The following is a 115,343-nucleotide window of genomic DNA, read 5'->3' on the forward strand; positions in this document are numbered from 1 at the left end:
TCAACAATCACCTACACCAATTCTACTTTTTATCGATGAAGCACATACAATTATAGGTGCAGGCAATCAAACTGGTGGGGCTGATGCTGCTAACTTATTAAAACCCGCTTTGGCTCGCGGTGAATTACGCACCATTGCAGCAACTACTTGGTCGGAATACAAACAATATTTTGAACGTGATGCTGCATTAGAGCGCCGTTTCCAAATTGTGAAAGTTGACGAGCCTGATGATGAAAAAGCCTTTCTAATGTTACGAGGATTAAAATCTCGTTATGCAAAATATCATGGCGTACACATCACTGATGATGCTGTAAAAGCTGCAGTAACTTTATCTCGTCGTTATTTAACGGGTCGCCAACTCCCTGATAAAGCAGTTGATTTACTTGATACCGCCAGTGCAAGAATTCGAATGAGTTTAGACACATTGCCTGAAGAACTCACTCGCATTAAAGCCAAACGCTATGCACTTGAACTAGAACAAAAAGCAATACTTGATGACATCACTATTGGTAATTTAACTAATCAAACAAAATTATCTGATTTATCTTCTCAAGATGCGCAATTAGCCCTTCAACTTGAAACACTAGAACAGCGCTTTGAACAAGAAAAAAAGATTATCTGTCAGCTACTTGAAAGCAGACAAGATCCGCAAAATACCGCGACGTCAGCACAACTACAGCAACAACTCTCACAGTTACAACAAGAAACGCCACTTTTAAATCCAGATGTAGATATTCGTACGGTGGCAACGGTTATTGCTGATTGGACAGGCGTTCCACTTTCAAGCCTCCTTAAAGACGAACAAATTGGTCTGTTAGAACTAGAAAGTCAGTTATCAAAATATGTTGTTGGACAAGACAGTGCGCTACTCGCATTAGCACAACGTTTGCGAGCATCAAGAACAGGATTGGTTTCTGAAAATGGTCCTCAGGGCGTATTTTTATTAGTTGGTCCAAGTGGTGTAGGTAAAACAGAAACCGCACTTGCACTGGCAGAATGTCTGTTTGGCGGTCAAAAATCGTTAATCACGATTAATATGTCTGAATATCAAGAAGCCCATACCGTCAGTCAATTAAAAGGTTCTCCTCCAGGTTATGTCGGATACGGTCAAGGCGGTGTATTAACGGAAGCAGTACGCAAACGCCCATATAGTATTGTGCTACTGGATGAAGTTGAAAAGGCACATCGAGATGTTTTAAACCTGTTTTATCAAGTGTTTGATAGAGGTTTTATGCGTGATGGTGAAGGCCGTGAAATTGATTTTCGTAACACGGTTATTTTAATGACTGCGAATTTAGGCAGTGATTACTTAATGCAACAACTGGAAGAGTCACCGTTAAGCACAGATAGCGACTTACAAGAAACGCTTCGTCCTATTTTACGTGATCATTTTCAACCGGCATTACTAGCTCGTTTCCAAACATTAATTTACCGTCCTCTTGATGCAGTGGCACTACGCATTATTGTTGAGATGAAATTAAAAAATGTCATTAAGCGACTTTATACCCATTATCGATTAACGGCTATTGTCGAAGAAACTCTCTATGACACCATTGTAGATGCCTGTTTATTACCTGATTCCGGAGCGCGAAATATCGATAGCCTACTTAATCAACAAATCCTGCCTATATTAAGTCAACAGTTACTATTACGCCAAGCCAGTGCAGAGAAATCACAGTATGTTATTTTAGGTTTTAATGAAGAAGAAGGTATTACGTTGAGTTTTAGTGATGTGTTGCCAACAAAAAAGCAGGTATTAGATAAACAACAGGAGATTAAAGAATGAGCATCATTGATCTCGTAAAAAATACACTGATTGGACAAAATCGCTATCACCTTAATGTACAAGGTTGTGATAATTTATTTGATGTCGAACATTTCACGGGCCGTGAAGCAATTAGCGATACCTATCATTATCAAATTACCTTTACCTGCCAAGCACCAGATTTACAACCACAACAACTGCTGCGTCGTAGTGCAACATTATCCTTTACACCGCCCATCAATAGCATGATGGATTTAATCGACCAAGAGCCTATCACCAAGCAAGTTCATGGTGTTGTCACACAATTTCGTCGTCTATCTGGATCTGTCGATGAAGCCCGTTATCAATTAGTCATTGAACCCGTATTTGCCTTATTACGTCATCAAATTCGCTCTCATCGCTTTTTCCTTAATCAGTCAGTCCCTGATGTAGTCAGCCAGATTTTACGTGAGCATAATTTTAAAGATTGGGAGTTTGAATTTACACTAAAAAATGAATATCCCAAACGGGAACAAATCAACCAATATAATGAAAGTGACCGCCAATTTATTGAACGACTATTAAGCGAAGTCGGTATTTTTTATTCGTTCTATTTGCAAGATCAAACACAAACCGAAGTTATTCGTTTTGCCGATCGCCAAAGTGCTTATACCTTTGATAAAACACTGCCTTTAAATAGCCCATCAGGCATGAATGATAATCACCAAGAAAGTGTGTGGGGATTATCATTGCATCATCAAGTGGTTGAACAAAATGTCTTAACCAAGGACTACAATCATCGACAAGCACAAGATACCTTGATTTCAGCAGTAACGGATATGACGCGTGGCGAAGGGGATGAAATCCATTATGGTGAAGTTTATCATTACCAAGCAAGACATCTTACTCGTGGTGATAAACTCACACCAGAAGCAGAAACTGCAAATTTTTGGGCGCGCCTTGATCATGAGCGTTTTTTAACTCGTCAAACGCGCTTAAAAGGTGAGAGCAATGCAGATTTTCTCTCTCCATTACAAGTACTGACCATTACTGATAATGCCATTACTTCATCACTTCCTTCTGTATTTCAATCACCGATTTTAATCACTCGCTTACGCTTTAGTGGTGGTCGAGAAAAAGCACTACAAGTGCGTTTTAATGCCGTACCTTACAGTGAAACCCTTTGCTGGCGACCGACTGTTAAGCCTCGTCCTATTATCACAGGCACACTCACTGCACGTATTACCAGTGCTAAAGATAACGATATTTATGCGCATCAAAATGAAGACGGTTTTTATTGGGTAAAATTTGATGCCGACCGTGACGAAAAACTGATGGGTTATGAGAGCATGCCAGTGCGCTTAGCAAAACCTTATGCGGGTGACACTTATGGAATGCACTTTCCATTAATTCAAGGTACTGAGGTCGCCATTGCTTTTCATGAAGGCGATCCGGACAGACCTTATATCGCCCATGCACTTCATGATTCGCGTCATCCCGATCATATCACTGACAGAAATAACACACGTAACGTTATTCGTACTCCGGCAAATAATAAACTGCGAATGGAAGATAAGCGTGGGGAAGAACATATCAAAATCAGCACAGAATATGGGGGAAAATCTCAATTAAATTTAGGTCATATTGTCGATGCTAACCGTGAGAAACGTGGTGAAGGTTTTGAGTTGCGTACTGATAGTTGGGGGGCGATAAGAGCAGGTAAAGGATTATTTATTAGTGCAGATAATCAAGCAAGAGCAGATGGTGAAGTGCTGGCGATGGAGGAGGCTCAGTCACAACTCACTGCTGCATTAATAGAAATGCAAACCTTAACTCAAAGTGCAGAACACGCCAGCGCTCTCGCTTCTAATATTCAACAACAGCAAGAAAGCTTAGAAAAAAAACTAATCCAATTAAAAAAATCGGTGCTATTAGCCAGCGCACCTGACGGAATTGCACTCACTAGTGGTAATAATTTACAACTTTCTGCTGAACAGAACCTAACACTAACCGCAAGCCAACAAGTCGATATTGGTGCATTTAAAAAATTCACTTTAGCAGCCGGTGAAATGATGAGTTTTTTTTCCAGAATGGGGGCTAAAATTTTCGCTAAAACAGGCGATATAGAAATTCAAGCACAAGATGGTCGTCTATCAACATGGTCTACACAAGATTCAATCATAAGTAGTGGTAAAAAGATGGTGTTATCAGCTCAAGAAGAATTACTTTTATCTTGTGGTGGCGGATATATACGAATTAAAGATGGCGATGTAGAAATTGGAGGACCAGGAAAGCTATTAATTAAAAACAATGGCATTCAAAAATTAGGCCCACAAAGTGTAGAAAGTGCCATGAAATCTTTTTCACCAGAAGAATTTAGTGAATGGTTCATTATTAAAAATCCGCTTTCAGGAGAGCCTATTGCTAATCAGCGTTATCAAATTACATTACCTAGTGGTGAAATTATAAAAGGCATTTCTGACTCCGAAGGTAAAACAACTCGAGTCAATTCTAATGCAATAAACGATATTCTAATTAAATTATTGCCTTACGAAGAAAATAAATAATGAGATACAAATTATCGTATTTTTTTATTTTACTTTTATCTATATCGACACTTTCGGGCTGTTTATCATTAAAAGAAAAAGCCGCAATTAAAGCAGAACAAGATAAAATTGAACAGCAACGTCAATTAGCCGAATTGCGGAAAACCTTTAAACCGCCGGTGGTTATTTACCGCATTGACGACCATCGCTTTTTTACCCTTGAAGAATTTAATGAAAAACGCGAAGGCTATACATTTTATAACAACACACAAACTCAGGCTCACTTTAAAGTGTATAACAGTTCAGCATGTAATTTTCACGGCCGTTTAATTTGGGCTGCCACACAGGATGACTATATTGCTTTTCCAGCGACCTCCAGCAATTGGTATGGCTGCGCAGGACGGCGCGATAGCTGCCAAAGCTCGATTTTGCTCTACTTTAAAGGAGAATTAGTTCCACTTATTGCACCAATGGGTAGTAAAACACTTAATCCCGTTAATGAAGCAAGAAAATTTACCCTTGTAGTCACTGATACCCATTATTATATAGGTAGAAGTCATAGTAGTTCTCCACAAGAAGATCCTTTAACCAATTTATATTGGAAAAAAGAGCCTTATCCCACCCTTGAAGAAGTGAAACATCGAACATGGAAACCTCATACATTAGAAGCTCCTAATCCAGAAATAAAAACCCCATCAGGACAAACTCAATTTGATTGCAGTGATCCCTCTATTTCTCCGATGTCAAAGTTAGGGGATTACGGGCAAGATTATAAAATTAATAAATAATATTTATCACCATGGCAAAATAAAATACCACCATGCAAATAAGGATAATTATGTTATTACTTCGAATAAAATGGCCCACGCTTTTAATATTTAGCATCACCCTATTAACCGGTTGTTTATCATTAAAAGAAAAAGCCGCAATTAAAGCAGAACAAGATAAAATTGAACAGCAACGTCAATTAGCGGAATTACGAAAAACCTTTAAACCGCCCGTGGTTATTTACCGCATTGACGACCATCGCTTTTTTACCCTTGAAGAATTTAATGAAAAACGTGAAGGTTATACTTTTTATAACAACACGCAAACGCAAGCCCATTTCAAGGTGTATAACAGTTCAGCATGTAATTTTCACGGCCGTTTAATTTGGGCAGCCACACAAGATGACTATATTGCTTTTCCTGCTACATCCAGTAATTGGCATGGCTGTGCCGGTCGGCGTGATGCCTGCCAAAGCTCAATTCTACAGTACTTTAAAGGGAAATTCATGCCTGTAGTTATGCCTTTGGGCAATAAAACACTCAACCCAGTGAAAGAGACTGAATATTTCACTCTTGTGGTAACAGATAATCACTTTTATATAGGAAAAGGCTATACTCCTCCTCCTAAAAAAGAACCATTAAGCGACTTATATTGGGAAAAATACTCTTATGATACAAATGAAGATATAAAAAATAGAATATCAAAGCCTTATACGTTAGAAGCCCCTTCCTATGAAATAAAAACCCCATCAGGACAAACTCAATTTGATTGCAGTGATCCCTCTATTTCTCCGATGTCAAAGTTAGGGGATTACGGGCAAGATTATAAAATTAATAAATAATATTTATCACCATGGCGAAATAAAATGTCACCATGCAAATAAGGATAATTATGTTATCACTTCGAATAAAATGGCCCACGCTTTTAATATTTAGTATCACCCTATTAACCGGTTGTTTATCATTAAAAGAAAAAGCCGCAATTAAAGCAGAACAAGATAAAATTGAACAGCAACGCCAATTAGCCGAATTGCGGAAAACCTTTAAACCGCCCGTGGTTATTTACCGCATTGACGACCATCGCTTTTTTACCCTTGAAGAATTTAATGAAAAACGTGAGGGCTATACGTTTTATAACAACACGCAAACTCAAGCCCATTTTAAGGTGTATAACGGTTCAGCATGTAATTTTCATGGCCGTTTAATTTGGGCAGCACAATCTGATGAGTATATTGCTTTTCCCGCTGTTGATAGTAATTGGGAAGGCTGTGCAGGACGTCGAGATGCCTGCCAAAGCTCGATTTTGCTCTACTTTAAAGGAGAATTAGTTCCACTTGTTGCGCCACTTGGAAATAAAACACTTAATCCTGTGCATGAAACCACTTATTTTACTATTGCGGTAACAGATACCCATTATTACATAGGGGAAAGTTTTAATCCCTCTCCCCGAGAAGTACCATTAAATATTTCATATTGGAAAAAAGAGCCTTATCCCACCCTTGAAGAAGTGAAACATCGAACATGGAAACCTCATACATTAGAAGCTCCTAATCCAGAAATAAAAACCCCATCAGGACAAACTCAATTTGATTGCAGTGATCCCTCTATTTCCCCGATGTCAAAGTTAGGTGACTATGGCGTGGATTATAGAATTAAAAAATAGCGTTATTTAAACACTCCCTTCCCTATTCTATTTAAAAGATAAACGTGATGAACCAAGATAAGACAAAAACAACCCGGTGGTTAAAACCCAAAGAGCACCTTGATGGTACTCAAGAGTGGAAATCAAGTACTCATGCTTCTGATATCGGTGGCGAAATTCATGTTAAACCTCATTTACCCGGTATTATTATTTTTGTTCATGGAGTTAATTCTGAAGGGGAATGGTATGAAGATGCTGAAAAATTTTTATGTGAAGGGCTAAATAAACGTTTAAATCTCCCTAAAAAATTTAAATTAAAAGCTAATGAATATTATATAAATAGATTTTACCCTGATAAAATAGATATTGAAAATAGTCGCTATAATATTGAGCACAATTCACACGAAATAAAAAATTTACATAATTCCCCCATTATTCGTTTTTATTGGGGATACCGCGCTAAGGATAATGAAATAGGGAAATATAATATCCCATTAAAAAATAAAAAAGGGGATAGCTACCTTCGATTAAAAAAAAATATTATAACAAAACCAGATGATGATAAAAATTCAGAAGAAGATAATTTTATAAAAAAAAGTTATCAAGAATATTCCGCTTTATCTGTACCCAAATCAGATCATTATGACCCATACTTCCCACTAACTAGCTCTAAAGAAAAAAGTTTATTTATTTCTCAAAAATTGTCTCAAAGATATGGTCCTTTCTATTGGAATGGTGGTCCTTTTCAAAATGGGACTAATCAGTTATTCAGTTTATGGAGCGAATACGGTTTCTCTGGGAGTGTAGCTGCTTTTATTGATTTGCAATGGTTTAATCCTGAATCAGATCGATTATTAACAGACAGTCCTCCACGCAATTACTATGCTCATGCCGTAGAAAGACTGTCGAAATTGATCGCGATGATCCGAGAGTATAATTCTCACGATACTATCAGTGTGATTTCCCATAGCCAAGGCACTATGATTGCCTTAGCTGCAGCTGCAATTAATCCACCTGATGCATTATTTGTTTTAAACTCGCCTTATGCTTTGCATAATTACACCTTAAATGCCGTCTCTTATCCTCTTAGTGAACAAATTAGTGCAGAACAACGAGAAGCGACTCTTCAGGCCATTATTAATAAAGTGGCTGAAAATAAGGATAAGCTTAAAAATCATCCCAATGGATATAAAGGCCTTGTTGTGGGGCTAAATGAGGAGGGAAAAAGTTGGTCACCTAAAGATAAAATTCGAAAAGTAAATGATAACAATGCGCCCTCACAAGGCTGCTCACTTAAATTAACCGAAAATGATTTTATTCAAGAAAGAGATAACCATGGAAGAACCTATATTTATTGTAATCCGCATGATCGTGTAATGGGCGCAGATCCCCTTCGTAGTATTGGCTGGAACGGTATTCCTAATGTATTTGATTGCAAAACAAAACAATATTCTTTCTCACCATTTTTTACTAGCCAAGAAGAATGCACGTTATATGTCCGTATATTAGGGAGAAACATGCCTTGTGGAGGCCCTCCAGATTCACCAACTGATGCCAATAAAAGTACTATTTTTTGTGATGACAAAAGCCAATATTGTGATGGTACCTCTTTTTGGGAAAATAATACTAAACCCACGCATTATATGACATGGCCTAAACCTGATAAAAATACCAAAATTTATATTAATGGCCCCGAAGTACCTAATCCCATCCAAAGCAATGAAATGCTAGAGTTTGATGAAACTTACACAAATGGTATTACGGATTTTAAGGCCGCAAGAAACAATAAAGAGCTCTATGGGTATGGATTTGGTCAAGTTGACCCTATTGAAAATAAACCCATTGATGCTGACTATTATTATTTAATTGATTTTTATGATTATGATCGGATCCAAGTACCTTTAACTGATGAAGAGAAAAAAGCACGTCGCAATGATCCTAATCTTCATGCAAGTGAAAAAAATGAGACTCATCGATTTGAAACACTAAAAGAGAGTCGTGACCGGTTTCGTACTTATATACAACGTGGCACTGACCATAGTTCATTACCTAAAGATAAAAATTTCTTAAAACGTGTTGTCGCTTATGATTTACCGATTGGTTATTGTGAAATAGGTAAATCTCCAGAAAAAATGAATGAATTAAGAAAGTTTGCTGATTGGCAGAGTGGTTTAGATGATTATATGGAAAGTGGAAAATTAATTCCTTTCGATATGCCTGATATTATAAAAAACCCTTTAAATAAAAAATAATTCCCACTTAAATTAAAAACCTGAAATAAGCTAATAATTAATAAGGATAAGCCATGTTAATTAATTTATTTAAATTACCTTTTATTTTTATTATTAGCGCCACCTTACTTTCTGGCTGTTTATCATTAAAAGAAAAAGCCACTATAAAAATGCTAGAAGATGATTTAGTTAATCTACATTCAATTCTAGAAGAAGCTAAAAATCTAGCACCACCTAGTATTATTTATCGTATTGATGAACATCGTTTTTTTACACTAGAACAATATAATCAAAAACGAGGAGGAATGACTTACTACAACAATACACAAAAAGGTATTCATCAAAAAATTCTGGACTCGTCAGCTTGCCGCTATAAAGGCCGATTAATTTGGTCAACTGATAGAGACGATGCTTTCGCTTTTCCTTCTGTATTGAGTAGCCGATATAGTCAATGTGTTGGAACAAAATATGGATGTATCAATGTTATTTTAATCACATTAAATGGAGGGAAAAAATTCGCTCCTACAAATGCCGGTTTTGGTATTACAACTTATGATCCTGAATATTATTCTGCTAATTTTGATATTATTGTCACATCAGATGGCTTTTATTTAGGAAAATCTTCTTATAGACAGCAAAATGATGAACTTGATTCCCCTTGGTGGCGTAAATTCTATTTTGATCCTTCCGACTCTAATTATATTCATGATGATGTAGGCGATAAGGAAACGCCTCCCATTACTTTAAAAACACCTTCTGAGCAAACTCGTTTTGATTGTAGTGATCCAGCTATTTATCCTATTTCAAAATAAAGGAAAATTTTATGAATAATGGTGATAACAAAGAGACTACTCGTTGGTTAAAAGAGAAAATGTGTATTGATGGTTCTTATTATTGGCAATCTTGTACAAATGCAACAAATATCGGTGGAGAAATACATGTAAAACCTAATTTACCTGGGATAATTATTCTTGTTCATGGTGTTCATTCAGAAGGGGAATGGTATTCTACGGCAGAAGAAAATATATGTAATGGATTAAATGAAAGATTAAACTTAACCAATACACCGTATAAACTAACAGCTAATAAGTATTATCAACCTACTTTTGTAGTAGATGAAAATAACCTTGATGATAGCCATTATATCTATAAAAAACCTATAAGAGAGTTAATTGAATTAGGAAACTCCCCTATTATACGTTTTCATTGGGGATATCGTTCAGATGATAATAAATGGGATGATTATAAAATACCTTTAAAAAATATAGCGGGCGAAAGTTATCATCAATTAAAAAACGCAATAGTTAACCCAGAATATAGCTCTACCGATCAAAATACATGGACATTAGAAGATAAAGAAAAATATCGTATTGCTGAAGAATATCAATCACTCTCATTCAAAAAACGTAAAATATTTATTTATGAAAAATTAAAAGATAAAGGTCCATTTTTATGGGAAGGTGGTCCATTCCAAAATGGTTGTAATCACCTTAAAAGTTTATGGAGTGAATATGGCTTTAGTAGCTGGCCTAAGCTATGGGCAACAATTCCTTTTCCTGCTCCATTTCCTATACCAGTTAATGTTCAAGCATTTAACCCTGAAACAGATACTTTACTTACTTCTTCGCCATCTCGACAATATTTTGCTCATGCAGCAGGACGACTCGCTAAGTTAATAGCACAAATAAGAAAAAATAATAAAGATGACACCGTCACTGTAGTTTCTCATAGTCAAGGCACTATGATTGCCCTAGCCGCTTGCGCAATTGAAGCTCCAGATGCATTATTTGTATTAAACTCACCTTATGCCATAGAAGATAAACTATTAAATACGTTCTCCTATCCTTTAAGTGAAAACATTGATAAGGGTACAAGAATAGCAACGTTAAAAAAGATCATTGATAAAATTGCAAAAAATAAAAACAAACTCAAAAATAATAAAAATAATTTAATTGTTGGATTAACTGAACAAAGAAAAAATTGGACTCCTTTTAATACAGAGATAAGTAGAAAAATAAACGTAGAAACACCATCAAAAAAAATTAATAGTATAAAAATAGAGGATGGTGGCACAGTCCAAGAAAGAGATAACCATGGAAATACTTATATTTATTGTAATCCTCATGATAGAGTCATGGGCTCATCTCCATTAGGCTCAATTGGTTGGAGTGCTATTCCTAATATTACACAATATGGCCAAACACAACCTCATCCTATATTTTCATCTTGTGACACTCTTTTTGTTCGCATGTTAGCACGTAATACACCTTGTGGAGAAAAACCCGACCCCCAAAATGGTACTTTTACTGTATTTACAGATAAAAATGGGAGGTTTAGAGATGGCTATCCATTTTGGGATAATAAAACAGCCATAATAGATGGTTTTGTATGGCCTGAACCTGAAAGAAATATGTTTCTAAATATTAATGCACCTGAAGTTCCTACTCCTATAAAGGATTATGAGCAAAGAGATTTCGATGTTGGTTTTTTAGATAGTGATGAGCCACCTAAAAAGTTTGGGGGTCTTATATATAAAGATAATCAATATCAGCCTGTCACTAGAGAATATTATTATCTAAAATATTTATACTCTTATGAGAATCGGATCTTAGTTGAATTAACCGATAAAGAAAAAAATCAATTAAGGAAAGACCCACTAGCTACATCCTATGAGAAAAATGTATCAAAAAGATATGAAACCATGGATGAAATGAGAATACGAATAAGAGATTATATTTGTCGCCCTAATGATCACGGTACTTTACCTCTAAATGTTCATTTACTACATCGAATCTTAGCCTTTGATTTACCTATTGGGCATTGTTCCCAAGCTAATAATCCTGAAATGATGGCTGAATTACGTCGCCAAGCAGACTGGTTGAGTAATGGTGGTGATGAATATGTAAAAATAGGAAAATTAGATCTTCCTAAAATGCCAGAAGAAATATCCAATCCCGATTGATCAAAAAATTAATAATTTATCTAGAGAAAATAAAATGAAAAATATTATTAGATTAGGTGATCTAACATCACATGGAGGCAAAGTTATATCATCAAGCTCTACTCTTATTATTAATGGAAAAAAAGCTACTCTTCTTTATGATATTGTTTCATGCCCTCTACATGGGGATAATCAAATTATTGAAAGTAGTTCACATTATAATGAAAATGGTAAAGGAATTGTGTTTGATGGTTGTAAAACACAATGTGGCGCTATTGTTTACTCTACTTGTAATGATATGGAAATATAAATGAAATATTGGATACCTCCTTACAATCCGCCACCTTGGGAAAATAAACCGTTTCCATTACTAACTTTAAGTAGTTTTATAATATTTATAAATATAGCTTATTTCTTAATTTTAAGATCCACATTAAAAATTGACTTTAAAAACTATATTACAAGTAATGATGGTTTTATATTATTTTCAATCATTTTCCTTTTCTCATTGTTTTTAATGTCTATCTATATCTTATTTTGGGAGGTAAAAAAAACACTATATATTTACTGGTGCTTTTGGCAGGCGGATTTATTAACTAAATGGATTAAATTAAAACAAGATAAATTATATCTAATTTATTCAAATATAGCATCTCACAATTTATCAATTATTTCTGAATTCAATAACGAAAGTTCATTTGAAAAAGCAGAAACAAACAATAGATTGATAGATTTAGAAAGAGAAGGTGTTGTTGGTGAAGAAAGAGTTTTTTACATAGTGGAACTTTTAATAAATAGTATTAAAGGTATAGAGATCAGTAAAAAAGAAAAATATTTTGTTATAATAAATAGTTTGTTTGAGCAGAGTGACTTCATAAAAAACAAAATAAAATATTTTCTAAATAGCCACCTAAGTAATTATGAAATAATTTTCCAAGCCAAACCAAACTATAATAATCAATTTAATACAATACGAAATAAAAAGTTAATCACACTTATCTTTTCAATAAACTATTATGCGTTAAATACTAATGAAGAGAATGAATTCTCAAGTCTAATTATACTATCCCCAAGTAAAAAGAAAGAATTTTTAAAACTATTTCAACCAATGCCATTTAAAATAGAAAATATAGATGAAAATCTTAAAACAATGTCACTAATTCAACAACAACAGAATAAGGATATAAAGAAAGTTAACTTTATTGATATTGAAAAAGAAAATTCAAATAATATTATGTTAAAATTAAGAAGTGAAAAAAGCTGTCAGCTATCCTTAGAAAACCACTCTCAAGGTTACTTTTTTAATGAATACATAGGTAATTATAAAGAATTATCTATATATCATTTATTAGCACTTATTCATTCATCAAAATTTAAAGAAATTAGTCAGCTTTTATTTTATAAATCAGATGAAAATTATTACTGCCAAACAATAGGAACAAGAAAGTCACAAATTGAAAATTATTACTTAAACATACCGAAACCATCATTTCCAATAGGAACATCTCTGGTTGGATTTTTTACTCTTACTTCCGTTATTTTTAAGAATATAATTGATCACATCGAATTTAACAGTGAAAAAATAATAATGATATCAATCTCATTCCTTTTTACTATCATAATAATTAGTGTAGTTAAAAAAATTTATATTAACTTTTACTGGAAAGTTCATTTTTTAAAAACGCTTAACAAAAAATGGAATTTATAATGAAATCAAAAATAACACGCTATCTTTCACTCTTTATCATTATCTCAATAATTTCATTAGCTACAATTGTGTTCTTATTTATTATTTTTAATAAAACTTCCATAACAGTAACTCAATCATACTTAATGATTGGTTCAGTTATTTTCTCCTTAATAGTGCTTTTTTTTCTTTCTCGTTATTTTAAACCTAATATAATTATGGATATTGAAGATAATGATAAAAAAGATAAGATAAATAAAAAGAATGACAGAGTAAATGATTGGAATAAATATATAAAAGAAAATTACTCATTTACTTACAAGTCAAAACTATCAATCCAACTCCTCATCGGCACCCCTACTTCTATCGAAAAACTCATCCCCAATTTAACAACGGACATTTGGCAAGAAAGCAACGGCACGTTGCTGATTTATGGGGGCGATATTCATCAACCGATTGATGGCAGTTTAATTCAGGATTTAAAACAACTGCGTCGTCGTCGCCCTGTTGATGCAATTATTTGGGTATCTGAAAATAGCTTATCGCAACAACCGCTGGGGCATTCCTTATTTAATCACTTAAATCCAACCAATACAGACATCGCAAGCCGTTATTTCCACCAGCTATTTCAACAACTGCGCTGGCAAGCGCCCATTTGGCTTTGGAATATCAGTCATAACGGTGAGATGATCGCAGAAGATGCCCCCGTCATACTCTACTCAGCACCTTTAAAAGCCACCTCTGACTCACTTTCTGATGACTTAAAAACGCTTTTACCTGCATTAGTGGAACAAGGTACACAGGCGGTCTTACACAATCAAACACACACCTATTTACTGGCTTTAGCCCGTTTTTTACAGCATGAAGGCAGTGAAAAACTTGCCAACAATTTGGCACCACTTTTATCAGACTATCGCTCGTTGCCGTTTGCCGGTGTGCTCTTTAGTACACCTGCTTACCATAACCTGTCTGCTGCTTCATCACAAAATCATCAATGGGCTTTAAATTCCCATTGGAAAATACTCCTCACGGCAAATTCACAACTGCCTTCTCCGCTAAAAGCGTCACCTTTAGGTCTAAATTCAAAACGTATTTTGCAATATACCGTTGCAACAGCGATGACGCTGTGGGGCATCGGTATGGTGGTCTCTTATTTTATGAATCGCCAATTAATTACCCAAAGCCAACAACAAGCGCAATTGGCAACAGACAATCATCAATCTGAATTTGCCCGCTTACAGGCTCAATATGGCTTACAACAAACATTGGGTTTATTGAGTTATCGTGAGCAGACTTCGGTTCCCTTTTGGTTACGTTTTGGCTTAAGCAGTAATAATCCATTACTTAGCCAGTTATGGCCGGTTTATAGCCAATCTATGTTGCCATTATTACGTGATTCAACCCAGCAACACCTTGAAAACTATCTTCAAGCCTTTATGCAATTATCCCCTGAAAGCCCAGAACGTATTGACGGTGCGCAATCCGCTTATCAAGCATTAAAGGCCTATTTAATGATGAGCGATCCTTCTCGTATCGAACCGGAGTTTTTTACTGAAAGTGTCCTCAATATCTGGCATCAAAATGAAGGTCTAAAAGACGGTGAATGGCAAACGTTAGGCACGGAATTATTAACCTTCTATGCTGCTCAATTACCTTATCACAATGAATGGACTATCAAGCCTAATCGCACCCTAGTTGCTGGAAGCCGCACTATTCTGATACGCCAAATTGGTCAACGTAATGGCGAATCTGCGCTTTACCAAAAAATCTTACAACAGGCACAGCATAACTTTGCGGACATGACGTTAGATGATATGACGGGGGATACCGATGTCAGTTTCTTGCTCAGTACCAAGGAAACCATACCAGGAATTTTTACGCGTAAAGCCTGGGAAGAATCAATTGAACCAGCAATTAAAAAAGCCGTTTATGAAAGACGAGAAGAAATCGATTGGGTATTAAGTGACACCCAAAAAGAAACGGATATCGATATCTCTCCCGAAAAACTGCAACAGAACCTAACAGAACGCTATTTTAACGATTTTTCAGGAAGTTGGTTAACCTTTCTCAATGGCTTACAGTGGCGAGAAACGCAAAGTCTCTCAGATACCATCGATCAACTCACATTAATGAGCGATGTCAGACAATCCCCCATTATTGCTTTAATGAATACGCTTTCCTATCAAGGCAAAACAGGTCGTCAGCAAGAAAAATTAGCAGACTCTTTTGTTAACTCAGCCAAAGATTTATTAAACAAAGAACAACAACCTGTTATTAGCCAAAAAGCCGAATTCACAGGACCTTTAGAGCCTGTTTTTGCCCCGATACTGGCCTTTACTGATCCCCAATCTTCAGCACAAAATAGTGATGCATTAAGCTTACAAGCTTATCTCACACGCGTAACTAGAGTACGTTTAAAACTCCAGCAAGTCGTTAATGCCCCCGATCCACAAGCCATGTCTCAAGCATTAGCCCGAAGTGTTTTTGAAGGAAAAACAGTCGATTTATCAGAAACGCAAGATTACGGTAGTTTAATCGCAGCCAGCTTTGGTCAAGAGTGGAATGGTTTTGGGCAAACACTTCTGGTACAACCCTTATCTCAAGCGTGGCAACAGTTGTTAGCGCCAACGTCACAAGGCATCAACACTCAATGGCGAAATGCTATTGTTAATGATTGGAATAGAGCCTTTGGCGGTCGTTACCCACTTAAAAACACCCAAAGTGAGATTTCACTGCCGTTAATGGCGCAATATTTACGCCCGGATAACGGTCGTATCCAGCGTTTTCTTGAGACTCACCTTAACGGTGTTTTACATAAAGAAGGAACACACTGGGTACCCGATACCACAAATGCACAAGGCTTAACCTTTGATCCTGAATTCTTAAAAGCATTAGATAAGCTAAGTTACCTAGGCGATGTGGTTTTTGCCAATGGTGAAGCACGCCTTTATTTTGAGTTACGCCCGGGGACTTCGCCCGATATTATGCAAACCCATCTAATGATAGATAAACAGTCGCTCATCTATGATAACCAACAACCGCAATGGCAACGTTTTGTTTGGCCCGCGGATACGGTTGCCTCTGGCGCATCTCTTAGTTGGATAACTACCCAGACGGGCGCACGTATCTATGGCGATTATCGCGGTGTTTGGGGCATGATCCGTTTACTGGAAGATGCCAACATCGCACCTTATGCCGGTAGCACTAGCAGTTATTCCATCAGTTGGAAAACCTTAAACGGTCAGTCACTTAATTACACCTTAAGAACAGAAATGGGCGAGGGTCCTATCGCACTTTTACAACTACGCAATTTCGTTTTACCGGAAAAGATCTTCTTGGATTAACTAAACCTACTCTCTCAAAAGGAAATACGCTCACGATGTCCTTATTGGATACCTTAATCTCATCATGCTTTGCTGATGATACAAACAAAGTGCAACAACTTGCTCAACAACAAATCATTTTATGGGATCGTTGGCTATTACCGATTACCCCTAATCAACCTGTGGGTGATGATCCCAGTTATGAAGATGACTTTGAGCGAATGAAAGAAGAAGTTAATAAACTATCGGGGGCTGATACTGAACTGATTTGCTTACTCGCCGAAAAATTGTTGCTCAATTTCTGCAAAGATGTGCGTGTTGTCACTTATTATATTTGGGCGCGTTTACACAAAGAAGGTGAGCACGGGCTTGCCGATTCTTTAGGGCTTTTAAGTGGGTTGCTTATTCGCTATCACGACACGTTATTACCTATCCGAGCCACTAGCCGGAAATCGGCTTTAGAGTGGTTATCAGGGCAGCGCGTTTTAGATAGCTTATCGCTGTATCCTGAAGTCGATCGCCATGAGTTTTCTCGTATTATCGCTTTGTTAGCCACCATTGAAACGGAGCTTGAAACATGGAATGAAGCTGAAAAGCCACAACTTGCAGGATTATATCAGGCACTCGAAAAACGCCTTGCTCAATCAGGTGGAACAAACAGCGTTGTACCACAGAACATTAGCCGAGCTGAATCGACTTACAGCCATTCATCCTCCCCTTCAGTTGCACAAAGTACACCAATAGAGACAATACAATCAGGTCGTGAATTATTAGATCAATCTAAAATGCTTGCTAACTACTTACGAAATCAACCCAATGGCTGGTTAGCAGGACATAGATTAATGAAAGTTGTGAGATGGGATACACTTCATCAACTTCCACCACAAGATCAGCAAGGGTGTACTCGTCTTTCTCCGCCAAGAACCGATGCAAGAGCGCAACTTAAACGCCTCTACTTACAACAAAGTTGGGGGGAGCTGGCCGAGCAAGCTGATAAGCTTTTTGCAGAAGGTGTTAACCATTTTTGGTTAGATGTGCAATGGTATCTCTATCAAGCACTTAGTAAATCACCAGCACCTTGGAATGCATGGTCTGATATTATAAAAAACGATTTAAAACAATTTCTTACCCGCCTTCCTGATTTAGAAAAATTATCATGGGAAGATGGTACGCCATTTGCCGATGAAGTAACATTAAGTTGGATAAAACAACATGTTATGGAAGAAAACTTTGATACCATGCAAGGGTTATCAAACAGTTACTCTCATCCATCTGATGATGAACCGATATTGGCATTAGAAACCGAAGCTATTACACAAGCAGATAATGAAGGCATAGAAGTTGCCTTAAAATGGCTACAACATCGCCCCGATATCAGCACTTCAAGACAAAAATGGTTATTAAACCTCATTATGGCACGAGTAGCAGAACAATTTGCTCGCCACGATCTGGCATTAAATTTATTACGCGAACTCGATAAAAAAGCACTTTCGATGTCATTAACGCAATGGGAGCCTAACTATGTTTTTGAAGTGAAAGCACGACAACTTCACCTTTATCGAGCCAAAATTCAACGTAACACCTCAGATAAAACGCATATTGAACAACAGATGGAGCTGTTATTGCGTGAATTAACTGCGATCGATCCCGTTCGCTCTGCAATTTTATATTCCTAATCTTTTACTCTACTCTCCATCATTCTAAATACAGCGAGTCAACAACGCTGAATTTGAAGTATGAAGAGCATATAAGTCAAGGTATCAAACTAATGGATGATTTAACCCTTCGCTATTTTGATGCAGAAATGCGCTATCTTAGAGAAGCTGCCAAAGAGTTTGCACAAGCCCATCCTGATAGAGCTGCAATGCTCGATTTAGATAAAGCAGGTACGCCCGATCCTTTTGTTGAGCGTTTATTTGAAGGCTTTGCTTTCTCAATGGGACAATTAAGACAAAAAATTGATGATGATTTACCTGAATTAACAGAAGGGCTTGTTAGTTTATTGTGGCCTCATTATTTACAGACAATCCCTTCATTATCCATTGTTGAATTAGCCCCTGATATTCAAAAGATGAAAATGACGGATAAAATACCAGCTCAATTTGAAGTTCTTTCTCGCCCTATTGGCCCTAAAAAAACGGTTTGTCACTATCGAACAACTCAAGATTTAACGATTAATCCAATCAAAATAGCGTCTGTTAATTTAACGACAGAGCCTGATGGGCGTTCAACTATCCGGTTGAAATTTACATGCAGCGAAATAATTAATTGGCCTGAAGTTAATCTGCATGCTCTCTCATTTTATTTATCTGGCGATATTCCGACAACCAATGCACTGCATTTAGCATTAACGAAACAAGTGGCAAAAACGTATTTAAAACTCCCTCAATCAAAAGATAGAATTGCAATTCCTCTCTATTTTTCACCGGGAGGATTTAAAGATACGGACACGCTTTGGCCTAAAGGAGATAGCACATTCAGTGGCTATCAATTATTACTCGAATATTTTTCTTTTCGTGAAAAATTTATGTTTGTATCACTTAATGGATTAGGTGATATCCATTTTCCTGAAGAAACATCAACATTTGAATTGGATTTTGTTCTTAATACGTTATGGGATAGCGACCTCACATTAAATAGTGAAAATATTCGCTTACATTGCGTACCCGTTATCAATCTTTTTAATATAGAAGCCGATCCACTGACTGTTAATGGGTTGGAAAGCGAATATTTATTACGCCCACGTCGTATTCAAGATGGGCATACTGAAATCTATAGTGTTGATAGCGTGCATGGCTCTCAACGGACAAATGAAGCGGTTTATGTACCATTTACCAGCTTTCGCCATCGTGGTGGTATGTTACGGCATAATGCACCTGAACGTTATTATCATACCCGTGTGAAGCGTGGTGTAACGGGTCTTCATGATACTTGGCTTATATTAGGAGGGGAAAAACAAGAGATTGATTTAGCAACCCAAACAGAAACACTCTCATTACAGCTCACAGGAACTAATGGGCAATTGCCCCGTAAAGCACTGCAAAGTACATTGCTTGATAGAACCGAACAAACCTTACAGATCCCATTAACCGTCCATAATTTATGTAAACCCACCTTACCACTTTATCCTCCGTCTGAAGATCGTTTCCACTGGCGAGTGCTAAGTCACTTAGGTTCAAGTTTTCTTAACATGATGGATAATGCTGAAGTGCTAAGAGGCACTCTCGCACTTTATGATTGGCGAGATGATGATATGAACCATAGAAAACTCGATGCCATTATTCATGTTGAACACCATTTAATTGAACGCTTTGAGAAAGGTTTTTTACAACGAGGTATTTATATCGAAGTGACGTTAGACAGTAATGGTTTTAATGGTGAAGGTGATATTCATTTATTTGGTGAAATGCTTAATCGTTTTTTTGCACTTTATGCCGATGTTCATCTTTTTAATCAATTAACACTGATTATTTTGCCAACAGGAAAACGAATTCAATGGAAAGAAAGCCACAACCCACAGCTATCCCGTTAATTCAAAAGTTAGGTGAAAAATTACCTTATGTGAATTTCTACCGCTTTTGCCAATTACTCGAAAAATCCAATTCTACATGCTATGAATTAGGTCGTTCTCACAATCCCAAAGACGATCCTATCCGTTTTCGCCCTCATCGAGGTATGGGTTTTCCAGTGACGGAAATCAAAGGAATTGACTCTCTTGATAAATATCGAAACAGCACAGTGCCAAGCTTACGGACTACCTTTCTGGGGCTTTATGGTATCACTTCACCTCTTCCTACATCTTATCTGGATGATATTGCACAATATCGCGATGGCACAGATCCACTCACTGATTTTTTAGATATTTTTAACCATCGTCTTACCACTCAATTTTATCGGATCTGGCGCAAATACTCTTATCCTGCGACTTTTGGAGAAGGAGGATCAGATAAAACATCACAATATCTTTATGGCTTAATTGGTTTAGGTATTCCAGGTTGTGCTAATCATGTGCAATCACCTTTATCTCGTTTTTTAGCGCTATTAGGGATCTTACGTTTACCAACACGCACAGCCGAAGGTATTAGCGCATTAGTAAAATTATTAGCGCCATCAACAAAGGCCAGAATTATTCCTCATGATCCACGAAGAATAGCGCTGGATAGCCCCACAACAATGTCATGCTCATCCCCTATTACATTAGAAAATAAACCTGTTTTAGGTCGCTACGCGATAGATGTAAATAGCCAAGTATTAATAAAGCTACATACTGAAAATAAAGATGAAGCAAAAGGCTGGTTACCTGATGGCGATATTTACCAAGACTTTATGGCATTACTTCGTGTCTATTTAGGCTCCCGCGTTAATGCGCGGCTGCGTTTAACATTACCGAGAGATTTATTACCTGATGCAACACTAAGTACTTCAAAAAGCCAAGGCGTGCAACTAGGTAGAACTGCGGTTATGCGACCTCATAACATGACTGAAAAATCACCTGTCACTTCTTTTATCACCATAGGTCTTGGTTTTTATCAATATCTAACACTCCGCACTCAACATTATAAAAGTGATGAATATGGCAATTATCAATTTTAAATCGCAAACATTTTTTTCTTCTATCCGCCGATTAACATTACTATTTATAGTAACGTTTGCAATTGTAGGTTGTGGTCTAACACAAACCATTAGTGATGGTACGGTCTCTTTAACTAAATCTATTTTTTATAAACAAATAAAAATATTGCATTTGGATTTTACTGCAAGAGAAGCACTTAATACTGATGATAATGGTTCATCACTTTCCGTGATTGTTCGAGTATTTCAACTAAAATCAGCGGATACTTTTAATGATAGCGACTATCTCTCACTGTTTAATCAAAATGACGATATTTTAAAATCCTCTTTATTAGCGCAAAAAGATTTACGTATTCGTCCTGGTGAATCTATTGCTCTCGATATGCCAATGGAAAAAGAAACCGAATTTGTCGCCATTGCCACAATGTTTCATACACCAGATGAAGCCAAAAATAACTGGCGTATTGTTATTCCTAAAAATGAACTCGACCCTGATAAAGCGCGTAAAATTGTGCTTGCTGAAAATACACTGACATTACAACCTTTGGATAAAAAATAACGATGCCACAACCCTCTCTCTATGAAATGCTAACAGGTTATTTTTCAGGTGGATTACCTGTTGATTCTATATCAGAAGAAGATCAGGTTATTCTTTCTGTTATGGATAATATTCGTCGAATATTAAATTCACGAGCAGGAACATTAAAACATCTACCGGATTATGGTTTACCTGATATGAGTAAAATAATTCAAGGGCTACCCGGAAGTTCACATAAAGTAATGGCTATATTATCAACAACATTACTAAAATATGAGCCTAGAATAAAATCCGTCACACTAGGTATATTACCTGAAAATGAATTTGGAAAATTGCGTTATTCTTTAGATATTGAATTACATCAGCGTGGACTTATACGTTATGGTACTGAATTCTTACCTGATGGACGAATATTTCTCCATCATCTAAAAAAACAATTTCAGTTATATTAAGCTTATCTTCCTCTATCTCAATTTCTATCTCCATTTAGATTTCTCTTTATAAAATTTAGACCTTAAATTAACTTGAGGCTATTATGAATTCTTACTTAGATTCACTTCCAGTTGGTGGTGATCCTCGTGTATTTAATCAATTTCTTAGTATTAAAGAAGAACTTGATAAACGTTTTCATCCAGCACGCCCTGACATTAATTGGCAATATGTTCATGAATTATGCATTTCTTTACTTAATCAAAATGGTGTCGATCTTCAAACTGCAGCTTGGTTTGTTTTGTGTCGCCAACATCAATCTGGGCTGGATGGTTTAAATGAAGGTCTTTACCTAATCCATAAAATATTGACCCAATATTGGCAAACATTATGGCCAGTGCAAACTCATACTCGTATCAATATTCTTTCATCCTTAAGCCAACAGTTAATCTCTGGTATTCGTGGAACTACTTTTGTTTATTCTGACTTATCAATCCTTTATCAAATTGAAGAATTACTAAAGAGTATCAATCATCATCTTCAAATATTAGAAATTAAACATCTTGTTCAATTTGATTATCTAGAGAACTTAATTATTGCTCAAGCTAGGCAGTTAGAGAATGCAGACACATTAGATAGCAATTTTAATTCTCTCGATTTATCCTCTACTATCAATAAAGAAAATGAGGTCCTCCCTCAAATTATCGATACAACTTTATCTGCATCATCGACTCCCCTTAATGCTAATGAAAGTATTACGTCACCAAAAACCTATATATCCTCCTCCATTTCATTACACTCTCCCGTAAAAAAAACATATCGGCAGGAGCTATGGCGGGGTATTTTAATTGGCATACTAACTAGTAGTTTATTCTTTGTTATCTTATTTTATTTTTGGTTATCTGAATTAAAAAATAACAACCTGACAGATGCTTTCCCTTATATCCCAACCATTAATGCCCATGCTGGCTCTTTTATTGAACAACAAACTGCAAATAGTAAAAATATCACAAAGACACTCAATGCTCCGCAGATAGGCGTGATCCAACAGCGTTTAAACGAACTTGCCTTGCTTTCTCCCACATGGGCGCAGAGTTATGGGCTAGAAGTAATCCGCTATTTGAACGAGCAATATGAAGATAATCCAGAACTTTTATCGTTTACACAGCTTTGGAAGAATAATCTAAAAATAAATGCCACCACTGATGAACAACTTAATCAATGGTCTAAAGGTATGACTGAACTCGACAGGTTAAGCCAAAGATTAGATAGCTTTGATGGTAATCCTAAAAATTACATTACAGGCTCCGAATTAAAATCTATCATCTTCAAAGCTCGTCAACATTTCAATCAAGCTAAACCTTTAGAAGAAGAGCTACGCTTACTTGAAAAACAACCGACACGAAATGCAATTTCAGACTATGAGTATCAACAAATAGATAATCATTTTAAACAACTATTAAATCGATATTCGTTATTACAATCTAAATAAGGAAACAATATGTACGTTATAAGGAATTTAATACTTATTGTCATTGTTAGTTTATTAAATGGCTGCATTATGGGTTCACCTTATGGCGGACTTATCTTTGTTGGCCCAATAGATTTAATTAAAATAGCCTCAGAATCCAAAGATGAAAGAAAAACCCCATCTCAAAATACTCAATCAACCCCTGTCATTTATTATGATAATATACAAAGAACAGTAACGGTTGCAGATATTACATTAAATCAAGAAGATATATTTACATCTAAAAATAATATTGGCTCAATAGACTTTATATTTCCTGATGAAGATGAATACAAGATTATATTAGAGCTTAATTATCAAAATGATAAATATCAGGTACTAGAATCAAAAATAAATTTAGTTATGAACAATAAAGAAAATAAATTACCATTAATTGATTATAGTAAAAGAGATATTCGCTATCCTGATTACAAATTATCCTATGTTAGCCTTTATATTTTTAGCAAAAAAAATACTTTTAAACTAAAAATAACCCTTATTAACTCTCAATCAGAAAAAAATCACAGCCAAAATGAAGATATAATACTTAAAAATGAACACTCAATATTGAAATCAAAAATAATAATAGATGAAAAAGATTATAAAATTGACAAAACCACCTATTATTAATTTAAAAATCAAAAGTATCATAATCACACTGTTTTTATAATGATAGCAATATCCATTAAAAAGTAACCAATTATTACAAAATAGTCTTTAAATTAAAAATCGAGAAAGTAAATAATAATGAAATAACGCTATCAAACCATATAGTTATAACATAATTAAATCATCATATAATGACAAAAAAGGAATGACTCTCATTATATTCAAGAAAATACAAGTAAATTCACGTATATTTAATTACTAAAACCAAAAATCAATTAATAAGATTTATCTTTATTAAAATTACGTATTAATAAAAAACACCTTATTTACATTCTGTTTCAATTACCAACACTAATAAATATTAATTTTTAATAAACTATTTGTAATAAGTTTTGTTAGTTATTTATATTTTAAGGTATTTAAATGAATATAAAAATGTTTGTTATTTCATTGGCATTAATTTCTTTTGGCGCACAAGCATTGATCATTAATGAAAATAATCCACCCGAATATCAATCTTTTAAATCAAATTATTCTGATATGATTGAATTGGCTAATAAATCACGTTTACCACATCGGATATTCTATACTTCACCAAGTACAGGTGGAAATGCACTATGGTTTGATGCGGTTAAACATGGTGATTTAAATGAAGTCAAAAAGATGCTTGCCGATGGTCAAAATATTGAAGCGAAAGACACGGGAAGCTTAGAACAAACCGCGCTGGGATGGGCTGCGTTTATTGGTGACGAAGAAATGGTTGATTATCTCATTTCGCAAGGCGCAAGCCTTTGGGCTACGGATAAAGGCGATGTTTATAATGTTTTTAAATCAGCAGTATTAGGAAATAACGTCAATGTGGTAAAAAAAATTCACGACCTAATGAGAAGTGATATTGAACTCAATAACCAAAGAGTAGAAAGCGATGGTGAAACATTTATAATGATTGCAGCCAGTAATAATCGCCTTGAGACAGTAAAGTACCTTATTTCTAAAGGTGCTGATGTTAACCTTGTTACAACAACGCAAGATAAATCATTGTTTTCTTATAACCACAGCGCGTTAAGTTATGCTTGCCAAAATAATCTTAAAGAGATGCAGAAACTATTGATTAGAAACGGCGCTATAAATCATATAACAGGTACAACTCGCTGCCATTAAATACACAAAAGCCATCCTATAATAAGATGGCTTTTGTGCTATTAGTTATTGAGATTAGTTATTGAGATTAGTTATTGAGTTTTGAGAAATAGAATTTTAATTAAAAAAACTAAAAGATGACTCAATATATTTATCAGAACTCAATATCAACAAATAAAATACCAATTTTTTTAAACAACTTTCTTCTTTCTAAATATAACTATTTCACTTGGTTGAGTTATCGACTGCTTATCCTCAAAAACCATAAAATCTGTTTTTTTAGCCTCTAAGATAAGACTTTGAGGTGTAACACCAAGTATATAAGAAATAATAATCAATTGTTCTACTGTTATTTTTAAATATCCACTCTCTAATTGAGAATAATGTAGCATACTTATCCCCAATCTTTCAGACATTTCATTTTCTGTTATTTTCAATTGTCTTCTTATCATTTTTATTATATTCCCAACTTTGGTGTTAATCATCCCTTATTCTCCTTCTTTTATTAGATGATTACATCGATAAAACACCGAATTATAGTTTATAAACTATCAAACCATAAACTGAAAATACTTAACTATTAGTGGTTGAATAACCGTAATATTACTTATTCTCACTAATTCTGTTAATAAGGTTATTCCGATATTTTAAATTTAAAATAATTTACATTTCTATATATTATTTTAATAATCATCAGATTTTGAGTAGCAATACAGTATTAAAAATCAAACAAGCAATCAATAAATATCAACAAGTTAGATGATTTTTAGTTATGATTTTAAAGAAGGAGAGAAAATTATTTCAAATAAACCACACATGAATAAAATCAATAAATTTATTGGTGAATATATTTATCGCTAATATATAAGAAATAAATATTATAAAAATATATCTTGGTTATTATTTTGCATCACCAACAATGAGATTAAAACCCAATATATTAATAATGAAATTTACTTAAATAAAAATAATAACTAATTTTATTTTTATTAACTTACATTTTATTTAGAATAAAGTAATAATTACTTATTTGAAAAATTCACTTATAAAAAATAATCTTAAATTAAAAATTAAATATTATTTTAAATTAGTTAAAAACTAACACGTTTAGTCATGATAAAGAACATACAAAAAAGCCCTCAAATTGAGGGCTTTTAAACTATATGGATTAAAATCTATAAAAACTAAATGGATTAGAATCTGTAAAGGCTAAATGGTTTTGGATCTAAAACAGGTTTTTTGCCAAGTAATAAATCAGCCGTTAATTCTGCTGATACTGGGCTTTCTGTCATACCCCAACCTGTTGCAGTATTAATGACTAAGCCTGGATACTCTTTAACTTCTGAGATAATTGGGTTCTCATCTGGTGCGATAGCCATTGCACCACTCCATTGATCAATTAATTTCGATTCTTTAAAGGCTGGGAATTCTGCTTTTAATTTTTCTAATGAAGCATTTAACTCAGGTAAATCTGGTAATGCAGTCATATTTCTAAATTGCTCAAACGGAGAAACTTCATCTAAGTTCCAATGCGTTGATTGCATAAATGAATTGATTAACTGCTCATTTAAAGAAATATGCACAGGGAAATCAGGTAATGCTAATAATGGCAGATATTTATAGCCATAAGTGAAAGATTCTTTCACTACTGGAGCTACAATAACGCGAGGAGAAGTTGCATAAGTACCATCAGCTTGTTCACGGAAGAAAATACCACCCGGTAAAGCAACGTTGCCACCAGGTGCTGCTGGTGAACCACTGATTAACTGTTGAGACTGGTATGCAGGCAGTGTTGGAACATCAACATTCAGATTTTGCATAAATAGGCGTGACCAAACACCACCAGCAACAACAACTTGAGAAGTTTTGATTGCACCTTTCTCTGTTACAACGTCAGAAATTACACCAGCTTGTGTTTCTAAGCCACGAGCCGCACATTGAGTGTAAATTCTAACGCCCATTTTTTTAGCGTATTCGGCCATAACGAAGGTTGCAACTTCTGGATCGAAGCTACCGGAATCTTCTTCAAAGCCAGCAATTTTCCAATCAGTTGTCGCACCACGAAGACGTTGATTTAATTCAGCACCTTCAATAATTCTGGTTTTAAATGGAATATCGGAGCCGACATTCTTACTTCTTTCGTCAATCCATTTTCTTACGTTAACTAAATCTTCTTCATCAAGAGGAACTTCAACACGGCCTTGTGTACGATAAGTAGTATCAATGCCTACTTTAGCATTCATTTCACGCCAGCGATGTTTGCCTAAATGGTGTAATAAGAATGTTTCATCCGGCATTTTATAGCTAATTGCTTGGCCGTAGAATCTTGAAGATTGCTCACCTGCGATATTGCCCTTCTCAACAATCACAACAGATAAACCGCGTTCTACAAGGTTAATAGCTGTCATAATACCAAGAATACCAGCACCGATAACAACAACATCAGCTTGTTTTGGTAAAGCACCTTCAGTGCCTTCAACAAAGCCATGTCTTGGCGTACCCGGGACAAAACGCCCTTCGCGAGTTAACATTGGTGTCAAAATACCCGCACCAGCAGCGACAGCCACCACACTTCCACCAATGATAAATTTTCTTCTAGATATCGCCATTTTACACGTTCCTTTTACACAATGAATTATTAGCATTAAAACAATCACCCTATCTTATTTCATTTGTAAACTATTAGTAAAGTATTTGTAAATCTTTTCGTCTGTTTTTTTCTTAAAAATCCGTACTATTTAATTTACTTATGCAAAGAAGGGGATTAATCATCATTTTGTTTTTTATCGATTATTTAAGCGCATTAAGTAAAACGAAATGATATTCAGCTAGTTTTTTTCTTGGTTTCTTCGTAGAAATATAAAATTTTTCACTATTAAAGATCTACGACCAATTTGTTAAGCGTGGGCTTATGACACATTCAAATTGCAAATAGATAAGCTAAATCAAATAAATTGATTAACAAATAATCCACAAGATAACTAATGTTATTAAGACAATAAATTGAGCATATAAAGAGGAGATAACGATGAGAAATATAACAATGGATTGGTTATTTGATGTTGATTCAGAGGAAAATAAGGTGATAGTTAAAATGGTCACACTTAAGATTATATTTATCTCTATATATAACTAAATTTCAAGTGTTCATTTTTAAATCAATATTAAAATAAATCTTTTTTTGATTATTTCTATAAAAACAATAGCATTTTTCCCTTATAAATCAATACCGTTACAATTTGAAACAAAATACACATTTTGTTACATATTAAAAATCTATGTACATTAGAACAGACTGGCTTTAGCGAGATTTCGGACATTTACGAAAGTGAATAATGTACGGAAATACACTTATAATGAGATACGAAAGCAGTAAATAACGCGTGAACAATTATTTTACGCGAAGTCACTTATCCTACGAGGATACAACGCCTTTTCTCTCCGCCCCTTCCTTTACTTCCTTTCAAAATTACTTAAGCTACTCTTATCAAATCGCAGTGCGCACTGGCTGATTTTTATCGAAAGGACTTCAACAAAATGATTTGTTGAAAAACGATTATTCACTGTAAATTAAGGACTTGCCATGCCAACTCCATGCTATATCTCTATCGAAGGGAAAACTCAAGGCAACATCACTGCGGGCGCATTTACCGCAGAATCCGTCGGTAATATTTATGTTCAAGGCCACGAAGATGAAATGCTGGTGCAAGCATTTTCTCACGTAGTGACAGTACCGACTGATCCACAATCCGGTCAGCCTTCTGGTCAACGCGCCCATAAACCATTCCGTTTTACCGTGGCGTTAAACAAAGCGGTTCCTCTGCTGTATAACGCCTTAGCTTCTGGCGAAATGCTGCCGAAAACCACGTTAAAATGGTATCGCACTTCGGTTGAAGGGAAACAAGAGCATTTCTTCACCACCACATTAACTGATGCGACTATCGTCAACATCGATTGCCAAATGCCTCACTGTCAAGATCCAGCAAAATCAGACTTCACACAGTTAATCGAAGTCTCCCTTTCTTATCGCAAAATTGATTGGGAACACACAGTTGCAGGCACTTCAGGCTCTGACGACTGGCGTGCGCCTCTCGAAGGTTAATCCTTCTTTTCACCTACACACCTTGGTGTGTAGGTGTTTCTTTGCGTTTTCTTAATGGATAAAAACAAGCGGTAGCTTGCTCAGTGGATATTGGAGCGAATGATGTTTGCGAAAGATAAAAAAAATAATTCGACCTCTCAACTTGGTGGATTAAAAAAGAAAGCGCTCGATAAAGCGCAAGCGTTAGCAATTTCTAAAGCAACCTCAGCCCTTTCAGACTCTACTCAGCAAGCCCTCGCCACAGCTCAGACGGCACAACAAGGGCTTTCGCAAGCCTCATCCATGGCATCTCAAGCCTCAGCGCTTATTCCTGGCGATGGTTTTACGGGAGGAGTAAAAAGCGACGATATGCCCGGGCTAACCTTCTCTGAAGGATTAGCTAAAAATAAAGCCTATGCCCAACTGTTAGATTCGCTATTAGGTGCGGTATCACCTTCGGGTTTAGTTTTCACCTGCCAAATTGCCGGATTGCCTGAAAGCACCTTTCAAGTCACTGAATTTAACTTAAACGAAGGGTTATCACGTTTATTTTCGCTCTCCATTAGCGCGGTTACCACCTTGCCTTTCATCGATTTTCAATCACTGTTAGGTGTGGCGTCCTCGTTAACCGTAAAACGCAATGGTAAAGAAGTCCGCACCGTGCGCGGAATATTAGCGGGCGCGGTGCAAGGCAATACTGATGGTGTAAAAACGTGGTATCACTTTGATATTCGCCCTGAAATGTGGGTAATGACGCTGAATCAAGACAGCCGTATTTTTCAGCATAAAAAAGTGCCTGAGATTTTAAAAACGCTGTTAGAAGAAGCCCATATCAAAGCAGACAGCAAATTTTACCGCGATGATTTACACCAAAAACGCCCTTATATCACACAAAAACGGGAATCCGCCTATGCGTTTTGGTGCCGTTTAGCTTTTGAAGAAGGGATTAACTTTTGGTTTGAAGAGAACCAACTGTTTTATAGCGATGAACATATGGGGATGACTGCGGGCATTCACCTAACCTATACCCCTCAAGCGGAAAGCGATATTACCGACAGCACGGCAACCACATGGCAATACGGTGAATATCTCTGTGTCGATGAAACCATTCAAAAAGACAATAACTTTATCCGCCCTTCTTACCCGTTAGCCCATCAAGCCAAATTAGAAAAAGGCGGTCAGCATAGCGTGTTTGAAAGCTATGGACGTTTTCAAGAAGATGCACAAGCAGCACCTCTCACCGCCATACGTTTTGAACAACTGCGCAACGGCAGTCGTGTGGGACGCGCCAGCACCAACTGTTTTGCCTTAATGCCGGGCAAGATTTTCTCGCTAAGCAACCACCCTAATTTAATGATGAATGACAACTGGCAAGTCATTCAAGTTTCGCATCATGGTGTACAGCCGTTAGCAGATAACGGTGGTGGCGAAGGGACTCAGCTTTCTAATAGCGTCGAATTTATTCCCGGTACGCAAGAATGGCGTCCTCCACATCATTATAAACCCACTGCCGATGGCGATGAAGTTGCCACTGTGGTGGGACCTCCGGGTGAAGAGATTTACGTCAACGAAGTGGGTGCGGTGAAGGTCTATTTTCATTGGGATCGCTATGGCAAACCCGATCACAGTGCCTCGTGTTGGGTGCGCGTGGCGATGGGTTGGAATGGTAATGGCTATGGTTTTTCTGCCGTACCGCGTATCGGGCAAGAGGTGATTGTCTCTTATTTAAATGGCGATATTGATAGACCAATTATCACGGGCTGCACCTATAACGGTCGCAACGCGCCACCGTTGAAATTTCCTGAAAATATGACCCGCACCACAATTAAAACCAAAACCCATAAGGGTGACGGCTTTAATGAACTGCGCTTTGAAGATGCCGGCGGTAAGCAGGAGATTTTTATTCATGCGCAAAAGGATATGAATACCGTGGTGCTTAACAATCGAACGACGCATGTACTTAATAGCCACGCTGAAATTATCGATAAAAATCAAGAAATGGTGGTGAAAGGTAATCGTACTGAAACCATTAATGAAAATAACACTGAATCGGTTGGTCAACATAAAAAAATTAGTGTGGGTAATACGTTAGCCATCGATGCCGGGGATGCCCTTGAACTGCGTTGCGGTGCCAGCGTGCTAAGAATGGATAGCGCAGGTCATATCACCATTAATGGCACAGAGTTTAGCTTTGAAGCCTCAGGTCCGGTGCAGATCTCGGGCAAAGATGTCGATATCAACTAGGGGTTTCGGATGCTCGCTCACGTTATTAACCAGACTCCTTTTCCTCATTTTTCCTTTGAAAAACTGGGGTATAAAGATGAACATTGGCAAACTCTTGCAGTAAAAGTCACTTGTGATTTTGATCCTCTCACGGGCAGATGTGACATTGCTGATGAGCAAAAAACGCTCATTATGGCAGATATTTACCGCACAACGCCTGAAAATAGCAGTTTATTGCACGAAACAGATCTTGTGTCTTATAAACCCAATGCTGAAATATATCTTGTGGGTACCGCCCGAACATTAGATGAAACGCCTTTAGCTCAATGGGAAACCGAGCTATCAATAGGTCAAATACATAAAAAATTGACCATCAGTGGGTCTCGTTATTGGGAACATCACCATGATTGGCAATTAAGCCCTCCACAGCCTATTTCTGCCTTACCGCTTATTTATGAGAATGCTTATGGTGGCAAGAATAGTCTTCAAGAAGCTTATGAGAAAAATCCGGTTGGTTTAGGTTGGTATGAGAGTCGCTATCTTGATAAGGCATTTCAATATCCAGCTCCTCAAATTCACTATCCCCTTTCAGAACAAGCATTCCACCTGAATAAACCGTGGGATGTCGCGGGCTATGGGCAATATAGCCGTTGGTGGCAACAACGATCACAATTTGCAGGTACCTATAAAGACGAATGGCTCAATCAAATAAAGCCTTATTATCCTGATGATTTTAAGTCTAATTTCTTTATGAGTACGCCAGCAGATCAGCATCAACAAGGCTTTTTTGTGGGTAATGAAACCCTCTCATTAAGCGGTTTTTTCGCACAAACACCTCGTGTAGACCTTGTTTTACCTCATATTGGTTTTGTTGCCATTCCTTATTTGTCTCATTCAGAAGCCCCCTATGAGTTATTAAATCTAGACACAATATGTGTATCACTTGATGAACAAAAACTATACCTAACATGGCGTTATCGCCAATTAATTTCGACGATGGAAAGCACGCTGCAACTTCAGGCTTATAAGTTGTAATAAGGATATTACTCATGACAAAAAAAATCGTCGGGAATAAAAATGCCGATTACTGCGTTATCGCCACAGGTCCTGATGTTTGCCAAGTGGGCAACGTTGTTGTTCCCTTTGACAGTTTTCAACAACTCAGTGCAGAAGAAACCTATGTTTCTACGGTACGTGTGAATGGTGTTCCTACATTAACGGTGGGAAGTGTGATTAAAGGAACACAGGGAAACGCAGGCACTGGCATTGTTTCAGGCACCAGTTTAGGGCGTGGAAACTGTATTATCACCAGTGGATCGCCTTCTGTACGTTTTTGTGGACAATCGGCTGCTTTTCATGGCTCTGACGTCATGATGAACAACAATAATGTACCGGGTCGCCTCTATTCTGAAGAAAAAGCCCTACAAAAAGCCAATGAAGCCACAGAAATTTCCGCTGAAGCACCACCAGAAAAAAAACTCCCAGAGCAGATGACCTATCGAGAACTAAAGCACTTGATAGACGATACAGAGCATGAAGCAGAATTAATCGGAGGAAAAAACTTACCCGATACCACCATAGGCGCAGGAAAAGGCTTTTTAAATGGTTTAATTGGTTTGGTTGAAACCGTTTCCAAAGCCAATGCCGTCAGTGCGTCCTATCAAATGGAATCGCAAGCCAATGGTCCTGCAACATGGTTTATGTCAGAAGAAGGAAAACAGCAATACACTGAAACAATGACGTCACTTGCTCATGAAATGCGCAAAGAGGAAAACTTACCTCAATTTGAACGACTAAAATACGACAACCAAGCACAAGAATCAGGTGCCTTAATAGAAGAAGTGGGTGAATACGTTTTTCTCACCAAAGCGGCAGCCAGCTTACTACAAAATGGCATTAAAGCATTACCTCGTCTCATTCGAAAAGATCCACCTCCGCCGAAAGAAGCCACGGTATTAACCAAACCACAGGGTGAAAATAGAGCCAATATAAAGCCCAATAAATCCTGCAACAGTAAAGCGGTCTGTGAATCCGACCCTGTTAACGTTGCCACAGGTGATTTTATTCAAGTTTGGGAAGTGCTCTCCGTTTCAGGGTTGTTACCCCTTTCATTACAACGAACCTATCGTTCAACAGGTACGGCATCCGGCTTATTTGGTCCCAAATGGACAGATAACTGGTCGATATTCTTAGAAATTCAATCGGATAATATTATTTATCACAATGAGGAAGGGGCGCAAATCACCTATCCTTATACAGATACTCACCTCAATATCCGTAATACTTATTATCCCCATGTTCTACTCTCTGGTGATATAAAAGCTAACATTAGTTTATTCGATAATCGCACTCAGTTAACACATCATTTCAACCATATCGATGGATCTTATCGACGCCTCTCTGCCATTACAGATAATAATCATCAACGTATTGATTTTATTTACAACGAACAGCATCAATTAATCTCTGTATCACGTAATGGTATTACAGCGCTTTACTTGGACTATCATTCTCATCAATTAAATCATATTACCTTAGCCAATAAGATTATCTCTCAGCCTTTAGTCAGTTGTCGGTATGATAAACAAGGTTATTTAAGTGAATGTAACGCTTATCAGCAGAATCACTTATGGCATGAATATACTGCCGAAGGTTTTATGTCTCGTTGGCATGATACAGACCAAACGGATTATTACCTTGAATATGACAAATATGGCAGAGCGATAAAAAACAGCTCACCATCCGGTTATTGGTGTGGTGGTTTTATTTATGATGATGTTCATAAGATGACCACCTATTTCAACGATGAAGGGGAGCAATCTTATTATTATTATAATGATGCAGGTCTTGTTACACATGCAATTGATGCATTAGGGCGTGAAACAAAAACACAATGGCATAATAATCAAAAAATAAGTGAAACCAATGCATTAGGGCAAACAACTTCTTATCTCTATCATTATGATGGCAATATTGCACAAATTACCTTTCCCGATGAGCGTTCCATTGAGTATCAATATAATACTCAAGGTCAATTGATAGAATATGTCTCCCCCTTTGGCGATAAATGGCAACTGACCTACGACGACAAAGGTAATTTAACCACAGTGACCGATCCGCAAGGTCGCCAACAAGCCTATGAATACAGCCAACATGGCGAACTGCTTAAAGCTATTCAACCGAATGGTGCGCAGTGGCAATATGAATATAACCACGCAAATCAATTAATAAAAAGCACCAACCCTTATCAACACAGCACCGAATACCAAAGCGATGAGCTAGGTCGATTACTGCAAGTCACTAATGCGCTAAACCACACCACTCGCTATCAATACAGCAAAGAGCATGATGGTGTTAATGGCAGTCTCAGCGATATTTTACTGCCTGATGATATTCATCAACATATTGAATATGACAGCGAACGCCGTGTTGTCGCCGTCACCGATGGCGAAGGCAAAACTACGCGCTATCGCTATGGTGCTTTTGATTTATTACTTGCCACAATACGCCCTGATGGGACGGAAATTCGCTTTGAATATGACTCACTCACACGACTGAAAAAAGTCATCAACGCCACAGGGGATGTCTATTCTTATGAGCGTGATAAAGCCGGTCAAATCATTCGTGAAGTGGATTTTTCCGGACGTGAAATTCAATACCGTTACGACCGCTTAGGGCGACGTATTGCAACTCATTATCCAGATAATCATGAACTCCGTTATCATTATGATGAGACAGGATTAGTTACCGAACAAAGCATTTGGCTGGCTGATGGCATTGAGCATAAATGCCTTTCTACCACCACGTATCAATACAATGAACGCTTGCAACTTATTCGTGCCACCAATCCTGATTCGGTGGTGGAATTTGAGTATGACGACCAAGGGCATTTGTGTTGTGAGCGTATTAATGGGCAAGAAATTAAGCATCAATGGGATGAAGAGCACGATACCCTCACCCAAACCCGCTTTGGTGAGCGTGAACTTCATTATGCTTTCGGTCAACTCCATGAACTGACTTCACTGCAAGTCAACCAACATGCGCCATTGCAGTTTAGTTATAACGCACTGGGACAAGAGTTTTTACGCCAAAGCCAAGCGGGTTTTGCTAATTCGAGCCATTACACCGCCACTGGCTTATTAGCCCATCAACGTGCAGGACGGGGAACAGAGTCCTTTTTACAATCGCTACACGATACTCCGCTTCAACCGCCAATATCGACCGATGTTCACCGAGGTTATCAATACGATAAAGCCTTTAATCTGGTCAATATCGACGATGCTCGCTGGAACCGTACACAATATCGCTATAACACCAACGACCAAATTGTTGAAACCCAATACAGCAACCAGTTTGAACGTCAAAGCGAGAAGTTTCAGTACGATAGCAATCTCAATATCACCGAGCACCAGTTTATCCCATCTGATGCACAAGGTGCTTTTTTGCAACTGGCGCAGCAGCAACAAAAAGGGCGTGTCACTCGTCGTATCACTGCCAAAGGCTATCAAGACTATCACTACGACATTAATGGTCGATTAACGCAAAAAGTGGTTTATCAGCACGGTTTTCGGGCGAAAACGTGGTATTACCAATGGAATACCCTTAACCAACTTATCGCCTGCTTTAATCCCGAGGGAGAATGTTGGCGTTATACCTATGATGCCTTTGGCAGAAGGCTTAGTAAAAGTAAAGTGGTCGATAATCGCCCTACGCCACCTTTAAGCTCTCCCTTTAAAGATAAACGCGTTCAGCGTGTGGATTACCTGTGGTCGGGCAACCAGATGGTGCAAGAAACCCCGATTTATGCCGATGGCACCCCTGCTTATGATTCGCAAATTCAGTGGCTCTACCAGCCCAATGAAATCACTCCCACAGCCCGTTATCAATGCGGAAAATTGCATTATGTGGTCACTGACCATCAAGGCACCCCACGAGAAATCTTTAGCGAAAAAGGGATTGTCAGTTGGGCGGGTCGGTTAAATACCTGGGGACAAATGGCGTTTTGGCAATCTCATGATAATTATGCCGATAACGACCCAGAATACACCGAATGTCATTTTCGGTTTGCCGGACAATATGAAGATAAAGAAAGTGGCTTGTATTACAATCGCTTTCGCTACTATGATAAGGACACTGGGCAATATATTTCGCCTGATCCTATCGGATTATTAGGTGGCTTTAATCCGTATGGGTATGTGCATTGTCCGACTGGGTGGGTAGATCCGTTTGGGTTGGCGGGTGAAGATTGTGATAAGCTAGTTGCTACTCTTAAAAATACGCCAAAGAAAGATCCGCCAAAACCTAATGAACTTGAAGCTTTAAATAATGCTATTAATGATATTTTTGGTGGTAAAGGCATCCCTCGCATTGACCCTAAAACTGGGAAACAAAAAGTTTTTGGTGGAATGTTAGAAAATGGACAAAAAGTAGATAAGTGGAAAGGAGGTCTAGAGTGGGAAGTAATTCCAGGCAATAATAGATTAAGATTAGTAACAAAGGATTTAGGTGATGGTAGAATTATGGTTGGGTTTGGTTACCCTCACTGGGCTAGAATTTTTGATGTGGTAATAAAATAATGAATAATTTGTACTATCTATATGATGATCTAGGAAATGCTATTTTTACTAGTCACGATTTTATTGAATGCTATGATTTCTCAGATATTGGTTATTCATATTTATTTTTATTCACTGAGGTCTCAATTCAAAATAAAAACCATTTATACGATGATAAAATATTTACATTAAGAAGTGATTTATTTAATGGAAGATTAGATATATCATTTTCAGTAAAAAAATTTATTTTATATGATAATAATTTATATTTATACATCGATAATTTAAGTTCTGGCATATACAAAATTGGAACAATGTCTTTCTTAAAGTCTAGAAAAAATGATATTGGTAGAATTTGGTTAGATATGAAAGGTGATAAGAAAAAAATATATCTCTCTGCCAGTTATTTAATAAACGGAGATAATATCCCCGTGAAAAAAAACAACATAGTTATAGAAGGTAAATATATAAATGATTATTATTCTTTTTACTGTGAATTAGGTTATTCATTTATTGGTCAATTTGGTTATATGGGGGATAACTTCTATGAACTTGAGGACTACCTTTCTCAACTAAACCAAATAAATGTAATATGGAACGATAGTGAGTTATCATTGAAGAATATTGATAATACCATGCCTAATGGATATATAGATAGATCAGCTTATGACTTAGTCTCAATTCTAAGAGAGCATTGTAATTTAACGCTTAAATAATATTTTTATAAAAATAATTCTTATATTTAAATTTATCATAATGGCTCCAAACAATACAAAGTGGAGTCATTATAGTTAATAGTAAATTTTCAAAATAACTTATATTTCTAAATATATTATTTTAATAACAATATAATCATCAAGAAAATAAGTAATCTTATAAGCTATTTTTCATTAAAAATAAATGCATTAAAGATTACCTGTGGTCGGGCAACCAAATGGTGCAAGAAACCCCGATTTATGCCGATGGCACCCCTGCTTATGATTCGCAAATTCAGTGGCTCTACCAGCCCAATGAAATCACTCCCACAGCCCGTTATCAATGCGGAAAATTGCATTATGTCGTCACTGACCATCAAGGCACCCCACGAGAAATCTTTAGCGAAAAAGGGATTGTAAGCTGGGCGGGACGGTTAAATACCTGGGGACAAATGGCTTTTTGGCAATCCCATGATAATTATGCCGATAACGACCCAGAATACACTGAATGCCATTTTCGGTTTGCCGGACAATATGAAGATAAAGAAAGTGGCTTGTATTACAATCGCTTTCGCTACTATGATAAGGACACAGGGCAATATATTTCGCCAGACCCTATCGGATTATTAGGTGGCTTTAATCCGTATGGGTATGTGCATTGTCCGACGGGTTGGGTAGATCCGTTTGGGCTAATTCCTTGTCCCCCTAAGTTTAGTGAAAATTTTGATAAAAAATTGAAAAAACACGCTCAAGATATATATGAAACTTCAAGAAGATTAGGAGTTCCTGTTGCAAAAGGTGATAAGGATGGTATGAAAAACTTCATTCTATCCATTGTTAATGATGATAAAAATTTAGTTAATCCTAATTTTAAATGGAATACAATTGAATCAACAAGAATTTATGTTAAAGGTGATGCTATTGTATTGATAAATAATTCTACAAATGAAATTTTAACATTTCTTCATAAGAACAGAATATCACCTTACTTACAGGAGGCTATAAAATGAAACAAGAAAAATTCCATCACTCGTTTTTAAAAAAAATATCTACACTTTTTTTTCTTAAAAAAATAACAAGTATTATTTTTATTAATGATGAAGAAGGCGAAAATATAGATAACGTATTATTTTTTGAAATTAATTCAAAAAATGTTGTTGGATTTTATAAAAATGATATCAATCCCTTCATTACCAGAGAAAAAATAAATGAACTTGATAGTTTCAACTTATATTCAACCTATAAAGAATTACATGAAATAAAGAAAACAATCACACCTCCATTTATAGTGGAAAATATAAAATTATTTTTTAACTCAAATTATAATGAAATAATAGCAATTTACTTAGCTTCAAAGAATTTTGAATCATCTTTATTTATTATATTTTCAGAAGATGAAATTAATTTATATATTAATGAAAGAAAAAACCTAGATGAAATAATAAAAAACAACTTAATACAATTTAGAAATAAAGAATTTCTAGTGTTAGAAAAAAACACAGAAAAATAAACAAAATACAATTAAAGGATTTTTATAGATTATCCAATAAATAAAACACTCATCTTTATTATTAACTCGAAGCATATAAAATTATAAATCTCAGTTTAATTATAATGCAATTTGTGTTATTTAGATTGAGTATAGCATTCCAGAACATATGATAAGGCATTTAATCTGGTCAATATCGATAATGCTCACAGGAACCGTACACAATATCGCTATAACACCAACGACCAAATTGTTGGAACCCAATACAGCAACCAGTTTGAACACCAAAGTGAGAAGTTTCAGTACGATAGCAACCTCAATATCACCGAGCACCAGTTTATTTCGTCTATCAACACGGTTTTCGGGCGATTTACCAGCCCAATGAAATTACTCCCACAGCCCGTTATCAACATGGAAAACTGCATTATGTGGTGACTGACCATCAAGGTACCCCGCGAGAAATCTTTAGCGAAAAAGGGATTTTCAGTTGGGCGGGACGGTTAAACACCTGGGGGCAAATGGCGTTTTGGCAATCTCATGATAATTATACCGATAACGACCCTGAATACACTGAATGCCATTTTCGGTTTGCCGGACAATATGAAGATAAAGAAAGAGGCTTGTATTACAATCGCTTTCGCTACTATGATAAGGACACTGGGCAATATATTTCGCCTGACCTTATCGGATTATTAGGTGGCTTTAATCCGTATGGGTATGTGCATTGTCCAACGGGTTGGGTAGATCCGTTTGGGCTAATTCCATGTCCTCTTCCAGAAATAAAAGGTACACAAGAAGGTTTCAAAAAACCACAACAAATTGATGATATTAAGAAAGATATGCTAAATGGAAATTATGATTTTACATTAGATAAAGGTAGGATTTCTGTAATCATTGATCATAGAGGTGTTTATCATGTATCAGATGGACATCATAGAATGGCTGCAGCTCAAAAATTATATAAAGAAACCGGAAATGATTTTTATATTAGAGAATTATTAAAATATACTAAGATAGATAGAGATTATATAGTCGCATCTTCACGGCCAATGCCATCAAGAAATTGGTGGGGGGTATTAAGAAATAAATGGGGAATTTAATGAACAAAATAAATATATATATTGAAATGCTTAACAAGGCATTATCCTATATAAGAAATATTCAAAGCCTATCTACCTTAAAAAAAGCATTAGACAAGACTTGCTATCAAGAAGCAGAATTGTTGCATGATATTGTCAAATCACTATCCTACCCACAAATAACTGAACATGATATATATTTTCTTAATCATCATGCTCGTTACTATTTAGAAAATGCTAGCCCACAATATTTCAATAACTATAATTCTCATAAAAAAAATATTAAACTATTATTTAAATTAGTTCCAGAAAACTTAAAAGATAAGCTTGAGTGGGATGGACCAGAATAACTTTTTATTTTAAATAATGAGACTGATTATATAATGAAAGAAATTTATATTACAATCGCTTTCGCTACTATGATAAGGACACAGGGCAATATATTTCGCCAGACCCTATCGGAATACATGTAGAGGTCGCACCTTTTAAAGACAATCCTGTTGCTAGTGCTAAAGATGTAGGTACAAATGGGCAGGGATCATATATAGAATTTGAAGTTCACAAAGATACTTTAGTTCAAACACATCTTGGTAGTAATAGAGTCACAGCAATAATACCAAGTGAACGATCTTTATCTTTGAAAGATAAAAATGCAATATATAAAAAACAATCATGGTGGGATCGTATGATGAGAGGGAATTGTAAATAATTATGAATACTTATTACTATTATGATGATAAATTTTTACTCACTTTATATGCATACCTGAAACAAACTGAATCATCTATCGTTAGAGGGCTAAGTGATAAATGGGAACCTGCCAGTATTTATTTAGAAAAACACTTATTAACGTATAAATTAATAGATACATTAAATTCAAACAAAACCAATCCTAATGAAAAACTTAACAGTGTATTTTATAAAATCTATCTTAGGATGAAAGGAAAACAGTTTATCACATCTAACGAGGTTGATAATATATATATACTATTAAAAGCTATCAATGAAGCTATTCTTTATAAAAAACCACAAGTATACATTTTAGGTTTTTTAAGAAAAGAAATAATTAAAACTGCAGATAAAATAAGAAAACGAATCATCTGTAAAAAAAGAAAATTATTAGCTGATAATGTAGAGTATTATAATCAACACTATAATGGAAGATTCTATACTATTGAACAAATAATAAATGGGCTTTAATTTTGCTATTCAATAGTGCAATAAAACTAATAATAACTTAAAGATAAGATATTATTTTCTTAAAATATTTCAAAACACATTGGATTGGTACTCAATACCATTGATAACCTCAATATCACCGAGCACCAGTTTATTCCGACTATTAACACGGTTTGGGGTAAAAACGTGGTATTACCAATGGTAATATGTCTTATCAAAAGATAAAAAAACATTTAAAATAAACAATCTAACATTCACATTAAAACAATAAGTAAAACTAAAAAATAAAATTAATGAATATAAATTTATTACAAAACAAATGGCTAAATAATCAATTAATTGGGCTAGATCTGATTTACGATTGCTCTGGATTAATAAGATTTATCGATATTGATTTTATTAAAAATTCTCAATTAACACATTCCTATCAAAAAGAATACTTTCTTAAATATGAAGGCGATACAACATTAAATACACTGCTAAAAGGCAATGATGACATTTGGTCAGAAATTCAGATAAATAACAAAGTATTCGTTGATGATAAGCATATCGTGCTCTGTGGTGAAGGTGAAATGGGGAGTGATGGCTTTATTGTTAAAATGGATATAAATAATAATATAAAATGGTTTTTATACTCAACAACATCAAATCCATTTATCAACATTAAACAAAAAGAAAATAATATTTATATACAATCAACATCAAATTTTTATATTGTTTTAAATTTAATCAATAAAGACATTTTTATCCATAACGGAAATATTTTATCTCATAAATGAAAACCTCACAGAAACAACAATAATTTCACTTAGGGTTATTTACCTGTTCAATTTTAATTCCAAATTAGAATAGTAACGCTACGTTATATTATTATCGCTAATAAAACTGTTCTATTTTTCATCAAAAAGAATACTCTATTTTTAAAATAAAAAAATAAATTAGCCCTACAGCCTTAAATTAAATTAACCTTAAATATCACTTAGTTATGTAAAGTTAAAATAAATAATTCATAGTGAAATTTCTATTTTTCATATTTACAATTTAAATTAAATATAAATTAATTTATCCCTATCAAGTTGCATAATATGAGTAAAATAGATGAAAAAACTCACTTACAAAGTTAAATCATTATATTTAAATTAAATTAGACGCTAATTAACTGTAAAGAAAACTAAAGAACGTTAAATATTTCTTATTGACTCAAGAGCGGTTTTATATAAAACTAAATGCATATATTAGAAAAAATTACTTATTATTTTATTTTTAGTTATTATTTTATTTCTACCAGGAAAATTAAACTCATATAAGGTAATTATATTATTGCCTAGGATAGGTATTTCTTAATTTAAATTATTCATCAAGACGCTGAGTATTTAATTAAGAACTTAAGCTAAATAAGGAGCTTAGTTTAAATGAGTAAAAATACTCTTGGTAGTGTTGCGCCCAAAGAACGTATTAATATTAAATACATCCCTAATGATGGTGGTGTTCAATCCGAAGTCGAATTGCCTTTAAATATGCTTATTGTGGGCGATATGAAAGGAAAGACTGAAGAAACGCCCATTGAAGATCGTAAAACCATTTCAATTAATCAGAACAACTTTAACTCTGTTATGGAAAGTGCGGGTATTAATCTTAATATCGCGGTTCCAAATGCATTAGATGAAAAAAGTGAGTCTGATCTTAACGTCAATTTAGAGATAAAATCACTACAAGATTTTTCTCCGGATAATATTGCACGCCAAGTTCCTGAGCTAAAAAAACTATTAGAACTAAGAGAAGCGCTTGTTGCGCTAAAAGGTCCTCTTGGCAATATCCCTGCTTTTAGAAAACGTCTGCAAGAGCTTCTAGAAAATGAAGCCACACGCGAACAGTTACTCAAAGAGCTTGATATTGCTAGCCAAAAATAATATTTACAGAGGATTATTCTATGTCTTTAGTTAATGAAGCCCCACAAGAGCAGATAACAACGTCTGGTGGCTCTTTGCTTGATGAAATTATGGCGCAGTCAAGAATGTCGCCAGAAACCGAAGCTTATGATATTGCAAAACAAGGCGTTGCTGCGTTTATTAGTAATATTTTTGCTAACCCGTCAGAAGAAGAGCCAATCAATAAGCTATTGATTGATAAAATGCTTGTTGAGCTAGACACTCAATTAAGTGCGCAAGTTGACCAAATTTTACATGCGCCAAAATTTCAAGAAATTGAATCTTCATGGCGTTCATTAAAATTACTTGTTGATCGTACTGATTTTCGTGAAAACATTAAAATCAATATCTTACATGCAACAAAAGAAGAACTATTAGAAGATTTTGAGTTTTCACCTGAGATTGTACAATCTGGTTTCTATCAGCACGTTTACTCATCAGGCTATGGTCAATTTGGTGGCGAACCCGTCGCAACAGTGATTGGTAACTATGCCTTTAATAACACCACGCCTGATCTGAAATTAATGCAATACGTCAGTGCTGTAGGTGCAATGGCTCATGCGCCATTTATTTCATCCGTTTCACCTAATTTCTTAGGCATTAATAGCTATGCTGAATTGCCTGCAATTAAAGATTTGAAATCCGTATTTGAAGGTCCTGCTCACACCAAATGGCGTTCACTGCGAGAATCTGAAGATGCGCGTTATTTAGGTTTAACAGCACCTCGTTTCTTAGTGCGTTTACCTTATTCACCTACTGAGAATCCAATTAAGTTATTTAATTACTCTGAAGATGTGAAGCAAGATCATGAACATTACTTATGGGGTAATACCGCTTTCTTATTAGCAAGTTGTATTAATGACAGCTTTGCAAAATATCGCTGGTGTCCAAATATTATTGGTCCTCAAAGTGGCGGAACCGTAGGTGATTTACCTGTTCATAACTTTGAAGCGATGGGTGAATTACAAACTAAGATCCCAACAGAAGTTTTAGTCACTGACAGACGTGAATTTGAATTAGCAGAAGAAGGTTTTATTACCTTAACAATGCGTAAAGGCAGCGATAATGCCGCTTTCTTCTCTGCAAACTCGGTACAAAAACCGAAAAACTATCCTAATACGCGTGAAGGAAAATTAGCAGAAACTAACTATAAGTTAGGAACACAGCTTCCTTACATGTTTATTATCAATCGTTTAGCTCACTATATTAAAGTGCTACAACGCGAACAAATTGGCTCATGGAAAGAGCGTCAAGATCTTGAGCGGGAGCTTAATATCTGGCTAAAACAATATATTGCGGATCAAGAAAATCCACCCGCAGATGTGCGTAGTAGACGCCCTCTTCGCTCTGCGCAAATCCAAGTTCTTGATGTTGATGGTGATCCAGGTTGGTATCAAGTGGCTATTCAAGTTCGCCCTCATTTTAAATATATGGGTGCAAACTTTGAGTTATCACTTGTTGGTCGCTTAGATAAGGAATAAGTGCGATGACAGCTCTATATAATTTGGAAGACAACCCCGCTTCCAGTTTATTTGAGCGCATACAAGGGAAGAGTTCAGGCTCTTCCCAACGCGCAAAAATCCAAGCGTTACTCATGTCAATTAAGCAAAATTTAAATCAGGTTTTAAACAGCAAACCTTTAGGTTGCCAAAGTACTCCCGCTTTAGGCATTCCTGATTTAAACGATGCGACATTAACAGGAGTCGATTTCAAGGTTCATTTATCCAATATTATTGCGGATTGCATTACGACTTATGAACCAAGAATAACCAATGTCACTGTTCATTTTATAGAAAATGAAGCAGAGCCACTGTCGCTGCAATTTAATATTACTGCTTTTCTCTTATTAGAAAATCAAAAGCAACTTATTGAATTTAACGTGCAATTAGACAGCAACCGTAGATACCAATTGACGCAATTTTAATATGTCTTCAAATCACTATTTTGATAATGAACTAAGCTATCTCGATAAGCTTGAACAATATGTTGCAACTGAAAAACCGCAGCTTATTAATCAAATATCTGAAAGGGTGCGTGATCCTGATGCTGCGCGCCTTTTAGACGGCATTGCTTATTTATCAGGTAATTTACGAGAACAAATAGATAGACAATTTCCTGAACTGACAAACAGTTTAGTGAATATGCTATGGCCGGCTTACGCACGTCCATTTCCTAGTATGACAGCAATGGAATATCGTACTGAAGCCACTCAAAAATATGCGATTAAAATAGCAAAAGGACAACCTTTTGTTAGCCGTCCACTCTATATTCAAAATGAATTAGCCGACAATGATGAAGATAATTGGCATAAATGCCAATTTACACAGTGTCGTGATTTATGGGTACTTCCAATACAAATAGCACGAGTGACTCAAAATCAAGATACATTGGATATTCATTTTTCTCTAAACCAATTACAGTCATTAGCTGAAGTTGGCTTAGAGAAACTGTGTATTTATCTTAATGGGCTTTCTTATACAACGACCCAGCTATTTTATTTATTAAATAGCAAAGTCAAAAAAGCAACCATAACAACACCTAAACATCAATTTACCTTAGCGCATTTTGCTGTTGAACCTATGGGTTTCCATGCAGAAGACTCTCTTTTGCCTTATCCTAAAAATAGTTATGAAGGATATCGCTTATTACAAGAATACTTTTGTTTTCCTGAAGCTTTTATATCTTTATCAATCAAAGGATTAGATGATATTCCGCCTACTTTGGTTTCTGATATTTTTACATTATCAATTCAATTTGATAGTGATATTCCAGAAGCGATGTTGATTACGGAAGATTGTATAAAGATAAATTGCGTACCTGCAGTTAATTTATTTGAATCGGAAAGTGAAGCGATAAATTTAACGGGGAAAGAAACAGAATATGTTCTAAATAAAAGCCATAAAAAACAAGATTGCTATGATATTTTCTCAATAAATACAATCCAAGGTTTGCGTTATATTCCGAATCAGCATTCTTATATTACGCATTACACCGCTTTCGAAAGTTTTCATCATCAAAATAATCAAGAAAACCCAGAAAGAACGGGTTATTACCGTTTGAAAATAGCACACCATAAATCACATTATGGTTATCAACATACCTTGTCATTTGTGCGAAATAACGAATCTGACTTACTAAATTGTGAAGAAAGTATTTCAGTAGCGATGAACTGTACTAATCGAACACTCGCTTCTTTATTATCTTCTCATTCGATAAAGCTTGACGAAAATAGCGTTATTCCCGGTATTTTATCTGCCAGTAATATAATTAAACCAACAAAAGCACTTTATCCTTTATTAGGAAATACGTTGTATTGGTCAGAACTCACTAATTTATCTATTAATTATCAATCTTTATTAAGCTTAACGGCACTCAAACAAATTTTACAGTTATATGACTTTAAAGCGACGTTCTATCAACAATCGGCTCGCCAATCTCAAAAATGCCTCGATGCAATCACAAATTTAAAAACAGAGCCGATTGAGTATTTATATAAAGGTTTGCCTGTAAGAGGTGTAAAAACAACATTATCGATACATCAAAATGCCTTTATTTCAGAAGGAGCTATGTATCTATTTTGTTCTGTATTAGCACAATTTTTCACCCTTTATACCAGCGTTAATATGTTTCACGAATTGGAAGTGATTAATTTAGATAATAAGGAAATTTATCTTTGGCCAGCGAAAATAAACCAGCAAATACTCAAATAACAGATATTGAGAAAATTCAAAGCTGGCTAAATAAAAAAGCGGGCAAATCTGTTACTGAATATAGCTTCTATCAATTAGTTGAGTTGCTTAATAAACTGCATTCTCAAAAAGCAGCATTGAATAACGAAAACGCTATTCAGTTTAGATCAAGCGCTAATACAGCGTTTCCAACTCGTGATGTTGTTTCATTACAGCAAAATGAACAAGGTCAGTTTGATCTAGAAGTCTCTTTTTTGGGTTTACATGGTAGCCAATCACCATTGCCAGGTTATTACCTTGATCATTTCGCGTGGGAAGATGCTCAACAAGCTAATCAATTAACAGATTATCTTAATCTATTTAATCACCGCTTAGTGACTTTGCTCCATCGTATATGGCGTAAATATCGCTATTACATCTGTTTTGAAGATGGCGGACACGACGCATTTTCTCGTCATATGTTCTCGTTGGTAGGGCTAGGAAGCGAAGCCAATCGTGGCATGATGAATATCAACCACAGCAAAATGCTGGCTTATGCCGGATTACTTGCCAGCCCCAGTCGTTCCCCTGATGTAATTTGTAGCTTGATTTCTCACTGCTTTGATTTAGAAAAAGTGGAATTAATCGGATGGGAAATACGCAAGGTACCTATTCCTGAAGATCAGCAAAACCGTTTAGGTGTTGTTGCTCGTCATTCAGGACAGAAATCACGCCCTAAAATGGTTTTAGGCGAGAACTTCAATATTGGTTCTCATATCTATGATTGCAATGGGAAATGTACCATTGAAATCAGTGAATTACCGCTTGAACGCTATATGTCGTTTCTTCCCAATGGCAAAGATTTTTTGTCTCTCATTACGTTTGTTTCTTACATCATGCATGAACAACTTGCATGGGATTTACGCTTACGCATTGCAGACAAACAGGCCTATGGGATCTGCTTAGGTAAAGAACAACACAATCAATTAGGTTGGCAAAGTTTTCTAGGAAAGCCCGAAGCCAATCCTAGTGTGACAATGACTATTTTGGAATAATATTATGGATAACTATTTACCCACAATCTCTTTTCGCTTAATAAATAGTGAGTTGCTTGAAAGTGGCTATGTACCAAATAGTCAATTTACACAACTTGGTGGCACGATTGGTAGCAGTAAACAATCACACTGGGTAATACAAGATACTCAATCATCTATTGCATCCACACAATGTGCTATTGCTTGGCAAGATAAACAGTTTTGTTTAAAAACTCTCGCGGAGCCTGTTTATATTAACAACGCACTGATCCCCATACATATTGGGGCAGTCTGTTTATCTCAAAACGATCAGATCCAGATCGGACAATTAGTTTTATCCGTTAATATCAATTTAACGCAGCACAATAAGCAAGATCTTATGGCGATGACGCCACAATCGTTGATCGAGACAGATGATAATCCGCTAGATCCCTTGCTACAAAAAAACTCCCCTTCTGTTCCTAAAACAGAAAACCCGATGCCTTTAGCTCCGACAGTTTCAGGCTCTATGACGCACGATCCATTAAAAGCCCTTGAGAGCGAAAGCTTAGAGCTTCTTCAAGCATCATCTTCTAACGCACATCATTACTCTCTTTCTTCGCCTCGTTCAGATAACCCGGGAGACCTTATGGTTCAGGAATTTATGGATTTGCCAGGAATTACATCTCAGGATTATGAGACAAATACGGACGTTGACTATGTTGCCATTAATCCATTAATGAAAGGGCTGGGCGTACACCTTAACTTACAAAATTCACAACAAGCGAATGATTTTCTTATTGAATTAGGAAAAACCACGCAATCAGCAATTAAAGGGTTATTAGCATTACAACAGCAGGAAAATTTACAAGATAAACAGCTACGCCCAATTGAAGATAATCCACTTCGTTTAAATAATGAATATGACAGTGTGATGCGTTTAATGTTTACGAATGAACGTAGCCCTGTGCATTTATCCGCACCTTCTGCTGTCGCAGAAAGCTTACACAATGTGCAGTTGCATTATCATGCTAATCAAGAAGCCATTTCCGCTGCATTAGCCACGCTATTAGAAGCCTTCTCTCCAGAGCATTTATTAAAACGCTTTTCTCATTATCGCCGAAGTTATGACAACACCCCAAGTGATAGCGCTTGGGCTTGGGATATGTATACCAATTACTACAACGAGTTAGCATCATCTCGCCAACAAGGTTTTGAGAAACTGTTTTATGAGGTCTATACCCACGCTTATGACCGCGCCTTAAGAAAAGGGCTTGATGAGGTGTGATATGTCGATAAAAACGTTCATGACTTATCTCTTTTTTATTTTTGCAGCCACTCAACTCAGTGGATGCAGTGGCCCTATTGAAGCCATATCAAAAATAGGCAAAGTCATGTGGGACCCCTCAACACCTGTGGGTAAAGAAAAAGAGCAGTCTTCCGTTGTCGCATTCACTCTATTAGCAGAGCCTGAAATCAATCCTAATGATCAAGGCGAGGCGACACCGGTTCAATTACAAATTGTTTATATGAATGAAGATTCGATCTTCGCGTCTTTAGATCAAGACCAAATTATTGAAGAAGATTGCGATCTGAAAACGCTATTAAAGAAAAATTATATCGATCATCAAGACTACACCCTTTTACCAGATCAATATAAGCCGCTCGATCCTATAGAGCTTGATAAAAAGAATAAGTATATCGGGATCATTGCCTATTACTCTGATGTCAATATCACTCAATGGAAAAAAATATTAAAAATCAATGGGATTGGTCATCATTATAATCTGCTAGTCCATATCAAAGAAAATGAAATTGAATTTAGAAAAGAAGAGGATCAATAACAATGTCTACGAAAAATAAAGTGATATGGCATGAAGGGTTGTTTATTAAACCTCAACATTTTCAGCAGCAACAACGTTATCAAGACTATATTATTGAAACCTTGATAAAAACCTATCACGTTCATTACTATGGTTTAAGTCAACTGACACTTAATACCGAGTTATTAAGCCTTGGCCGTATTGGTCTTAAAGAAGCCTCTGGAATTATGCCAGATGGCACGCTGTTTTCTATTCCACAGCAAGATAACCTTCCTTCACCCATTGATATTTCACAAATTAATGAAGGCAGTGACAACATTGTTTACTTGGCATTGCCATTACAAAACAGCACAGTCAGTGAGATCTCTCATTCCCATAACGGCAATCATTTATTGGCACGTTATAGCGATGTATTAACACAAGTACGTGATTTACATACTGAAAATGGGGATGTCAGCACACTCAATATTGCGAAACTCAATCCTATTTTAAAATTAGGAAAAACAGAGTTAGACGCTTATGTCATGTTACCTATCTGCAAAATAAGAGAAATCAGCGCTGATGGTAGTTTAATTCTGGATAAAAACTACATTCCTACCTGCTTAAATGCGCGAATTTGTCCAATCTTAGCGGAGTTTTTAGCCGAAGTTGAAGGCGCTTTATTTGAGCGAGGACGCCAAATTGCAGAGCGTATTGGCTCTCCCGGTCAACAAGGCGTTGCTGATGTTGCAGAATTTATGATGTTGCAGCTTTTAAATCGTGCTTATCCTCAATTTTCACATTTATCTAAACAGACTGTCGTTCACCCAGAACAACTCTTTAAAGAACTACTTCAATTTAATGGTGAAATTCAAACGTTCACTAATGGCTCTCGTTTGCCTGATAAATTACCGATTTATCGCCACTACGACTTGGCAGCAAGCTTTTTGCCGCTAATAAAATCTATTCGACAAGCACTCAGTGTTGTCTTAACGCCAAGAGCTGTGCCTATTCCATTACAAAAACAAGAGCACGGTATTCGTGTTGCGACAATTCATGACAGACAACTTCTACAAAGTGCGGAATTTATTATTGCAGTGCGCGCTCAGTTACCTCAAGAGCAACTGCGTCGCCAATTCGCACAACAAGCAAAAGTCACGTCAGTGAATCAAATTCGTGATTTAGTCAGTGTTCAAATGCCAGGTGTTGGCTTTATTCCATTATCAACCGCGCCTCGTCAATTGCCATATCACTCAGGCTATACCTATTTCCGCTTAGATCCTCAAGGTGAGTCATGGGCTGATATACAGAAACACGGAAATATTGCATTCCACGTATCAGGACAATTCCCTGAACTTGATATTCAACTTTGGGCAATAAGAAGTGGAACACAACATGAGTGATTTATCATTAATACAAGAGTTTACTGAAAAGAAAGCGAGCCATAAATCATATCAATTGCCATTGCGTGGTAACAACATCAATCCAATGATTGATGTCGCAACACCTTTGCTGGGTATGGTGATCAGAATGAAATCAATGTCGGCAACACCGCTATCAGAAAAGCTTTTTCAGCAAGTGGTTACTGACATTCAAGCCATTGAGCAACAACTTCAAACTCACGGCTATGAGCCGGGTGCCATTGTTTCATTTCGCTATGTGTTATGCACATTTATTGATGAAGCAGCATTAGAGCTGGGTTGGGATCAAGATAACGATTGGGTAAAACAATCCCTGTTAGTTCATTTTCATAATGAATCGTGGGGAGGTGAAAAGGTTTTCGTATTAATAGAACGTTTATTAGGTGAGCCTAAACGTTACCTCGATTTATTAGAGTTTATTTATCTCTGTTTATGCCTTGGCTATCGCGGTCGCTATAAAGTCAGCAATGGCTATGGAGATGACTTTAATAAATTACTTCGCCAACTACAAAAACAGATCCAACAACTTAAAGGCGAGTCTCAGCCCGTTGTTTTACACAAAGAAAATGGCATCAAGTCACATCAATATCGTTTAGGACAACGCTTTGGTGTTCGTTATATCGCCATTGGCTCGCTGATCTTCGCCACGATTATTTACACAGTTTATGCTTCTAGATTGAGACATCAAACTCTCAATATTTTGGAACAGCTTAATACACTTCTTAGCTAGGACGCCCTTATGATCCAGATTGATCTCTCAACATTAGTTAATAGACTTCACCCTATTGCTAAACATGCTTTAGAAAATGCGGCTGCGTTTTGTGTAAGCCACCAGCAACTTGAAATTACAGTAGAGCAATTTTTACAACAACTGCTGGAAACACCCTTAACGGATATCCGCACTATTTTTAATAAAGTTGATATCAATCCAACTGAATTAACCGCGCTTTTAAATATTAACGCGACACAGCACCCAAGCGTAACTCCAAGTTATCCAAATTTTTCTCCACTGTTAGTCGAATGGCTTAAAGATAGTTGGCTATTAGCTTCAGCAGAACTTAGTCATAACACATTACGTTCAGGCGCTTTGTTACTCACTTTATTGCAAATGCCTCATCGTTATTTGCCTAAATCAGCAGTTGAATTACTCTCACAAATCAATAGAGAGCAACTCAAACTTAACTTTGATGAATGGACTCTCACATCAGCAGAAACGCCAATCACAGAAGCTAATAAATCATCTAATAGCCATGTTCAGTCAGACTCTATGCTTGCACGTTTTACACAAAATATGACGCAACAAGCAAGAGACAACCAGTTAGATCCTGTTTTATGTCGTGATCATGAAATTGATTTAATGATTGATATTCTCTGCCGTCGTCGTAAAAACAACCCAGTAGTTGTTGGTGAAGCAGGTGTGGGTAAAAGTGCCTTAATTGAAGGGCTAGCCTTACGTATTATTGCAGGAGAAATTCCTGAAAAACTTAAAGAATGTGAGTTATTAACATTAGATTTAGGCGCTCTTCAAGCAGGTGCTGCTGTAAAAGGAGAGTTTGAAAAACGCTTTAAAGGCATTATGCAAGAAGTGGCGCAATCACCGACGCCTATAATCCTATTTATTGATGAAGCCCATACCTTGATTGGTGCAGGAAATCAGCAAGGTGGATTAGATATTTCCAATTTGCTAAAACCTGCATTAGCCCGTGGCGAATTAAGTACCATCGCAGCAACTACTTGGAGTGAATACAAAAAATACTTTGAGAAAGATGCAGCATTAGCGCGTCGTTTTCAACTTGTTCAAGTGAAAGAGCCTAGTACCAATGAAGCGATTATTATTATGCGCGGATTACGCTCTATCTATGAAAAAGCGCATCAAGTTTTTATTGATGATGAAGCGCTCTGCGCATCAGCACAATTAAGTGAGCGTTATCTTTCTGGTCGTCAGCTTCCCGATAAAGCCATTGATGTACTTGATACCGCTTGTGCTAGGGCAGCAATCAATCTTTCAACGCCGCCTAAACAGCTATCAGCATTAAAAACACAACGCCATCAAACCAAGATGGAGCGTGATGTATTAACCCGTGAACAGCAACTCGGTTTAAAAGATCATTCAGAGCGCTTAGCAATATTAGAAAACCAGTCCATTGAGATTGAAACACAAATTGAGGTGCTTCAACAGGCGTGGGAAAAACAGAAAAAGATTGTTCGTGAGATTATCGAATTACGTTCAACCTTATTATCAACATTAACTAAATCAGCTGAAGAAGCAAACGGTGAAAGTGTTGAAAATAACAGTGATGAGCTGAAATCCCAATTAAATGCGCTAAATGAAGAGTTAAATGAATTACATCAACACTCTTTATTAGTCTCGCCTCATGTAGATAAAAAACAAATTGCTGCCGTTATTGCTGAATGGACAGGCGTGCCTCTTAATCGACTATCACAAGATGCGTTATTAGTAGTAACAGAGCTTCCTACCTATCTTGAACAGAGCATAAAAGGTCAATCACTCGCAATCAAACATCTTCATAAGCATTTATTAACGGCTCGTGCCGATCTACGCCGTGCTGGTCGTCCATTAGGGGCATTCTTGTTAGCAGGGCCAAGTGGCGTGGGTAAAACTGAGACCGTTATTCAAATTGCTCAATTAATGTTTGGTGGAATGCAGTATTTAACCACGATCAACATGTCTGAATTTCAGGAAAAACACACTGTTTCTCGCCTAATTGGCTCGCCTCCAGGTTATGTCGGTTATGGCGAAGGAGGAGTATTAACAGAGGCTATCCGTAAAAAGCCTTATTCTGTGGTATTACTTGATGAAGTCGAAAAAGCCCATCCCGATGTTTTAAACCTATTTTATCAAGCCTTTGATAAAGGGGAGTTAGCTGATGGAGAAGGTCGTATCATTGACTGTAAAAATGTCGCCTTTTTCCTAACCTCTAACTTAGGCGATCACATCATTATGGCTAATGCAGATAAGCCGGATGAATTGCATGATGCGCTCTACCCAGAATTAACCACCTTCTTTAAACCTGCGCTTTTAGCACGTATGGAAGTCATTCCGTTCTTACCGCTAACGCAGGCTATTCTCAAAGAAATTATCACTTACAAACTAACACGTTTAACCGACTTACTGACACAACGCTTCCATGCAGAAATTAGGCTAGAAGATGCGGTTTCAGATGAAATATTGCAACGTGCTTCACGAGCAGAAAACGGGGCAAGAATTTTAGAATCCATTATTGATGGCGCACTACTCCCTCCGCTTTCACTCCTTCTCTTGCAACACAGCGCACGGAATGAAGATATCAAGACGATACGGTTATCAACACAAGATAACCAATTTATTGCAGAGGTAAATGTAGAACTATGAAGTACAGACTGAAAAATGCGCTCTCTCTCTTAACTTGTTTAGATGTGGACTCACTGATCAGCCAATTTCTTGAGCTGAGTATGCCTCGCAGCCCATTCAGCGCACTTATTGTTTCGATGATTAATAAATCAGAGAATCGTTTAGAGAGCTGGAGCATTGATCTTAATGAAAAAGTAGAGAAGAAACATTTGGATGTCGATATTACAGAAGCGGATCACCCGTTGATCCAGCTTCTATCACAACCACAATCTGTACTTTGGCATGATCTAAAACAAGGCAGTTATATTAGCGATCGCGCTTTACAGCAGTTTATCGCCAAACAACCGGTGCATTGTGGATTATTTAGTATCCCCTTTACTGATCTAAATAATAAACCTTGTGGGTTAATTATTATGTTAGGGCAAGATCTCGATGAAACGGTTTATGAACAAGGGATCTTCTCTATTTACTGCAATATTTTCCATCATCAATTAAAAAGCATTTTGGCGTTTTCTCAATCACAACAGAAAATCGCTGATCTGCAATATCTATTGCAATTACAACAAGAAAAAGAAGAGAAAATTAATCAGACGTTACGGTCATTATCCGTATCTAATTTAACTTCGACACAAACATCACCGCAATCTTTTGCTGAGGTAAACGATCTTACTTTAGCCACCGAGCGCTATGAAGCGTCAATTCTGCGCTATCAACAAGAAAGCAGTAATGACGATCTCAATTTAATCGCTGAAAACTTAAATATTTCAAAGCGTTCTCTTCTATATAAATTAAAAAAATATGGATGTCTTGAATGAATTATTCACGGATTATTTATTTCATCTTTCTGGCTTTCTTTTCACTCAATAATGTCTTTGCACAAGCACAAGAAAGTGAAGTTAGCCTTACTGAACAAGCGATCTCTCAATGTCGTGAAGAGGTATCTCAACTTATTCGCTTATCCTGTTATGACCAAATTAATGTTGAGAGTAAGCAAACATCCACTTTTGATGTCAGTGCAATGGGCGATATTTGGCGCTTAGCGGCAGAACATGAAATGAAGCGTGAAAACTATACAGCGGGATTTATAGTAACAGCGAATAACACAGGTACTTATCCCGTCATTATGACTATTCCAGCAATGGGATATCAACCACCTCGCCCTATTTTAATGCTCAGTTGTATTGACAACATTACTCGTATGCAAATTGCGTTACCGAAAAAACAAACAGCAGGAAATGTTCTGCTCATAACGGATAAAACCCAATTAAGCAGCGAGTGGTTTCTACGCGAAGACGGTTATTTGCTTGAAGCAAGTCGCGGCATCCCCGGCATTGATGAAATCAAGCAACTACTTTCAAGCGCTAAATTAACCATCAAATTAGCAAATGATGAGCAATTAACCTTCAATATTTCAGGCATTAACGAAGAGATAAAACCTCTACGTTCAGCCTGTCATTGGTGATAATAATGACAACAAAAACGCTCTGTACATGGCGAGAACAACTTTTAGCACCTTTGGATGAGGCTAAAATAAGTAGCCAGCTTGATGAAAATAGCGCTGATTGGGAATATATCGAAAGTGAAATGATAAAATTTGGCTCCCTAAGCCATAGCACTTTAGATATTGAGGATATTCAGCGTCGCGCATTACAGCTATTCGCAACACAAACCAAAGACTTTCGCCTATTAGTGCATTTTTTAAGAACACTACAACATGCTGCTATTGCTGAAGAACTCGTTATTGCAGCCACGGTTGCCAGTGCCTATATGCAACATTATTGGGATATCAGCTACCCGAGTAATCCGCGTTTAAAACTACGCTTAGCACAACAAATTCTGAAACGTTTTGAATCAGTCAAAAGCAGTTTTTGCCAACAAGCCACGCCTGAACAACGTGATGATATTTTGGGTGAATTCGCCTATTTAGCACAATTTTGGCACACCAGTCAGCCTAGTTTATCTACGCAAATGGATGAATTAAGCCAAGCGTATCAACATATAGAAAATGCACAAGAATCGACCATTATTGTTGAAGAAAGTGTAAAAGCAGAACCCATTAATGAAGTAAAAACGCCGTCTCAAACACCAGTAAGTGTGACTTCAGAAACAAAGCAACATCACGTTGAAATTAATCAAAGTGACGATCGCCAATGGAAACAGACACTCTTAAAAGTCGCTAGCATTCTTTGTGAACAAGCATCTAATGATGCTATTGGTTATCGCCTACGCCGATATGCCATTTGGCACAATATTCAAACACTTCCGATAAGCGATAAACAAGGTAAAACCCCGTTAGCGGCAGTAGCAATTGATAGAGTAACTGATTACAAAGCGCAACTTGCACAACCGACGCTCACGTTACTCAATCAAATTGAGCAGAGCCTCACATTAGCGCCTTACTGGTTAGATGGTCACTATATTGCGGCTCAAGCCGCTCAATCATTAGGGCTAACTCATATTTCATCAGCTATTGCTCAAGAGCTTTCACTATTTTTAGCTCGATTACCACAGCTTAACCATCTCTATTTCTCTGATATGACACCCTTTATTTCAGAAGAAACTCGCCAATGGCTAAATAGTTTAGAAAGTAAAACGAATAATAAAGCGAGTTCTTCGTTGTCGATCCAAAGTGAGCAACTAGAAATTATGACCTGCTTTGAACAAGAAGGTCTTAATGCTGCGTTATTAATGATTGATAACACCATTTCAATCACAACAGAACCCCGCCAGCGGTTTTATTTGCAGTTACTCTCAGCACAACTTTTTGAAGCCTCAAAGATGAGTTCCATCGCAAATGTTTATTTTAATCAGCTTTATCAAGATGCACTTCGATATTCATTATCAGAGTGGGAACCCAATTTATTAAGTCAATTAGCATCAAAAGCGGAACATCAACAGAACTCGTCTTCTCATAGGGAATAATAATAATGAATTGGTCATTTCTTTCTGGAAAGAAAATAACGGATTTTATAAAAAAAATTTTCTTTGCTGATAAATCAAAAATTAAATCCTTCTTTTTACTTTTTATTGCCTTAATTCCGGCACTATTTGTCATTTGGATTTGGTGGTGGGGAGCTAATTATGAATTTAAAGGGGATTACCCATTAAGATCGCTCAGCGCTCGCTGGCTAGCGACTGTTATCACTATTTTAGTCGTTGTCAGTTGGGTTGGCATTGCAACATGGCTTCGTGTAAGAAAACTTGAAGCTCTAAAATTAGATGTTGAACTCGCTATTGTCGATCCCGTACTTAATGATATTGAGCATCAAAACCGTTATTTAAACTACTGGAAATCGCAATTTATTAAACATCAAAATGGGCATACCAATGCGCTTTATCAAAAGCCTTGGTATTTTGTTCTAGGTACTGATGAAAGTGGCAAAAATACATTATTAAAAAATAGCCTTAATACATTAGATATTGCGCCTATTGAAAATATCGTTAGCGAACAAAAATTACCTTTGCATATAAAAATGTTATTGGCGGATCAAGCTATATTATTAATGCCAGAAGGTAAGTTAATTACGCAACCCAATCTTATTTTAGAAAAACCAAAACTTTATCACCGATTATGGAATGAGTTATTAGTCTGGCTAAATGAACATCGTTCTCGTCAACCAATGAATGGTATTATTCTTACTATTGATACATTACAACTGCTGACAAACGATAAAGAGAAAAATAGCCAATTTATTGCTTCATTGCATATGCGATTACAAGAAATTCGCATCGCTTTTAATAGTCAATTACCTATTTATATCGTGTTTACAAAGCTCGATTTATTACAGGGATTTGACGCTATGTTTCAGTCATTAGAAGCGAAACAGCGTGATGAAATATTAGGTGTAACATTCCGATTAAATAGTGAAAATAATTGGGAAAAAGATCTTAATGCATTTTGGGAACAGTGGGTAAGCCAAATGAATAGCGCCCTTCCTGAAATGATGTTGAATCGCGTTGATGAAAGCCAACGTACTAAGCTATTTAGTTTTATTCGTCAAATCCAAGGGCTAAAAACTAACGTTATTAGTCTGCTTAATGCATTAACGTCCAGTAATAAAGAGCAAGATATTCAATTAAGAGGGGTATACCTCACTTCAGCAACACAAGTTGGTCAAGTTGATAATATCTTTAGTCAAACGGCATCTGTTCAATATCATTTACCAACAGCGCCATTAGCCACTTGGCCTATTGCAGAAACTCATAGCTATTTTACCCAATCACTTTTTCAAAATATTTTGTTATCAGAGCCAAATCTTGCCGCTGAAAGTCAATTTTGGCTTAAAAAACATCGTAGAAAAGTTCTATTAGCTTCCGCTATTAGTGTTGTTGGTATTATCGCTTTATGGAATGGTTGGAGTCATTATTACAGTAAAAACTACCAATCTGGCGAAAATGTACTTAATGAAGTGAAAGCATTTCGCTCTTCAGAAGCGACAATTACCACCAATACAGCAGGAAAAGAGCAACTTGCGGTATTAAATCCGTTATTAGATGCCACATTGGCTTACGGTAATTATCGTGAAAAAAGTGATACTTTTTCTGATCTTGGGTTATACCAAGGCAAGAATGTCGGTCCTTATGTCGAAAATGTTTATCTCCAATTGATAACAGAACATTATTTGCCTTCAATTATGAATTCATTACTGACTGAGTTGAATAAAGCGCCAGCCGGTAGTGAAGAAAAATTAGAGATATTACGCATTATGCGCATGCTTGAAGATAAGAGTGGGCGTAATAATGAGATTGTTGAAAACTTTATGTCCAATTATTGGAGTCGCTTATTTACAGGTCAGAGAGATATTCAATCTCAATTAATGTCACACCTACAATACGCATTGAAACATACCGATTGGCAAACTCAACGCAAAGCGGGTGAAGTAACGGCTATTAATGCTTTTACACCATTTACTCAGCCACTCAATACAGCGCAAAAAGAGTTAAGTCGTTTACCTCTTTATCAACGTGTTTATCAAACATTACGTCTTAAAGCGAACCAAGCTCTCTCATCACCATTAAATATACGTCATCAAGTGGGTCCTAGCTTTGACGCTATTTTTACTGCGATTAATGAAGATAAACTGCAAATGCCTCAACTTCTAACGCTATATGGGTTAACAAACTATTTTACTCAGCATAATGATGAGCTGGTGGATCTGACCTTTTTAGACGCATGGGTATTAAATTTAAATACAAATACTCAATACAGTGAAAGCGACAGAAAAGAGATCCAACGCCAAATCACTGAGCAATATCTAAACGATTACACGGCACAATGGCGTGCCGCTATGAGTAATCTTGAAATAAGAGAATTTGAATCTCTACAAGATGAAATTAATGCATTAGAGCAAATTATTAGCGGTGAACAGCCAATTCGTCGTGCATTACAAGTACTAAGAGATAATACAACATTACCGAAAATAGACAGTTCGTTACCCATTGCTGATCAAAAGGCATTAATGGATGAATTGAAATACAAATTGCTCACTCGATTAGATAAAGAATTTGCACCTCAAACTGAAATTCTTGTCAGCAATAACGGTGAGAATTTACAAAATCTCAATCAGAAATTAAATGAACTTCATCGTTATTTATTAGGTATTTATAACTCACCAGTACCGGGTAAAGCCGCCTTAAAGGCCGTGACATCTCGCCTTGAAGATAATAATCGCGACATTATTTTTGAATTATCTCAATCAGCTAAAACATTACCTGAACCAATGAATCGTTGGGTAGGACAATTAGCAGATCAAGCGTGGAATGTGGTACAAAAAGAAGCTATTCGCTACATGGAGGTTGAGTGGAATGAAACCGTCGTTAAGCAATATAAGACCTACATTATCGGTCGCTATCCGTTTAATGCTGCAACCACACAAGATGTTCCTTTAAGTGAGTTTGAGCGTTTTTTCAAACCGAATGGCACATTAGATAGCTTCTATCAGCAAAATTTACGCCTTTTTGTTGAAAATAACTTAATTGAAAACAGTGATGGTCAATCACTTATTCGCCCTGATGTATTAGAACAACTTGAAATTGCTAATCGAATTAGAAATACGTTTTTTAATGCTCAAGGAAATTTAGAAGCACAATTTGCCATCGAAGCACTTTCTCTCGCGGGTAATAAGCGTCGTAGCATTTTAAATCTTGATGGACAATTACTCGATTATTCACATGGTAGAAGCCATACCGTACATATGGTTTGGCCTAATTCAATGCGTTCAAATGTTGAGAGCAAGCTTACCTTAGTGCCTATTTCTGGAGATAAATCACCACGAGCTATCTTATTTAATGGGCCATGGGCGCAAATGCGACTCATTAATGGGGGCAAACTTACCAATATTAAACTGCATTCTTTCGATGTGAAATTCACCCTTGATGGCGGTGATATGACATATCGGATCACAATCGATGAATCTAATAATCCATTCTTTGGTGGATTATTTACCCGCTTCAAATTACCAGAAACCCTTTATTAACTGATTTCCCCTCATATTTATGAGGGGATAGGATATTTCATGAATACGCCAAAAGAAAAATTTGTGATAAAAATTGCAGGTTCTCCTTTAGATATCCCTGAATTTATCGCATTAAAAGCGGAATTTAATAAACTTAATCATCCTTCTCAACCTGAGATCAGTTGGACGCTTATTGAATCTCTCTCATTAACGTTATTTAAAACCCATGGTATCGATTTACAGAGTGGCGTTTATTACACGCTGGCTCGTCTTCATCTAAATGGATTAAATGGTTTTACTGAAGGATGCGAGTTACTCGCCAATATAGTGGTCAGCCAATGGGATAATCTATGGCCCACTCAACCAAATCATCGGTGTGATGTTTTAAATTGGTTTAATACCAAAGCCGGTGCTTTATTACGTCAATTAACATTCTCGCCTACTGATTTGCGTTTAATTTATCGCTCAGAAAGAGCTTTGCAATTAATTATCGATCAACTTGCCCATACGGATTGGCCTAAATTACCGAAGCTAGAAAACTTACTTTGGTTTTTTCAAAATGCAGCGAAAACCTTAGAACAAAATACAAAAAGTTCAACTCAAAAAAGTAGCAATAATGCCGTTAAGATCCCGCCTATTGTCTATATCAGCGCATCTGATGAACTGAAAGAAAATAACGTTTCTAAACCTAATCCTATCGCCGAAGTTGTTTTATATGACGATCCGCCTATTGAGAAAAAACCAATGAGTGCAAAAAAAGGCTTTTTTATTGGATTATTAAGTAGCAGTGCTATTTTTGTTGCTATTAGTGTGGCTATTTATCTACCAATGCAAAAAGAACTCTCCGCAATTACTGCTCAACCTGAAGGTGCTATTACACAGTGGTTATATCAACCTAATATCAGTTCATACGCAAATAATCTTATTTTAATGGAAAAACAGTCTCCTATATTTGCACTAAGAAAATCGGAGCATATGTTGGATGTGGCTAAAAAGCTTTGGCCTAATAATGCTGATCAATCTTACGCAACACGACAATGGCAAAATATCCTTACTACACGATTAGAAAATACCCCCATTGACAGTAGCTGGTCTGATACGAATAAATTAATTCAACAGCTTTCCGATAGAATTGTTCAACAAGAGCGTAACAGAGGAAGCTTTACTCTTTCGTATTTAAAAACAGCAGTTTATGAAATACAAAAAAGCCACAATAAAGCAGTGCCTATTGAAAATAAACTGTATCTATTTTCACAAGAAATAAGTAAAGAGCGGTCTATTTCTCCCGCATTAATTAATAATCTCGATGCAGATATTAATGGATTATTGGCTCGATATTATCTTCTTCAAAAAGAAGCTGAAGAGTTAGGATTAAAGCCTTATTCATATTAAAAATAACCAGAATTCATGACAGATATTATTTATTATTAAAGGGTCGATATTAAATTAACATGAGTGAAATTAAATATTTAAAAGAAAGGCAATACCTGCAAAAACTGGCTAGATCCTACGCACAAAAAAAACCGCATTTAGCGGAAGTTTTAGAGCCAGATGATCCTCAAACTAGCTATTTAATGGAGGGATTCGCCTTTCTTTCTGCTCACTTGCAAGAAAAGATTGATGATGCATTCCCTGAAATCACACTCCCTTTATTACAACGTCTTGGCTCTCAAGCAATAAAAGGGTTACCATCAACATCAATAATTCAAATCAGTTGTGATAAAGAGATTAACTACAGCTATTACATTCCTAAAAATAGTAGTGCTTTAGGCAGTAATAATGAGTGTTTTTCAACTTGTCGCGATTTATATATTGAACCTTATTCTCTTATTGAAAAACAAGTAACACATCAACCTAATAAAAGTTGTATCTCTTTAACTTTTGCCTACCTTGGCGATATAGAGCAAATACAATCTTGCTCGCTAAATTTATTTCTTAGCCCAATCAAGAATATTGCAGATACCCTATTACTTGGATTAACTCAGCATTTTGACTATATTGAACTAAAACATGCGGATCAAAGTTATCATGGTGATAACGCAACGTTTTGTTTTAAATCTCAAATTGGTAAAGATTATCCTATTTTTCCACAATCAGAAAATACGCCGAAAGCGCCACAACAATTATTAGAGGGGTTGTATCTTCCTCACGTTCACCATTTTATCAGTTTAGATATTCCCACTATTATTAAACAACTCGATTGGGCGAAAAGCACTCAATTTACAGTTAGTATTTATTTAAATAAGCAAATTTCATTAACAGAAGAGCAATGCCAAGACTGTTTTTTACTCAACTGTATTCCCACAGTTGATAAAGAGAAAGATCATACAGTTATCATTGATTTCCAAGAGAATAAATCATCTTATTTACTGCCTATTCCAGATAACCATTATCTTTCAAGTTTATCTGAAATCATGCTTTCATTAGAGCCACATGAAAAAGAGCGTGGTATTTATTGTCATTTTTATTCGATAACTGAGTTAACATCAGCATCTCGTCTATTGCCTCAATATCAAAATTCCCTTTTTTATTCATTAACTATCGATAAAGATATCACAGGGAGAACATTCTATACGGTTCATTTCTATGACAATAAAGGTGAAGAACTTATCTCGCCACCAAGCCTACATTTTTCCTGTACTTATATTGGTTTTGAAAGATATAAAGATAACAGCATTGGTGTGTTGAATGCACATAGTGAAAATATGCCTGATAATTTATTGATCAAAAATATCACACCGCTATCAGAATGTTTTCCACCTATTGTTGATGATAAGTGTTATTGGCATTTGTTGTCACATTATAGTGCTAACGCTTTTATGCTAATGTCGATTACAACCATAAAAAATATGTTAAGTGATTATTTAATTTATACAGAATTAGATAAACAAGTTACAAGGAAAATAAAAAAATCCTTGGATGGCTGTATTGATTTAGATAGTCAGACTTATGATTTTATTTTAAAAGGCAAGCCACACCGTTGTTTATCTTTAATATTAACACTAGATACTGATTATTTTGATAATGAAGGTGATGCGTTTATTTTTGTTTCTCATCTTTATCATTTTTTCCCATTCTGCTTATCTGAGAATATGTTATTGGAAATGAAAATTAAATTTAAAGATGATGAAAAAATAAAATGGTTTTTATCACCTTCCCCACTAAAAGGTTATAAGTCGTTATTATAATTATAAAAAAGCCCTTAAAGGGCTTTTTTATAGTTTATTTTTCAAGTCAGCAGGAGCTATATAATGAGTAGTACGTCCTTCTTTTATTGAAAGAAATAATTTCATTTTCTCTAGATCTCTAAGTAATTTTCTTGCCGTATTCTCACTAACACCATATATATTCATAATAGATTTAACTGTAAATATATGCCCAGGTTCCTTAATGCCTTTTTTAATAAGATCTTTTTGAATAAAATTAAATTTAAATTTGTATTTTGACTCATCTAAGATATTAGAAACATCATAGAATTCTTTTGTTTTTACTCTTAAATATTCTTGTAATTCATCAACTGCATTTAGAATAACACTAATATTGAAATCAATAAAATAAGTCAAATCGCCATAATCTTTTTGAACACTAAGATATGACATTCCATAATCTTTATGATTTTCTTTGATTATCTTACTTATTGATATGTATTCAAATATATCATACCTATTTTTCAACATGAACCAGTAAAATATCGCTCTTGCCGTCCTACCATTACCATCTCTAAAGGCATGTTCATAACCCAGCATGAAATGGAGAATAATTGCTTTAATAACAGGAGGTATGAATTTATTATTATTCTCACCATTATGTTCTTTATTAGCAAAATCACATAATAACTCTAGTCTCGTTTCTAATTCTTTATAGTTTGGTGGATAATATAAGGGATTATCATCATTTCCTATATAAATATCATTACTACATCTAAATTCACCCGGAATATTGTCATTTTCTGATACGCTATGAGTTGCAATACTATGAAATTCTAATAATAAATCCCTTGTTAATGGTTCTTCTTTTCGCTTATCAGCGAGTCTTAATAATATATAGTTATTAAGGATCATTCTTTCATCAGGGGTACTAGGGGTTAATTCTTCCTCTAGCATTTTTTTTGCATCAGCTCTCGTCGTAGCAGCGCCTTCTAATTGGGCACTTGTAATGGCTTCTTCCATAAGTAACGAAGATACCAAATAATTTTCTTGAATGTTGCTTGATGCTTCAGGATCTGCAATCGCAGTCATTTTGCTAGTACCAAATTGCACAATTTTATGAAGCTTTGGTTCTAGTAAATCAGGAATACAAAAGGAAAACTCATTGCCATTCTTATCAAATAAGCCTATTCCTTTTTTTATTTGATCTCTGAGAAATTTTACTGCATACCAAATATTTTGAGCTTCTTTACTTGGCACTCTCCATTTCAATTTATACCAAGGCAAGTACCTTCCTTTTTCATCAACAATTCCATATTTACTGAGGTATGGACTGATTTTAGAAAAATCAAAAGTCTCATAATCAACTCTAGGTGATTGTTCTACAGGATGTTTTGCCATAATACCTCAATTTTTAAATTTTGATGTGAAATAAGTATGGCAGTAAATATCCTTCAAGGTCAATACGTAAAAACAGTATTCTCTACTCTAGACTTATAAAACTTAATAATGTGACAAACAAATACTTGGTTATGATATTAATATCTTAATGCTAACAATCAATATCCAACATAATTTTCAGAATAACTAATATGTAAGCAATTATCATATTTATAAATCTGAAGATATTGTTCATTATTCCTTAATTTAAGATTTCCATAATAAACTGGAAAGTCTAATTTATCGGTATATTCTTTTAATTGTTGATATGCCTTATTCCAATCGTTAATAGAATAAAATGTCACACTTCCCTCTCTAAGACCTCTATCAATAATTCCATCACCAGTAAAAAAATAATCATTTGATATTCTAGGTACTGATTTAATCACAAATAAAGTATTCAGATAATAAGAAAATACATTGTATTTATTATATAATATAATCAAATACCCTTTTTAATATTTTATTTCTACTTCTTTGACATTATTCATATTCTATTTAAGACCTGATTACAATAATCTTATAAATACTGAAATAGCGTGCCTTTTTGTGCTTAACCCAGAACTTGCAGTAGGATCACCAACACCGAAAGCCTCGGCTAAAATATCAGGATCTAATAGTGACTAAGTTATGCAAAATGGTGCCTTCTATTCTTACTAATCTCCAATTAAATCATATTATTCTTAATTAACACGCCTATCAAGTCATTAACAAACAAAAATACTGTTAAAAACTAATGTAATTTACCTAATTATTTGATTTGGGTAAAACGGTTTAAATCTTTTAATAAATAAAAATTGATAGATATTAACTATTAATAGGCTATTTTTGATCGTTTATATCGATCTTTAAGTATTTTTACGGTAACCTCTTTTAAAAAGAGGGATTGATATGAGTTCAATTAATATTGTTGTAGGTCAGAGAATTAAACAGAAAAGAAAGCAATTAAAAATAACAGGTATCGAGATGGGAAGAAGGCTTGGTATCAGTCAGCAACACTATTCACGTTTGGAAAATGGACATCTGAAAATAACCGTCGATCAGCTTATTGCTATTGCTTTAATATTAGGAATATCGCCACAAAGTTTGTTGGTGACACCTGAAATAATGTCCCCAATGTTAAATGCTTGCACTGAAACAGTTTTATCATCAAATGAGATTTTTGTATTAAGAAATAAGAAGCGCCGCAATCTTAGATAAAATACAGTAATATCATTTAGCGCTATCTAATATTATATTTTAACTATTCTAGCTAAATAGATCGCAATTTTTCATTTTCTTTTATTCAAATATCATCCATTTATAAAATCAATCGATTGATTTGTTGTTAAAATAAAGAATCAATTGTTAATCCCTTTAACGATTGTATATTTTAATAGAATTTTTGGGGCATTAGATAATTTTCGATTAGATCCTTCCATCAAATAAGCTGCTATTTCTTCTGATGATAAATCATCAACTTCTTCAAGATTAAAATACTCATCTGGCCAATAAATAAGATCTGAAGAAAAAGCTTTAAAGTTTATCTCGAGTAAATTCATTGCATAAGAATGTTCAGATTCACTGCCTTCTGCTAAACAGATGAAATCAACAATACTAATTAACTCTTCATAAGTCAGATCATCTAAATACTTCGCCTGATTAAAAGCTATTTTTGTAAACTCTTTTGCACTTGTCCAAGAATTGTAGTCACGAAAATCAGAAAACTCACAAGGCGTTATTACTTGTGCATTCCAATTTCTTATCATGGTGTTAAGTTCGGGATCATTTTCAGTTGCACCATTATCGATTTTAACAGTTATCTTCTGTAGTAAATCGATCAATTCATTGAGTTTAGCTTTGCTGACTTTTTTTGGTTTTAATCGGTTAGGTAAAGGCATTTTTTATTCCATTTATATTATTTGCATTAAATCTGTCTACTTTAATCTTTTTTAGTAAAAAGTCATTATAAAACATTAAATTATTTAATAAATAAACAAATGAATTATTGATTTATGGAATATGCTTAGAAAGCATCGTATTTATTAATATTTTATTTTAATAATGTCATCTAGAATATTCATAATATTATTTTTCAAATTCATCCTTTAACTTTATTTACTCGTATACCTATATTTCATACATCAATATTTAGAACTATTAGGCTAGGCATGATTTTTAAATCCATGACGAAGTTCAATTTGAAGTAATAGTACAAAACCAGTAGAGAGAGTTAGAAAAAAGTAAAGCTGGCGAAAATGCTTCGTGAAAAGAGTACCAAGAAAGTCTGTGAGTATTTAGTAAGGTGATTTATTCATACTTAACCAAACATGCACGCCAAATAGACAGCATTTTCGGAGCTAGCGTCCCAAATACGACACAACTGTGAAAAATAGAGAATTTGAAATGAATGTAACTACTTGATTGGAAATTTGATTTGAAATGGTACCCCTACAGGATTAAATATAAAACCATACCATACTGATTATTAACACTTTAAATTCATTCAATTTCGTTCCATGCCCCCAATTATGCCCCCTTTTTATTTTGTGACTCAATAATTAAAGGGTTCAGGATCCAGTTTTCTCAAAGCTACTAGCATTGCAAAAATATCATCAATAGTAATTTTATTGCAGGTAACAAAACACCAACCAGAAATAACCCTCCCTGTAACCTGCCCGTATTTTTTATGATTCCGTTTCAAACGGAGCGATAACAATCGTAAAATATTTATCATCTGATAGGTAGGCTACCCAAAAAAGTAGGATGAATCATCTTCATCAACAGTGGTAAGTGCTTCCTCTAAAGTATATCTGCACGTTTTATCATAAATTACCCAATGGTCAACATTGAACCAAAATAGCTGCCAATTTGATTTATTTTTGTCGTACTTAATTTTGATAATAGGGATAGATAATTTATCACCACAGCACGCACCTTTTTGCGAAATAATTATCGTCGTATTTCGTACACTGTAGGTTAAGTAGAAAAAATCCAGAGTGTTACCGTCCGGCCCCCACATATTAATATACTTTTCGATAAGTAATTTAATCCCTGATGATTCCATCATTAGCCATACCCTACACAAAAATAACTGTTCTCATTCCAATTGAATTTTACGCGTAAAGCAATACTTGAATGTAGCTTATCGAACTGCCTCGATATTTTCGGGTTAGTTGAACTGGTCATCTTAAAGAGGGTCAGTTAAAGGTAGGCAATTATCTGTGCCCCAGTTAGCTGATAACCATTAAGCCATTCATAGCAGCCTGTAGCTTTTACTTTGTTTCCTTCTGGCAGAGCATAAGCTCCAGCGCGTTAATATCGAATGCCACTATCTTCAATGGGTACGGGCTGCGCTTGTCACTCTCAGCCTGAATAGTCATTGTAGCCATAACTTTACCTGTGGCTGTTTTACTCACTCAGGTGCTTTTATTACCGTTCCTGATGTGGTGATCCTGATTGATATTGCTTTTCTTATTTCTGGTTTATTCATCTTGATACCATAATAATATAAGCCATTGGTTAAAATAAAATGCTGATGGGACTCTGGAATATTGGGTAATAATTCCAATTTCTAGGGGAGATCTAAACATTAACTTACCCATGATGATACGGGATTATCCCGCATGTAAAACCTTAGTGTAACCTTAGCGTTATCAGCTTAATCCTCACCGTTTAACCTTGCTGTAATATTGCCGTAGTCCCTTATTATAATCTTGTTGCTTATCACATTATACGGGCCGTAATAGGACCGTTATTTTAGCTTTGGTTATCTATGTTCAGCATGGATAGCTTATTGATTTAATCGGTAGCACATTTTTACTCATTGTAGATGGCTTTCATGGGACATTTTTCATTTTATATGGGACATGTCCCATAAAACATGGGACACTAAACCCAACGATTTTTAACGTAACTTTTGAAAGTAAAATAAAAGACTTCATCCCACATCATGGGACATGGGACACAAAATCAAAAATGCGTAGCTAGACGCAGAACGCGGCGCGCAATGCCCGTGAAATAGAAAAGTGCTAGGAAGGACCCAAAAAATTCTAGACCAATGAGTATTGGTCTAGAACAAAATATCACTTCAAATATTATTGTTGGTAATTTGACTCAATCTTACTTAGTGAGTTGGGAATAAGAGTTTCACTAAATCCAGATACGAAAGACAGCATTAATAACATAAACATATTGCCATCATTCGAAATCAGACCTGAAAACATAAGCCCTGAACGGACGAGAGAGTAAATAACAACCCCTGCAATTAAAGAGATGACTAACCTTTCCGCGCCATAAATAGAATACATCCAGTTGCTGATAGCCTGCTGAGTTGAAACATATTTCGCCTTCAGTGATACCGATAAAAAACCACCTAGTGTTGAATATGTTAGGCAATAGAGCATATTAAAAAAGGTCGCATTAGTAATAATAAAATCTTTTTCTCTCAAAAAATAGAATATTACTGAACTAATTGAGAAACAAATAGCTACTATCGCAGCACCAAGCAAATAAAAAAGTCGACTATAAATCTTTGTTTTATAATCACATTCAGCATCTTTTGTTATGTTGGCAATTATCGTTTTGGAATTTTCTGTATCGCCCAAAATGGCTGTTACTATGGCACTAGAAGCTCTTTGTTTATAAGATTCATCAACACCTAGCTTATACAATGTAGACTTTAGCTTATCAAAATCATCTTTAACGCATTGAAAATTAAGCATTGGTTCAAAATCATCTTCTACCAAAGTATCAACTATAACCTTTAAGCTCGTTATGTCAGAAGACCCCTCTATCGTGTATACTAAGTACTGATCACCACGAGCATATATTCTACTTATTGTATTTCCCATAAAGTCCTTGTTTCCTACAACATAATTATTCATCCTTGTAATTTGATTTTGCTTATACTCTTCTTTTTTTTCATCTAATGCTGATCGACATGAACTACACTCACCCGCCATATATTTATCTTCCATAATTAAAACAATCCCGTTTACTATATCAAATTTATTCTTTAATTTGTCTATCTAGCTGTCTTCATTGTCTCTTCAAGCGCTCGGCTTATTTTCTGTGGTAAAAAAGCCCCGCCATTTTGAAGCGAGGCTATAACTTGACTATCCTCATGAGATTACTACTTTTTCTATATTGTGGTCATTCATGATTAACGTATAGTTGCGCGACATTCATGAAGTACGTTTCTCTATTTTGCCCCGATTGTCTGGGGTGTTTTTGTTTCTATGTTCTAAGACCGAAAGAAAACCTTGGGAAAACTTGGCATTGTATTGCGCAATTCGCAATTTTTTTGCGCACGATTCGCAGTTAACCTCAATAAATCTATATATCAAAATACGTGGATATTCTTTTAACTCATTGTAATAATTATCATTCATTGATGTTCACATTTTTCGCAGTGCGCAATTCTAAGCGCGGTTTTTCGCAGTAATGCGCAATTGACCTTAACATTTCTGTACATCCAGAATTGTGCATAACCTGTCTAACCTTTGCTACAACTGAATTTAAGACGATTCACACTCTGCGCAGTTTGCAAAATTATGCGCAATTTCCAGATTGACCTTAACATTTCTATACAACATCCAAAATTGCGCACAAATCACTCTAATCCTTGCTGTAACTGACTTTGAGAGCATTCGCACTCTGCGCAATTCGCAAAATCATGCGCAATTTATCTTATAACCTTAGCATTTCTTAGCATTCGAGTTACGCATAAACCTATCTAGCCCTTGTTACATCTGGCTTTGAGTTGGTTCGCACTTTGCGCACCAGTTCGCATCTATGCGCACAATACCGATACATCCCGATACATCCGTGCGCAAAATGGTTTATAGATTTTTTAAGGTGATAGTCATTCATACGGTCGGGTAAAAATGAATTGAATTCCAATTTAATACGTGAGGTTTTATGAGGTGAAAAACTGCACAATACACTCGAAAAAATTTTTATATAAATACACAAAAGTGGTGGTCTCAGTGGTCTCAGTGGTCTCAATCCACGCAACCACTTGTATTTATACAATTTATTTATTTTCACTGAGACCACTGACCGATTTTGAGTGGTCTCAATTTCCAAATTACAACCAGATGAAATTCATATCAATTTGATAAATAAGGATTAAATAGATTATTTTTAGTGGTCTCACTTTTTAATTTCAGTGGTCTCAGGCTCTTTTTCCTACCAGCAAGATAAGCCGTCAATTTATTCTGTGGTCTCAAAATCGCCTCAAGTGGTCTCAAAAAGGGCTTGAATGGTCTCAGTGTGGTCTCAATATTTAAAAATAAATTCTTTAATATCATACTATTAATAAATACATCCTTTATTGAGACCACTACTATTTATCATTTTAACAAGCGATTAATCGTCATCATCATCCTGAACTAGCATCATGATATAAGCACGTTGTTGAGTTCCCCCAAGGTGTTTAAGTCGGGGCGTCTTTCCCTGCAGACGTTTTCCTTTGGCTGGCTTTTTCAGTATTCCCATAGTGGCTAATACTTCTGCGAACGTTTCGGCATTAAACCCCTTGGCAACCTCAGCCCTAAATACATTCGGTAATGTATAAAAAAGAATTGGCGCATCATCATGACTGCCTTTGCGCTCTCGATAACCGGCTAAATCACGTTCATCATAAGGTAGTGGAGCATACCGGCTTATCCCATAGGCATTTAAAAACGCTAAAGCCTGTTCTGTGATCTGCTCAATTTCTTTATTGCCGGTGCCAAATTCAGCCAACCAGACATTAAATACGGCTTGAACTGCGTCTCTACAATCTTGTTCATCCCAACCCGTAATCACTCGTCCCATTAATAACGCTGACTCTATAGCAGAAAAGCGATCACTAGCTCGGTGTACCTGTTCCCCATAACTACTGGGAATTGATTTACCCCATCGTTGCTGTGCGGCTCGATAGGCTTCCTTGGCTTCTTCCTTGTGGTTTGATAGGTACTCAATCCAATAACGCCCTGCAGTGCCGTAGTTAGCACGACAATTCACCTTAATTAAGTCAGCGTGCTCTTTCCCTGTTTCACACTCATGTAACTCAGTAGCTCGCTCTATTGGAATATTAAGTAACCGCACCAGTTGACCAGCATTCACTTTTACCCCTGAATTTAATAAAAAGGTTTCAATGTCTTTTTCGCCGGTACTAATGGCCACTGTCCGCCAGCTTTGAACCTGCCGATTACCGCCCTCTTTTGCACCTTGGATCTTACCTTTGCCATTAAATAGCGTGTAAGCCGATTTATAGACGTGTTTAGGATCAGCCCCTTGTCCAACTTCATCTAAATATAAAAGCCCGTCATTGTGAGCTACAGCCTCGTTAGTCATGCCGTATTCAGTGTCATACCACGTTAAACGCTGTAAATCAGGATCTCCTGTTCCATGTTGCACTTGCACTGCAATGAAGTTTTTAGCTTTCTGTTCTGCTCAATAAGTTTACCTATCAACGCTATAACAAATTCTTGCTTTTGCGATGATGAGGCTATTTCATAACGTTGAATTAAGGTAAATTCAGGCCTATCTGAACTGTTAAGAATTATTGAAATATCATTTAATAATGGAGTTAATGTATTCATGGGTATGCTCTTTTTTAATTTAACCTGCCCACACTGCCATAGAGATAACGCTGTTCTTCAGGCTTTTAGTGAGAGCAAGAGACAATCAAGTAATATTTACGATATCGCGTTTAAGTGCAGAAGTTGTGGGAAATCTGGAATTGCTGTTGTTAAAGCACGACCCAATACTAGTGGTCCTTTTGATTCAGTGAACTTTAGTGATTTAGATTTGGTTTTACCTAACAAAGATTTATGGTTTACGATTATTGAAACTTATCCTTCAATAAAGGTCAGCTCAGCACCTGACAACACCCCTGAGCGAGCAGCTAAATTTTTCATTGAATCAAAAGATGACTTTCAACGCGGTAGATATGAAACTAGCGTGATGAATTGTCGAAAAGTTATTGATATCTCGACTAGAGTACTTATGGGTGAAGATGCTAAAGATGAGAAATTATCGCAACGCATAAGTATGTTATTTGCTAAAGGAAAAATAACAGAGGACATGAAAGACTGGGCTCATATAGTTAGAATTGACTCAAATGGTGCAGTCCACTCTGATGAAGAGTTCACAAAAGAAGAAGCAGAGCAAATTCTAGGATTTACCGAGGTATTTCTGATGTACTCCTTCACTTTGCCTGAGATGATCAAAAAACGACAAGAAGTAAAAGACTCAATTTAATGAAACTAGGTTGAGGTGATGATTACTTTCACCTTAACCCAACCAGTTCCCTGCATTAGATGCCTCCCAGTCAATTTTAAATAGTCGCTTAAGCACTTTCTCGCTTCGGTAATTTTTGAAAAACTTGCGGTTATAGTCTTTGCAGTTCTTTATGTATTTTCTTTTCCTGAAGGTAGCCTCGTCGGCATAAGCCCATAGGAGATCTTTATAATTAGTTCCTTTCATTACTCAACCCTCTAATTAATATTGATATTCTTGGTGCAAAACTTAAACACCCACCTGATTAGATAGGTCATCACTAACGCCTGAATAATCACTATTGGTAATGCCCTTAGATAAACATGAAGATTAAACTCGCCTAATTTATCTATCGCGATTAAAAGCGATACCGAACACCAAGCAATGAGTTGAAATAGAAATGTAAGAATGTTGCTACTAAATATCCTGACGAGTGCCTTCTGATGCCATTTCATCACTCAACATCTCACCTAATTGCCATAACTAATTTTTAAACTTCCTGATAGGAAACCATCATAAATGGGTATTTGTTCATACTGAATCAAAAAAAAGACCAGACGGAACATTAACGCCAAGTGTTAGGAAAATGCGAGTTGATTCTAACACAGCATGGAGGACGGCACTAAAAAGAGCTGGTATCGAAAACTTTCGCTTTCATGACTTAAGGCATACTTGGGCGAGTTGGTTAATTCAATCTGGTGTTCCACTTACAGCATTACAAGAAATGGGAGGCTGGGAAAGTATAGAGATGGTAAGAAGGTATGCTCATTTAGCACCAAACCATTTGACAGAGCACGCACGTAAAATTGATGACGTTTTTAATGATAACGACACAAATACGACACAAAGCAAAAACCAAGTTGGATTAAAATTAGCGTAAGGTGTTGATTTTAAATGGTCCCTACAGGATTCGAACACGAGTAAATTAACATTGTTTTATAATGAAAATATCGTGTTCGATAAATTTTATACCAACAAATATACCAACAATTATTTTTCTATCATAATGCCTAAGCTTTTCTACTTCCCTGAAATCGACATCTTCGCCAACTCTGGATTATTGGCCTCAAAGATGGATAGTGGTAATTCAACCTTACGACCGTTTTGATCTTCCACCGCTTTAACCACTTCAAATTTAGCAACATCCTCACACGGAATTTCCAATCCTGCAAACGTAACACGAGTAGCGCTAGTATCGCCAAAAGGTTCCACTTCCAGTACCGTATCCCCTAATACTTTTCCTTTTCCATCTTTCATTCGCAGCGTGAGTTCAAGCGCACCAAACTCCGCGTGGTCTAGAACCATATGGCTACCACCATTATCGAGGGTAAATGAGTAACCACAGTAACCTTGGTTAATAAAATTTGAGCTGGTATGTGTGATGCTTGCATAACGCTGTTGTTCTTCAGCCAAGCTAAATGTACTGACTGCCAATAAACTCATCGCAAAAATGCTCTTTATCTTATTCATTACGTTACCTTTAGCTATATTTTATCATCCTCGCTACCACAAGTGATGGTAGCGAGCATCTAGATTTATTGTTGGTTGGTTTGCAATCCGCCTTTAGTACGGTCCTTTTCTTTCCAGCGTGGTCGATTCTTGCCTGAAAACTCTTTTTGCATACTCCAATACCCAATGGGGTAACGAGCTACAATCGTCCCGCCAACACCAATATCGACCGAAGAGTACTGACCATTATTAATGGTTCCTTTTTGAACGTAGGCATTAGGGCTACAAGTGCCCGTATCGCGTTGTTGCCAGTTTCCGTCAGTTCTTGCCACGATATAAAAATCACCAAATGCGCAACCTGAGGCAGATTTATGATTCAGTACCGCAACATAATGTTTGGTTGAGCCCACAATCCTACAGCTACTGTTTTGGCCCCCACACACTTGCCATAAGGTTTTACCGCCATCGCCTTTATATTCCCAGATGGTATTTTTAGGGGGCTGGCTGGCGGCAGAGGCGGGTAATGTTATCAACCACAGTGAGGCTAATGCAGCCACAACTACATATTTTTTCATTATAAATTCCTATCAACATAAATAGAAACGTCAGATTGACGCTTGATGAACACCGTCTAATGGGTGCTTGTTTTTCCCTGATATGGCGTATTCGATGGTTATCGGGTGAATGGTGAATAAGGTATCCACAACAAAAATTGCTGATCATGGTTAATGTTATGGTTGGCGGTTTAGTCGCACTGAAACCCAGTGACGAATTCGTCGATGAAGATAAAAGGCAATACCAGTGGCGATAAGCAAATCAACCAGCAATATCGTGGTGGCGATACCTTCAGTAAAACCGTATAGCCAACCGGATGACATGATAATCAGTAGGCTAGAGAGGGCTAATCCGATAATGATGGTAGAGATAATGGCAATTAATTTGGGGTTGAAATGGATTTTATAATCAATCCCTTTAAAGGCACTTAAAACCCACAAGCCTAATTGCGTCAAGAGTTGTGGGATAAGCAAAGCTGAGAGATATAAAACGAAGTACATCAATGTGATCCCATACGGGTTCATGATGAGGGCGATAAGCTGGAAATGTGTTAGCAATACGCCCGTGATCCAAAGGCATAACAAGATACTGATAACGATAGCGATGCGTTCTAAACCCAATTGTAAGTGTGAAACAGTGTTCATATTTTTTAAGCTTCCTTATGTGATGATGAATTCACGATGTAATGGTTATTTTGAATAGGCATGGTCCATTCGTGACCGCAATCGCGGCACATCCAGCCCGAGCCCCATGCAATGATGTCTTGCTCAGAAGAGCAGTGAGGGCAATGTGTGGGATGCGATGCTGGTGGGGTTAATAGCGTCATGGTCGGCTCCTTTCTTTGTGTGATGGAAGAGAGGTAAGTACTTGTGATATCAATCGAAAATGCGGTAGTGCCGCAATAAAACTGTTTTGTTGTGACAGTTGCATCACTGCGTGTTTCGGTGTGAAGGGGGTATTGAGCGGCTGAACCTGTTGAATATCATCCAACAACAAGACATGCACTTGCTGATGATATTCCGCCAGTAAATACCACTGACCTTCACGGTAAATCAGTTGATAGGGTTGTAGTGGACTAAAACGACGTTCAGGTGTAAGTAAGCTAATAGATTGCTTACTGGTAATGGCATACACCAATTGATAGAAATGGTCGGCATGTAGAGCCGAAATCTTATGGGCGTGATGCCAAATCAAACAAGGTGCATGGGGCTGCTGGGTTAACAGCAACCCGAGTAAGCGGCTGTCTAGCCCCGGAAACAACCGAGTCATCCCAATCTGTTTCACAAAGGTAAGAACATCTTTGTCTCGGTAAGCTTTTAGCGTATTGATGGGCAAGCGATAACAACCTTGCCGACCTTCTACCCCCAGATAAGCCAAGCGTTCACGTAAATCCCGCTGTAACGTGCGTTCAGAAACATTGAACTCTTGGGCTAAACACGAGAGCACAAGGCTTTCTCCTGCCATTAATCGGGCAATCAGCGCAGAGAGTCGCATAGCCATGCGGTCATATTTTCGGTTGATCTGAAACATAACGTATTGCTCTCAATAACAGACGTTAGGAAATGAAGAAGTGAGGGAGTTTAACTTAGGGGATTGACAGGTTATGTCTGTTGGGAAAAATTCTCATTAGGCATTTTAGTGAAAAATCACTATAAGTAATTCATTGATAAATAAGGTTATGCTGTTTATCTGAACAATATGAGTGTGAAGCATAACGACACAACCTGTCAGGGTGGGAAAATTAGTTGGGTTGGCGGGGGGCAAGTTGGTTAAATAAAGTATCCGCCATCACCCACAGGGCTTTATTGAGTTTGATATCACCATCAATCCCATTCACCGAACGAGTGCGAGCGAGTTTACCTTTTGCAGTACGGCCTGATAGTCCCCCTTTAATCAGATTTTCTTGTAAACGTTGGTACACCGTCCAAAGGTCTTCTTTTTTATCTTCAACGCGTCGAGGCTGTAGAATTTGCTCTCGCGTGACGGGCTGGAACTCTTCACCAAAGCGGTAGGTCAAAGCTGCTTCAGCAAAGGCTTGTTGGGCGGGTGGGGGTAACAATAACGACTGCATACTTTCGCGTTTTTCGACTACTTGCTCAAACGTATTGAGTACCTCATACGCCCCTTCAATCACTTTGTCCACCACATCCCCTTTATGGGGTACACGCACTTCACCCAATACATCACCGCACACCAAACCGTTAGAACACACGGCTCTAAAAAGCCCCGGTAACATCTGATAGCTGCTTGAGCCATCATGGCTATTAAGCAGAATAATTTCAGGAACTTGTATACCCGTGATTTGGTCATGTCGCCGAAGTCGTAACATGTGCTTTGTATGCTCTCGACGACTGATATCACGCACCCGAGTTTGGCAGGCAAAGAACGGATAGAAGCCTTCTTTTTGCAGGCTATCTAACAAGGTAATGGTCGGGATGTAGGTATAGCGTTCACTGCGGGAATCGTGCTTCTCTTCAGAAAATACACTCGGTACAGTACGGAATAACTCTTCGATAGTGAGTGGACGCTCACGGCGAATACTGTTAGCAGAGCCAAAACGCGAAGCTAATAAACTCATGATAAAACTCCGGATTAATCAATTAAGTGGAAAATGGCAGCGGATTCGGGATGTTGTAGCGCATAGTCACGCAACTGATAAAAACGGTCACATATCACTTCGCTTTCTGTTTGGAATGACCAGATGCTGTACAGGATAAGACATACTGCAATGCCTGCCGCCTCTTGGCTCACAGTGGCTTCATTGCCGTTGTGCATGTTGAATAGCGTTAAAGTGTCCATGTTGATATCGGGGTAGATAAAGGCACCACCATTATTGAGCGTGCCATATTCCCAGTAACCGCCATGATACTCATCGCAGAATTGGCCCATCGTGGTGAAGATCACCACTTCAAAGGTGGCCCAGCCTTTAACTGTACCAAAATGGTTGAACCAAAAATCAAGGCGTTGTTCATCAGGAACGAGTGTGATTGCAATAGCGGATTCAGTTAAATGATTCATTAGTTGATACTCCATTAAAAAGAAATAAAAAAGCGCCAATCCCGTTAAGGAGTGGCGCTAGATGTCATTAATGTTGCGTTAATTTAAGAAGCTAAAAGAAAAAACTCCACAGGGATTTAGCGACGGAAACGATGCTGTTTTTGACAATGCTGATCGTATGTTTTATCAATGTGGGTAATGGAATAATATCGATTATGGTATCGACGATATCACTGACACATTGCCCAAAATCGTTACGTGCAGAATTTTCCACAGATTGCGTCCGGTAAGTGCTGTTCAGTTGCCTAGCGACACCGCTACTGGCTTGCGCTGGTAACGCCTGTATTAATTGCTCTGATAATTCAGTGAGTTGAAAGCCTTCTGCCGCAGAAACCGTCATCACAGGATGATGTAGCTTAAAGGCGGTTACTACGGCTTCTTGCTTCAATTTCAAGTTAGTCATTTGTTCAAGGGATGGCTGGTGGTTGTGTTCATCCCACTGGCGGCAGGGCTCTATTTTGTCTGCTTGGTTCAGAACAAATAGAAATTGCTTAGGTTGGTAGCCACATTGCTCAGTAAGAAAGCGATAGCACTGTTCATCGGAAGACCATGCACGATCATCCGCTTTGAGTACCCAGATGATTAAATCCAGTTCTGGCAATAAGTTACGATAGAGCTGGTGGTACTCTTTATCTCGTTTGATACTTTCCCCCACGCCGGGTAAATCAACAAAAGTGAGGGTATGGTTGTTCATTGTTATACTGAAGCGTTGAGCTTGGCGTGTGCAGCCAGAGACATCACTCACAGGCGATAGTTGGGATTGGAATAGAGCATTGATTAAGCTGGATTTTCCAGCTCCTGTTTTACCCATTAAGCCTATGGTGGGGGAGTAGTTTATTAGGTAGTTGAGTTGGTTGAAAAACAGATTTTTAAATGAAGCAGGAAAGGCAGAAATAACCCTTCCTAATTCAGGATATTCGTTCATATTGCTTCCTTGAAAATAAATTCATCATCATTCAAGGTAATAATATATATTTGAAATTGTTTTAATTTTTCTTTTCAACTAACGATATGAGTTCTTTAAGTGGATCTCGTGGCAAAACAATTTCTTCAATCATCGCCTCGATAATTTCGTTAATATTTTTATTATGATTTTTAGCTATTTCTTTTAATTTCAACATAGATGATTTTGAAATATACGTATTGAGTACAGCCTTATCTTTAACTCCATCACGATACTTTTTTTGGCTCCATGCCTTCCTTGTTTGAAATAAAAAAAGCTTTACACGTTCTACGGTTGAAATAACAGCCCAATAATCAAAACAGGAAACAATTATTTTCCATTTCTGATTTTTAATAAGAACATTAACATCATCATCAGCAGCAATATTTTCGCGCATCATCCTCTCTCCTATCCATTTTAACGCTTCAGTTTTTTTTGACAAAAATGAAAAAGGATCTGGATATTCTTTGGTAATAGATGAAGCTTTATCTCTCATTTGAAAAACTATCGCATTAAAATCTTTAGGGGTCATAAATAAAACTATAAAATCCAAAAAACAAACAATATAATGAAAAGGTATATTTTTACCCATCATTGGCATCAAATTTAAAGGTGAATAATTATACACTCCAGCCATAATTGATTTATGACCCATTTCTATAAGGTATTTATTATACGACTTCATGAGAAAGTTTAAGATAACAAATGATATTCTTTCATCCCTTAAAAAAGATAGTTGTTCTATTGGAATAGTTTTTCTCTCCACCTTTCTTAAATAATGATCAACATTATTTAAGACATTCCCGACATGCTGATTCAACTCACGAATTAACGTATTAACATTCTTACCTCTTGCCTCGATAATCATTTTATAAAAATCTTCAGGTAATAGTGTTTTTTCTGAAAGCATACAGAATAGGACTGCATAATATTGTCTACACTCCAAATAATTATCATTTACATCTACACTTATCATACACTCTCTCCACCTAGTATTTTTTGCAGACCTTTACGCTGTATTTTACGTAGTATTTAAGATGTTATTATGCTACATAACAATCAGTATTTATGTGTTGAAAATCACTATAACCACACAAATTATTATTAGAATGAAGACTAATCTTTAGATAAGCTAATATCAGAGTTGAACTACTTGAAAAAGTATCAGTTCACCTTTGTTCAAAAGCGCTCTGTCACGGTCATCGGTGATGAGATAGAGAAGAGCCTTGCCGTGTTGGTATAGTATTATCTTAATAAAGAAAACCTATCCCATAACTACACCTAGAACATTAATCATTACCCTGTCACTGACTCACTAATTCATATGCTCATCATTTTTCTAAAGTGATGAATTCTTATTTTTAACAACATCCATTCTAGATATGAAAATAAAACCAACCAAAGGTATCAATCATGTCTAGAAACACCTACAACGAGCATTACATTCAAAAGATAAACCACACCATCCGTAAATCACTCTCAACCTATAATCGAGTTACTGCTATTCGAGTGGACTTGCGATTTCCTTCATCGGATATAATTCACTTAAGTGACTCCAATGCCATCACCCGATTTTTTGAATCGTTAAAAGCAAAAATAAATGCTGACCTAAAACGTAAAAATAAAATATGGAAGCGTAACCATTCATGCCCTTTGTTTTATGTATGGGTCAGAGAGTTTGGTGAGATAAAAAACAAAAAACACTACCATGTACTTTTGCTATTAAATAAAGATGTTTATTGGAACCTAGGTGATTTTATTAAAACCAAAGGGACGCTCTATGCATTAGTACAACAAGCATGGTGTAGTGCTATTGGTGTAAACCATCCTGATAAGCGTTATTTAGTTCATATCCCGGACAACGCCGTTACTTGGCTAGATAATAATGAAACCCACAATGAAAGTGCGATATTCAAATTAAACCAGCGTTGTCGTTACTTAGCCAAAGAGCATACAAAATATTATGGTGATGGCGAGCGTTCTTTTGGGTGCAGCCGTTAATCTACCAATAAAAAACATGAGGGGGATATCTTTTGGAAGAGAGATATCCCTAAATATTCATCGATATCCCTTCTGCCTTTTAACTTTAAAGACAGGAGTTCAATAATGAGCACTCAAGCGATTCCCTTATTAGATGACCAATTCGTTGATATGAAATTTATAACCCGTTTAACCGGATTAACTGATAAATGGTTTTATAAATTGATCCAAGATGGGGAGTTTCCAAAGCCGATAAAACTGGGGCGTAGTTCTCGTTGGTTAAAGAGCGAAGTTGAAAATTGGTTACAAGCACGTATTGCCGAATCCAGAGTCTAACCATCACATCACTCTCCTATTCTGCGTTAGTAACACCAACATTTAAGTCACACTGAAAACTCAACAATGAGAAAGTATCATGCTCTTTATGAGACATTGCTACGCCTTTACCAACTCTGACTGAATGGACTTACCAAACTTACTGTCGCTCACGGAATGCTTCATCCCTATATCAAGAATAGTTACCAGCTGGTGGAGAGGATCATTGGCAAGCAGATGGAGAACCAGGGGCTGGAGATAATAATGAATGATTATGTATTATTCACAACAACATATTTTATTTAGTTAACAGCATAAACACATACAGAGTGTTGAAGTTGCCAACAACACTCAATCCCATTCACTTTCCTAGGGTTTGTACTTAACTGGCCTCTTCATTTGCATTTTTACATCGTGTACTACCAATCACTATTTGACCATCTTCCTTGATAAATTCACTTTGTTGCTGATTAGGCAATATATCTAATACGACCTCTGATGGCCGACACAACTTTACGCCTAGCGGCGTGACAACAATCGGCCTATTGATCAGTATTGGGTACTGCAACATAAAATCGATCAATTGCTCATCGGAATAAAGGTTATTTTCTAAATTTAATTGCTCATAGGGCTCAACATTTTTGCGGAGTAATTCGCTGACTGTGATTTTCATATCGGCGATAAGTTGAACTAGCACATCCTTAGTCGGAGGTGTTTCTAGGTAATAAATAATCGTTGGCTCAACACCACTATTGCGGATCATGGCAAGGGTATTACGCGAAGTGCCACAATTGGGGTTATGGTAGATAGTGATCTCATTCATGGGGTTACCTTTAATTTAACAGTGAAAGTCGAAGTACTAAAGCAACGAGTGTGACAATGAGCACAGGGATAGTCATGATAATCCCGGTTTTGAAATAATATCCCCATGTAATGGTCATGTTTTTTTGCGATAAAACATGCAGCCACAACAATGTCGCCAAGCTACCTATTGGTGTGATTTTTGGACCTAAATCGGCGCCAATCACATTGGCATACACCATCGCTTGCTGAATTAACCCTGATGCTTCACTTCCTTCTATGGATAGCGCACCAATTAACACCGTTGGCATGTTATTCATTATTGAGGATAAAAATGCAGTTATAAATCCCGTACCAATTGTTGCTACCCATAACCCTTTGTCTGCAAGGTAATTGAGCGTTTCAGAAAGATAATCGGTTAACCCTGCATTTCTTAAACCATAAACAACCAAGTACATACCTAAAGAGAAAATGACGATTTGCCACGGTGCTCCACGTAATACTTTTTTGGTATTAATCGTATGGCCTCTGGCTGCAATCACCCAAAGAATTAAAGCGCCAATAGCCGCAATTGCACTGATTGGAATACCTAATGGTTCTAAGACAAAGAAACCAATAAGTAGCAGTACCAATACCAGCCAACCTGTTTTAAACGTTGTCATGTCCTTAATGGCTAAAGTCGGTTCACTCAGTTTGGTAACATCATATTGTTTAGGAATATCTTTGCGGAAAAACCAATGCAGCATCGCTAATGTTGCAATAATTGCAGCAATATCCACTGGCACCATAATCGATGCATATTCAGTAAATCCAATATTAAAGAAGTCCGCAGAAACGATATTCACGAGGTTCGAAACGATCAGCGGCAAGCTCGCCGTATCTGCAATAAACCCGGCAGCCATGACAAATGCTAATGTCGTGCCTTTGTTGAAACCAAGTGCCAATAACATCGCAATCACAATGGGCGTTAATATCAATGCTGCGCCATCATTGGCAAACAAGGCCGCAACCGTTGCACCAAGTAACACGATATAACTGAATAACAGTTTTCCTTTACCCCCACCCCATTTGGCAACATGTAATGCAGCCCATTCAAAGAAACCACTTTCATCTAAAAGTAGGCTAATGATAATGACGGCAACAAATGTCGCCGTGGCATTCCAAACAATGTTCCAAACAATAGGAATATCTTGAAAACTGATCACACCAAAGATCAGTGCCAATACAGCCCCTACTGAGGCACTCCAGCCAATACCCAGTCCTTTGGGTTGCCAAATAACAAAGGTGATCGTTAAAATAAAAATCAATGCGGCAATAAACATAACAACCTCATTTAAAAGGTGCTTTTCCGCACCTTTTATTTTTAGAAAATAAAACTTACTCTGCAAGCTGACTTAATGCAGATATCCCCACAGGCTCTGTTTCAAGCAAAGGAACAATAGCAACACGTTTTGCCAATGTTGATGTCACTTTTTTAATCTGAGCGACTTCCTGTTCAGCTCTTGAAAGTAACAATGGTGATGTTGTTTCTGTGATAGATAGGCTGTTATTGATTACCCACGCCCACGGATGTATATCTGCCCGTATTAAATCATTTTGTAAGTTCTCCGCCTCAAGCACAGGCGTAGTTTCAGCGAGTGTCGTAATAATAACTTTGGTGCGTTCAGGATCTTGTAATTGCATCATCGGCGTTAAATAATGACCTTTCTCGCCCATTTTTTTAGCAATTTCTTTATGGTATGCCCCTGTTGCATCCAGAAGTAATAATGTATGCCCAGTCGGCGCAGTATCCATGACGACAAAACGTTTACCCGCATCTCTAATGATGCGAGAAAAAGCCTGAAATACCGCAATTTCTTCTGTGCATGGAGAGCGTAAATCTTCCTCAAGTAATGCACGCCCCTCTTCATCTAAACCTTTCCCTTTTGTTTCTAAGACATAATGACGATAACGCTCAGTTTCAGCGATAGGATCAATTCGGCTAACTTGAAGGTTGGGTAAAACACCATCGAGGGTTGATTCAATATGCGCGGCTGGATCAGATGTGGTCAGATGTACATCAAGCCCTTTTTCTGCCAATTTAACTGCGATTGATGCCGCAATCGTTGTTTTCCCTACACCACCTTTGCCCATTAACATAATCAGCCCATGCTGTTGCTGAGATATTTCGCCAACTAGTTCTGACAAGGTAGGTAAAGAAATAGGTTGTTTTGTCGGGGTAATAGTTGGAATTTGTGGCATGTCATTAGATAACAACTGCTTAAGTGCATCGACACCCACCATATTGCTCTTTTGTAAATAAAGAATATCGACAGGTAACGAGCGTAGTGCTTCAGGTATAGACTCTAATGCCGCTTGTTCACGAGAGTAGAGCGCATGGGATAACTTATCATTTTCAGTCACCGCAGTTTCAGGGAAAACACCATTGACAATCAATTGCTGATTTTTGATACCCAGAGATGACAACTCGCTATAGGTTCTTGCGACTTCCCTCAATGCGGCAAACTGAGGTCGTGCAACCAAGACTAGCCTTGTTAGTGATTTATCACTCAACGCTTCCACCGCCATGCTGTACTGCTCACGTTGTTTATCAAGGCCAGACATTGGCCCTAGACATGACGCACCATCAGGATTGTCACTAATAAAATCACTCCACGCACTCGGGAGTTGTAATAAACGGATGGTATGCCCCGTTGGTGCGGTATCAAAAATGATATGGTCAAATTGCTCTGTAATTTCGGTATTGGTTAACAACCCAGTAAATTCATCGAAAGCTGCAATCTCTGTTGTACAGGCACCTGATAGTTGTTCCGTAATACTTTGAATTACCGCTTCAGGTAAACTTTCTTTGATTGGATTAATAATTTTGTTTCGATATTCTTCGGCTGCGGCTTGAGGGTCTATTTCAATAGCAAATAGATTTGGAACCAATGTTATTGGCTTAATCTGATTTCCTATTGATTGAGAAAATACCTGTCCGACGTTAGATGCAGGATCTGTACTCACTAGCAGGACTTTTTTTCCATCCTCTGCCAGCTTGATTGCTGTCGCACAGGAAATTGAGGTTTTACCCACACCACCTTTTCCAGTAAAAAATAAATAATTAGGTGTGTTATCTAAAAATTTCATTTTATTGCTCCTGTTAACAACACGTTTTGTCATTACCGCAACACGATTTAACTATTTCGGCTTTTTCAATATTCAGGCGAATACCAAACCATCTGGCTAACTCATGTCGTTTTGGGTATCGACCAGTCAGCACAATCTCACCATCCAGAATCAATAGTGGAAGTGACTCGGCACCTGCGGTTTCCAAAAATGTTTTTGCTTTTGTGTTGTTAACGAACGCCATTGGCTCTTGTGCTAAATTAAAACGCCTTATACTTGCCCCTTGTTTTTTTAACCAATCCACATCTGTTGCGAAGTCTACCAATGCTTGATCGACTTCTGTTCCACAAACACCAGTGCTACAACATAACGCTGGGTCAAAGACTTCTAGTTTTTTCATACCTCAACCTTATATATGTTTTTTCATATGTATTAATTTAAAAAATTTTATGCGGAACAACTACTCGCAGACTCTTTTGTCTCCAGACTCTTAAGCAAATCTGCAACTCTATTTTTCTCTGTGGCATAGGTGACATCAATGATACTTTTCACCCATGGTAGTAATGCTGGAGATAATCGATAATGAACCCATTTACCATGCTTTGAATCGAGCAAAAGACCTGATTCTCTTAGCATTGCTAGGTGTCGAGAAGTCTTTGGTTGCGATAAATTCAAGGCCGTATAGATATCACAGACACATAGCTCACCAGATGCTTTCAAAAGCAACACGATATCGAGCCTTGTTTGATCACCTAAAATTTTAAACAGTTGTAATGGTTCCATGTGTACCTCTTCAGTCTTTTCTTTAAATTATACCTAAAAGATACATTCGTCAAATCGAATATGTTTTTTATTTGAACAATTGATTCCTTTTTGTACTAGTCAATAGAGAAGATAAGAATCAATGATGATAACTACTAACACCCATCACAATGTGATATCCAATAATAGATACTGTATGTAATACCACTTGCATAATTTTCATTCAGTCATCAATATTGTTAATATTTATAAGCTTTTCGTTTCGATAAAAACAAGGATGTACACATGCATGAAGGAAAAACATCCCAATCAAAATCAAGTGCCGCAGGCCAATATTTAGGGTTTGCTCTCCAGCCAGTTCGGTTATGCTACTACTTACTGAGTGCTCCTGATGATGCATGTGTTTCACTCGAATACTACGATGATGTAGCAGTACACTATGCAAACAATGACGTACTACTAGAGCAAACGAAAAGTGCCTTAGCGCATAACCCTTTAACCGATTGGTCGGAAGATTTTTGGAAAACAGTATCTAACTGGCTCGATATACTCATAGAGCATGATATTTCCCACAATGCAGCAACCTTCCGCTACTACGTAACTCCTTTCAAACAAATTGGTACAATATGTACATTATTTGATGAAGCCAAAACCCAAATTGACACAGCAAAACTAATTATTAAATTAAAAGAAAACTTGGAGGAATTGAAGTCGCCCCCCAAATGTTTGCGTTATATAAATCGTTTTCTCAAAGCTACTCAGCAAGAACAAGAAGCGATAGCAACACAAATGACTATTATCAATAAAGCAGAGCCTATAGGCTTAATCCGTGAGCTCTTAAAACCAACAATTCCTGATAATCTAATTGAGCTGACGATCCAGTTCGCCATCGGAATGGCAAAAGAAAAAGCAGATAACCTAATCCGAAACAAACGAAATGCTATAATCTCTGTTAGAGAATTCAGAAATGAATTTTTATCATTTGTACAAAAAAATAATATTCCTGGTTATCTCCCAAGATTAAACTCACACATTAGTACATCAGATACTGAGGAAGTTCTTCAGCAAAGACCCATATTTATAAAACAGCTACAGTTAGTTGATTATCGTGAAGATCAACAACTCCGTGCAATTAGTGATCTTCTAAGGACAAACTCTGATCTTACAACTTGGGCTGAGTATGGGTTAATATTTGAGCAAGACATTTATGATTGGCATGATTCATTAATAAGACATTATGATGCAACATGTGATGAAGTAAATGTATGTTTCAGTGATACCCCTAAGATTGATAAAGGTAAAATTATATACAGCCGTTGTTCCACAAAAAATATATCCCTTGACCATTATATTATACCTGATTACTTCACGAATGGAGGGTTCAATATCTTAGCTGATGAACTTAAATTAGGCTGGCATCCAGATTACATTGAGCTCATTGGGGAAATAAACAATGAAAAATAATCATAATAATATTGAGTTCAATGATGCTACTTTAGTACAGAATAGTGCCATGGGGGCTTTTTTTATATGGTATTTTTGTTTACAGTACCAAAAATATAAACAAGAATCACCGTCCATAATCTTAGCCTTTTTGGTTCTCCCACTTATTCTGCATAAATCCACAGTAAAAATAATTTGTACAACAAACAAATCATCAGGAATTCATTTATTAGCAGGGAAATTGGGGAAACAAAGAGAAATATTACTATCGATTCATACCAGAGCCTTTCAACTTCGTTCCCTTACTTTAGAGTCTATAGGGATAGCTGAACTTTCTGGATTATTAAAAATTGAGATAGAAACAACTAACCTAACCGCACAAAACAAAAAGCACAAACTTTCTTTACCTTTACTCTCTGATGATTTAAATAAGCTTAAAACCTGTTGTGATAAATTAGCATATTGGTTTTCTGAAGAATCAGAACAACAAATAATAAGAACATTAATGGTGGATTTCTAATGTTTTTTCAAATAAAAAAATTAATTCTATGGCCTAAGAAAAACAAAAAGCCTCGCATTGTTGAGTTTGAACTGGGAAAGGTAAACATCATTAGCGGATCATCAAAAACAGGCAAATCCGCTGTTATACCAATAATTGATTACTGTTTATGTGCTGATAAGTGCGCAATCCCTGTTGGCGTAATTCGAGAATCGTGCTCTTGGTTTGGTATTTTAATTGAAACTACAGAAGGGCCTAAGCTACTAGCTCGTAAAGAACCAGGAACTCAACAGAGCACAAAAGAAATGTATTTTCTAGAGGGCGATGAAATTATAATCCCAGAGAAATCTCCCAAGAAAAACACAAATGCATCTTATGTTAAAACAGTTCTTGATCGTTTATCAGGATTATCAAACTTAGCTTTTGAAGCTTCAACTACTGATAATTTTCGTAGCCGCCCAGCATTTCGTGATTTAATGGCTTTTTTATTCCAGCCTCAAAATATTATAGCTAATCCTGATGTTTTATTTTTCAAGGCAGATACAACAGAACACCGGGAAAAGTTAAAAACAATATTTCCTTATATCTTAGGTGCTATCAGTCCTTTGGTTCTACAGGCAAGGCATGAATTAGATAAGGTAACTCGAAAGTTACACCGTAAAGAAACTGAATTAAAAATGCGTCAAGTTTCTAGTGATACTTGGCAATCAGAAGGTCGAGTTTGGCTCTTTCAAGCTATTGAGTATGGGTTACTTCCAACAGAAACCAACATTCCACTGGAATGGTCGTCTATACTTAAATTATTACAAGCCATTCAAAAAAAAGATCCTAATCTTGCGCAACCATCTGTTGACTCTATACAAAATATAGTCAACGAATTAAAAAATCTTCGAGAAAGAGAAACCAACATAGTAACGGAGTTTAATATATTACGTAATCAACTGATTGAAATTGAAAAATTGAATGAAAGTAGTGATTTATATAAGAAAGCATTAAATATAAAAAGAGAACGCCTTAGTTTATCTACCTGGATCAGAGATAAATACCATAGTGCTGATGTAACTGAATCATTAAATGGAACATACAGTTCTGATAAAATTCAACAGCTATGCCAAGCTCTAGAAGGTATTGAATTGCGTTTGCGCTCATACCCACAAATTAATCAATCACTGGGAAAAGAAACTTTATATCTTCGTACTCAACTTAGTGAATTAACGCATAAGCTATCACTCGTACGAGAAGAAATAAAATTACTAGAATTAGCTTCAGAGCAGGCAGGTAGGTCCAATAGGCAAAATGAGCTAGTAGCTCACTTTCTTGGTCGCTTGGAAGAAGCTATGCGACTATATCAAACTACCGATACATTAACTCCACTAAATAATGAAATTGAAGAGCTAAAGAAAGAACAAAAGAGATTGTTTAAAATTGTTTCTGAAAAGGATATAGCAAAAAAACTCGATAGTGTCCTGAATAAAGTACAGCGAAATATTGGGAGAATACTACCTTATCTAGATGGTGAGTGGCCTGACTCCCCGGTTAGTTTAATTATTCCTGATCTAACGGTAAAAGTTAATAGAGGGGGACGAGATGACTACCTTTGGGAAACTGGCAGCGGAGCAAACTGGTTAGCTTATCACATTGCAACCACCCTCGCATTGCAATGGATTTTTTCACAACTAAAGCACCATCCTGTACCAGGATTGTTAATTTACGACCAACCAAGCCAAGTATATTTTCCTGTTAGAAAAGCAGAAAAATCAGCGATAGACAGTAATGATCCTCACTGGCAGGATGAAGATATAGTAGCCGTAAGAAAAGTATTTAACACATTGGATATGTTCATATCCGCTACTAAAAAAGAATTTCAAATTATTGTATTAGACCATGCCAATGAAGACGTTTGGTATGATTTAGATAATGTTCACTTAGTAGAAGAATGGAGAGGGAAAGCTTTAGTTCCTTATGAATGGAAAGATGAATCAATCTAAGACAAGCAATACCGAAAATATCGCTAAAACATTAACAATGCACTTACCATTTATTAAGGAGGTAATTTGAAAAGAAACATGACATCAGTCTTTTTAACTGAAGAAAGTCGGTATATTGATGCAAATGAATTTTTAGATAACGCAGATCAAGAAACTATCTTTCTGTTTCGGAGAAAACTTGAAGAGAACCGAATGTCAAACCCCATAGCATTATGCTGTGAATGCTTTCAACCAAAGGATGAAAGCTGCGATTATTGGTACTAAATCTGATGAATTGCGCACTATTTTTTTAAATTTAGATGATACATATTTACACTGGTAAGAGGTTTTTGAAATACCAGCATTAGGCTCAACAGTACAAACATCTGTGGTGCAATTTAGTAGCGAACCTTTATATACAGTATATAGAAGCCAAATCATATAAGGCATGCGAATAACGAGTGCTAGAAGTTGAACAGTAGAATGCTATCGATATTTGAGCCAAAGGACTGTCTTTTGACTCCAATTTTCTCCTTTCCAGTGTTGCAAATCAATCATGCCGACTGCGTGGCACAACTTACGTTATGAACTTAATCTCTGTACGATACTTGTTGTGGCCAAAGCATTTTTTTGTTATCAATTAATTGGATAGTACTTGTCAAGTATGAATATACCATAATTGTTTTTCAATCTTATTTAGTTTGTTTTATTTCTTTTTCTGAGGAAAGGATATGGACTGGAGTGTTGTTGTGACATCGGTTTTGGCTGGTGGGATCGTTGGACAGATATTTACCGTCTTTTGCACTAATTACCTAACGAAAAAGCGAGAGTATTATAAGTGGCGTTTGGTAGAGAGGCATAAAGCTATAACTGGACTTTTCGATATTCTCACATCTAATCCCCATGACTTGAACGAGCTATCTCAATGGTCTCATAAAGTTCGAAATGCATCGATGAAAATCCATTTATTATATAGAGATGGAACAGCTCCTGAAAAAGTTGATCAGGCACTCGAGGTTGTATTTAAGCTGGTACAGAAGAGAAAAGATGGCTTAGATGATTCGAATTGGTCTTTGCACTTCAAGGAATCGGTTTCAAATTTGAGAAAAGAATTATCAAACAATCTAGATGCTGATTGAGTGAGGCCATTTAAGTATGAATGATAGAGTTGACAGTTTTAGCTCTGAGCCTAATGCTAAAAAGCTAATCCACACAAAGCAGGGAAAGGCTTGGTTGGAGCAATTTGAACTAGCAGATAGAGAGGTTGCTATTTTTGTAGCGAATACCCGACCCTACTTTATTGCATGTTCAACGCTGGATTAATGAATTCATATTAAAGCCAGTTCCGGTACATCAGGCTAGTTTCGCATTTAATCCAGGGAGTTCGATAAAAAAGTGCGCAGCTAAACACTGTGGTGCTAATTGGTTAATTAAGTTAGATATTACTGACTTTTTTGAATCAATATCAGAAATTCAAGTGTTTCGACTTTTTCGTGAATTTGGGTATCAGCCATTAGTAGCTTTTCAACTGGCGAGAATTTGTACAATAACTACTACAGAAATGAGCCCAAGAAGCCAACTCAATAACTGGAAAGTAAGAAGTAAGAATAAAAATATACCTAAGTACAACCAAAGGATATTGGGTTATTTGCCGCAAGGGGCTGCTACTAGTCCTATAATCTCAAACTTAGTAATGAGAAACCTTGATAGTGAGTTTTCTAAAATTGCCAGAAAATATAAGCTAGTTTATACAAGGTATAGTGATGATATTATTTTTTCTACGAGAGCAAATACGTTTAAACGAGACTCTGGAAGAATACTCATTGCTGAAGTCTACAATTTGCTGAACCTATCTGGCTATAAACCTCAATATCGGAAAACTAAAATAATCCCTCCTAGCGCTAAAAAGGTTGTATTGGGATTAAACGTAGATGGTTCTGCTCCTCGTCTTCAAAAAGAATTTAAGGATAATATTCGTCAACACTTTTACTACATCGAGACTTTGGGACTTAGTGAGCATATTGTGAATCGCGGCTTTGATACGGTCTGGGGATTCAAGTGCCACCTAAAGGGATTGATAGACTATGCCAATTCAATTGAGCCGGAATATGCAGGGAAGTTAATCATCAAGTTTAATAATATTGACTGGCCTGTTTAGCAATATAAGGTTAAGCAGAGAATGTAATTTAAATTGTGTATTTGCCTACTTTTAATATGTTTATCCCAATTTAAAAGTAGGCAGATTATGGACAAAGAAACTTAAAGCATTTGTAGCAGAGTTCACAAAAAGCATTAAAACCGAAGCTAATCTCAATCAGTTTACTCGAACTCTCACAAAATTAACCGTTGAAACCGCATTAAATGTTCAGAATACTTATCCAAACATAAAGATAGCTAATTCTCACTTAAAATTCACACTAACCACATTCCCTACCCCACACTCCAACTCATCAATATAATCCGCATACCACTGGATCATCTCTCTTCTGTTTTCAAGATACTGAGCATGGTTATACGTTCCACGGATCGTATTCTTATCAACGTGAGCAAGTTGAAGCTCAATCCATGCAGTATTGAATCCCTTCTCATGCAAGATAGTGCTCATTGTGTGCCTAAAACCATGTCCAGTTGCTTTTCCATGATAACCAATACGTTTAAGGACCTGATTAACACTCGCTTCACTCATTGGCTTGGTAATGTCATTTCTACCAGGGAATACCAACTTATAGCGTCCTGTAATGGCTTGAACTTCACGTAATGCCGTGATGACTTGAGTCGATAATGGAACAAGATGTGGGCGGCGCATTTTCATTCTTTCTTTGGGGATCTCCCAAATACAGCGTTCGAAATCAAACTCACCCCATTCTGCTAAACGTAGCTCAATAGTTCTCACACCTGTTAACATCAGGATTTTAGTTGCTAGCCGAGTAATTGGGCTACCTGAATAATGATTTAATGCATTAAGAAATTCAGGTAATTCGTTTGCAAGCAAATGTGGATAGTGTTGTGCTTTGGGTGGTGTTAATGCGCTAGCGAGTTCAGAGGCGGGGTTGTATTCTGCTTTGCCTGTCACAATAGCGTATCTGAAGACTTGGTTACATGCTTGACGGATCTTACGTAACTTGTCTAGTACTCCCCTTTTTTCTAGTTTACGCAGCGTACTGAGTACCTCTAGTGGCTTTATTTCAGCTATTGGCCTTTTACCTAGATCAGGGAAGATATCATTTTCAAATGACTCCATCAGATCTTCAGCATAACCTTTCGACCAGTTTGGCTTTTTATATTCGTGCCACTCAAGGGTTACTGCTTGAAATGTATTATTAACCGCCGATTTGCGTTCTATCTTTTCAAGCTTTTTCTGTTCTGAAGGATCAATGTTGTTAGCTATTTGACGTTTTGCTTCATCTCTACGCTGTCTTGCATCCGCTAAAGAAATTTCAGGGTAGACGCCAAGTGCTAATGTTTTTTGTTTTCCGTCGAATCGATATTGTAACCGCCAGTATTTAGAACCATTAGAATGCACGTAAAGGTGCATCCCTTCACCGTCAGTGAGTTTGTATCCTTTATCGGCAGGCTTTGCCGTTCTTACCTTCACATCTGTTAGTGCCATATAGGAACTCCCATGAGTTTGTGTTGGTATAAGAATTCATTGAACCTGTATGTACCAACGCATATACCAACAAATATTACTTGATGTAGGTTGATATAGGTAGACGTCAGTTGAACGAAGAAAGGTTAAAATCAGCTAATTCACTGAATTTTAGGCATAAAAAAAAGACATCGGTTGATGTCCATTGACTTCGAAATGGTACGCCCTACAGGATTCGAACCTGTGACCTACGGCTTAGAAGGCCGTTGCTCTATCCAACTGAGCTAAGGGCGCCTAGAAGAACTTAGACGTCAGCAAGAGTGCTGATAACGGATGTGAATTATACGTTCAACATTCTGAGAGTCAACGCTTTTTCAACGATATCAAACTATATGGTTAAAATATGGCAAGTATTCGACTGACAGATTGCTCTTGATCTGACAAAATAGACCAATACCGTAATTGAATAATTTGGATGTATAGATGTCAGCAAGAATTATAGATGGGAAATCGATTGCGCAGACCATCAGAAGCGAAGTTGCAGAAAAAGTAAAACAACGTATTAATGCAGGAAAACGAGCGCCTGGTTTAGCTGTTATTTTAGTGGGTGATAACCCTGCATCACAGATTTATGTTGGAAGTAAACGCCGTGCTTGTGAAGAAGTAGGCTTTATTTCTCACTCTTATGATTTACCAGATACGACCAGTGAAGCTGATTTATTAAATCTGATCGACCAGCTTAACGAAGATAACACTATTGATGGTATCCTTGTTCAGCTCCCTTTACCTGCCGGAATTGATAATGTTAAGGTTTTAGAACGCATTCATCCTGATAAAGATGTCGATGGCTTTCACCCTTACAATATCGGTCGCCTATGCCAACGCGCACCTAAATTACGCCCTTGCACACCTCGCGGCATTGTCACACTGCTAGAGCGTTGTAATATTCCTATGAATGGCTTAAATGCCGTTATCATTGGTGCTTCAAATATTGTTGGTCGCCCAATGAGCTTAGAGCTATTACTTGCAGGTTGTACAACAACTGTTACTCACCGTTTTACTAAAGATCTGCGTTTTCATGTTGAGCACGCAGATTTAGTCGTTGTGGCGGTAGGAAAACCTAATTTTATTCCTGGCGAGTGGATTAAACCGGGTGCAATCGTGATTGATGTCGGTATAAACCGTCTTGAAAGTGGTAAAGTTGTCGGAGATGTTGATTTTGAAGCAGCATCTCAACGTGCGGGCTGGATTTCTCCCGTCCCTGGAGGGGTTGGTCCAATGACAGTTGCCACACTAATCCAAAATACTTTGCAAGCATGCGAAGAATACCACGACCCTGAAACAGGAAATAATTAATCGATGGAAACATTTCAATTAGATGGGCACGACTATGTCGAGCTTTGTGATTTATTAAAACTTCAAGGTTGGACTGAAAGCGGAGCTGCTGCTAAAAGTGTCATTGCTGAAGGTTTAGTGAGTGTTGACGGTGAAGTTGAAACCCGTAAACGCTGTAAAATTGTTGCTGGAAAAGTTGTCACCTTTGGTGAGTTTTCCGTTAGCGTCAGCAAATAATCAGCAAATTAATTAATATTGAAAAAGCGTGACTATCTCAGTCTCGCTTTTTTTCTTTTTAATCCTTTTTCGCCTTCAATGTGCTTTTTCTTCCTCTTTTTTCTTATTTATTCATATTTAAAAAAATAAATACACATAACTTATTGAATAAAAACAAAATTATAAAATTTACTTTAATATATTTAAATTTAGAACATCATTTTTAAGCCTATCTATGGTTATAATCTCCTTTCAGAGTTCAGCAGATTGTACATTTTATAAAAAAATAGATAAAAAGAAGTGCTATAAGTTATTATTTTATATATGGATAACACTTTTTAACCATTACTGTAAAACTTCAGCAACAAACCTTTTTATTGATACTTTTATCCGTTTATTCATGTTTAAATGCACTAAAATGTGATTTTGATCTAATTTATTTCTACTTTCATTAGGCAAAAGAACATTGTTTGTACTAAATTACAGGTTATAATTTGAAACGATTCAGCTTAATGATACTATTTTAGTTGTTATTTTGTGATATTTACGTATTTTTTGCCCTTTATCTAACAGGAGATTTTATGCTCGGCTTACCCACTCAAGGTATCTCTGTCTTTGCTAAATTACAGCAAAAATCGATGCCTGTTCTTTTATTTAAGGTAAGGAACTAGCATGAAACACAGAGTAGCAACCATCACACTTAACCCTGCATATGATCTTGTTGGTTTAAGTAATCCTATTGAACTTGGCGAAGTTAATCGTGTTAAAACGGCTGGCTTCCATGCCGCGGGCAAAGGCATCAATGTGGCTAAGGTTTTAAAAAGCCTTGGCGTTGATGTCACTGTTGGCGGTTTTTTAGGTAAAGAAAACCAAGATGGATTCCAAAAAGAGTTTAGTGACTCAGGTATCGCTAACCGTTTTCAAATGGTTGAAGGCCGTACTCGTATTAATGTCAAACTTACGGAACCTAATGGCAAAGTGACTGACTTCAATTTTTCTGGTTTTGAAATCACAAAACAAGACTGGACACGCTTTGTTAACGACACGCTAAGTTGGGCGGGTCAATTTGATATGATTTGTGTCAGTGGCAGTGTTCCTCCTAGCGTTGATCTCAATGATTTCACTGCATGGATGACTCGCTTACGTAGCGAATGTATGTGTTTGATCTTCGACAGTAGCCGAGATGCTTTTGTCGCGGGATTAAAAGCCTCCCCTTGGCTTGTTAAACCTAATCATCATGAATTAGAAATTTGGGCAGGTAGACCCTTACCTGAACTTTCTGATGTTGTGCAAGCGGCACAAGCATTACGTCAGCAAGGTATTGCTCACGTTGTGATTTCATTAGGTGAACAAGGCGCGATGTGGGTTAATGCTTCGGGTGCATGGATGGCGAAACCACCTAAGTGTGATGTCGTAAGTACAGTCGGAGCTGGAGATTCAATGGTTGGTGGCTTAATTTATGGTTTAATGATGCGACAAACCAGTGAACACACCTTACGTCTTGCTACTGCCGTTTCTGCACTTGCTGTAAGCCAAACCAATGTTGGTATTCATGATCGCGAACAATTAGCAAAAATGATGGCAGAAGTAGAATTAACCCCTCTAAAATTATAATCAATAACATTCAGTGGTAAATTGAATAATATTAAGTAGAATTACCACTGCTTCAATTAAATATATTAACGCTAGGTTATAAAAATCAAAAACAGAATCTCTTTAATTGATTAATATTTATTTATTATTAAATCAAACTTTATTTTTTCTATTTCTTCGATAAACTTCACTTTAATAAAATTTAATAAAGATATTCTAAAACCAATAAAAACTTATTTCTGTTTTTAGGAGAAGTTATGGAAAGGCCCATAGTACTTTTATGGATCCAAGTTATTTCAGTATTATTTTTAGGTATAAGTTTGTTTATATTAGTTGCTGGAGCACCAATTTATTTATTAGCAATGGCAATGGGTGGTGGCCAAACAATGCTAGTGGGGTTGTTCATCATGCTGTGTCTAATTATAACAATGATAATGCAAGTTACAGCATGGATAAAACTCGCTAGAAATAGTAGAAATGCTTACTCTTTTTTAAAAATTTCATGGGCATGCTTATCTATTTCGATCTTTTTTATACTGAGTATTTCGATGTCATTAACAAATATGCCTGAAGTTGGCTTTGTTGTTTTTTCTATTATCGTTATCTTAACGCATCGACTCTTTTTCTCTGAAAATGTGATTGCTTATTTTAAATATAAACAAAAAGATAGAGAAAGAGAAACGAGTGTTATTAGTCAATAAGTTAATCATCAGACAAAAAAATATCGGATATTAAATATCCGATATTTTTATATTAAACACGCATTAAGTATAATCACTCAATTGTCGTATCAATTATTACGACGCCAAACTGTTCCTTGAGGACCATCTTCTAAAACAATCCCCATCGCGGTTAACGCGTCACGAGCAACATCAGCCGCTGCCCAATCTTTATTTTTACGAGCATCATTACGCTGTTGAATTAATAATTCAATTTTTTCAACTTCACCCGCATCATCCGCTTTAGCACCACTTTGTAAAAAGTGCTCAGGCTCTTGCTCTAACAAACCTAATACTTTAGCAAGCTTACGTAATACTGCGGCTAAGCCATTCGCTGCATTCATATCAACCAATTTTAGACGATTGACTTCACGCGCTAAATCAAACAAGACTGAATAGGCTTCTGGTGTATTGAAATCATCGTTCATAGCGTCAATAAATTGCGCTTCAAACGCTTCGCCACCCACAGGTTGTGCATTTGCATCAGTGCCACGTAATGAAGTGTAGAGGCGCTCTAATGCAGTCCGAGCCTGTTTTAAGTTTTCTTCAGTGTAGTTAAGTTGACTACGATAATGACCTGATAATAAGAAATAACGCACTGTTTCAGCATCGTAATAAGCTAATACATCACGAATGGTAAAAAAGTTATTAAGTGATTTAGACATTTTTTCTTTGTCTACCATCACCATACCAGAGTGCATCCAGTAATTAACGTAAGGACCATCATGAGCACAAGTAGACTGCGCAATTTCATTTTCATGATGAGGGAACATTAAGTCTGAGCCCCCCCCATGAATATCAAAATGATGTCCTAACTCTTTACTATTCATCGCAGAACATTCGATATGCCAACCTGGGCGACCTTCTCCCCACGGAGATTGCCAGCTTGGTTCACCCGGTTTGGACATTTTCCATAAGACGAAATCCATTGGATTGCGTTTTACGTTAGCAACTTCAACTCTAGCTCCGGCTTGTAGTTGCTCTAAATCTTGGCGAGAAAGTAAGCCATAATCAGGATCGGTATCAATCGCAAACATCACATCGCCATTGTCAGCAACGTAAGCATGTCCACGTTTAATTAGCGCTTCTGTTAATTCAATAATTTCAGCAATATGGTGTGTTGCACGCGGCTCTGAATCAGGGCGAGCAATATTTAATGCATCAAAGTCTTTGTGCATTTCAGCTAACATACGAGTGGTTAATTGCTCACATGTTTCATTATTTTCGATCGCACGTTTGATGATTTTATCATCCACATCCGTTACGTTACGAACATAGTTAACATCGTATCCTAAATAACGCAGATAACGGGTTATGGCATCAAAAGCCACAAATGTACGTCCATGACCAATATGGCATAAGTCATAAATAGTGATGCCACACACGTACATACCTATTTTACCTGCATGGATAGGTTTAAATTCTTCTTTTTGGCGAGTAAGAGTATTAAAAATCTTTAGCATCAGTGGACGTTCCCGTTTTCAACTGTACGTGTTTATTACGTTTTTATATAAAAGAAAATAACAACTACTATAACATGATATTAATTAGGATATTGGATCTTGAAGGCAAAGCAAACTCAAGATTAAGGTTTTATCTTACTCTGCTTAGCGCTTATTTTCACTGTTCAATCGTTGATAGCAAACAATCAAACTTCTATTATTTGGCTAAATTTTGGCGAAAAGTGTTTTTTCCCTCTATTACTGATTTATTTAGCAAGAAAAAGTGGAACGAGAAAAAGATGCATACTGACTAAATTAGGCAACTGTGGTATAAAAACGGGACTGTTGTTTATGCCCAAATCTGGGTAAAGCTAAAATTATATTAGGATCTGAATATGGTTACTTTTCATACCAATTACGGCGATATCGTGATTAATACATTTGCAGACAAAGCACCTGCAACCGTAGAAAATTTTTTAGACTACTGTAAAGAAGGATTCTACGATAACACTATTTTCCACCGTGTCATCAATGGTTTTATGATCCAAGGTGGTGGCTTTGAACCGGGTATGAACCAAAAAGCGACCAAAGCACCTGTAAGAAACGAAGCAAACAATGGCCTAGCAAACAACCGCGGTACATTAGCAATGGCTCGTACAAACGATCCACATTCTGCTACTGCTCAATTCTTTATCAACGTTGCAGACAACGATTTCTTAAACTTCCGTGCTGAAAATGCAAATGGTTGGGGATATTGTGTCTTTGCTGAAGTTGTTGAAGGCATGGACGTTGTTGATAAAATCAAAGCGGTTTCTACTGGTCGTAGCGGTTTCCACCAAGATGTTCCTCGTGAAGATATCGTCATTAAAAGTGTAACGGTTAGCGAATAAGCCTCACTTTTTATGTGTACGCTTTTTATTGCAGACCTGCATTTAAGTGAACATGAACCGGCAATCACTGCCGGTTTTCTTCGCTTTTTAAAAGAACAAGCCATTCATGCAAAAGCACTTTATATCTTAGGCGACTTTTTTGATTTTTGGATAGGTGATGATGATCCTAATCCTTTACATCAACAAATTGCTCAAGCTCTGATGACGCTAAAAAAGGCAGGGGTGCCTTGCTATTTTATTCATGGAAATCGTGATTTTTTAATTGGCTCTCGTTTTGCAAAAGAGAGTGGTATCACCATACTTCCACAAGAAAAAGTGCTCGAAATTGAACAGCATCGTATCTTAATTTTACATGGCGACACGCTTTGTACTGACGATGAAGCTTATCAACGCTATCGTAAAAAAGTACATAATAAATTTATTCAGCGCCTATTCTCACTACTCCCTCTATTTATTCGACTGCGTATCGCTGACAAAATGCGCTCACGTAGCCAGCACGAAAATCAGTACAAATCAGATGTCATTATGGATGTTAACCCGCAAGCGGTGATAGACACTTTTAAGCATTTCAATACCGAATGGATGATCCACGGTCATACGCATCGCCCAGCAATTCATACCGTCAACATTGATGATAAAATACATTATCGGGGTGTATTAGGTGCTTGGCATACTGAAGGTTCTATGTTTAAAGTGACTGCGGAAAAAATAGAACTTATTCAATTTCCTTTCTAAGTTATTTTGCTTATTTTCTTCAAAAAAAGGTCTTTTTTTCTTTACGCAAACGTTTTCCTGTGCGTGTTAGCGTGATACTATCATGCTCAGTTTATTAGGCTATATCCGTTTATGCTTACAGGAGCAGTTAAGTAATGTCTTCTCAAGTTGGTCTAAATACCTCTTCCGCTCGTATCGCCATTGTAATGGGTTCTAAAAGTGACTGGGCAACAATGTCCCATGCCGCTGATGTACTAGGCGCACTACAACTTCCTTATCATGTTGAGATTGTCTCTGCACACCGTACCCCTGATAAGCTATTTAGCTTTGCAGAACAAGCAAAAAGTAATGGCTTTGATGTCATTATTGCAGGAGCAGGTGGTGCAGCCCATTTACCGGGAATGCTCGCAGCAAAAACACTCGTTCCTGTATTAGGTGTTCCTGTTCAAAGTGCAGCATTAAGCGGTGTTGATAGCCTTTACTCTATTGTGCAAATGCCAAAAGGTATTCCTGTGGGGACATTAGCAATTGGGAAAGCAGGTGCTGCCAATGCAGCTTTATTAGCCGCTCAAATTTTAGCATTACACTCCCCTACTATTTTTGAAGCACTAACAGCATGGCGCACAGCACAAACTGACGATGTATTAAATAACCCCGATCCAAGGGAGGCACTATGAAGCCAGTTTGTGTTCTTGGAAATGGTCAATTAGGGCGAATGCTAAGACAAGCTGGAGAGCCTTTAGGAATTGCCGTTTATCCAATAGGATTAGATGCCGAGCCAGAAGCCGTTCCCTATCAAAAAAGTATCATCACAGCAGAAATTGAGCGCTGGCCTGAAACTGCACTCACCAAAGAGTTAGAACGTCATACTAACTTTGTAAACCGTGATATTTTTCCATTGCTTGCAGATAGATTGCCTCAAAAACAGCTTCTCGATGAATTGGGCTTAGCAACAGCGCCTTGGCAGCCATTAACATCACCAACACAATGGTCTGATATCTTCGCTCAACTAGGTGATTTTATTATTGTAAAGCGCCGTGTTGGTGGTTATGACGGTCGTGGTCAATGGCGCATTCATCCCGGTGAAGAACAGCAATTACCGGCTGAAATTTATGGTGAATGTATTGTTGAGCAAGGTATTCCCTTTTCAGGTGAAGTCTCATTAGTGGGTGCCAGAGATTGTAGCGGAAACTGTGTTTTCTATCCTTTAACTCATAATCTTCACCAAGATGGCATTTTACGCATGAGTGTGGCATTACCAACCCCTGCATCAGAACTACAACAATCAGCAGAAAAAATGCTGACAGCCATCCTTAATAAGCTCAATTATGTCGGTGTAATGGCAATGGAGTGCTTTATCGTTGGTAATAAATTACTTATTAACGAATTAGCCCCTCGAGTTCATAACAGTGGGCATTGGACACAAAATGGTGCCTCAATTAGCCAGTTTGAGTTACACCTACGTGCAATTTTAGATTTACCGATGCCAAAACCTGAGGTTTGCCAACCAGCAGTAATGGTTAATTTGATTGGTACTGATGTCAATCCTCAATGGCTTTCATTGCCATTAGTTCATTTACATTGGTATGAAAAAGAAGTTCGCCCCGTTCGTAAAGTGGGTCATCTCAATCTTGTGCATCGCGATAATACCCCCTTAAAAGAGACACTCAAATCATTAAGCTCCATGCTTGATGATGCCTATCAGTACCCTATCAAATGGGCTTTAGAAAAATTAAGCTAGCAGTCCGACTCATAAAGTTAGAGAATAATAGCCTTTAAACGAACAGACCTCAGATAAAGAGGTCTGTTATTCGCTATTTTCTCCTGATTATTCAGGTTACTGCACCCATTTGCTGGAGTCAGGATGCAAGTCACGCAACAGATTTTTGGACCCGTTTATCAGTGGAGTATGCTGATATTATTGGGTTTTGTGTATTTTTTAGCTACCGCAACCACATTTACTTCTTTAGGTGTTGTTCTTCCTAGCATGATAAACGAGCTAGAGTGGAACTGGACTCAGGCAGGTCTTGGCTTTACGCTATTAGGATTAACCTGCGGTCTTGCGAGTTTTTTACCTACGTTATTGATCCGTAAATTAAATGTTCGTCTTACACTATTTATCGGATTGATCATTTTTGTCAGTGGCTTCTATTTTCTTTATGAAACATACACTATTGCGCGTTATTTTCTTGGTACTGCACTGTTAGGTATTGGTTTTACGCTACTGGCTACCGTACCCGGTACTTATGTTATTTCTCGCTTATTTGAAAAACAGTCCTTTGCCTTTGGTGTCTATTTTACCATTGGTGGATTAGGTGGTGTTGCGGGGCCTTGGATCTACTTTTTAGCAACTCATTTGTGGCATACATGGCGAATGCACTGGCTTATTTCAGCAATCACACTCACCGTTGTTACTCTTATCACTATTTTATTTTTACGCGAAGGTAGTAAAGAACAAGAACACGCAAAAAAAATTAGCCAACTTCAAACCACAAAACGTATCTATCAAACTAAAGAGATTTGGACAGCCCGTCATGCTTTAAGAACATGGCAATTTTATGTTATTGCTGCGACTTACACGGCCTTTTTATGGTGTGGGATCACGGTCAATAGCTTTGCTGTTGCACATATTATTGAAAATGGTTTTGGTGAAACGATTGCCGCGACACTATTAAGTAGTATGGCATTTATCAATGCTTTCTCGCGCTTAGCGGGTGGCGCTATTGGTGAATGGTTAGAACCTAAAAAACTACTTATTGCAAGCTTAAGTATTATCATCATTGGGTTGCTCGCGCTAAGTATGGCGAATTCTTGGGTTTACCTGATCTTATTTACGGTTTGTGTTGGTATTGGTTATGGAATGACGTTCTTAGCATCAAGTATATTGCTTGCTAACTATTTTGGTCGCTCCCCTTACCTTGAGCTATTTTCAGTGATGAATTTAATTTCAACACTGGCTTGTTTAGCGCCATTCTTTGCCGGGGCAATCAAAGATATTTCAGGTAGTTTTACACCTGCATTCTTGATTTTAACCCTACCTGTTTTACTGATTTTAGCGGTTACTCTGTTTATGAAACCACCGGTTTACCCTAAATTTCAGCATGCAAGTGAGCAAGAAAAGTAACGATTAAATAAGTAAGATAGCGAGCTTCGTATTATAAAAACGCATTTTCTAAGGAGACGTTAAGCTGATGAATGATGCATTAATAATAAAATACTCAATAGGTGTTGGCATAGCTTTAGCCTGTCTTGTGGGTTTTGTCATCGTATCTCTTTTTCATGACAAAAAGAAAAAACGTCGCAGAAATATTATTATTCATATCAGCCAAGCGGTCTTTCTCTGTAGTTTAGTCATTATCTTAAGCCAATATTGTGAAACGGCTGTCGTTGATTTTAATCTCCATTTTATCTCTTTTAGGATGATTAATTTCTTTACCTATGTCGCTATCGCATTAATTTTAATGCGTAAATTTTTCTTATTGATTAATTTATTAGAGAAATCACAAATTAAAAAAGGGAGCGATCCTACTTCAGCTCGTATTATTTCTCGCATATTTAAAATCACCCTTTTCGTCATTATCATCTTACTGTTTGGTGAGCACTTTGGTATGAGCTTATCTGGTTTAATGACCTTTGGGGGATTAGGCGGTATTGCCATTGGTATGGCAAGCAAAGATGTGATGAGTAACCTTTTTTCAGGGGTGATGCTCTATTTTGATCGCCCTTTTAATATCGGGGATTGGGTACGTTCTCCTGATCGTAATATTGAAGGCACCGTGGTAGAAATCGGTTGGCGTATTACGAAAATCATTACCTTTGATCATCGTCCCCTTTACATTCCAAATTCTGTTTTTTCCTCTATTAGCGTAGAGAATCCCGGTAGAATGACCAATCGACGCATCGAAACAGAATTAGGTTTACGTTATGAAGATTCAGATAAAATTGGTGTTATCGTTGAAGATATTCGCACCATGCTAATGCAAAATGACAAAATTGATACGAAACAAACCTTATTAGTCTATTTTAATCAATTTGCAGACTCTTCACTCAATATCATGGTGTATTGTTTTACCAAAACGACAGTCTGGGCGCAGTGGCTTGAAGCTCAACAAGAAGTCTATTTGAAGATGATTGAGATTGTGCATAAACATGGCGCTGATTTTGCCTTTCCATCTCAAACGGTCTATATCGAAAAATCTTCTCCGATTAGCCAATAATAGAAAGTAGATCAGTTTATTTTCTCATAAACTGCTCCATTCACCCCCTCATCAAAAATGGTGATTTATGCATTTAGAATACATAAATCACCATTCTTATCTTTTAATTTATTTCAATCACATTCACAACCAAGTATATTGTTCGCCAATTCTTTTACTGATAAAAACGCGAGTATAATGAAAAAAATGAAGTTGGCGTGTCACCCTACTCTTTCACACTATTTTTATTGTGAACGTCCGATTGTTGATATTGTTGATGCAAATTTAACGCAAGTATCAGCTATCGTGTTGTCATTGTCAGATATTGAGTCTGGCGAATTAGATCGCATTTATCAAACAGGGTTTCAATTACCCGTATTTATTGCTGTTAATCTTAATGATGCAATTAGTGCTGAATTGCTTAATCAGGTTTCAGGGGTTGTGATTACCGATAAAAGCGCACATCAAAAAAATAGTATGTTAATTAATAAAGCGGCACAACAATATGAAGAGAGTCTGACCACACCATTTTTTTCACGCTTAGTAAATTATGTTGCCGAAAAGAACGTCGCTTTTGATTGCCCGGGTCATCAAGGTGGAGAGTTTTTCCGCCGTCATCCTGTTGGCGAACAGTTTTATCAATATTTTGGTGAGAACCTATTTCGCTCTGATCTCTGTAATGCTGATGTGGCAATGGGTGATTTGCTTATTCATGAAGGAGCGCCTTATGATGCCCAAACTTTTGCAGCGCAAGTATTTAATGCCGATAAAACCTACTTTGTTTTAAATGGGACATCTTCTTCTAATAAAGTTGCCTTAAATGCCTTATTGGCACCAAATGATTTAGTGCTATTTGATAGGAATAACCATAAATCCAATCATCATGGCGCACTCATTCAAGCAGGAGCAACACCTGTTTATTTAGAGACCGCTCGTAATCCCTTTGGCTTTATTGGTGGTATTGATGCTCATTGCTTTGAAGAACACTATTTACGCCAACAAATTGCAGAAGTTGCGCCAGAACACCAATTTGATAAACGTCCATTCCGTTTAGCGGTTATTCAACTAGGCACTTATGACGGTACAATTTATAACGCAAGGCAAGTGGTCGATAAAATTGGTCATCTTTGTGATTACATTTTATTTGATTCTGCATGGGTGGGTTATGAACAATTTATTCCAATGATGAAACAGTGTTCGCCTTTATTACTAACCCTTAATGAAGACGATCCCGGTATTCTCGTTACTCAATCAGTTCATAAGCAATTAGCAGGATTTTCACAAACCTCACAGATACATAAAAAAGATGCTCACCTTAAAGGGCAATCACGTTATGTTAATCATAAACGTATGAATAATGCTTTTATGATGCATGCATCCACCAGCCCATTTTATCCTCTTTTTGCGGCTCTTGATGTCAATGCAAAAATGCATTCTGGTAAAAGTGGTGAAGCAATGTGGATGAATTGCGTAAAACAAGGCATTGAAGCTCGTAAATCACTACTAAAGCAGTGCCAATTTATTAAGCCATTTATTCCTGAAGTCGTTGATGGGCTTGCTTGGCAAGATCACGACACCGATAAAATTGCTCACGATCAGCGTTTTTTCAATTTTATTCCTAATGATAATTGGCACTCATTTGAAGGTTATGCCACCAATCAATACTTTGTTGATCCTTGCAAGTTAATGCTGACAACGCCGGGGATCGATCCTCATACAGGGGAATATGCACCTTTTGGTGTGCCGGCGTCTATTTTGGCAAATTACCTACGTGAGCACGGTGTTATTCCTGAAAAAAGTGATCTCAATTCAATCTTGTTTTTGCTGACTCCTGCAGAGCATCAAACGAAGTTTGATCGCTTAATCTCTTTGATTGTTCAATTTGAAAAGCACTTAGTTGAAGATGTGCCATTAGAACAAATATTGCCTTCTGTTTGTCGTTGCTATCCATCACGTTATCAGGGTTATACCTTGCGCCAACTCTGTCAGGAAATGCATGATATTTGTATCAGATACAATATCAAGTTACTGCAAAAACAGATGTTTAGAAAAAGTCATTTTCCTAAGCGAGCGCTAAGCCCACAACAAGCTAATATTGAGTTTGTTCGTGGTAATGTTGAATTGTTACCTTTAAATGAATTAGCAGGTCGAATTGCCGCTGAAGGTGCTTTACCTTATCCACCGGGTGTTTTATGTGCTGTACCTGGTGAAATTTGGGATGGTGCTGTTTTACGTTATTTTCAGGCGCTTGAAGTCACTATTAATCAGCTTCCCGGCTTTTCAACTGAACTTCAAGGGGTTTATATTTATGATGAAAATGATGGTAGTAAGCGAATTTATGCTTATGTGATAAAAGAATAATTGTCTTATCTTTCCTCTTTCCCCATAAAAAATGCTGATATTTAATAATATCAGCATTTTATTTAGCTCTGTTTATCCGCCTGATTTATTTCAACTATTCTCCTTGAATTCGTCGATATTGCCCTTTATCTTGCAACAGCCGGACGCCTAATATACTGCCACATAATGAAAGTAATAATGCCGCAACAATAGGTACAGTGATCCACATTTCCCATTGTGGTTGCCAAGGGAACTTAAATACCGATATTTGTAATAAACTTAATGCGACCTCAGCACCAATCGCTGCTGCTAATCCCGCCATTAAACCTAATAATGCAAATTCAGCCCAAAGAGTCCGTCTTAATAATGATTTACCTGCGCCTAATGTTCGATACACCACCAGCTCAATGCGTCGTTGTGTCATTCCTACCTGAATTTGAGCAACTAACAATAACGCACCACAAATCATGACTAATCCAACCATAATCTCTAGCGCTCGACTGACTTGCTGTAAGATTTGTTGAACTTGCTGAATTAATGCACCAGTATCTAACACACTTACGGTTGGAAATTGCCGATTAAGCGCTGTAATTAACCCGTCCTCGCCATTGTAATAAAAACTACTCATCCATTTTTCTGGCTGATTGCTTAATCCTTCTTCAGAGAAAATAAAGAAGAAATTAGGGCGCATATTCTCCCAATCAACATGACGAATACTCGTAACAATGGACTTAAATTCACGAGTATCACCGACAAATGTTAGTTCATCACCTAATTTAATCTCGAGTTGTTCGGCAACACCTTGGTCAAGAGAAACACCATTACCGACAGGAGGCCATGTTCCTTCAACAATCACGTTATCTTTAGGCAATTCACTGTGCCATGTTAAGTTAAGCTCTCGACGAACAGTGTTATTACCTGCATCACGTTTATCTGCCCACTCTTTAGCATTATGTTCATTAATCTGTGTTAAACGCGCTAATACCACAGGGAATGCATCCGTAGGTTCAACCTTATATTGTGCCAATAATGTATTAATTTCTTGAACTTGAGGTGCAGACATATTGATTAGAAAATAGTTAGGGCTATCTTCTGGTAATTGTTTTTGCCATTTTTCGAGTAAATCACCTTGAATAAGGACTAAAAGCGTTAACAACATAAATGAAAGTGCAAAAGCAGCAAGCTGAGTCATTGTTTGAAACGGTTGTCGTAATAAACGAGTTACTGCTAAGCGCGCACTGAGTTGGCGGAATTTAAACTGCTTTAATACCCATAATCCTAACCAGCCAATGATCCCAAGTAAAAAAGCAATAACAACAACACCAAATAGAATTGACCAGAGTAAAACGCCAGTTCCCGCAAAAAGCGTTAAAGCACCGACAATAATTAAGCCTACTATCGGTAAATAATAACGAAGAGGCCATATAGGTGCCGTAGTATCACTTCTTAATACTCGGGAAGGTTGCGTTGCCATTAATTGATAATAAGGTCTTAATCCTGTTAATAAAGCAATTAACAGTAAAGAGCCTACAGACCATACCCATGGCAAAAAGCTCGCTTCTGGTAAACTTTTAGGTAAGACTGGCGCTAAAATTTGTAGCAATATTGCTTCAAAAACAAGCCCTACTAAGGAGCCAACAACAATAGCGCCAATAAGGATCACGCCCCATTGCCCAACGATCCACTTTCTCAATGCACGTTTATCTGCACCTAACGTTTTTAATACCGCAATTAAAGTATGACGACTACGGCAATAATGAGCCATTGAAACGGCAACTGCCGATATCGCAAGCAATAGCGTTAATAGCGCTGAAAGTAAAAGGAAGTTTTTCGCACGCTCCATTGATTGTGAAAGTGCTCCACTATCTTGTTTTAAACTATTCCAACGCTGATCGGGTTTTAATAGTGGGTCGAAGCGTTGCTGATAGCTATCAATTACAGATCCATCACCTGCAAACATATAGCGATAAGTCAGACGGCTCCCAGGTTGCACTGCTCCAGTTGCTTCAACATCATCAAGGTTAATTAAAACACGGGGGGCGATTTGAAAAGGATTAAACCCGCTGTCTGGCTCTTGAATTAATACACCACTAATCGTAAATGAGGCATCGCCTACATCAATTTTATCGCCAACTTTTATATCAAGTAATTCAAGTAATCTGGCACCAACAAGCGCAGTTCCTTTTTCAGGTTTTAACCCTGCTGGCTCTGTTTCTAACTCACCATACAGTGGATATAATTTATCCACCGCTTTCACCAATGCCAGCTGTGGTGTGTCGCCTTCAGGAGCATAAGACATCGTGGTAAATTGCATTTGGCGACTAAGAGTTAGCCCTGCTTTCTTCGCCTCTGTAAGCCAGATTTCATCAACGGGGTAAGATGCACGTAAGACTAAATCGCCAGCAATTAAATCACGACTTTGAGCGTAAATACTTTTATCAATGCGATCACCTATACGCCCTAAAGCAAGCACACAAGCAACCGCAAGCGCTAAAGAAAGCCAAACAATTAATAGTGCCGGAGAGCGCCATTCACGCCAAAACCAACGCCAAATCATGACTCCTCCTTAAGTTGTCCATCTACTAATCGTAATCGCCTTTGGCAACGAGCAGCCAGCTCATTATCGTGAGTCACTAAAATCAACGTTGTTGCATAATCTCGATTAAGAGAGAATAACAAGTCAGCAATTTTATCACCTGTTTTACGATCAAGATTCCCTGTTGGCTCATCAGCAAAAAGAATCGCTGGCTGAGTACAAAATGCTCTTGCTAATGCAACGCGTTGTTGCTCACCACCAGAAAGTTGTGCTGGCATATGGTATAAACGTTCGCCTAATCCTAACAGCTTAAGTAAATCAACTGCACGCTCATGACTGTGCTTTTCTGACTCACCTTTTAATAATGCGGGCAACTGCACATTTTCGAGTGCATTCAATGTTGGGATCAACATAAATGATTGAAAAACAAACCCAACATGTTGGGCGCGCAATTTGGCACGTTCTTCTTCATTCATTTTTGTGAGATCTTCTCCCATTAAATGCACGCTGCCAGAGCTGCCATCATCTAACCCAGCAATGATACCTAACAGCGTCGATTTACCTGATCCGGACTCACCAATTAACGCAATTGTTTGTGCAGGCTCGACAACTAACTCAACACCCTGCAATATAGAGATCTGACTATCACCTTGTCCTACTTGTTTGGTTAACTGATGAACTTCAAGAACCTTTTCCGTCCACATACATTTTTCCTTATCGTTATGATGATGTTTAGCTTTAAGGCAATTGCTGCTGATACCTTTTTAATCTTTGGTGACAGCTTAAGTGCAGGATATCGTCTTCCAATTGAAAGTGCATGGCCACAACGCCTTGCTGATAAATGGAAAACAACCTACCCTGAAATTAATGTTATTAATGCAAGCATTAGTGGTGAAACTGCCTTTCAAGGGCAAAATAGGCTGCCTGATTTATTAAAACAGCATCAACCTCGTTGGGTTTTAATTGAATTAGGTGCAAATGATGGCTTACAGGGATACCCTGTTACACAAACAAAAGAGGCATTACAAAACATCATTACACAAGTAAAAGATGCCGGTGCAACGCCACTTTTTATGCAAATAATGATTTCACCTAATTATGGTAAACGTTATACACAATCATTTTCAGCGATCTATCCAAAACTCGCTGAAGATAATGCGCTTCCTCTGCTTCCCTTTTATATGGAGCAAATCGCTGATAAGCCTGAGTGGATGCAAAATGACAGCATACACCCCAATGAAGATGCTCAGCCTTTTATTGCGCAGTGGATGGATGAAACATTATCCCCTTACTTAACACGTTAGGCTATTCTGACAGTAGTTGACGTAGATTAAACGAGATTAATTGTAAAATTATGCAAAAAACGGTATTGATTACAGGAAGTTCCAGTGGAATAGGACTCTGTGCCGCAAAAGCACTAAAGAAAAGAGGCTATCGAGTTCTTGCAGCTTGCCGTAAAGGAGAAGACCTTGAACGCATGGAAACACTGGGATTAGAACCTATTCATCTTGATCTTGATGATCCAAAAAGTGTTGAAAATGCGGCACAAGAAGTAATTCGCCTAACAAATGGTCGTTTATATGGATTATTTAATAATGGCGGATTTGGTGTTTATGGTCCATTAGATGCTATTACTCGCCAACAAATGGAAAAACAGTTTTCTACTAACTTCTTTGGTTTACATCAGCTTACTACATTACTTCTACCCGCAATGTTACCTCATGGTGAAGGAAGAATTATTCAAACTAGCTCTGTAATGGGGATTATTTCGACCTCTGGTCGAGGAGCTTACGCTGCCAGTAAATATGCAGTAGAAGCGTGGTCTGACGCGCTAAGAATGGAAATAGCGCATACAGGTGTTAAAGTGAGTTTAATCGAGCCAGGTCCAATACGAACGTGTTTCACTGAGAATGTGGCTCAAGCCGAAAAAGATAAACCGGTAAAAAATCCGGGGATTGCGAGTCGTTTCACATTAACGCCTGAAGATGTAGTGAAAAAGCTTATTCATGCTTTAGAAAACCCAAAACCTAAGATACGTTATCCCGTAACCTTATTAACTCACGCCGTCAAAATACTAAAACGTTTTCTACCTGATGCTTTAATGGATGCTATTCTCAGTCGCCAGAGTGGCAAGGCTTGATTTTTCAGGAATCACCCTTACTTATTAATAAAATAGCGTTATAAATCGCATATATATTTAAAACTCTCAAAAAGGGGCAAGTTAATGTTAGCAACTGCACATATTGTTGATGTGAATGAATCAAATATTCAACAAGTTATAGAACAATCCATGACTAAACCCGTCATGATGTATTTCTATTCAGAACGTAGTCCTCATTGTGCAGAGCTTGGCGCAACATTAGATAAACTGTCAGCCGAATTTGCTGATCAATTTATTTTGGCCAAATTAAATTGTGATGTTGAACAAATGATTGCCTCACAATTTGGTCTACGTGCGATCCCAACTGTTTATATTTTACAAGAAGGCCGCCCTGTTGATGGTTTCCAAGGACCTCAACCTGAAGAAGCAATTCGCCAAGTGTTAGCCAATGTATTACCCAAACTAGAAGAGCTAAAAGCGGCACAAGCGGCACAATTACTTTCTGAAGGAAAAACAGAGGAAGCTTTACCTCTGCTTAAAGAAGCGCATCAACTCGCACCTAAAAATAGCGAAATTACACTTGCGCTAGCGGGTGCTTTAATTTCTTTAAATAAAAATGAAGAAGCCCAAACTCTGTTAATTACTATCCCTTTACAAGATCAAGACAGTTACTACCATAGTTTGTTAGCGCAAATTGAATTACAAAAACAGGCTGCTGATACGCCTGAAATTCAACAATTACAGAACGATTTTAATCAACAACCTGAAAATACTGATCTTGCCATTCAACTTGCACTAAAATTACATGAAGTTGCTCGTAACGAAGAGGCGTTAGAGTTGCTATTTAGCTTTATCAAAAAAGATCTAAATGCAGGTGATGGACAAGTTAAGAAAACCCTGATGGATATACTATCGGCCTTAGGTACTAATGATAATTTAGCGTCTAAATATCGTCGTATGGTGTATTCTTTACTTTATTAATTTTATTTTCTTATTAAAGCAGACTTAGGACAGGTATATGGAAATAGTCATTGGTATTATCATCTTATTCGCTATTATTTTAGTTTTATGTGGTGTTAAAACCGTTCCACAAGGTTATCAGTGGACTGTCGAACGTTTTGGTCGTTACACTCGAACTTTGACTCCAGGGCTACAAATTCTCGTACCATTTGTTGATCGTATTGGTCGCCGTATCAATATGATGGAACAAGTACTTGATATCCCTTCTCAAGAAGTCATTTCTCGTGATAACGCCAACGTCAGCATTGATGCAGTCTGCTTTATTCAAGTCATCGATCCTGTAAAAGCGGCGTACGAAGTTAATAACCTTGAACTTGCGATTATCAACTTAACATTGACGAATATCCGTACAGTATTAGGCTCCATGGAACTTGATGAAATTCTTTCTCAACGTGACCAAATCAACAGCCGCCTGTTACTGATTGTTGATGATGCAACAAACCCTTGGGGTATCAAAATTACCCGTATTGAAATTCGTGATGTCCGCCCACCAAAAGAATTGATTTCTGCAATGAATGCGCAGATGAAAGCTGAACGTACTAAACGTGCCGACATTCTTGAAGCTGAAGGTATTCGTCAAGCAGCTATCTTAAAAGCTGAAGGTGAGAAACAAGGACAAATACTCAAGGCTGAAGGTGAGCGTCAATCTGCATTCTTACAAGCAGAAGCCCGTGAACGTGCGGCAGAAGCAGAAGCCAGAGCAACACAAATGGTATCTGAGGCCATTGCAAAAGGTGATATGCAAGCCATTAACTACTTTGTTGCTCAAAAATATACTGATGCGTTGTCTCAAATTGGTTCAGCTAATAACAGTAAAGTTATTATGATGCCATTAGAAGCAAGTAATCTTATGGGTGCGATTGGCGGTATTTCTGAATTACTCAATACCCAAAAAAGTGACTCTGGCAACAAGAGCAATTAATTATGATTGAATGGATTAGTGCTCAACCTGCACTTTTCTGGCTTTGTCTTGGTGGCTTGCTGTTAATTACAGAAATGTTAGGAACAGCAGGATACCTTTTATGGTCAGGAATAGCGGCTCTGTGTGTATCGTTGATCACATGGATATTGCCGATTAGCTGGCCTATTCAAGGTATTTTATTTGCGATATTAACGGTTATTAGTGCTGTACTTTGGCACCTTTGGCTTAAACGCAGAAAACAATCAAAAGAAGCTGAAAATTTAAATCAGAAAACTCATCAACTGATTGGTGTTCATGCTGTTTTATTATCAGATACTGAAAATGGTTTTAGTCGCGTAAAATTAGCGGATGGTAGTTGGCGTGTTTATTCAGACACGCCATTACTTACCGGCGATA

General features: G+C 36.9%; 94 protein-coding genes, 1 tRNA gene and 4 pseudogenes (2 of these 99 only partly in view). 74 read left to right on the forward strand and 25 right to left on the reverse strand.

The window, feature by feature from the left end:
• From tssH (BTA34_RS12240) to BTA34_RS12330, 19 genes are all read left to right on the forward strand, one after another.
• Window positions 1-1,786: the 3' portion of a type VI secretion system ATPase TssH gene (gene tssH, locus BTA34_RS12240; RefSeq protein ID WP_151435815.1), read on the forward strand. The gene continues 929 nt to the left of window position 1, outside the view; 1,786 of the gene's 2,715 nt are visible here — the last part of the coding sequence; its start codon lies off the left edge, out of view; its stop codon occupies window positions 1,784-1,786.
• Window positions 1,783-4,311 carry a type VI secretion system Vgr family protein gene (locus BTA34_RS12245; RefSeq protein ID WP_151435816.1) on the forward strand — a complete coding sequence of 843 codons (2,529 nt, stop codon included), beginning with the start codon at window positions 1,783-1,785 and terminating at the stop codon, window positions 4,309-4,311. The genes tssH (BTA34_RS12240) and BTA34_RS12245 overlap by 4 nt, the downstream gene beginning before the upstream one ends.
• Entirely contained in the window at window positions 4,311-5,078 is a 768-nt protein-coding gene (locus BTA34_RS12250) for a hypothetical protein (protein ID WP_151435817.1), read from the forward strand. The genes BTA34_RS12245 and BTA34_RS12250 overlap by 1 nt, the downstream gene beginning before the upstream one ends.
• Window positions 5,079-5,128: 50 nt before the next feature.
• Window positions 5,129-5,899, forward strand: a complete 771-nt coding sequence (locus BTA34_RS12255; protein WP_151435818.1) for a hypothetical protein — start codon at window positions 5,129-5,131, stop codon at window positions 5,897-5,899.
• A 50-nt stretch (window positions 5,900-5,949) separates the two neighbouring features.
• Window positions 5,950-6,720, forward strand: coding sequence for a hypothetical protein (locus BTA34_RS12260; RefSeq protein WP_151435819.1), 771 nt, complete (start codon window positions 5,950-5,952; stop codon window positions 6,718-6,720).
• 47 nt (window positions 6,721-6,767) lie between these two features.
• Window positions 6,768-8,951: an alpha/beta hydrolase gene (locus tag BTA34_RS12265; RefSeq protein WP_151435820.1), complete on the forward strand. Its 2,184-nt coding sequence runs from the start codon at window positions 6,768-6,770 to the stop codon at window positions 8,949-8,951.
• A 53-nt stretch (window positions 8,952-9,004) separates the two neighbouring features.
• Window positions 9,005-9,742, forward strand: coding sequence for a hypothetical protein (locus BTA34_RS12270; protein ID WP_151435821.1), 738 nt, complete (start codon window positions 9,005-9,007; stop codon window positions 9,740-9,742).
• An 11-nt stretch (window positions 9,743-9,753) separates the two neighbouring features.
• Complete coding sequence (locus BTA34_RS12275) at window positions 9,754-11,892, forward strand: hypothetical protein (protein ID WP_151435822.1); 2,139 nt, start codon at window positions 9,754-9,756, stop codon at window positions 11,890-11,892.
• Window positions 11,893-11,926: 34 nt separating this feature from the next.
• Window positions 11,927-12,181 carry a PAAR domain-containing protein gene (locus BTA34_RS12280; RefSeq protein ID WP_151435823.1) on the forward strand — a complete coding sequence of 85 codons (255 nt, stop codon included), beginning with the start codon at window positions 11,927-11,929 and terminating at the stop codon, window positions 12,179-12,181.
• The gene (locus BTA34_RS12285; RefSeq protein WP_151435824.1) at window positions 12,182-13,579 is read left to right on the forward strand and encodes a hypothetical protein; all 1,398 of its coding nucleotides are present in this window, start codon (window positions 12,182-12,184) and stop codon (window positions 13,577-13,579) included. It abuts the gene before it with no gap.
• Window positions 13,579-16,902 (forward strand): ImcF-related family protein, encoded by a 3,324-nt coding sequence (locus BTA34_RS12290; RefSeq protein WP_151435825.1) that lies wholly within the window; start codon window positions 13,579-13,581, stop codon window positions 16,900-16,902. Before BTA34_RS12285 ends, BTA34_RS12290 begins: the two co-directional genes overlap by 1 nt.
• Window positions 16,903-16,937: 35 nt before the next feature.
• Window positions 16,938-18,557, forward strand: a complete 1,620-nt coding sequence (gene tssA, locus BTA34_RS12295) for a type VI secretion system protein TssA (RefSeq protein ID WP_151435826.1) — start codon at window positions 16,938-16,940, stop codon at window positions 18,555-18,557.
• Window positions 18,558-18,649: 92 nt separating this feature from the next.
• On the forward strand, window positions 18,650-20,413 hold the full coding sequence (gene tssF / locus BTA34_RS12300; protein ID WP_151435827.1) for a type VI secretion system baseplate subunit TssF: 1,764 nt from the start codon (window positions 18,650-18,652) through the stop codon (window positions 20,411-20,413).
• Window positions 20,377-21,474, forward strand: a complete 1,098-nt coding sequence (gene tssG / locus BTA34_RS12305) for a type VI secretion system baseplate subunit TssG (RefSeq protein ID WP_151435828.1) — start codon at window positions 20,377-20,379, stop codon at window positions 21,472-21,474. The genes tssF (BTA34_RS12300) and tssG (BTA34_RS12305) overlap by 37 nt, the downstream gene beginning before the upstream one ends.
• Entirely contained in the window at window positions 21,449-22,012 is a 564-nt protein-coding gene (tssJ, locus tag BTA34_RS12310) for a type VI secretion system lipoprotein TssJ (RefSeq protein WP_265576084.1), read from the forward strand. Before tssG (BTA34_RS12305) ends, tssJ (BTA34_RS12310) begins: the two co-directional genes overlap by 26 nt.
• A 2-nt stretch (window positions 22,013-22,014) precedes the next feature.
• Window positions 22,015-22,443 (forward strand): type VI secretion system baseplate subunit TssE, encoded by a 429-nt coding sequence (tssE, locus tag BTA34_RS12315; RefSeq protein ID WP_151435830.1) that lies wholly within the window; start codon window positions 22,015-22,017, stop codon window positions 22,441-22,443.
• An 83-nt stretch (window positions 22,444-22,526) separates the two neighbouring features.
• On the forward strand, window positions 22,527-23,912 hold the full coding sequence (locus BTA34_RS12320) for a VasL domain-containing protein (RefSeq protein ID WP_151435831.1): 1,386 nt from the start codon (window positions 22,527-22,529) through the stop codon (window positions 23,910-23,912).
• A gap of 69 nt (window positions 23,913-23,981) precedes the next feature.
• Window positions 23,982-24,560, forward strand: a complete 579-nt coding sequence (locus BTA34_RS12325; RefSeq protein ID WP_151435832.1) for a hypothetical protein — start codon at window positions 23,982-23,984, stop codon at window positions 24,558-24,560.
• 402 nt (window positions 24,561-24,962) lie between these two features.
• On the forward strand, window positions 24,963-25,700 hold the full coding sequence (locus BTA34_RS12330; RefSeq protein ID WP_265576085.1) for an ankyrin repeat domain-containing protein: 738 nt from the start codon (window positions 24,963-24,965) through the stop codon (window positions 25,698-25,700).
• Between the two features lie 170 nt (window positions 25,701-25,870).
• On the opposite strand, the gene BTA34_RS12335 is transcribed toward BTA34_RS12330, so the two are convergent.
• Both BTA34_RS12335 and BTA34_RS12340 read right to left on the reverse strand, forming a co-directional pair.
• A complete protein-coding gene (locus tag BTA34_RS12335; RefSeq protein ID WP_151435833.1) occupies window positions 25,871-26,164 on the reverse strand; it encodes a helix-turn-helix domain-containing protein in 294 nt (97 codons plus the stop codon).
• A gap of 708 nt (window positions 26,165-26,872) precedes the next feature.
• Window positions 26,873-28,288: an NAD(P)/FAD-dependent oxidoreductase gene (locus tag BTA34_RS12340; protein ID WP_151435834.1), complete on the reverse strand. Its 1,416-nt coding sequence runs from the start codon at window positions 28,286-28,288 to the stop codon at window positions 26,873-26,875.
• Between the two features lie 974 nt (window positions 28,289-29,262).
• Between BTA34_RS12340 and BTA34_RS12345 the strand changes: the two genes are divergently transcribed.
• The 29 genes and pseudogenes from BTA34_RS12345 to BTA34_RS12480 all read left to right on the forward strand — a co-directional run bounded on the left by BTA34_RS12345 (window position 29,263) and on the right by BTA34_RS12480 (window position 64,807).
• Window positions 29,263-29,781, forward strand: a complete 519-nt coding sequence (locus BTA34_RS12345) for an Hcp family type VI secretion system effector (RefSeq protein WP_036939804.1) — start codon at window positions 29,263-29,265, stop codon at window positions 29,779-29,781.
• Window positions 29,782-29,883: 102 nt separating this feature from the next.
• Window positions 29,884-32,004 carry a type VI secretion system Vgr family protein gene (locus tag BTA34_RS12350; RefSeq protein WP_151435835.1) on the forward strand — a complete coding sequence of 707 codons (2,121 nt, stop codon included), beginning with the start codon at window positions 29,884-29,886 and terminating at the stop codon, window positions 32,002-32,004.
• 9 nt (window positions 32,005-32,013) lie between these two features.
• Window positions 32,014-33,018, forward strand: a complete 1,005-nt coding sequence (locus BTA34_RS12355; protein ID WP_151435836.1) for a DUF2169 family type VI secretion system accessory protein — start codon at window positions 32,014-32,016, stop codon at window positions 33,016-33,018.
• 14 nt (window positions 33,019-33,032) lie between these two features.
• Window positions 33,033-37,559 carry a DUF6531 domain-containing protein gene (locus BTA34_RS12360; RefSeq protein WP_151435837.1) on the forward strand — a complete coding sequence of 1,509 codons (4,527 nt, stop codon included), beginning with the start codon at window positions 33,033-33,035 and terminating at the stop codon, window positions 37,557-37,559.
• Window positions 37,559-38,254 carry a hypothetical protein gene (locus BTA34_RS12365; protein WP_151435838.1) on the forward strand — a complete coding sequence of 232 codons (696 nt, stop codon included), beginning with the start codon at window positions 37,559-37,561 and terminating at the stop codon, window positions 38,252-38,254. Before BTA34_RS12360 ends, BTA34_RS12365 begins: the two co-directional genes overlap by 1 nt.
• Before the next feature lie 197 nt (window positions 38,255-38,451).
• Window positions 38,452-38,937 (forward strand): annotated as a pseudogene (locus BTA34_RS12370) (RHS repeat-associated core domain-containing protein); the annotation flags it as partial.
• A gap of 302 nt (window positions 38,938-39,239) precedes the next feature.
• Window positions 39,240-39,743 carry a hypothetical protein gene (locus BTA34_RS12375; protein ID WP_151435839.1) on the forward strand — a complete coding sequence of 168 codons (504 nt, stop codon included), beginning with the start codon at window positions 39,240-39,242 and terminating at the stop codon, window positions 39,741-39,743.
• Window positions 39,744-40,153: 410 nt separating this feature from the next.
• Window positions 40,154-40,198: pseudogene (locus tag BTA34_RS18485) on the forward strand (hypothetical protein); the annotation flags it as partial.
• Window positions 40,199-40,240: 42 nt separating this feature from the next.
• Entirely contained in the window at window positions 40,241-40,822 is a 582-nt protein-coding gene (locus BTA34_RS18490) for an RHS repeat-associated core domain-containing protein (protein WP_322618356.1), read from the forward strand.
• Complete coding sequence (locus tag BTA34_RS12385) at window positions 40,822-41,151, forward strand: hypothetical protein (RefSeq protein ID WP_151435840.1); 330 nt, start codon at window positions 40,822-40,824, stop codon at window positions 41,149-41,151. Before BTA34_RS18490 ends, BTA34_RS12385 begins: the two co-directional genes overlap by 1 nt.
• A 77-nt stretch (window positions 41,152-41,228) precedes the next feature.
• A pseudogene (locus BTA34_RS18430) lies at window positions 41,229-41,510 on the forward strand (hypothetical protein); the annotation flags it as partial.
• Between the two features lie 2 nt (window positions 41,511-41,512).
• A complete protein-coding gene (locus BTA34_RS12395; RefSeq protein WP_151435841.1) occupies window positions 41,513-42,001 on the forward strand; it encodes a hypothetical protein in 489 nt (162 codons plus the stop codon).
• A 272-nt stretch (window positions 42,002-42,273) separates the two neighbouring features.
• Window positions 42,274-42,759 carry a hypothetical protein gene (locus tag BTA34_RS12400; RefSeq protein WP_151435842.1) on the forward strand — a complete coding sequence of 162 codons (486 nt, stop codon included), beginning with the start codon at window positions 42,274-42,276 and terminating at the stop codon, window positions 42,757-42,759.
• A gap of 633 nt (window positions 42,760-43,392) precedes the next feature.
• Window positions 43,393-43,890, forward strand: coding sequence for a type VI secretion system contractile sheath small subunit (gene tssB, locus BTA34_RS12405; RefSeq protein ID WP_088494827.1), 498 nt, complete (start codon window positions 43,393-43,395; stop codon window positions 43,888-43,890).
• Between the two features lie 20 nt (window positions 43,891-43,910).
• Window positions 43,911-45,389, forward strand: coding sequence for a type VI secretion system contractile sheath large subunit (gene tssC / locus BTA34_RS12410; protein WP_151435843.1), 1,479 nt, complete (start codon window positions 43,911-43,913; stop codon window positions 45,387-45,389).
• Window positions 45,390-45,394: 5 nt separating this feature from the next.
• Window positions 45,395-45,832: a type VI secretion system baseplate subunit TssE gene (gene tssE / locus BTA34_RS12415; protein ID WP_151435844.1), complete on the forward strand. Its 438-nt coding sequence runs from the start codon at window positions 45,395-45,397 to the stop codon at window positions 45,830-45,832.
• Window position 45,833: 1 nt separating this feature from the next.
• Window positions 45,834-47,618, forward strand: a complete 1,785-nt coding sequence (gene tssF / locus BTA34_RS12420) for a type VI secretion system baseplate subunit TssF (RefSeq protein WP_151435845.1) — start codon at window positions 45,834-45,836, stop codon at window positions 47,616-47,618.
• Window positions 47,582-48,631 (forward strand): type VI secretion system baseplate subunit TssG, encoded by a 1,050-nt coding sequence (gene tssG, locus BTA34_RS12425; protein ID WP_151435846.1) that lies wholly within the window; start codon window positions 47,582-47,584, stop codon window positions 48,629-48,631. The genes tssF (BTA34_RS12420) and tssG (BTA34_RS12425) overlap by 37 nt, the downstream gene beginning before the upstream one ends.
• A 4-nt stretch (window positions 48,632-48,635) precedes the next feature.
• The gene (tagH, locus tag BTA34_RS12430; protein WP_151435847.1) at window positions 48,636-49,877 is read left to right on the forward strand and encodes a type VI secretion system-associated FHA domain protein TagH; all 1,242 of its coding nucleotides are present in this window, start codon (window positions 48,636-48,638) and stop codon (window positions 49,875-49,877) included.
• 1 nt (window position 49,878) lies between these two features.
• Window positions 49,879-50,433, forward strand: a complete 555-nt coding sequence (gene tssJ, locus BTA34_RS12435) for a type VI secretion system lipoprotein TssJ (RefSeq protein WP_151435848.1) — start codon at window positions 49,879-49,881, stop codon at window positions 50,431-50,433.
• Window positions 50,434-50,435: 2 nt separating this feature from the next.
• Window positions 50,436-51,794: a type VI secretion system baseplate subunit TssK gene (gene tssK / locus BTA34_RS12440; protein ID WP_151435849.1), complete on the forward strand. Its 1,359-nt coding sequence runs from the start codon at window positions 50,436-50,438 to the stop codon at window positions 51,792-51,794.
• Window positions 51,787-52,542: a type IVB secretion system protein IcmH/DotU gene (gene icmH, locus BTA34_RS12445; RefSeq protein ID WP_151435850.1), complete on the forward strand. Its 756-nt coding sequence runs from the start codon at window positions 51,787-51,789 to the stop codon at window positions 52,540-52,542. Before tssK ends, icmH begins: the two co-directional genes overlap by 8 nt.
• Before the next feature lie 9 nt (window positions 52,543-52,551).
• The gene (gene tssH / locus BTA34_RS12450) at window positions 52,552-55,185 is read left to right on the forward strand and encodes a type VI secretion system ATPase TssH (protein WP_151435851.1); all 2,634 of its coding nucleotides are present in this window, start codon (window positions 52,552-52,554) and stop codon (window positions 55,183-55,185) included.
• Entirely contained in the window at window positions 55,182-55,979 is a 798-nt protein-coding gene (locus BTA34_RS12455) for a Fis family transcriptional regulator (RefSeq protein ID WP_151435852.1), read from the forward strand. The genes tssH (BTA34_RS12450) and BTA34_RS12455 overlap by 4 nt, the downstream gene beginning before the upstream one ends.
• Window positions 55,976-56,626, forward strand: coding sequence for a type VI secretion system-associated protein VasI (vasI, locus tag BTA34_RS12460; RefSeq protein ID WP_151435853.1), 651 nt, complete (start codon window positions 55,976-55,978; stop codon window positions 56,624-56,626). Before BTA34_RS12455 ends, vasI begins: the two co-directional genes overlap by 4 nt.
• 5 nt (window positions 56,627-56,631) lie before the next feature.
• Window positions 56,632-58,086, forward strand: a complete 1,455-nt coding sequence (tssA, locus tag BTA34_RS12465; RefSeq protein WP_151435854.1) for a type VI secretion system protein TssA — start codon at window positions 56,632-56,634, stop codon at window positions 58,084-58,086.
• A gap of 5 nt (window positions 58,087-58,091) precedes the next feature.
• Window positions 58,092-61,640 (forward strand): type VI secretion system membrane subunit TssM, encoded by a 3,549-nt coding sequence (gene tssM, locus BTA34_RS12470; RefSeq protein WP_151435855.1) that lies wholly within the window; start codon window positions 58,092-58,094, stop codon window positions 61,638-61,640.
• A 39-nt stretch (window positions 61,641-61,679) separates the two neighbouring features.
• Complete coding sequence (locus BTA34_RS12475) at window positions 61,680-63,011, forward strand: VasL domain-containing protein (protein ID WP_151435856.1); 1,332 nt, start codon at window positions 61,680-61,682, stop codon at window positions 63,009-63,011.
• Between the two features lie 59 nt (window positions 63,012-63,070).
• Window positions 63,071-64,807 (forward strand): type VI secretion system baseplate subunit TssF, encoded by a 1,737-nt coding sequence (locus BTA34_RS12480; RefSeq protein ID WP_151435857.1) that lies wholly within the window; start codon window positions 63,071-63,073, stop codon window positions 64,805-64,807.
• A 27-nt stretch (window positions 64,808-64,834) separates the two neighbouring features.
• Here the strand turns inward: BTA34_RS12480 and BTA34_RS12485 are convergent, their stop codons facing one another.
• Complete coding sequence (locus BTA34_RS12485; protein WP_151435858.1) at window positions 64,835-66,166, reverse strand: Fic family protein; 1,332 nt, start codon at window positions 66,164-66,166, stop codon at window positions 64,835-64,837.
• Window positions 66,167-67,096: 930 nt separating this feature from the next.
• Between BTA34_RS12485 and BTA34_RS12490 the strand changes: the two genes are divergently transcribed.
• On the forward strand, window positions 67,097-67,405 hold the full coding sequence (locus BTA34_RS12490; RefSeq protein WP_151435859.1) for a helix-turn-helix domain-containing protein: 309 nt from the start codon (window positions 67,097-67,099) through the stop codon (window positions 67,403-67,405).
• 140 nt (window positions 67,406-67,545) lie between these two features.
• Here BTA34_RS12490 and BTA34_RS12495 read toward each other — a convergent pair whose 3' ends face one another.
• From BTA34_RS12495 to BTA34_RS12515, 4 genes are all read right to left on the reverse strand, one after another.
• Entirely contained in the window at window positions 67,546-68,085 is a 540-nt protein-coding gene (locus tag BTA34_RS12495) for a hypothetical protein (protein WP_151435860.1), read from the reverse strand.
• An 848-nt stretch (window positions 68,086-68,933) separates the two neighbouring features.
• On the reverse strand, window positions 68,934-69,254 hold the full coding sequence (locus tag BTA34_RS12500) for a DUF3024 domain-containing protein (protein WP_151435861.1): 321 nt from the start codon (window positions 69,252-69,254) through the stop codon (window positions 68,934-68,936).
• Window positions 69,255-70,281: 1,027 nt separating this feature from the next.
• Window positions 70,282-71,163: a hypothetical protein gene (locus BTA34_RS12510; RefSeq protein ID WP_151435862.1), complete on the reverse strand. Its 882-nt coding sequence runs from the start codon at window positions 71,161-71,163 to the stop codon at window positions 70,282-70,284.
• Between the two features lie 1,393 nt (window positions 71,164-72,556).
• Entirely contained in the window at window positions 72,557-73,591 is a 1,035-nt protein-coding gene (locus tag BTA34_RS12515; RefSeq protein WP_265576086.1) for a DUF927 domain-containing protein, read from the reverse strand.
• Between the two features lie 183 nt (window positions 73,592-73,774).
• On the opposite strand from BTA34_RS12515, the gene BTA34_RS12525 reads away from it, so the two are divergent.
• Both BTA34_RS12525 and BTA34_RS12530 read left to right on the forward strand, forming a co-directional pair.
• Window positions 73,775-74,437: a DUF4145 domain-containing protein gene (locus BTA34_RS12525; protein ID WP_151435864.1), complete on the forward strand. Its 663-nt coding sequence runs from the start codon at window positions 73,775-73,777 to the stop codon at window positions 74,435-74,437.
• A gap of 520 nt (window positions 74,438-74,957) precedes the next feature.
• Window positions 74,958-75,335 (forward strand): annotated as a pseudogene (locus BTA34_RS12530) (site-specific integrase); the annotation flags it as partial.
• Window positions 75,336-75,475: 140 nt separating this feature from the next.
• Here the strand turns inward: BTA34_RS12530 and BTA34_RS12535 are convergent.
• The 8 genes from BTA34_RS12535 to BTA34_RS12570 all read right to left on the reverse strand — a co-directional run bounded on the left by BTA34_RS12535 (window position 75,476) and on the right by BTA34_RS12570 (window position 81,435).
• Window positions 75,476-75,925 carry an IrmA family protein gene (locus BTA34_RS12535; RefSeq protein WP_151435865.1) on the reverse strand — a complete coding sequence of 150 codons (450 nt, stop codon included), beginning with the start codon at window positions 75,923-75,925 and terminating at the stop codon, window positions 75,476-75,478.
• A 65-nt stretch (window positions 75,926-75,990) separates the two neighbouring features.
• Entirely contained in the window at window positions 75,991-76,479 is a 489-nt protein-coding gene (locus tag BTA34_RS12540; protein WP_151435866.1) for a hypothetical protein, read from the reverse strand.
• 156 nt (window positions 76,480-76,635) lie between these two features.
• Window positions 76,636-77,103, reverse strand: coding sequence for a hypothetical protein (locus tag BTA34_RS12545; protein WP_151435867.1), 468 nt, complete (start codon window positions 77,101-77,103; stop codon window positions 76,636-76,638).
• A 178-nt stretch (window positions 77,104-77,281) separates the two neighbouring features.
• Window positions 77,282-77,989, reverse strand: coding sequence for a helix-turn-helix transcriptional regulator (locus BTA34_RS12550; RefSeq protein WP_151435868.1), 708 nt, complete (start codon window positions 77,987-77,989; stop codon window positions 77,282-77,284).
• A gap of 211 nt (window positions 77,990-78,200) precedes the next feature.
• Entirely contained in the window at window positions 78,201-79,037 is an 837-nt protein-coding gene (locus BTA34_RS12555; protein ID WP_151435869.1) for a DUF932 domain-containing protein, read from the reverse strand.
• A 14-nt stretch (window positions 79,038-79,051) separates the two neighbouring features.
• Window positions 79,052-79,477: an antirestriction protein gene (locus BTA34_RS12560; RefSeq protein ID WP_151435870.1), complete on the reverse strand. Its 426-nt coding sequence runs from the start codon at window positions 79,475-79,477 to the stop codon at window positions 79,052-79,054.
• 91 nt (window positions 79,478-79,568) lie between these two features.
• On the reverse strand, window positions 79,569-80,441 hold the full coding sequence (locus tag BTA34_RS12565) for a GTPase family protein (RefSeq protein ID WP_151435871.1): 873 nt from the start codon (window positions 80,439-80,441) through the stop codon (window positions 79,569-79,571).
• Between the two features lie 61 nt (window positions 80,442-80,502).
• Window positions 80,503-81,435 (reverse strand): hypothetical protein, encoded by a 933-nt coding sequence (locus BTA34_RS12570; protein ID WP_112860536.1) that lies wholly within the window; start codon window positions 81,433-81,435, stop codon window positions 80,503-80,505.
• A gap of 437 nt (window positions 81,436-81,872) precedes the next feature.
• Here BTA34_RS12570 and BTA34_RS12575 point away from each other — a divergent pair, with 437 nt between their 5' ends.
• Both BTA34_RS12575 and BTA34_RS12580 read left to right on the forward strand, forming a co-directional pair.
• On the forward strand, window positions 81,873-82,460 hold the full coding sequence (locus BTA34_RS12575; protein ID WP_036975213.1) for an inovirus Gp2 family protein: 588 nt from the start codon (window positions 81,873-81,875) through the stop codon (window positions 82,458-82,460).
• Between the two features lie 105 nt (window positions 82,461-82,565).
• On the forward strand, window positions 82,566-82,775 hold the full coding sequence (locus tag BTA34_RS12580) for a helix-turn-helix transcriptional regulator (protein ID WP_036968140.1): 210 nt from the start codon (window positions 82,566-82,568) through the stop codon (window positions 82,773-82,775).
• Between the two features lie 361 nt (window positions 82,776-83,136).
• Here BTA34_RS12580 and arsC read toward each other — a convergent pair whose 3' ends face one another.
• From arsC to BTA34_RS12605, 5 genes are read right to left on the reverse strand one after another with little or no spacing between them, the layout of a single operon-like run.
• Complete coding sequence (gene arsC, locus BTA34_RS12585) at window positions 83,137-83,577, reverse strand: glutaredoxin-dependent arsenate reductase (protein ID WP_036968137.1); 441 nt, start codon at window positions 83,575-83,577, stop codon at window positions 83,137-83,139.
• 10 nt (window positions 83,578-83,587) lie between these two features.
• The gene (locus BTA34_RS12590) at window positions 83,588-84,877 is read right to left on the reverse strand and encodes an arsenic transporter (protein ID WP_151435872.1); all 1,290 of its coding nucleotides are present in this window, start codon (window positions 84,875-84,877) and stop codon (window positions 83,588-83,590) included.
• A 55-nt stretch (window positions 84,878-84,932) separates the two neighbouring features.
• Window positions 84,933-86,684 carry an arsenical pump-driving ATPase gene (arsA, locus tag BTA34_RS12595; RefSeq protein WP_151435873.1) on the reverse strand — a complete coding sequence of 584 codons (1,752 nt, stop codon included), beginning with the start codon at window positions 86,682-86,684 and terminating at the stop codon, window positions 84,933-84,935.
• A gap of 13 nt (window positions 86,685-86,697) precedes the next feature.
• Entirely contained in the window at window positions 86,698-87,063 is a 366-nt protein-coding gene (gene arsD / locus BTA34_RS12600; RefSeq protein ID WP_036968130.1) for an arsenite efflux transporter metallochaperone ArsD, read from the reverse strand.
• A gap of 47 nt (window positions 87,064-87,110) precedes the next feature.
• Complete coding sequence (locus BTA34_RS12605; protein WP_036968128.1) at window positions 87,111-87,446, reverse strand: metalloregulator ArsR/SmtB family transcription factor; 336 nt, start codon at window positions 87,444-87,446, stop codon at window positions 87,111-87,113.
• Window positions 87,447-87,710: 264 nt separating this feature from the next.
• On the opposite strand from BTA34_RS12605, the gene BTA34_RS12610 reads away from it, so the two are divergent.
• The 5 genes from BTA34_RS12610 (at window position 87,711) to BTA34_RS12630 (ending at window position 93,492) form a co-directional block, all read left to right on the forward strand.
• Complete coding sequence (locus tag BTA34_RS12610; RefSeq protein ID WP_151435874.1) at window positions 87,711-88,889, forward strand: ABC-three component system protein; 1,179 nt, start codon at window positions 87,711-87,713, stop codon at window positions 88,887-88,889.
• Window positions 88,879-89,388, forward strand: coding sequence for a three component ABC system middle component (locus BTA34_RS12615; protein ID WP_151435875.1), 510 nt, complete (start codon window positions 88,879-88,881; stop codon window positions 89,386-89,388). The genes BTA34_RS12610 and BTA34_RS12615 overlap by 11 nt, the downstream gene beginning before the upstream one ends.
• The gene (locus BTA34_RS12620; protein ID WP_151435876.1) at window positions 89,388-91,355 is read left to right on the forward strand and encodes a DUF3732 domain-containing protein; all 1,968 of its coding nucleotides are present in this window, start codon (window positions 89,388-89,390) and stop codon (window positions 91,353-91,355) included. The genes BTA34_RS12615 and BTA34_RS12620 overlap by 1 nt, the downstream gene beginning before the upstream one ends.
• Window positions 91,356-92,065: 710 nt before the next feature.
• Window positions 92,066-92,473 (forward strand): hypothetical protein, encoded by a 408-nt coding sequence (locus tag BTA34_RS12625; RefSeq protein ID WP_151435877.1) that lies wholly within the window; start codon window positions 92,066-92,068, stop codon window positions 92,471-92,473.
• A gap of 161 nt (window positions 92,474-92,634) precedes the next feature.
• Complete coding sequence (locus tag BTA34_RS12630; RefSeq protein WP_181480147.1) at window positions 92,635-93,492, forward strand: reverse transcriptase family protein; 858 nt, start codon at window positions 92,635-92,637, stop codon at window positions 93,490-93,492.
• Window positions 93,493-93,735: 243 nt separating this feature from the next.
• On the opposite strand, the gene BTA34_RS12635 is transcribed toward BTA34_RS12630, so the two are convergent.
• Window positions 93,736-94,944, reverse strand: coding sequence for a tyrosine-type recombinase/integrase (locus BTA34_RS12635; protein WP_151435879.1), 1,209 nt, complete (start codon window positions 94,942-94,944; stop codon window positions 93,736-93,738).
• A 196-nt stretch (window positions 94,945-95,140) separates the two neighbouring features.
• Window positions 95,141-95,217: transfer RNA gene (locus BTA34_RS12640), tRNA-Arg, on the reverse strand.
• A 189-nt stretch (window positions 95,218-95,406) separates the two neighbouring features.
• Between BTA34_RS12640 and folD the strand changes: the two genes are divergently transcribed.
• From folD to BTA34_RS12660, 4 genes are all read left to right on the forward strand, one after another.
• Window positions 95,407-96,279, forward strand: a complete 873-nt coding sequence (folD, locus tag BTA34_RS12645) for a bifunctional methylenetetrahydrofolate dehydrogenase/methenyltetrahydrofolate cyclohydrolase FolD (protein WP_151435880.1) — start codon at window positions 95,407-95,409, stop codon at window positions 96,277-96,279.
• 3 nt (window positions 96,280-96,282) lie between these two features.
• On the forward strand, window positions 96,283-96,495 hold the full coding sequence (gene ybcJ, locus BTA34_RS12650; protein ID WP_023582608.1) for a ribosome-associated protein YbcJ: 213 nt from the start codon (window positions 96,283-96,285) through the stop codon (window positions 96,493-96,495).
• Between the two features lie 651 nt (window positions 96,496-97,146).
• On the forward strand, window positions 97,147-98,088 hold the full coding sequence (gene fruK, locus BTA34_RS12655) for a 1-phosphofructokinase (RefSeq protein ID WP_151435881.1): 942 nt from the start codon (window positions 97,147-97,149) through the stop codon (window positions 98,086-98,088).
• A 236-nt stretch (window positions 98,089-98,324) separates the two neighbouring features.
• Window positions 98,325-98,768 (forward strand): hypothetical protein, encoded by a 444-nt coding sequence (locus tag BTA34_RS12660; RefSeq protein ID WP_151435882.1) that lies wholly within the window; start codon window positions 98,325-98,327, stop codon window positions 98,766-98,768.
• Between the two features lie 89 nt (window positions 98,769-98,857).
• Here the strand turns inward: BTA34_RS12660 and cysS are convergent, their stop codons facing one another.
• Window positions 98,858-100,249: a cysteine--tRNA ligase gene (gene cysS / locus BTA34_RS12665; protein WP_151435883.1), complete on the reverse strand. Its 1,392-nt coding sequence runs from the start codon at window positions 100,247-100,249 to the stop codon at window positions 98,858-98,860.
• Between the two features lie 374 nt (window positions 100,250-100,623).
• Here cysS and ppiB point away from each other — a divergent pair, with 374 nt between their 5' ends.
• The 7 genes from ppiB to BTA34_RS12700 all read left to right on the forward strand — a co-directional run bounded on the left by ppiB (window position 100,624) and on the right by BTA34_RS12700 (window position 108,389).
• Window positions 100,624-101,118 (forward strand): peptidylprolyl isomerase B, encoded by a 495-nt coding sequence (ppiB, locus tag BTA34_RS12670; RefSeq protein ID WP_006533972.1) that lies wholly within the window; start codon window positions 100,624-100,626, stop codon window positions 101,116-101,118.
• A gap of 12 nt (window positions 101,119-101,130) precedes the next feature.
• Window positions 101,131-101,853 carry a UDP-2,3-diacylglucosamine diphosphatase gene (locus BTA34_RS12675; protein ID WP_151435884.1) on the forward strand — a complete coding sequence of 241 codons (723 nt, stop codon included), beginning with the start codon at window positions 101,131-101,133 and terminating at the stop codon, window positions 101,851-101,853.
• Window positions 101,854-101,987: 134 nt separating this feature from the next.
• Entirely contained in the window at window positions 101,988-102,509 is a 522-nt protein-coding gene (gene purE / locus BTA34_RS12680; RefSeq protein ID WP_151435885.1) for a 5-(carboxyamino)imidazole ribonucleotide mutase, read from the forward strand.
• Window positions 102,506-103,573: a 5-(carboxyamino)imidazole ribonucleotide synthase gene (purK, locus tag BTA34_RS12685; RefSeq protein WP_151435886.1), complete on the forward strand. Its 1,068-nt coding sequence runs from the start codon at window positions 102,506-102,508 to the stop codon at window positions 103,571-103,573. Before purE ends, purK begins: the two co-directional genes overlap by 4 nt.
• A 123-nt stretch (window positions 103,574-103,696) precedes the next feature.
• Window positions 103,697-104,956, forward strand: a complete 1,260-nt coding sequence (locus BTA34_RS12690) for a CynX/NimT family MFS transporter (RefSeq protein WP_151435887.1) — start codon at window positions 103,697-103,699, stop codon at window positions 104,954-104,956.
• Between the two features lie 67 nt (window positions 104,957-105,023).
• A complete protein-coding gene (locus tag BTA34_RS12695) occupies window positions 105,024-106,049 on the forward strand; it encodes a mechanosensitive ion channel family protein (RefSeq protein ID WP_151435888.1) in 1,026 nt (341 codons plus the stop codon).
• 177 nt (window positions 106,050-106,226) lie between these two features.
• Window positions 106,227-108,389, forward strand: coding sequence for an ornithine decarboxylase (locus BTA34_RS12700; protein ID WP_151435889.1), 2,163 nt, complete (start codon window positions 106,227-106,229; stop codon window positions 108,387-108,389).
• Window positions 108,390-108,483: 94 nt separating this feature from the next.
• On the opposite strand, the gene ybbP is transcribed toward BTA34_RS12700, so the two are convergent.
• Window positions 108,484-110,925 carry a putative ABC transporter permease subunit YbbP gene (ybbP, locus tag BTA34_RS12705; RefSeq protein ID WP_151435890.1) on the reverse strand — a complete coding sequence of 814 codons (2,442 nt, stop codon included), beginning with the start codon at window positions 110,923-110,925 and terminating at the stop codon, window positions 108,484-108,486.
• A complete protein-coding gene (ybbA, locus tag BTA34_RS12710; RefSeq protein ID WP_151435891.1) occupies window positions 110,922-111,608 on the reverse strand; it encodes a putative ABC transporter ATP-binding protein YbbA in 687 nt (228 codons plus the stop codon). The genes ybbP and ybbA overlap by 4 nt, the downstream gene beginning before the upstream one ends.
• Between ybbA and tesA the strand changes: the two genes are divergently transcribed.
• The 5 genes from tesA to BTA34_RS12735 all read left to right on the forward strand — a co-directional run.
• A complete protein-coding gene (gene tesA, locus BTA34_RS12715; protein ID WP_151435892.1) occupies window positions 111,579-112,208 on the forward strand; it encodes a multifunctional acyl-CoA thioesterase I/protease I/lysophospholipase L1 in 630 nt (209 codons plus the stop codon). The two genes, ybbA and tesA, sit on opposite strands and share 30 nt — an antisense overlap.
• Before the next feature lie 50 nt (window positions 112,209-112,258).
• On the forward strand, window positions 112,259-113,044 hold the full coding sequence (locus tag BTA34_RS12720; RefSeq protein WP_151435893.1) for an SDR family oxidoreductase: 786 nt from the start codon (window positions 112,259-112,261) through the stop codon (window positions 113,042-113,044).
• Window positions 113,045-113,128: 84 nt separating this feature from the next.
• The gene (locus BTA34_RS12725) at window positions 113,129-113,986 is read left to right on the forward strand and encodes a co-chaperone YbbN (RefSeq protein WP_151435894.1); all 858 of its coding nucleotides are present in this window, start codon (window positions 113,129-113,131) and stop codon (window positions 113,984-113,986) included.
• A 37-nt stretch (window positions 113,987-114,023) separates the two neighbouring features.
• A complete protein-coding gene (locus BTA34_RS12730; protein ID WP_151435895.1) occupies window positions 114,024-114,947 on the forward strand; it encodes an SPFH domain-containing protein in 924 nt (307 codons plus the stop codon).
• A 2-nt stretch (window positions 114,948-114,949) separates the two neighbouring features.
• Window positions 114,950-115,343, forward strand: the 5' portion of a protein-coding gene (locus tag BTA34_RS12735) for an NfeD family protein (protein WP_151435896.1). It continues 95 nt past the right edge of the window; only the first 394 of its 489 coding nucleotides appear in the window; the start codon lies at window positions 114,950-114,952; the stop codon falls past the right edge of the window.

The organism is Proteus sp. CD3 (genome assembly GCF_008808075.1).
Taxonomy (GTDB): domain Bacteria; phylum Pseudomonadota; class Gammaproteobacteria; order Enterobacterales; family Enterobacteriaceae; genus Proteus; species Proteus appendicitidis.

Bases quoted from the DNA above. Each gene is read 5' to 3' on its own strand.
- BTA34_RS12375 (WP_151435839.1), top strand. From the start codon at position 39,240: ATGAAACAAGAAAAATTCCATCACTCGTTTTTAAAAAAAATATCTACA.
- folD (WP_151435880.1), top strand. From the start codon at position 95,407: ATGTCAGCAAGAATTATAGATGGGAAATCGATTGCGCAGACCATCAGA.
- BTA34_RS12495 (WP_151435860.1), bottom strand. From the start codon at position 68,085: ATGCCTTTACCTAACCGATTAAAACCAAAAAAAGTCAGCAAAGCTAAA.
- BTA34_RS12250 (WP_151435817.1), top strand. From the start codon at position 4,311: ATGAGATACAAATTATCGTATTTTTTTATTTTACTTTTATCTATATCG.
- BTA34_RS12485 (WP_151435858.1), bottom strand. From the start codon at position 66,166: ATGGCAAAACATCCTGTAGAACAATCACCTAGAGTTGATTATGAGACT.
- arsD (WP_036968130.1), bottom strand. From the start codon at position 87,063: ATGAAAAAACTAGAAGTCTTTGACCCAGCGTTATGTTGTAGCACTGGT.
- BTA34_RS12400 (WP_151435842.1), top strand. From the start codon at position 42,274: ATGAATATAAATTTATTACAAAACAAATGGCTAAATAATCAATTAATT.
- BTA34_RS12480 (WP_151435857.1), top strand. From the start codon at position 63,071: ATGAGTGAAATTAAATATTTAAAAGAAAGGCAATACCTGCAAAAACTG.
- BTA34_RS12615 (WP_151435875.1), top strand. From the start codon at position 88,879: ATGAAAAATAATCATAATAATATTGAGTTCAATGATGCTACTTTAGTA.
- tssF (WP_151435845.1), top strand. From the start codon at position 45,834: ATGTCTTCAAATCACTATTTTGATAATGAACTAAGCTATCTCGATAAG.
- BTA34_RS12580 (WP_036968140.1), top strand. From the start codon at position 82,566: ATGAGCACTCAAGCGATTCCCTTATTAGATGACCAATTCGTTGATATG.
- BTA34_RS12245 (WP_151435816.1), top strand. From the start codon at position 1,783: ATGAGCATCATTGATCTCGTAAAAAATACACTGATTGGACAAAATCGC.
- tssA (WP_151435826.1), top strand. From the start codon at position 16,938: ATGTCCTTATTGGATACCTTAATCTCATCATGCTTTGCTGATGATACA.
- BTA34_RS12270 (WP_151435821.1), top strand. From the start codon at position 9,005: ATGTTAATTAATTTATTTAAATTACCTTTTATTTTTATTATTAGCGCC.
- BTA34_RS12575 (WP_036975213.1), top strand. From the start codon at position 81,873: ATGTCTAGAAACACCTACAACGAGCATTACATTCAAAAGATAAACCAC.
- BTA34_RS12540 (WP_151435866.1), bottom strand. From the start codon at position 76,479: ATGAAAAAATATGTAGTTGTGGCTGCATTAGCCTCACTGTGGTTGATA.
- BTA34_RS12360 (WP_151435837.1), top strand. From the start codon at position 33,033: ATGACAAAAAAAATCGTCGGGAATAAAAATGCCGATTACTGCGTTATC.
- BTA34_RS12510 (WP_151435862.1), bottom strand. From the start codon at position 71,163: ATGGAAGATAAATATATGGCGGGTGAGTGTAGTTCATGTCGATCAGCA.
- BTA34_RS12535 (WP_151435865.1), bottom strand. From the start codon at position 75,925: ATGAATAAGATAAAGAGCATTTTTGCGATGAGTTTATTGGCAGTCAGT.
- BTA34_RS12255 (WP_151435818.1), top strand. From the start codon at position 5,129: ATGTTATTACTTCGAATAAAATGGCCCACGCTTTTAATATTTAGCATC.
- BTA34_RS12325 (WP_151435832.1), top strand. From the start codon at position 23,982: ATGGGTTCACCTTATGGCGGACTTATCTTTGTTGGCCCAATAGATTTA.
- fruK (WP_151435881.1), top strand. From the start codon at position 97,147: ATGAAACACAGAGTAGCAACCATCACACTTAACCCTGCATATGATCTT.
- BTA34_RS12335 (WP_151435833.1), bottom strand. From the start codon at position 26,164: ATGATTAACACCAAAGTTGGGAATATAATAAAAATGATAAGAAGACAA.
- BTA34_RS12560 (WP_151435870.1), bottom strand. From the start codon at position 79,477: ATGAATCATTTAACTGAATCCGCTATTGCAATCACACTCGTTCCTGAT.
- BTA34_RS12285 (WP_151435824.1), top strand. From the start codon at position 12,182: ATGAAATATTGGATACCTCCTTACAATCCGCCACCTTGGGAAAATAAA.
- BTA34_RS12320 (WP_151435831.1), top strand. From the start codon at position 22,527: ATGAATTCTTACTTAGATTCACTTCCAGTTGGTGGTGATCCTCGTGTA.
- arsA (WP_151435873.1), bottom strand. From the start codon at position 86,684: ATGAAATTTTTAGATAACACACCTAATTATTTATTTTTTACTGGAAAA.
- BTA34_RS12490 (WP_151435859.1), top strand. From the start codon at position 67,097: ATGAGTTCAATTAATATTGTTGTAGGTCAGAGAATTAAACAGAAAAGA.
- BTA34_RS12620 (WP_151435876.1), top strand. From the start codon at position 89,388: ATGTTTTTTCAAATAAAAAAATTAATTCTATGGCCTAAGAAAAACAAA.
- purE (WP_151435885.1), top strand. From the start codon at position 101,988: ATGTCTTCTCAAGTTGGTCTAAATACCTCTTCCGCTCGTATCGCCATT.
- BTA34_RS12570 (WP_112860536.1), bottom strand. From the start codon at position 81,435: ATGATAAGTGTAGATGTAAATGATAATTATTTGGAGTGTAGACAATAT.
- BTA34_RS12280 (WP_151435823.1), top strand. From the start codon at position 11,927: ATGAAAAATATTATTAGATTAGGTGATCTAACATCACATGGAGGCAAA.
- BTA34_RS12565 (WP_151435871.1), bottom strand. From the start codon at position 80,441: ATGAACGAATATCCTGAATTAGGAAGGGTTATTTCTGCCTTTCCTGCT.
- ybbP (WP_151435890.1), bottom strand. From the start codon at position 110,925: ATGATTTGGCGTTGGTTTTGGCGTGAATGGCGCTCTCCGGCACTATTA.
- tssJ (WP_265576084.1), top strand. From the start codon at position 21,449: ATGAATATGGCAATTATCAATTTTAAATCGCAAACATTTTTTTCTTCT.
- BTA34_RS12660 (WP_151435882.1), top strand. From the start codon at position 98,325: ATGGAAAGGCCCATAGTACTTTTATGGATCCAAGTTATTTCAGTATTA.
- tesA (WP_151435892.1), top strand. From the start codon at position 111,579: ATGAACTTCAAGAACCTTTTCCGTCCACATACATTTTTCCTTATCGTT.
- BTA34_RS12725 (WP_151435894.1), top strand. From the start codon at position 113,129: ATGTTAGCAACTGCACATATTGTTGATGTGAATGAATCAAATATTCAA.
- BTA34_RS18490 (WP_322618356.1), top strand. From the start codon at position 40,241: ATGGCGTTTTGGCAATCTCATGATAATTATACCGATAACGACCCTGAA.
- BTA34_RS12690 (WP_151435887.1), top strand. From the start codon at position 103,697: ATGCAAGTCACGCAACAGATTTTTGGACCCGTTTATCAGTGGAGTATG.
- tssA (WP_151435854.1), top strand. From the start codon at position 56,632: ATGACAACAAAAACGCTCTGTACATGGCGAGAACAACTTTTAGCACCT.
- BTA34_RS12700 (WP_151435889.1), top strand. From the start codon at position 106,227: ATGAAAAAAATGAAGTTGGCGTGTCACCCTACTCTTTCACACTATTTT.
- tssG (WP_151435828.1), top strand. From the start codon at position 20,377: ATGGAAAGAAAGCCACAACCCACAGCTATCCCGTTAATTCAAAAGTTA.
- tssE (WP_151435844.1), top strand. From the start codon at position 45,395: ATGACAGCTCTATATAATTTGGAAGACAACCCCGCTTCCAGTTTATTT.
- vasI (WP_151435853.1), top strand. From the start codon at position 55,976: ATGAATTATTCACGGATTATTTATTTCATCTTTCTGGCTTTCTTTTCA.
- BTA34_RS12365 (WP_151435838.1), top strand. From the start codon at position 37,559: ATGAATAATTTGTACTATCTATATGATGATCTAGGAAATGCTATTTTT.
- ppiB (WP_006533972.1), top strand. From the start codon at position 100,624: ATGGTTACTTTTCATACCAATTACGGCGATATCGTGATTAATACATTT.
- BTA34_RS12290 (WP_151435825.1), top strand. From the start codon at position 13,579: ATGAAATCAAAAATAACACGCTATCTTTCACTCTTTATCATTATCTCA.
- BTA34_RS12635 (WP_151435879.1), bottom strand. From the start codon at position 94,944: ATGGCACTAACAGATGTGAAGGTAAGAACGGCAAAGCCTGCCGATAAA.
- BTA34_RS12720 (WP_151435893.1), top strand. From the start codon at position 112,259: ATGCAAAAAACGGTATTGATTACAGGAAGTTCCAGTGGAATAGGACTC.
- BTA34_RS12275 (WP_151435822.1), top strand. From the start codon at position 9,754: ATGAATAATGGTGATAACAAAGAGACTACTCGTTGGTTAAAAGAGAAA.
- BTA34_RS12265 (WP_151435820.1), top strand. From the start codon at position 6,768: ATGAACCAAGATAAGACAAAAACAACCCGGTGGTTAAAACCCAAAGAG.
- cysS (WP_151435883.1), bottom strand. From the start codon at position 100,249: ATGCTAAAGATTTTTAATACTCTTACTCGCCAAAAAGAAGAATTTAAA.
- BTA34_RS12385 (WP_151435840.1), top strand. From the start codon at position 40,822: ATGAACAAAATAAATATATATATTGAAATGCTTAACAAGGCATTATCC.
- BTA34_RS12675 (WP_151435884.1), top strand. From the start codon at position 101,131: ATGTGTACGCTTTTTATTGCAGACCTGCATTTAAGTGAACATGAACCG.
- tssF (WP_151435827.1), top strand. From the start codon at position 18,650: ATGGATGATTTAACCCTTCGCTATTTTGATGCAGAAATGCGCTATCTT.
- BTA34_RS12455 (WP_151435852.1), top strand. From the start codon at position 55,182: ATGAAGTACAGACTGAAAAATGCGCTCTCTCTCTTAACTTGTTTAGAT.
- BTA34_RS12260 (WP_151435819.1), top strand. From the start codon at position 5,950: ATGTTATCACTTCGAATAAAATGGCCCACGCTTTTAATATTTAGTATC.
- BTA34_RS12525 (WP_151435864.1), top strand. From the start codon at position 73,775: ATGGGTATGCTCTTTTTTAATTTAACCTGCCCACACTGCCATAGAGAT.
- BTA34_RS12345 (WP_036939804.1), top strand. From the start codon at position 29,263: ATGCCAACTCCATGCTATATCTCTATCGAAGGGAAAACTCAAGGCAAC.
- BTA34_RS12475 (WP_151435856.1), top strand. From the start codon at position 61,680: ATGAATACGCCAAAAGAAAAATTTGTGATAAAAATTGCAGGTTCTCCT.
- tssC (WP_151435843.1), top strand. From the start codon at position 43,911: ATGTCTTTAGTTAATGAAGCCCCACAAGAGCAGATAACAACGTCTGGT.
- BTA34_RS12730 (WP_151435895.1), top strand. From the start codon at position 114,024: ATGGAAATAGTCATTGGTATTATCATCTTATTCGCTATTATTTTAGTT.
- icmH (WP_151435850.1), top strand. From the start codon at position 51,787: ATGAGTGATTTATCATTAATACAAGAGTTTACTGAAAAGAAAGCGAGC.
- tssK (WP_151435849.1), top strand. From the start codon at position 50,436: ATGTCTACGAAAAATAAAGTGATATGGCATGAAGGGTTGTTTATTAAA.
- tagH (WP_151435847.1), top strand. From the start codon at position 48,636: ATGGATAACTATTTACCCACAATCTCTTTTCGCTTAATAAATAGTGAG.
- BTA34_RS12555 (WP_151435869.1), bottom strand. From the start codon at position 79,037: ATGAGTTTATTAGCTTCGCGTTTTGGCTCTGCTAACAGTATTCGCCGT.
- arsC (WP_036968137.1), bottom strand. From the start codon at position 83,577: ATGAATGAGATCACTATCTACCATAACCCCAATTGTGGCACTTCGCGT.
- tssM (WP_151435855.1), top strand. From the start codon at position 58,092: ATGAATTGGTCATTTCTTTCTGGAAAGAAAATAACGGATTTTATAAAA.
- BTA34_RS12545 (WP_151435867.1), bottom strand. From the start codon at position 77,103: ATGAACACTGTTTCACACTTACAATTGGGTTTAGAACGCATCGCTATC.
- BTA34_RS12610 (WP_151435874.1), top strand. From the start codon at position 87,711: ATGCATGAAGGAAAAACATCCCAATCAAAATCAAGTGCCGCAGGCCAA.
- BTA34_RS12355 (WP_151435836.1), top strand. From the start codon at position 32,014: ATGCTCGCTCACGTTATTAACCAGACTCCTTTTCCTCATTTTTCCTTT.
- BTA34_RS12330 (WP_265576085.1), top strand. From the start codon at position 24,963: ATGAATATAAAAATGTTTGTTATTTCATTGGCATTAATTTCTTTTGGC.
- BTA34_RS12340 (WP_151435834.1), bottom strand. From the start codon at position 28,288: ATGGCGATATCTAGAAGAAAATTTATCATTGGTGGAAGTGTGGTGGCT.
- tssH (WP_151435851.1), top strand. From the start codon at position 52,552: ATGATCCAGATTGATCTCTCAACATTAGTTAATAGACTTCACCCTATT.
- tssJ (WP_151435848.1), top strand. From the start codon at position 49,879: ATGTCGATAAAAACGTTCATGACTTATCTCTTTTTTATTTTTGCAGCC.
- BTA34_RS12395 (WP_151435841.1), top strand. From the start codon at position 41,513: ATGAATACTTATTACTATTATGATGATAAATTTTTACTCACTTTATAT.
- BTA34_RS12695 (WP_151435888.1), top strand. From the start codon at position 105,024: ATGAATGATGCATTAATAATAAAATACTCAATAGGTGTTGGCATAGCT.
- BTA34_RS12605 (WP_036968128.1), bottom strand. From the start codon at position 87,446: ATGGAACCATTACAACTGTTTAAAATTTTAGGTGATCAAACAAGGCTC.
- purK (WP_151435886.1), top strand. From the start codon at position 102,506: ATGAAGCCAGTTTGTGTTCTTGGAAATGGTCAATTAGGGCGAATGCTA.
- BTA34_RS12500 (WP_151435861.1), bottom strand. From the start codon at position 69,254: ATGATGGAATCATCAGGGATTAAATTACTTATCGAAAAGTATATTAAT.
- BTA34_RS12350 (WP_151435835.1), top strand. From the start codon at position 29,884: ATGTTTGCGAAAGATAAAAAAAATAATTCGACCTCTCAACTTGGTGGA.
- tssE (WP_151435830.1), top strand. From the start codon at position 22,015: ATGCCACAACCCTCTCTCTATGAAATGCTAACAGGTTATTTTTCAGGT.
- BTA34_RS12625 (WP_151435877.1), top strand. From the start codon at position 92,066: ATGGACTGGAGTGTTGTTGTGACATCGGTTTTGGCTGGTGGGATCGTT.
- ybcJ (WP_023582608.1), top strand. From the start codon at position 96,283: ATGGAAACATTTCAATTAGATGGGCACGACTATGTCGAGCTTTGTGAT.
- BTA34_RS12550 (WP_151435868.1), bottom strand. From the start codon at position 77,989: ATGTTTCAGATCAACCGAAAATATGACCGCATGGCTATGCGACTCTCT.
- ybbA (WP_151435891.1), bottom strand. From the start codon at position 111,608: ATGTGGACGGAAAAGGTTCTTGAAGTTCATCAGTTAACCAAACAAGTA.
- tssB (WP_088494827.1), top strand. From the start codon at position 43,393: ATGAGTAAAAATACTCTTGGTAGTGTTGCGCCCAAAGAACGTATTAAT.
- BTA34_RS12590 (WP_151435872.1), bottom strand. From the start codon at position 84,877: ATGTTTATTGCCGCATTGATTTTTATTTTAACGATCACCTTTGTTATT.